The following is a 115,343-nucleotide window of genomic DNA, read 5'->3' as shown; positions in this document are numbered from 1 at the left end:
AAGTAGGATGGATACCGGTGGAATAAGGTATTAACTAATAGGAATTAAGTGCTATTTCTACCATTTCACCCAGTTTTTTTTCTCGCATCTCTGGGGAAACCTTATCCCCGTTTACAAGGGAGTCTGAAATTGTGAGAATAGATAAGGCATTTACTCCATATTTTGCAGCGAGGGTATAGAGACCTGCTGTTTCCATTTCTACGCAAAGTACTCCATAGTTTGCCCATTTTTTATAGTATTCAGGATCTTCATCATAAAAAATATCTGAAGACAAAACATTCCCAGCTTTAAAAGCTATTCCTTTCCCTTTAACATGGTTCACTGATTTCATAAAAAGATTAAAACTCGCTGTTGGCGCATAATCTCCACCATCAAACCTGGACCGGTTTAAAGATGAAGTGGTTGAAGCCGACATCGCAATAACAAGATCGAGTAATTTCATATCTGGCTGAAAAGCTCCTGCACTTCCTACTCTAATAAGGTTTTTTACAGCATATTCATTTACCAGTTCATGAGCATATATCATTGCTGAAGGGATACCCATTCCTGTACCCTGAACAGAAACGCGTTTCCCCTTGTAAAAACCTGTATAACCAAGCATCCCTCTAACATTATTATAACAGATTCCATCTTCAAGAAAGGTTTCAGCAATCCATTTTGCTCGCAATGGATCTCCCGGTAACAATACCGTTTCAGCTATTTCTTCTTTTTTAGCTTCAATATGTAAACTCATTACTTCTAAGAATTTTAATCAATTATTTTATTTTTTTAAGTACTTCAATTTCTGTTTTCCCCTAAGCTTATAGGTCCTCTAAGTCTTGATATTTTCCTTTTACGGTTTCTGTTTTAACTTAATACGCTTTCTCAGGCTTTTTAAATACTTTATAAAATCAACTAAACTGTCATAGAGAATAGTTGGGTTTCCGGCTTATTTCTTTGTAATCGCATATCAAAAGCCATACATATATTTCTCACAAATGGTTTTCCGTGTTCTGTGATTTTTAAAAAATTAGTATCGAATTCCACCAATCCATCATCATACATCTCTTTTAAAGAATGTATAACCTCTGGCAGATCCTCAAAATAATCTTCCCTCGTGAACCAAGTTGTTTTAAAGTTACACATAAGGTTAAGGATGTGTTTTCTAATTACCAGATCCTCCTTTGTAAGAATATGACCTCTATATATCGCGGAAATGTTATTTTCAATCAAATTCTGATATTCCTCCACTCCTTTTACATTTTGAGCAAATCCGTACCAGCTGTCACTTATGGCCGACACTCCAAGTCCTATCATTACTCGGGTTCTGGAGGTGGTATAGCCCATGAAATTTCGGTGCAATGTTTTGTTTTCAATAGCTTGGTAAAGACTATCTGTGCAAAGCGCAAAATGATCCATTCCGATCTCAAAATAGCCAGCTTCTAGCAACATTTTTTTACCAATTTCGTATTGTTCACGCTTTTCCTCTGCAGTTGGAAGATCTTCGTCTTTATAACCGCGCTGGCCATTCCCTTTTATCCATGGTACATGAGCATAACTATAAAACGCAATTCTGTCTGGTAATAATTCTTTTGTACGTTCTATGGTATGAACAACATGTTCTTTAGTTTGAAAAGGCAGACCAAAAATAATATCATGACCAACAGAAGTAAATCCAGCTTCCCGAGCGTCTTGTGTAACTTTCTTTACATTTTCGAAAGGTTGTACCCTATGAATAGATTTTTGCACCTTTTCATTATAATCCTGAACGCCATAACTAACCCGTTGGAATCCTAATTTAGAAAATAAAGATAAGTGCTCTTTTGTAGTATTATTGGGATGTCCTTCAAAACTTAATTCTGTATTTTCTGCTTTATTTGCAATTCTAAAAATGCCATCTAATAGTAAGTTTAAATTGTCGATAGAAAAAAAAGTTGGTGTGCCTCCACCCAAATGTAGCTCTTTTATAACCGGCCTTTCACCCAAAAGATCACAATACATTTCCCACTCTTTGATTACAGATTTGAGATAAGGTATTTCTACGGAATGATTTTTAGTAATTCTTTTATTACACCCACAAAAAGTACAGAGGCTTTCGCAAAAAGGAAGATGGATATATATGCTAATTCCTTCAGAGGTATTACTTTCTTTAAAACTTCTTATTAAAGTTTCTTTATAGGACCTTAATGAGAATTTTTTATTATCCCAGTAAGGGACAGTTGGATAACTAGTGTATCTAGGACCCGCAATATTGTATTTAGAAATTAAATTTGAACTCATAATTATTCCTATTTAGAGTTTCAAAAATAATAAGGTAGTATGTTAGATAATATGAGGATTGTCAGGTATGCTAAAGTTGAATCCCTCATTGAGGGTTTAACCCGCCTGACCGGCTGGGCAGGTTCCACGAGGCCTGCCCGAAAAGAATTTCATTCAGGCGGGCTTGCCTCGAATTTTTAAAAGTATTTTCCAAGTCATACCTCATGGGCTTGCCCCGAGGTTCTTGAATTCTAATTTAACTCAGATTTATATCATTTTATGGTGATGCCAGAATTTAGCTCTTTAACTGTAAATTTTAGCGGTTTTATATAGAGGTTTATTTTCAATATCTATTTCCATTATATTAAAAACTGAATAAAAAACAGATTGTGAATATCTATTATCAGGATTATCGTCAATGCTTATTTTAAAATTTATATTTGGCATCCAAAAAATAAAGATATGAGCGCAACTTGGTATGAGTGTAAAGTAAAATACAGAAAAACACATGATTCTGGAGAACAAAAAGTAACTACAGAAACCTATTTATTAGATGCAATTTCGTTTACAGAAGCAGAAGCCAGAATTAATGAGGAGATGGCTGCTTATACTAGTGAAGAGTTTCTAATTACAAATATAAAAGTGGCTAATTTATCTGAGGTTCATCCTTTTGAAAATTCCGATAGATGGTTCAAATCTAAAGTTTCTCTAATTGCATTAGATGAAAATAGCGGAAAGGAGAAAAAAACCAATATTTATATGCTGGTGCAGGCTAATGATGTAAAAGAGGCTTTTGAGAATACTTCTCAGGCAATGGATAATACCATGGGAGAGTATTCCATTCCTGCTATCACAGAATCTCCAATTCTAGATGTGTTTCCATACTTCTCTGGAGATGAAGAAAAGTTAGAAAAATTTAATGCTACAGAAAAATCTGAAAATAAGGAAGAAAGCCTCGTGGAAGAGACAGAACTTAAATAATTTTCTATCATAGCATTTTAATCCCTCATTGAGGGTTTAACCCGCCTGACCGGCTGGGCAGGTTCCCCGAGGCCTGCCTCGAATATTTAAAAGTATTTTCCAAGTCATCTCGTGGGCTTGCTCCGAGGTTCTTGATTTAATATAAAAAACACCTCTTGATTTTAAGAGGTGTTTTTTGTGTTTTCAGGTTCTAGCTAATTGTTGCTATAGATCCTGTTGTTGGATTAAATCCTAAATTTAGGAGATAATCCTATTTATCATAAATAATGCTTACTTTTATAGCTTCAGAATTTATGAAATGAAAGATAAATTATTTGCAATTATAGATGTGGAAACCACTGGTGGTGGGATCAATGGAAATAGACTTACCGAAGTTTGTATTGTGCTACTTAAAGGTGGAGAAATTCAAGATAAATATACCACGCTTATAAATCCTGAAAAGCACATTCCTGCCCAGATAACCGCACTAACGGGGATCGATAATGAATTGGTGGAGAATGCTCCAAAGTTTGATGAAGTTGCCAAAGAGATCGAGGAGTTTATGCGGGATGCTATTTTTGTAGCTCATAATGTGAATTTCGATTATAATGTGCTTCGCAATGAATTCAAGCAATTGGGCTTCGATTTTAATCGAAAAAAATTGTGTACAGTTCGTCTCTCCAGAAAACTGATCCCGGGATTATTATCTTATAGTTTAGGGAGATTGTGTGATTCTATAAATATTCCACTTACAAATAGGCATAGGGCAGAAGGAGATACAGATGCTACAGTTATCTTATTTCAGCGCTTATTATCTTTAGATACAGATGGACAGATTTTTAATTCTTTTTTACATGCACATTCCAAGCAAGCGACTTTACCACCACATCTTTCCGCTGAAGAAATTCATGAGTTGCCAGAAGAACCAGGGATTTATTTATTTAAGGATAAACAACATAAGGTAATATACGCGGGAAAAGCAATCAACATTAAAAAACGTGTCTTATCACATTTTTACGATAAGATGTCCAAAGAATACCTCTTGGGGCAGGAGACTTACCATGTAGATCATGAAAGCACAGGGAATGAGTTAATAGCCTTACTCTTGGAAGCAGAATATATTAGGAAACACTATCCAAAATTCAATAGTGCGCAAAAGCGTCCAGGGATAACTTATCAAATCATTAGTTATATTAATCAGCGTGGAATAATTCAGCTTGGAATCGGCAAGACAAAGAGAATACAAGATTCTGTTGGCACCTTTTATAATCGGTCTTTAGCGACTGAAAAGCTGGAGCTCATATGTAAAAATTTTAAGCTATGCCCCCGATATTGCACTTTACAGAGCAGTATGGAAAAATGCTCACATTACAAGTTGAAGAATTGTGAAGGGGTTTGTGATGGCAATGAGTCTGTATCAGATTATAATTTAAAAGTTACTGAAGCTATAAATAGTCTAGGCCAAGAAAAACCGACGTTTGTGATCCGGGAAAAAGGAAGGCGTTTTGAGGAGGATGCTTTTATTCTAGTGAAAGAGGGAAGATATCAAGGTTATGGTTACTTAGATTCTGAAGTTCAAATAGCATCCATTGAAGATTATGAGCCTTTTCTAAAACTTCAGGAATCCACTTTTCATACCCATAAAATATTAAATAGTTATTTGAGGAAGTATGGAGAGAAAAACGTGTTTTATTTTGATCAGTTGGAGTATGCTTAAAAAAGCTATTTAGTGCTGATTCTTTTTGGTTAATTTATTGGGTCTAAAATATTATAGACTGGAGTTTTGCCGTGCCGCAAATATTTTTAGATGTAGATGTGTAGGTGTTTTTAGTAACGTGCACTATAGGTGCTATCAAATTGAATATTTTTAAGAAAGTTTGCATCAAAATTATCTTCGATTTTTTTTGGGAAATGTAACTAATAACTCAAAAAATTAATACCCGTGAGTTTTTCAGACTCTTCCCACAAACGTTTTGCAACTAGGACATCATAAGCCTGAGATTCAGCTTTTGCCAATCCAGGATTACCGTTCATTTCCATAAATCCTTGTGGCCCGTAATAATCGCCTCCGTCTACGTTCTTACCTAAGCTTGCCAATAAGGTTGGTTTAGCTGCATTTCTTGGAGAATGTGTAACTAATAGTAGAAAAGGAGTTAGAAGTATGGAGGCCAGTTTTGGTAAATGTCTTGCCAATTCTGTATTAGAGGCACCAGGATGGGCTGCTATAGAAATGGTATTTGTTTTTTTATTAGCCTCCAATCTTCGTTGTAATTCTTTTGAAAAAATTAAACAAGCCAATTTACTCTGCCCATAAGCACCAAATTTGGAATACTTCTGTTCACTTTGCAAATCCTTAAAGTTGATTGAAGCATTTTTATGTGCAATGGAACTAAGAGATATAATTCTGGAATTTTCAGTTTTTGTGATTATATCAATTAATAATCCTGTTAATAGGAAATGCCCAAAATAGTTTGCAGCCATCTGTAATTCTAACCCATCTTTAGTTTTTTGATAAGGTGGCATCATCACCCCGGCATTATTTACTAATAGATCTAAACTACTATACATTGCAAGAAAGGACTTCACAAATTCTCGAACAGAATCTAATTCACTTAGGTCTATTTCTATAATCTCCAACTTGGCTTTTGGAACTTGTTTCAAAATTTCATCTTTGGCGCTTTGTCCCTTATTCAAATTACGGCATGCCATTATTACTTTAATCTCGTTTTTTGCAAGTTCCAATGTAGTTTCAAAACCTAGTCCGGCATTAGCGCCGGTAACAATGGCTATTTTCTCTTTTTGATTTGGAATGTCATCAAGTTTTAGAGTAGACATATTATTTGTAATTTAAATGTAAGTACTTATTTATCTTTTATTAGATGCACTTCTAAAAGCTTCCTTTGCGAAAGTTTATTTGCTACATCGAATATTTTCTCCTGTAAATTAGTCATATTAATAAGTAATTCATGCAAAAAAAGTTGATCTGCTTGATTTGCATATTTCTCCTTGTTTCTTCAAATTGAGAGAATAAATGATGTGCTAACAGGAGATTTTGATGCTCGTTTAAAAAGGAAAGATTGTATTAGATAAGTTTCAGGATCAGTTATTAAGAATACCTCTTATTTAAAAAGGGATATAAACGGTATTAAATATTAAGTATATCTTTTTTAATTCAAATTCAACTTGGAAATAAAATTATCATGAAAATTGGATACGATTTCTTTGATTTAGTGGCATTCAAAATAAAAACTTTTAAAATTCCAATAGAGAAATGCTATTATGACTGATATTGAGGAAACTTATTTAAATAGAAAAAAAACCTCGAAGAAATTTAAAATTCTTTGAGGTTTTACTTTTTTACAGGCTGTACAATTAATCTGTAATATTGATTTTAGCCGTCATAGAACTATGAAACTGGCAATTATAAAATAAGGTGTCTGGGGCATCTGCGGGTACTGTAAAAGTTATGGTTCCTTGCTCTGCGCCATTATTAGTAACACCATTGCTATAGGCATTTGCGTTGGTGTTCCCTTGAGCAGTTTTAATAAAGAAAGGATGTCCTGAAGCATTTACAACAAATTCATAAGTTTCTCCACGCTTTAAAGTAAGTTCAGGGTTATTTGCATCTGAGAAGCTTCCACCATTGAATATATATGCTGTTGTTCCAGTATTAGTTACATTAAAAGAAGTCGCAGAAGCATTTTCATCTTCACCTTCATTAGAACCAATATTACCTTGAGCGACCAAAGTTCCTAATTCCTCTGCACTAAGATGAATATTTACATAACCATCGTAAACTAAAATGGCCTCGTAATTAAAGCTAGATCCATCATCGAAAGCAGCGATATTAGTTTTTCCAACACCAGTATCACCATTTACAGGATTCAAAGTAACTACAATATCACCACCTTCTTCAGCCGTATTCATATGGATGTGTCCAGGATACATTGCTCCGGCTGTTGTATTCTCCAAGTTTACTGCGGCTAAGGCATCGCCATTTTTTCTCTTAGAAAAAGTAATATTTCCACTAATATCTTGAAAGTCAACGCTTCCTAAATCGTAGGTTTTAGTTTCTCCTGTTAATTCATTTTGCCCTATATCGCCTTGTGCAACCAAAGTCCCTAAATCTTCTGGACTCAAATGAACATTTACGTAACCATCAAAATTTAAAAATTCAGAATAAGAGATGGCTGTGCCATCATCTAAAGTTGTGAAATTAGTAGAACTTTTTCCAGTGTTTCCATCTATTGCCTCTAAGCTAACGGCGATATCACCACCTTCGGCAGCCGTATTAAAATGAACATGTGCAGGATGAACGCCGTTACTTGGCGTATTTTGAAGATTCAAATCTAATTGAATAGAATTATCAGAGAATTCAGTTACTGTTACAGTTCCTGAAATATTTGGATCTGCTACAGAAGATAGGTTGTAGGATTTTGTATTTGCCGTAGCAGTTGGTTCTTCTACAATTATTTCTTGCATAGCATCATCGTCGTTACTACAATTCACAAATAAAATTGTTGAAATAAATAGTAAGCTAAAGAGTTTGATTTTTTTCATGTTTTCTATTTTGTTTAATTATTGAGTTAAAAGATTAAACATTCTGAATTCCAAATAAACGAATTCTTTATTCTTAATTTGGACATTCAGTTGATTTTTAACAAAAGATTATCCTATATAAATTTTCCGATTAAAGGATAGATAAGTGCTCTCTGAAAATTTCATTGAAAAATTTTAGAATAGAAATGTAAACTGCAATCAGCTCACCATTTCTTCATGTGATCTTTATGATATTTTCTCTTCAGCCGTATATTTTATATACGAGAAAAAAACTGGTTAAGTTTGAAATACAAATAAATAGATAGTTTATTTTAATTTATAAAATTGCCTAATTTGCAGCTTAAAAGATAATTGCTTTTTAGAGTCAATTAAGGTTTGGGTAAGTACCCTCTACGAATTTCATTAATAAAATATAACATAAATGCGAATTGCAATCCCTTCCCTGTTTCTTCTAATGAGCTTTTTCTTGATTGGTTGTAGTGTACAAAAGATCGAAAATGTTCCCTATTTACAATCTACTTCAAATAGTAATTCTCAGCCTAGCTTAAATATTTTCACTCCCAAAACATCCAATTCAGAAAACAATACTGTTCTGGTTTTTGTTCATGGCGGAAATTGGAATAGTGGGAAAAAGGAATTGTATGATTTCTACGGAAAAAATTTCGCGAAGAAAGGTATTACCACTGTTGTGGTAGGATACACCTTAAGTCCTGAAGCAGATTATAAAGTGATGACCACTCAAGTAGCTGAAGCCATTAAGTGGACTCAAAGAAACATTGGTGAATATAAAGGAGATCCTAAAAAACTATTTCTAACAGGTCATTCCGCTGGAGGACATCTGGTTGCTTTAGCTACAATGAATGAGGAATATGGAATTGAACCATCTTCTATTTCTGGAATAATCTTAAATGATGCAGCTGGTCTGGATATGCATCACTATCTACAACAATATCCACCAACAACTACAGATAACTATCTCAGCACTTGGAGTGATGATCCAGAAGTATGGAAAAAAGCTTCACCAATCTTTTATGTGTCTGAAAACACTCCAGAGATCATGATGTATGTTGGTGAGAAAACCTATCCTTCTATTAGGGTGGCAAACAAAAGGTTTTTGGAAGCATTAAAACCATTTCAACCAGATCTGGAACCAATACTTTTAGATAAGAAGCATATCCCAATGATGACTCAATTTCTCTGGCCGTGGAATAATAGATATCAGGAAATGGTTAGGTTTATGAATGACAATTAACAATTAGCAATAACCAATTATCCAAAACTTATATAGGGTAATTATATATTGATGTCATTATTTTTCTGCTCTTTTGCTTTATTCACTATAGCTTTTAGGCGTTCTTTATGTGCCTCTTTTTCTTTACGAAGTTTATTCTTCTTCCTATTTAGAAGCTTGGTGTGTTTTGCTTTATTCTGAGTGTTCTTTTGAGCTCCTTTTTTGGCCATTTCTGCAATAAATTGAAAAGGATAAATATACCTATAACTTTTTTTATTTTCAAACCACAAACCACAAACCACAAACCACAAACCGCAAACCACAAACCACAAACCACAAACCACAAACCACAAACCTGAAACCTCAGACCTCAATCCTGAATACGGAAAACGGAAACATTAACCAACAACCTCCAAACTGCTATATCCTTGTCCGTTTCTGGTGAGTTTTATCTGAGTTGCTATTCTTTCTTTTAAAGAGTCTACGTGGCTTATAATGCCTATAGTTTTAGAAGATTCTGCCTGTAATCTTTCCAAAGTATCTAATGTCTGATCCAGTGTTTCAGGATCCAGCGTCCCAAAACCTTCATCTATAAACAGACTGTTTATTTCCACATTTTTGGAAGCCAGATCACTTAAAGCCAAAGCGAGGGAAAGACTTAAAATAAAGGTTTCTCCGCCAGAAAGTGTTTTTACAGAGCGGCGTTGCCCACCCATATGCTGATCTATAGCTACTAATCCGTCGTCTTCATCTGTGGTAGGCTTGTCTATAAGATATCTATCACTAAGATCTTTCAGTCTAATATTTGCTAAATGTAGCAATTGAGATAAGGTAAGGTCTTGCGCAAAATCGTTGAATTTCTTCCCTGTTGCATCACCTATCAACTCATTTAATAGAGTCCAGCGCTTGGTTTTTTTCTCTTTCTCGGCAATGTCAAGTTTTATAGATTGTAATTTTGCTAAAGACTCTTCATGGTTCTTTAAAACACGTTCCAATTCCTTGCTTTCGTCTTGAAGTGACTTTAACTGCTGCTGTTTTGTGTTTAACTCTTGCTGAAGCAGATCTGTAGTTGCTACTACATCTTTAGTCTTTAACTGCTCTAATTGTGTAGATATCACCTTTAAGGTAGTGGTAGCCGATGCTATTTCTGTACGTAAGGAATCACGTTCTGTTCTAAGGTCGTTAAATAGCGTATCACTTAATAAAGCTGCAATTGCCTCAGAAATAGTAGAAAAACCTTTTTCTAGTAGCTCCTTTAAAAGTTGTGGTTCTAATTCTGTAATCTTGCCTATAAAACCGCTTCTTTTAGCCTCGCTTACTTTAAACACTTCAGCTAGATGCTCTTTTTGTTGGTTCAATTGGATCCATTTTCCTTCTAATTCTCTACAATCTGCATGAATATTTGCTCCTGTATAAAGTTTATTTAACTGCAATTTTAATTTGCTGCCATCATTTAGAATTTCCTGCATTTCTTTCAGGATTGGAATACCTCTCTCTATCTTTTGGTAATTGGAAAGTTCCTTTTCGTAAGTCTCCAGATTATCAAGTTGCTCTTCAAAATATGAGATCTTAGTATCCCAATCTACTTTTTCTTCTACTTTATAGTTTTTAAAAGTGGCAGTAAATAACTCCTTTTTGGACTCTAATTTCTCTTCCAGTTCTTTTATCTCAACCTCTAAAACAGCTAAGCTTGAAGTAGCTAATTTTAACTCAGAATTTAATGTTGCCATTTCCTTGGTAGAGGTCATTAAACTATTTTTAGCTGCTGTAATCTGCAGCTGAAGTTGATCATCTTCTTTAGGGAGATGTTCTGTATAAGGATGATGTACTGCTCCACAAAGCGGACAGGGCTCGTTGTTTATCAGTTTATTACGGTAATCTTCCAGTTGAGTGCGCATCAACAAATTCTCTTTTTGTAATTCTAAATTATCAAGATTCTTACTTTCAATAGTGGTTCTAGAATCTAATAGCGCTATTTTGTTAGGCAAGTCTTTAGTAATAGGAAGAAGTTGCGCTTTTTCTTTTAATTTATCGGCATGGGAAAAAAGCAGTTGCTGCAATTCTATTTTGAAATTTTTGGCTTCACGGGTTTCTTCCAGATTTTTTCTAATATGAGTCCTTTCCTTTGGAATGTCTTGAAGTTGAAAATCTTTTAGTTTAGACTTGAGATCTTCAATTATCTGTGTCGAATTTTGTTTTAAACTATCAAGTTTTTGAAGGTCTTCTTCTGGAGAATCTGTAATTACCAATGGAACTTCTTTCAACTCCACTCTTAGTATTTGTTGTAAGTTTTTCCATTCCGCTCCTTTTTTATTCCGTTCCTCAAGCAGGCTGCTCACTTGAGAACTAAATTGCTCTAAGCTTGAGGCAACTTCATTAGCTATTATTGGCTTTTTAATGAATTTCTGAATGTTAGTCAGCTGGGTGGAAATATGCTCTGTATTCTTTTCTTTTTTCTGCTGAAGCAATTCACGTTCTTTATCTAAAGAAGCTATTTCTATAGACCATGTTTTCCAGTTTCTTAAATCTTCTGAAACAGATAGAAGTTTTTCATGTTGCAACAATTGCAAACCTTTTATACTATCAAAAGATTTTAATTTTTGTGAAGCTTGATTAAGCTTAACCTTGGTTTTTTCTACTTCAGAAGTTTGCAAAAGAACTTCCTTTTTTAGTTTTACTTGCTCTTCCTTAAGTTTAACTTCCTTAACTAATGGCTCACAAAAGCTTGTTTTTTCCAGAAACTCCTTTTTAAAGGTATCCAGATTTTCAGGACTTAATAATTCCTCTTCAATTCTCTTAATATTGAAAAGTTGCTCTTTGATATCCGCATTACTGGCTCTAAATTTTTCGTAAGCTTTTATTCCTAGTTTTCTATAGATCCCGGTGCCGGTTATCTTTTCTAATAATTCCCCTCGTTCATCTTTTTTCGCTCTAAGAAATTGTGCGAAATCTCCCTGAGCCAAAACCACAGATTTTATAAACTGATTGTAATTAAGCCCAATTAATTCTTCATTTTTGCCTGGAACATCAGATTTCTTTAGGTCTAAAATAGCTCCGTTTTCTACAGAAGAAATTTCCATTTCATATTCCCGTAATTTTTCATTTCTATTGGTAGAAATACTCCACTGAGAGCTAAAAATTCCATATTTACATTCGTAAGTAACTCTTGCAAAAGCTTCTTTCTGATTGCGAGTAAGAATAGCACCTTTATTCAAGATCTCAGATCTTGAGATCTTCCCTAATCTAGGAACCTGATTAAAGAGAGCTAAAGAAATAACATCTAATAAGGTTGATTTTCCACTTCCAGTGGGTCCGGTTATTGCAAAAAGAGAGCTTTCTGTAAAAGGTGAATTGGTAAAGTCTATTTGATGTTCCCCTCGAAGGGAATTTATATTCTGAAATTCTATTTTTAAGATCTTCATTGCTTAGAGTTCGTTTGGAGTTTCTTGTTGTTGTAAGTCTTCCATGAGTTCATCGAAAGCGCCTAAAATCTCCTTGCTTATATCTGTTTCATATGGTTGTTTTGCTAATAATTCCAAAAACACTTCTCTAGGTTTTAAATCTTCTAATTGGGTTGTGCCTGCATATAATTCACTAGCACCAGATAGTTTATTTTTAAAGTTCACACGGCTTTTTACAATTTCAAATCCTGGACTATTAAAATTTTGGATCAGCTTATCCAGTTCATATAATTTAGTTGCATCATACTGCTCTTCAATCATTTCTAATTCTATCAAATTATTCAGAGAAGAATTATTAATCAGCTGCGAGAGTTTAGTTTGAAGTTCATTAAGATCTCCAGTTAGCTTCAGTAATTTTCTAAAAATGGGAACTGGGATACTTTCCGGAATCCAGGATTTTCCAGAATCCAGTATCAGAACCCTTTTTTCATCTTTACGTTCACTAAAGGAAAGTGGAATTGGGGAGCCACTGTAATAAGTTGGAACTAGTCCGTTCACTTTTTGAGGTTTATGAATGTGACCTAAAGCGATATAGTTGAAAAAATCTCCAAATTGAGAAGCTTGAAAAGCAGCTTGATTTCCTATTTGGATATCGCGTTCACTTTCTGAAGTTTCCACTCCTGCAGCAAACAGATGGCCCATTGCCAAAGCTGGAATACTTGGGAATTTGTCATTGCAGACTTCCGCAGCACTTAAAAAGGTGTTTTGGATCCCCATTTTAATTGACTCTAATCTGTCATCATAAGTGTTGCCATCGGAAACAGAACGAAGATTGGCATCCCGCAAATAGGGGAGTGCTGCAACAACTATTTCTACTTCTCCCGATCTTCCTTTAATGGGTATAATACATTCTTCAATATTTTCACGTAGACTACCAACCACATGCATTTCCAATTCCCGCAGAATCTCCCCCGGAGCATCCAACATAGCAGGGGAATCATGATTTCCACCGGTTAAAATGATCTTACAATTTAGATTTCTTAATTTTAATAAGGCCTTATAATATTGCTTTCTGGCTTCGGAGGAAGGATTGGCAAGGTCAAAAACATCTCCTGAAATCAGCAGTAATTCTATTTCATTCTTTTTGATGCAGCTAAGCAACCAATCTATAAAAAGATCGAAATCTTGGGAGAGGTCGTGTTTATGTAATTTTTTACCAATATGCCAGTCGGCAGTATGAAGTATTTTCATTAGGGATCCGTTTTATATGCAGAAGATGCATTTTTTTCGAATTTTGAAAATACAATATCTGAGAGATTGGTACAACCCTAGAAGTGAATCTTTTTCCAATTTTATACAAACTATCCTGCTTTTACAAATGGTTGTACTAATCTTGAAGTAACGAACTCTTTAGATGATCAAGTAATTATTAATGGGCCTTTAAGTTTTCAGAATAGGAATCATTGTATAAAAAAAGTCCGCTTTCAAATTTTACTAGGAAAACGGACTTTTCGATAATAGATAAGTATAATTGTATGGTAAAAAAGTTTAAACTGAATTATAAGTGGAAATTCAATCTTTGACTTATATCCAACAACAGAGCGGTCTAACATAATTCAAGTTATCAGTCTCTATCCCACCACACTCCTACGCTAATTGGTTTTAGAACTTTGCTTACTTCAGTTCCATTTCTAGTTTGTTCAGAAGAAGGATATTGTGCTCTTCGAACCCATTCACCATTAAGATCTTCATTGTGATTAAAAGGTAATTCAAGCCCTATAAAAACATTGGGATCAAAATCATACCTTCTTAGATCTACAAAGGCTTCTGGGTTTAAAAAGGTAGCAATATACTTTTCTTTCATTATAAGTGCCAGCGTAAGATTTTCTGATCCTACAGCTACGGAAGCATCCCCCAAATAAGCAGCACTTTTTGATCCAGATACTCCCAGTTTATCCAAATTTGCCTGGATTCCTTCTAAATATGCTGTGTAGGCTTCAGCAGTACTTCCCTCTGAAGTTTCGGTTCCACCATTCTGTAGAAATAATGCTTCGGCTTCAATAAACTTCAGTTCAGCATAGCTTCCCATAATTATTGGAGCAGTTTGGGAAGAATAAAAATTATCTGCCCCAAAATTTGTGTTTGCACTAATATTATCATCTTCCTCAGTAGCTCCAAATTCATGAAAACCGCCAGTCCCATTTAAAGCGCCAAGATATTCTGTATCGTCTTCACCAGTTGTGGTGATAATTGGCAATCTGGGATCTATTTCTATAGATGAAAAAGGAATTGACGTACCATCCATTAAACTTACTATTTGATCTGAAAGTAAGACCGAAAAATTACCTGTGTTATTGGGCAATACAACTCCGGCATACCACGGATTAAAATTACGAGTGTTATACATTAACTGATAATCGTCGGCATTGCTGGTAAAAGATTTATTGGCATTTGCCAATGCTTGCGCAATTGCAGTAGTCTGATCCACTTCAGTTAAATGTATTGCATATCTGGCCTTTAAAAAATATGCTGCTTTTAGCCATTGGGATAGATCACCATTATAAATAAGGTCTTCTTCTCCAACTGCTGAAGTATTCCCCGAAGCACCTAAAATTTCTATAGCATCATCTAACAAAGTATTTATTTGATTATAGACCATTTCTTGAGAATCGAATGATGGAGTAAAATTTTCTTGACCCATTGTTGCCTGTGATGCAGGAACATCTCCCCAATTATCTGTAGCTAGCCCAAGGTTTGTAGCTTGTAAAATTTTGGCGATCCCAATATATGCAGGTAAATTATCTCTTTCAGCTAGGGAAATAACTGCAGCCAGGTCTGGAAGTGCCTGTAAATAAATTAAATTCCAAGCTCCACTTAACTGGGTTTCTTCTTGGGTATCTGCACTTGGCTCGAAATAGGAAGCTATTTGCTGTGAATATTGTGAAATCCCCAATGCTGTACTATAATATGCGTTGGAGGTATTTACAATGGAGGTTGACAATAGATCTTTTGCTTCTAAATTATCCAAGGATTCTTTATTGGGATCTATATTGTCTCCCAAATAGTCATCGCAAGAGTTTAAGGTTGTAATTGCGATCAATGTGAGTATAATATATTTTATGGTTTTCATATTCTAAAAGTTTAAGTTGATACCAAATAAATAAGAACGGGTATTGGGAATATTCAAGCCAGTAAATCCATAGGCGTTGGTACCGGCGCTAAATTGACTTCCTTCAGGATCATAGCCTCTAAAAGTAGTGTCTATCCAGAGATTGGTTCCTGTAAAACTTAGGCTTAGACTATTTAAAAATGTAGGATCCAAGATCTTGCTGGAAAGATCGTAGGATAAGGTTACATTTCTAAGTCTCCACCAGGAAGCGTCCTGAACCAGGATTTCTGAAGCCCTGTTATAGATGGAAGAACTGCGGTAATAATCTTCAGTAATTACAACTGGGATGTTGTTTGGAGTTCCATTTTCCAATACCCCGTCTAAAACAATTTCTTGATCCCGTAACTCGGTTATTTTAAGAACTCCATTTCTAATTCCATTTCGCTGGCCAGAATCATAAAGATCCCCTCCTTCTTTTCTCTCCAATAAAAAAGATAAAGAAAGCCCTTTGTATTTAGCAGTACTGCTTAAACTCCCCAACCAATCTGGTAATGCATTTCCAACTTTTACCCTATCTGAAGGACTATCTGCAACTACCCTCGGAAAACCATCTTCCCGGATAATCCTATTTCCGTTTTCATCGCGTTCCCAAACATAGCCAAAAAGATCTCCTGGTGCTCCACCAACTTCCAGCTTGGAAATGACCCCGGCAAAGCCGCTATCTGCAAAAATTATTTCTTCTATGCCCTCTGGTAGCGATAGAACTTCAGAATCTACTGTAGAAAAGTTTAATGTGATGTCCCAATTAAAATTATCTGTTCTAATAGGAACTATATTCACCAATGCCTCAAATCCTTTATTTTCAATTTCACCAGCATTTAAGACAAAGGTGTTAAATCCAGAACTTTGGGCTACAGGCACTGGTAATATTTGATCCTTGCTTTTTTGGGTATAATAGGTAAGATCGAAACTTAATCTATTTTCAAAAAATTTAAATTCAGCACCAAATTCCAGAGCGGATGTTCGTTCTGGTTTTAACTGATTAGAACCACCTTCACTATCCCTGGAAAATCCATCTACTGTGCCAAAAGGAAAATTTGATGGATTATCATAATACACTCCCACATATGGAGGAGCATCTTTACCTACTTCAGCATAAGAAGCCCTTAATTTGGCAAAAGTTAGAAAGTCAGGTAAAACTCCAGCATCTCTAAGGCTTTGAGAAAGCACATAACTTAAATTAAAAGAGGGATAGAAAAAGCTTCGATTAACTGTTGGTAAGGTAGAAGACCAGTCATTACGGCCAGTTATGTTTAAATAAAATGTATTTTTATATTCCAATCTAAGATCTCCAAATAAACCGCTTATATTTCTTTCGGTACCGGCTTCATCTGTAAAAAAGTTCGTGGCTTGTCCAAAAGCTCCCAAATTGATGGGGTCCAAACCCTCTGCACGAGTGGTAAGCCTTCTAGTTTCAATATGTGAAATTTGATTTCCTGCCAAAAGGCTTCCTGAAAAATCTTCATTAAATTCATGAGAAAGTGTTACAAAAAGATTGGAAGTCAGTTCATTATAATTTAGAGCTTCTTCTACAATAAAACCTTGGGTAGCAGATCCCGCATCTATGTCTGGTGGAACAAATCTTCGTCTGGAATCATGGTAATTATCTATCCCAATTTGGTATCGAACGCTCGCCCAATCTGTAAATTCATAATTAAATTGAGCATTTGCCAAAATCCGATCTACTTGACTATCTAAATAACTATTTTCAGCAAAATATCTGGGATTATCTATAATTCCTGCTGTGTAATTTTTTTCATCTCCATTTGGAAGTAAATAATTATTTACATCAAAAGTCGGAGTCCAATATGAAAGGGAACTCATTATGGATTTATCACCTCCATTGGGCAATCTTCCTTCAGAACGAATGTAAGTGATAGAAGGATCTACCGTGAACTTATTTGTGATATTTAAAGAGCCAGTAAGTTTGAGAGAGGTTCTATCAAAATCTGTATTTGGGACGATTCCTTTATCATCCAGTCTGGATATCGAGCCAAAATAAGTATAGCTTTCTCCACCACCACTTGCATTAAATGAATTATTTAAAGTGATTCCGGTCCTAAAGAAATCCCTGAAATTATCATAAATAGGTTCTCCTTCAGCATACTCTGGGCCTAAACTCCAAAAACCAAAAGTCCTGCCATCATTATAATCGTAACCACTTGGTGCATTATCATTAGGAACAGAAACAATTTCCCCACCACGGCCTTCTCGCCATTTGGTTTGTACTTCAGGAACAATGCTTACTTCGTTAACTCCTAAAGAGGTTTTAAAACTATACTTGGTTACTCCACTCTCCCCTTTTTTAGTGGTTATTATTACCACTCCATTTGCAGCTCTTAATCCATATAATGCTGTAGCTGCAGGACCTTTTAAGATAGTAACACTTTCTACGTCATTTGGGTTTATATCTGCACCTCTATTGGTAAAAGAAAACTGTTCTGCACTAGAAGGTGCATTGGAACCTGTACTTGGCAATAGACTGCCCGTAGGTGCTTCATTGCTTATTGGAATTCCATCTATTACAAATAAGGGTTGGTTATTGGCATTTGGATTCAAAGAGGTGATTCCTCTAATAATAATGCTGGATCCTGCGCCAGCCGCCCCACTACTGGCATTAATGTTTACACCGGCTACTTTCCCCTGAAGTCCACCCAACACATCTGTATTATTGTTTCTAGTTAATTCTTCGTTATTGACTTCTTGCACAGCATATCCAACAGATCGTTTTTCCTTTTTAATCCCGAAGGCGGTTACAATTGCCTCATTCAATAACTCTACATCATCTTGCAGTACAACATCCAATGTAGGACTAGGGCCAACGATCGCGTTTTGAGTACTCATTCCAATAAAAGTATATCTCAGGGTATTGCCCTCTTTTGCTGAAATAGAATACTCGCCGTTAAAATTGGTGGTGGTACCCTTATTAGTTTCAACAACTATAATGGAAACTCCTGGCAGTAAGGTTCCATTAACGTCTGTAACTGTTCCAGAGAGCGTTTGGGCCATAGAGAAATAGGAACACAAAATTAAAATTAGTCCAGTAAAGATTTTTTTCATAATTCGGATTTTGGTTAATTAAAAATATTCAGTTGAATCTAAAATGCTTTTAAGCAAAATGAATTTATTCAGCCTTGCAAAAAAAAGCGAAGTATGTAGGGAGCGCAGGTGTAAATTAAAACACCTTGGTTTTCTAAAAATAAGAAAAATTTTTGAATTGAGTTTTTTGAGGATTCTCCATAAATTTAATACTAAAGCCTTAACACTAGCCTCTTAATAGCCCATATTTAATAATTGCTAAAATGAAAACTCGCAATATTATTAAAATCTGACTTTAAACTTTCTCAGATACACAATTCGGAATGAGAATGATTTTAATCTATTAGATTCACAATAAAATGTTTAGGGTGATTTTTTAGTTTTATTTAATATACTTTTCACTCCATCCTCTCAAAATTCAGCATATTTAATAGTAGTTTTATGGATGCAAAAATAAATTTTAGAATTCGCGATGTATGGAGAACAAGAGAAATTATGTGATAGATTTTGATAGCACTTTTACTCAAGTAGAAGCCCTAGATATTCTTGGAGAGATCTCCCTTATTGGAGATAAAAACAAAAAGGAAAAACTGGAAGAATTAAAATCTCTTACAGATCGCGGAATGGAGGGTGGCTTGTCATTTAGAGAATCTCTAGTGCAGCGTTTAAAATTATTGAATGCTAAAAAAGCACATCTTGAACCATTAATAGAAACCTTAAAAACTAGAATTTCTACCTCATTTGTTAGGAACGAATCTTTTTTTGAAGAGAATAAAGAAGATATTTATATCATTTCCAATGGTTTCAAAGAGTTTATAATTCCAATTGTAAAAGAACTTGGACTTAAAGCCGATCATGTTTTTGCAAACGATTTTGTTTTTGATGACGCAGATAATATTATAAGTTTTAATAAGGATAATGTTCTTTCTTCTAATAATGGCAAAGTAGAACAGCTAAAATCGATGGATCTACAGGGAGATGTTTATGTAATTGGAGATGGCTATACAGATTATGAAATTAAAGCAGCAGGCCTAGCAAATAAATTCTATGCTTTTACAGAAAACGTAGAAAGAGATAGCGTTTTGAAAAAAGCTGACCATATTACACCAAGTTTAGATGAATTCTTATATATGCATAAAATGAATAAAGCTATTTCTTATCCTAAGAACAGAATAAAGGTGATGCTTTTGGAAAACATCCATCCAGATGCTTTGAAAATATTAAAGAACGAAGGTTATAATGTTACTATATATACCGGCGCGATGGATGAAGAGGAATTATCTGAAAAGATAAAGGATGTTTCAGTTTTAGGAATACGTTCTAAAACCCAGCTTACCAAAAAAGTTTTAGACAATGCAAATAGATTAATTGCAGTTGGAGCTTTTTGTATTGGAACTAATCAGATAGATCTTGATGCATGCTTGGAAAAAGGAGTGGCAGTTTTTAATGCGCCCTATAGCAATACTAGAAGTGTAGTAGAATTGGCAATAGGAGAAATTATTCTGTTAATGCGGAATCTTCCAGATAAGATCTCCAAAATGCATGATGGGAACTGGGACAAATCTGCCAGTAATAGTTTTGAGATTCGCGGAAAAAAACTAGGAATTGTCGGCTATGGAAATATTGGTTCTCAACTTTCTATTCTTGCTGAAGCCATTGGATTCGATGTTTATTATTATGATCTGGTTGAAAAATTAGCTTTAGGGAACGCAACAAAATGTAGTAGTCTAGAGAAATTGTTGAAGAAATCTGATATTGTTAGTTTACATGTAGATGGAAGAAAAGAGAATAAAGATCTTATTTCTGCAAAACAGTTTGAGCAGATGAAAGAAGGGGTGATCTTACTAAATTTAAGTAGAGGCCATGTGGTTGAGATTGAAGCTCTTCAGCAAAACATAAAATCAGGGAAAGTAAGGGGAGCAGGAATAGATGTTTTTCCGGAAGAACCAAAAACAAATAACGACACTTTTGAGTCAGCTTTAAGAAATTTACCAAACGTGATCTTAACTCCACATATTGGAGGTAGCACAGAAGAAGCACAGGTGAATATCGGGAATTTTGTTCCTGGGAAGATTATAGATTATATAAATACAGGAGGAACAACCAACTCTGTGAATTTCCCTAATCTACAATTACCTATTTTAGAGAATGCCCATAGATTAATCCATATTCACTTGAATAGACCAGGGATCATCGCTAAAATTAATAAGATACTTGCGGCTCATGATATTAATATTGTGGGACAATATCTTAAAACCAATGAGACAATTGGATATGTAATTACAGATATAGATAAGGCTTACGATACAGAGGTTATTAAAGAATTGAAAAAGATAGAACACACAATTAAGTTTAGAGTGCTTTATTAATGACTATATTAAATTATTCTGAATGACGCTTAATAATGCCTTAAGGAAGTATACAGAAAAGTACCAGTTTCTAAATGTCCCGGGGATTGGGGATTCTGGAGAAACTCATTGGCACACCAATTGGGAAAAATCCTTTCCAGAAATTAAAAGGGTAATTCAGAAAGATTGGGAAAATCCAGATAGAGAAGCTTGGGTTAAAAATTTAGAAACTTATATTCAGAAGTATAGCGAGAAACCTATTATACTAATCTCACATAGCCTTGGTGGTGGTGCTTTAATTCATGCCGATCATTTGAATAAACTAAATGGCGTAAAAGGGGTTTTTATGGTGGCTTTACCAGATATAGAACGGGATGATTTTCCAAAAGAATGTTCAGGTTTTGTACCGATGCCGCAAATTAAATTTTCTATCCCTGGGATCATGGTCTCTAGCGAAAACGATGAGTGGTGCGCTATAGAGGTTGCTGAAAAATGGTCTGATTGTTTGGGCATCCCCCTTATAAATATTGGAAAAAAGGATCATATCTGCGGAGCGAAAGAATTTGAAATCTGGGAAGAAGGAAAAGAATTACTTGTGAATTTTTTGGATTCTTTAAATGATTGAATCAGTGAAAACTAATTCTATTTCATCAATAATATTTTACTTTTAAAAAGTAGTTTAAATTGCTTTTTTGCATTCTTATACACAAGACTTCTTTCTACCTTATTATTCAACTAAAAACCCTAATTTTGCAGCCTAATTTAAGATTAAAGTCGATATGGGCAATATAGTAGCCATTGTGGGAAGACCAAACGTAGGTAAATCCACTTTTTTTAACCGATTAATTCAACGCCGTGAGGCTATTGTGGATTCGGTAAGTGGGGTAACCCGAGACCGTCATTATGGGAAATCCGACTGGAATGGTCAAGTATTCTCCCTTATTGATACTGGTGGATACGTTAAGGGTAGTGATGATGTTTTTGAATCTGAGATAGATAAGCAGGTAATACTAGCTATAGAAGAAGCAGATGCTATTATCTTTATGGTAGATGTAGAATCTGGAGTTACTGGGATGGATGAGGATGTGGCAAATTTGCTTAGAAAGCAAGATAAGCCAGTATTGTTAGCTGTTAATAAGGTAGATAATTCTAAAAGACTGGAAAATGCAGTAGAATTCTATTCTTTAGGATTAGGAGAATTATATCCAATTGCTAGTACAAGTGGGAGTGGAACTGGAGAATTATTAGATGCATTAATAGAGATATTGCCAGAATTAGAAGATGAAGAAGAATCTGAATTACCACGTTTTGCTGTAGTAGGAAGACCAAATGCAGGAAAATCTTCTTTTATAAACGCATTGATCGGGGAAGAGAGATATATTGTAACCGATGTTGCCGGAACTACTAGGGATGCAATTGATACAAAATATAATAGATACGGATTCGAATTTAATTTGGTAGATACTGCCGGAATTAGAAGAAAATCTAAAGTAAAAGAAGATCTGGAATTTTATTCTGTAATGAGATCTGTTCGGGCTATAGAAAATTGTGATGTGTGTCTTATTATTTTAGATGCAACTAGAGGTTTTGACGGTCAAGTCCAAAACATTTTCTGGCTTGCACAACGTAATAGAAAAGGGATCGTGATCTTGGTTAATAAATGGGATTTGGTTGAAGATAAGGAAACCAATACCATGAAAGAATACGAGCGCAGAATTAGAAGTGAAATTGAACCTTTTACAGATGTGCCAATTGTATTTATTTCGGTATTAACTAAGCAAAGAATCTTCAAGGCGATAGAAACTGCAGTTGAAGTATTTAAAAATAGAAGCAAGAAAATTAAAACTAGCGAGCTTAACGAGCGCATGTTGCCAATTATAGAAAGTTATCCTCCTCCGGCTTGGAAAGGGAAATATGTAAAGATCAAGTTCTGTATGCAATTGCCTACTCCACAGCCTCAGTTTGCATTTTTCTGTAATCTTCCGCAGTATGTAAGAGATCCCTATAAGCGTTATTTAGAAAATAAACTAAGAGAAGAGTACGACTTTAAAGGTGTACCGGTATCTGTATATTTTAGAAAAAAGTAACTTTTTCTAAAATCTAAATTCAATAGAAAAAATCCCAAGAGTTTCTCTTGGGATTTTTTCTATTTAAAATGTTATCGCTTTAGGTTTTTGTTTTAAAAATTAAATAGAACAATGCTATTTTTTAAGATTCCGAATATTTAAATTCTGCTAACTGCTAACTGCTAACTGCTAACTGCTAACTGCTAACTGCTAACTGCTAACTGCTAACTGCTAACTGCTAACTGCTAACTGCTAACTGCTAACTGCTAACTGCTAACTGCTAACTGAGTAATTACCAGCTTCCACCGGCACCACCACCACCAAAGCCACCGCCGCCGAAGCCACCGCCAAAACCGCCTCCTCCGCCACCAAAGCCACCGCCACCACCTGAGCTACCGCCACCAAAAGCACCTCTTCCAAGACTACTTAAAATAATAGCATCTAATATTGTGCTTCCCATTCCGCCTCTGCTTCCCGGTCCGCCTTTATTGTTTCGATTCTTTTTTGCCAAGGAAATAAGAAAAATCACGAAGAAAATTCCCATCACAATTAAATTGATAGGGATCCCTGAAGGTTTATTCTCCCTTACCGGAGAACCTTCAAAACTTCCGTCTAAAACTTGAAATATTGCAGTAGTTCCTTGATCCAATCCACCATAAAAGGATCCATTTTTAAATTCAGGCAGTATGATGTTTTCTATAATGTCTTTTGTGTTGAAATCGGTTAAATACTCTTCTAACCCATACCCGGTGGTGATCCATATTTTTCTATCTACTTTAGAAAGCAAGATCAGTAATCCATTATCTTCTTTAGCTTGCCCTATTCCCCATTCTTGCGCCCATTTTGGAGCATATAAACCAATATATTCTCCATTTAGGGATTCTATTGTGGCAATTACAATTTGTGTGGAAGTTGTATCTGCGTAATTAATTAGTTTCTGCTCCAGTAACTGCTCTTCAGAAGGAGTTAGCATATCTGCAGAGTCATATACACTTGTTTCCTCTTTAGGTTTGGGTGGAACATCCAATTGTGCGACCGCATCAATTGAAAATGAAAGTAAAAATAAAAAAGTTATTAGAAATGAAAATTTGGAATTCAGCATTTATCCTTTAGATATAGTGTTGGAGAGTTCATTTGTGCCATCTTCGTTCCAGGGAAAATGTGTTTGTAATTCTTTTCCGGCTTTTAAGATTCCATCTATAAGACCTTGTTTGAAATTACCGGATTTAAATTGGGCAACAATAGCGTCTTTAGTGCTCTCCCAAAAATCTGTTGGAACAACTTTGTTAATACCGCTATCCCCATAAATCACAAAATCCCGATCTTCAACCGCAACGTAGATAAGGACTCCATTCTCTTCTTTTGTATTATCCATTTTTAAGAGATGAAAAACTTCCATGGAGCGTTCGAAAATATCTGTAGCTCCATGGGTTTTTTCTATATGTACGCGGATCTCTCCGGAAGTAGCTTTTTCTGCCTTCCTTATCGCTTCAACAATTTCCTCTTCATCTTGTTTGGTCAAAAAATCTTCTACTTTACTCATATTAAGATCTATTTAAAATCGAATTCTACATCTGGAGCATCCTCAGATCCTTCATCGGCTTCGTATCTCACCATCTGGTCAAATCCAAACCAACCTGCAAAAATAGTATTCGGGAATTGTCTAATGTACTTATTGAATTCAGTAACAGCTGCGTTGTAGCGATCTCTTGCTACATTAATTCTGTTTTCTGTTCCTTCTAATTGAGATTGTAACTGAAGAAAGTTTTGATTGGCTTTTAACTCAGGATAACGTTCTACTGTAACTAAAAGCCTTGATAAAGCTGAAGAAACGCCACCTTGTGCTTGTTGGAATTGAGCCATTTGTTCTGGAGTAATATTGGTTGGATCTATTGTTACTCCCGTAGCCTTAGATCTAGCCTCAATAACATCTGTAAGTGTTCCTCTTTCGAAATCTGCTGCCCCTTTTACAGTGTTTACCAAGTTGCCAATAAGGTCGTTTCTACGTTGATAAGAACTTTCCACATTGGACCAAGTCTCTCTAGCATCTTCCTGTTTTACAATTGCTGTGTTGTTAAATCCTACAGTGGTACTGTAAATTATAATACCTAAGACAATAATTGCAATTGTCGGGATAAGCCATTTTTTCATGTTATAGTTGATTTTTGATTTTTGTTAATTCAGATTTTACGGTCTGTAGTTTACGTATAATTTCAAAGTTACTAAGAGTTTTTTTCTTTTCTTCTTTTAAATGAATTTTTGCTCCTTCTAATGTAAAACCCCGCTCTTTTACAAGATGATAGATAAGTTCAAGATTTTTAATATCCTGAGGCGTAAATAGCCTATTGCCTTTCGCGTTCTTTTTTGGTTTTAGAGCATCGAACTCTTTTTCCCAAAATCTAATAAGCGAGGTGTTAACTCCAAAAGCTTCGGCAACTTCGCCGATAGCATAGTATCTTTTTTCCGGTAGGTTTATATGCATTAATCCAGAGATTGGTTTTCTTGTTGCGCCTTGATTAGGACCTGATCAAATTCCTCGGGAGAAAGATTTCCGTAGTAAAAGTTTATAGGATTTATTCGATCTTCATTCATAAAGATCTCATAGTGTAGATGAGGGGCTTCTGATCGTCCTGTGCTTCCCACAAATCCAATGACATCCCCGCGCTTCACTTTTTGACCCTTACGAACATTATATTTATACAAATGTCCATAGAGACTGGTATAGCCATACCCATGATCTATTCTAATATGATTTCCATAACCTGTAGATCTATTATCTGCACGTTCTATACGACCATCTCCGGTAGCATACACCGGCGTGCCTCTTGGTGCAGAAAAGTCCATTCCATAATGAAATTTTTTAACTTTAGTAAATGGATCATTTCTCCATCCATAACCAGAAGCAATACGTTTTAAATTTTCATTTTTCACAGGTTGGATAGCAGGAATTGCTGCTAGTAATTTTTCTTTTTCTTCAGCAAGAACTGCAATTTCATCTAAAGATTTAGACTGTACTACAATTTGCTTGGAAAGAATGTCCATTCTACGATTTGTTTCTGTAATTAATTTAGAATTTTCGTATCCTTCTAAATTTTTATAACGGTTAATCCCTCCAAATCCAGCTTTACGTTGTTCTTCTGGAATGGGATTAGATTCAAAATACAATCTATAGATGTTATTGTCTCTGTCTTCTACATTAGCCAAGACATTCTCGATCTGATCCATTTTTTTGTTGACTATATTATATTGTAATTGCATGTTTTGCAATTCTCGTTTGAGAGCCATTTCATTGGGCGTCTCTATTTGAGGAATATTAATATAGATAACCAATAAAATAAAACCAGCTAGAAAAGCTCCGGCAACTCCAATAAGAGCAAAACCGAATTTTCTTCCACTTTTATGTGCTATTTTTTTATATGAAAGTGTTTCACTATCGTAATAATATTTAACCTTCGACATATATTAAAATTATGCTATTTTTGCGAGTATATAATCTTGCAAAAATCATGCAATGGGTAATGAGTAACGAACAAATATAAAAATTGTTTTCTCATCCTCCAATTAATTAATTATTTGACTTTTTTCAGCATATGAAATCTCAAGAGATACGTTCAAAATACCTCGAATTTTTTCAATCTAAATCCCATGAAATTGTAGCATCTGCTCCAATGGTCATTAAGGACGATCCAACCTTGATGTTTACCAACGCAGGAATGAACCAATTTAAGGAATATTTCCTAGGAAATACCGTGCCAAAACATAATAGAGTTACAGATACTCAAAAATGTCTTCGTGTTAGCGGGAAACACAATGATTTGGAGGAAGTTGGGATGGATACTTACCATCATACAATGTTCGAGATGCTAGGGAATTGGAGTTTCGGAGATTATTTTAAGACAGAAGCAATTCATTTTGCTTGGGAGCTCTTAACAGAGGTTTTTAAAGTTAAAAAGGATCTATTATATGTTTCTGTTTTCGAAGGATCTTCAGACAATGATAATCTGGGATTGGACCAAGAAGCATATGATCTTTGGAAAGAAATTGTTCCTGAAGAGCGAATTATCTACGGTGATAAAAAAGATAATTTTTGGGAAATGGGAGATCAGGGACCATGTGGACCATGTTCTGAAATTCATGTGGATCTTAGAACTGAAGAAGAAAAAGCAGCGGTTCCCGGAAGAGATCTTGTAAATGCAGATCATCCTCAGGTGGTAGAGATCTGGAATCTTGTTTTTATGGAATTCAACCGAAAAGCTGATGGTTCACTTGAAAAGCTTCCAGCGCAACACGTAGATACAGGAATGGGCTTTGAACGCTTATGTATGGTGCTTCAGGATAAGAAATCTAATTACGATACCGATGTCTTTACTCCGCTAATTTCCAGCATAGAAAAGGTAACAAGCTCAACTTATGGGGAATCTGAGAAAACAGATATTGCGATAAGAGTAGTTGCAGATCATATTCGTGCAGTTGCATTTTCTATTGCAGATGGTCAATTACCAAGCAATACTGGCGCAGGATATGTAATAAGACGTATTTTGAGAAGGGCAATTAGATATGGATTTACCTTCCTTAATATTAAGGAACCTTTTATCTATAAATTGGTTGCCACTTTAAGCAATCAAATGGGAGAAGCTTTCCCAGAGCTTAAATCTCAAAAATCTTTAATTGAAAATGTAATCAGAGAAGAAGAGCAGTCTTTTTTAAGAACTTTGGATCAAGGGCTTATTTTGCTAGAAAAGATCATTGATGAAACTGAAGGTGAAGTTGTTTCAGGAAAAAAAGCATTCGAGCTTTTTGACACCTTTGGCTTCCCAATTGATCTTACAGCCCTTATATTAAGAGAACGGGGTTATAGCCTAGATGAAAGTAAATTTAATGCCGAATTAAAACAACAAAAAGATAGATCCAGGGCAGCATCTATAGTTACTGCTGGAGATTGGAATGTTCGCGGAAAAGAAGATATTAACCCATTTGTAGGTTATGATCTTGTAGAGTCGCCGGTAGAAATTACCAGATATAGAAAGGTTGATAGCAAGAAAGACGGTCAATTATTTCAAATAGTATTAAATAAGACACCATTCTACCCAGAAGGTGGAGGACAAGTAGGGGATAAGGGATTTCTGTTAAGTCTAGATGCTGAAAAGATTGAGGTTCTTGATACTAAAAAAGAAAATAATTTAATCATTCATTTCACTAAAACCTTACCTAAAGACTTAGCTGGTTTATTAATGGCTAAGGTAGATACTACTAAAAGAAGAAGAACAGAAGCAAATCATACTGCCACTCATTTACTACATCAGGCATTAAGACATGTTCTTGGAACTCATGTAGAGCAAAAAGGATCTATGGTGAATCATGATCATTTAAGATTCGATTTTTCTCATTTCAGCAAACTTACTTCCGAAGAATTAACCAAAGTAGAACATTTTGTTAATTCAAGAATTCAGGAGCAAATTAAATTAAATGAGCAACGTGATTTAACTTACGATGAAGCTGTAGATCAAGGTGCGATTGCTTTATTTGGAGAAAAATATGGGGATTCTGTAAGAGCTATAAAATTTGGAAATTCTATGGAACTTTGTGGTGGGACTCATGTGAAAAATACTGCAGAGATCTGGTATTTTAAGATCACTTCTGAAGCTGCTGTTGCAGCAGGAATAAGAAGAATTGAAGCCATAACTGGAGATGCTGTTAAGAGGTACTTTACAGAGCAAACTTCAGTTTTAAGTGAAATCTCAGCTGAGCTGAAGAATACTAACAATCCTATAAAAGCGATTCAAAATATTCAGGAAGAAAATGCAAACCTTAAGAAACAGTTAGATGTTTTATTGAGAGAGAAAGCAAAAGATCTAAAAGGGGAACTACAAAAGGAAATAACTGAAATCAATGGAATTTCTTTTCTAGCTAAAAAAGTAGATCTAGATGCTGGTGGAATAAAAGATCTTGCATTTCAGCTTGGTGAAAATAATGATAATTTATTTTTATTACTGGGAGCAGAAAATGATGGAAAGGCTCTACTTTCCTGCTTTATTTCGAAAGAATTGGTAAAGCAGAAGAATTTAGATGCAGGAAAAGTAGTTAGAGAATTAGGGAAATATATCCAAGGAGGCGGTGGTGGCCAAGCATTTTTTGCAACTGCAGGAGGTAAGAATCCACAAGGAATTGCTGAAGCTTTGGAAAATGCCAAAAGTTTTTTAGAGTAAATAGCTTTTTACAAATAGGAACAGAGATACAAGAAAATGAAATTCAGGACATCTGTACCCGTAATAGAACAAGAACCTAAAATAGATCATACTTCTAAGATCTTACTTTTAGGTTCTTGTTTTGTTGAAAATATTGGAAAGAAGCTGGATTACTATCAATTTCAGAACCTTCGAAATCCATTTGGGATTTTTTACCATCCCGGAGCAATTGGTAATTTCATTGAAAAAGTTGCTACTGCTTATAATTATGAAGAAAAAGATGTATTCTATCACAACGAACAGTGGCATTGTTTTGATGCTCATTCTTGTTTAAATTCTTCAAATAAAGAAGAATTATTATTTCAATTAAATGAAGGGATTAATAAAACACGCTCTTTTATAAAAAATGCTACCCATATTGTGTTCACTCTTGGCACTTCTTGGTATTATAAAGAGAAGGAAACAGACCTTTCTGTAGCCAATTGCCATAAATTAGACCAGAAATATTTTAAAAAAGAACTGCTTTCAGTTAAAGAAATTGAAGATGTTTTCAACAATGCATTTCAATGTTTATTAACAATAAATCCAGACATTAAAATAATATTTACTGTTTCTCCAGTGCGTCACCTTAAAGATGGGTTTGTTGAAAACCAACAAAGTAAAGCACATTTACTTACAGGAATTCATCAATTTATAGCAGCACAAAAAATAACTAATGCAGATTCTTGTTTCTATTTTCCTGCTTATGAAATTATGCTGGATGACCTAAGGGATTATAGATTTTATGCCGAAGACATGGTACATCCCAATTCTCTTGCGATAGACTATATCTGGTCACATTTTACTGAAGGATGGATAGCGAAAAAAGCATTAGAATTATTTAAATCTATTGAAATAATTCATAGAGGTTTAGGGCATAAAGCTTTCAACGAAAACTCAGTAAAGCATCAGCTTTTTTTGAGAGATTTGGAAGAAAAAATCCTTAGCCTGAAAAATAAAATTCCTACTTCTGAGTTTAAAAATATTCTTTTATAATTTAGTTTCTCAAAGACATTTCTGAAAAACATAATTTTATGTTATCGAAATATTAATTTGTTAATAACTCAATGATAAGTTAAAGCGTAAAATCCTTTATTAGTATAAATTTAACATGATTATATTTTGAGAATATATTGTTTCACAAATTTATTTTGTAAATTTATTTAAGTTTTAAAGGTAATATCACTTTCACATTGTGACTTTTGATTTGATTTTAAAACTAAGTTTCTAAAATTTGTTGGGGTAGATTTTAGATTTATTAGCTAATGGACGGGTGGGGCCGTCCATTAGTTTTTTTTATGTCTTTCCGACTCTTATAAATTGAAATAGCATCTAAACATATTTGTATCTTGCGTCAAAGTTTTTGACATGAGAAAAGTTTTACTTTTAGTAGTTTTAGTAATTATTGGCTTTATTGCTTATCAGTATTTTGACGAGAAGCAGAAAGATAGAGAACAGCTAATTGAAAGTACAGGTTTGATTGAGAAACAGATCAAAAATGTAGGAAAATTAGTGGTTATAGAAGGTAACTTTGCTCAGGTATTCTCATATAAGGATTCTAAAAAGTTCTATTTAGATGTGCTTTCTGCAAGGAAAAAAGCATTGATCATTGTAAATGCAGAAGTAACTATTGCATATGATTTAAGTAAGCTTAAAACGGAAATTGATCCTAAAACGAAAACGGTTACCATAACTTTTATTCCTGAAGAAGAGATCTCTATAAATCCCAATATTCAATATTACGATGTAACTCAGGATTATCTAAATCAGTTTGAAGCAGAAGATTATAACAATATTAAGAAGAGAATAGAGAAATCCTTAAAGACGAAAATAGAAAAGTCGACTCTTAAGTCCAATGCTAAAAACAGGTTGATCAGTGAGCTCCAAAAGATATATATTCTCACAAATACAATGGGGTGGACCTTGGAATATAATGGCAATGAGATTGAAAGTTCTGATTCTATGGAATCCTTGAAATTTTAGTTTTATCTTCTCCAAGCAATAACTTCAGCTGCAATTTTAAAAAATTCGAATTTCTATTCTCAATATTTTCCAACTAGTTCTTTGAGCACTCTTCTATTCTTTTGGCCAAGATGCTGATTGATTATTTTTTGAAAACCCCTTAAATCTTTTTTGCTGACCGATTCTTTACTTGGCTTTTGTCGGTTCCAAATTAGTAGAATACAAAACCCCTATCAATTATTTTAAGAGATAATTGATAGGGGTTTTTAATCCAATAAGTTATTTTTTATTCTTAATCCAGAACTAGATCGTTTTCAATTAACTCCAATCCGCCATCTATAAGATGAGCCACATCTGGTCTGCGCACTTTTAATTTATTGAGATGCTCTTTAATTTCTTTAGCGAGTTTTGGATCTTGATGAAATATTAATTCATAAATTTCTACGGAAAGCAACCAATCGTTATGATGATGCTTTTGCACCAGATCGAAAGCGGCCTGAAGAGAAAATTTTGTATTGTTACCTTCTCTGCTATCCCTTACTGCTTCATATAATGATTCCAGTTCCAATTTCTCTGGATTCTTTTTACTCTTAATTGTCGTACTTGATGGGGTATGGGTTATCAGGTCGAAGGATAAAGGGTCTGCAGGGCCTGCAAATGCTGAAATCACATTTTTCCCTATCGCCATATCATAATGTCCCCATTCTGGTTTAAATAAGGTTTCCTCACCGTGAGTAACCGTACAACCTTTAAGTCTTATAAGTATAATTTTTCCTTGTAAATTTCGAGTTCCTGTAACAATCCTTCCGCTTACTTTTATATTTCCTTCAAATTCAAAGGAAATTTTCTTTTCTTCATAAATATCATAAGCTTTAAGATCGCGGGGGCTCATATCTTCTATGGCTAAGTTGATTCCTTTTAATAACCCAATTGGGGATCCAAAACCTTCTCGATGATTGTTTACACCATGTCCCACAAGTTCTTTGTCTCTATAGGATAAGGCTGTTTTTCCTGTAGTTTGAAAGTATACCGGTTTGTTGTCTGATTCTATCACATTGGTGAAATCTCCCGAGATCTGTAGCCCGGTACTTAATTCTATTGAACCTAGAATTTTAGAATTAATTAATTTATTTATTCCTTCCAAGCCTCCACGTCTTAACGCCATTGAATTTGCGAACTCTTCTAAAACACTGCTTAGGTGAGCAAAGTCTGGGATCACGTATAATTGTGGCTGTGGCTTTGTAATATCAAATTCCTGTTTTGCTGCTTCAATGGAATAGGGTCTTTTATTAACCTTATCGGTCATACACCAAGCGCTTTCGCCAATAGAAGAGAGTAATCCTGCTCCATAGATCTTAGGTTCTTCTACCGTACCGATAAGACCATATTCTACTGTCCACCAATGAAGATTTCTTATTTGGGCCATTTCACTTGGCTCCCCCATATTATTCTGTAAATAATCTACATTATCTTCCGCTGCTTTAATTTCTTTTTCGGGAGTATCTTCTGCCTCTTTGATGATAGATAAATGTCTAATGGCTTCATACATTTCATAATCCTTGGCATTAGAGATCGCTTTGCAGCCAATTTCACCAAATCGCCTTAAGTATTCCGCGTATTCCGGATTTGCAATAATAGGGGCATGCCCGGCTCCTTCATGTATGATATCTGGTGCGGGAGTATATTCTATATGATCTATTTGTCTAATATCGCTAGCAATTACTAATACATTGTAAGCTTGAAATTCCATAAATGCAGCTGGTGGGATAAATCCATCTACAGCAACTGCTGCCCAGCCTATTTCTTGCAAGATCCTATTCATCCCATACATGTTGGGAATATGATCTATAGAGATCCCGGTTTGTTTTAAACCATCTAAATAAGATTTATGAGCTACTTTACTTAAGTATTCAACATTTTTACGCATCACATACCTCCAAAGTGCTTGATTTATAGCACTGTATTCGTCATAATCCTGAGGTTTAATAAATTGCTTTAGATGTGCAGGAAGCCTATCTAAAATCTCATTAGATTCAATTTTTTCTAACATAGTTGATAACTCATTAAATGTGAGTATAAATATACAAAATAGGAACCCAAATATACTGTGTTTGCTTATTTCTGAATAATAGTAAGCAATAAAAAAGCCTCCAATTTGGAGGCTTTAGTTATATTAATTTGTTTGTCCCGGAGGATATTTCTCAAAAATTTTCTTTACGATCTCGCTAATTCGCTCTTGCTTTTTATTCACTTCTTTAGCAAGTGCCGCGGTACCCATTCCTTGCCATACCAATTCTTTTCCTTCAGAATCTATAAGGTCTATATAAAGAGTTCCTTCGCTAGTTGTGCTAACAGTATTCTGTCCTGCTCCCCAGTACCAAGGATACCATCCCCAACCATAACCATATCCAAATCTATTATTTTGATAAATATTGATGTTCTCTTTAGTTTTAGTGAAAATACTAACCAAAAGATCTGGTTCTTCAGACTTGGTAAAGCCTTTCGACATCATTTCTTCTTCTATAGCTCGCAAAATTCGTTTTTTGTCTAAATCTGAAATATCAGCTTTATCGATTCCAGGTTTAAAAAACGCGAAACTTTTGTACTGGTTAAAATTTACATTCTGATCGTAATCTGATGCTACCTTAACTGTATTGCATGAGGTCATGCCCACAGCTAACAACAATAGCACGGCTGTAATTTTAAAGAATTTCATAAATCAAGTTTTAAATGGTTTGTGGTCTTTATTCTGAAAACAACGCATCATCTACAAGATTTGGGATCGTGATCTTAAGTTTTGGCTCTTGATCCATCGCACGTTTTACAGAAAAAATTGCTTCCTTATTTCGTGCCCAAGACCGTCTTGCTAAACCATTATTTACATCCCAAAACAGCATAGATTTTAAGCGGTTTTCTGCTTCTATTGTACCATCAAGAACCATACCGAAACCACCATTTATAACCTCTCCCCAGCCAACGCCACCACCATTATGAATGCTCACCCAGGTAGCTCCTCTAAAGCTATCACCTATTACATTTTGGATTGCCATATCTGCCGTAAACCTTGAACCATCATAAATGTTGGAGGTCTCTCTAAAGGGAGAATCTGTTCCTGAAACATCATGATGATCTCTACCTAGAACAACAGTGCCTATTTTATTTTCTGCAATAGCATTATTAAAGGCTTTAGCAATTTCAGTTCTACCAATAGCATCGGCATAAAGAATCCTGGCTTTAGACCCAACTACCAAATTATTGGCTTTGGCATTCTTTATCCATTTTATATTATCAGATAATTGAGATTGGATCTCTTCTGGAGCATCCTTTTTTAATCTTTCTAATACTTCCGTAGCAATTTTGTCTGTTTTGTCTAGATCTTCCTGAAATCCAGATGCACAAACCCATCTAAATGGTCCAAATCCATAATCGAAGCACATCGGACCCATAATATCTTGCACATAAGAAGGATATGCAAAAGGAGCGCTTTCCAGGTCTGATGCTTTAAAAGCACTGGAATCTACAAACTCTCCACTTTTATTTTTATAAATAGTAGCACCTGCCCGAGAAGCCTCTAAAAGGAATGCATTTCCATAATCAAAGAAATAAGTTCCTTTCTTGGTGTTTTTATTTATTGCAGTAGTTTGTCTGCATAAGCTTTTCTGGACTTTAATTTTAAATTCCTTCGGATCATTAGCCATCATATCATTAGATTCCTCCAAACTCATCCCTACCGGATAATAACCACCAGCCCATGGATTATGTAATGAAGTTTGATCACTTCCTAAGTCTACAAAAAGATTCACTTTATCAAAATGTTCCCATACATCTACAATATTCCCTTCATAAGCGATGGAAACCACTTCTTTGTTATGCTTAGCTATATTTACTCTTTTAGTTAATTCATTAAGATCTGTAAAAACTTCATCTACCCATCCCTGGGAATGACGCGTATGAACCGCTTTCGGATTTATTTCAGCGCAAACAGTAATACATCCAGCGATATTTCCCGCTTTTGGCTGCGCTCCACTCATTCCGCCTAAACCAGAAGTGATAAAAAGTTTCCCTGCTAGATCTTCGTTGTTCTTGGCTATTTTTCTACCCGCATTTAATACGGTGATAGTAGTTCCATGAACAATACCTTGTGGTCCAATATACATATAGCTGCCTGCAGTCATTTGGCCATATTGAGTTACGCCCAGTGCATTGAATTTTTCCCAGTGATCTGGTTGGGAATAATTTGGGATCATCATTCCGTTGGTTACTACCACGCGTGGAGCATTTTTGTTAGAAGGAAATAATCCCATTGGATGTCCGGAATAAATAACCAAGGTCTGGTCGTCTTCCATTTGTGCCAAATACTTCATCACCAATAAATATTGTGCCCAGTTTTGGAATACGGCACCATTTCCACCATAAGTGATTAATTCTTCAGGGTGTTGAGCAACTTTTGGATCCAAGTTGTTCTGGATCATTAGCATAATAGCTCTCGCTTGCAAACAAGGTCCCGGATATTCCTCAATCGGCCTTGCATAAATAACGTAAGTCGGTTTAAATCTAAACATATAGATCCTTCCGTAGGTTTCCAATTCTTCTTTGAATTCTTCTATTAAAGTGGAGTGATGTTCTGGTTCGAAATATCGTAATGCATTTCTTAAAGCAAGATTTTTTTCTTCAGCATTTAAAATTTCTTTTCTCTTAGGGGCATGATTTACAGATAGATCATAAGTTCTTAGCTCTGGCAGTGTTGAAGGAATTCCCTGTAGGATAAGATCTTTAAAATTCATTAATGCGCTATTTTAAATTGATTTTTTATGTAAGCTTCTTTTGAAGGAAATATTATGAAATTATACAGAGTTTGTTTTCTTATTATACCCATAAGGGCAATGCCTACAACCACTTTCACAGCAATATCCTCTTTTTAAATGGTATTGCTCTGTAAAACACCTGTAGCCTTCTGGTGTTATATAGAAATCACCTTCCTCTAAAGGGATCTTTTTTGAAAAATTATTCATATCACAAAAATACAAATTCTTAACTTTCGCCAATGATTGTTCTGGTAAACAAATTTCTACTCGCTAAAGGTTTCAATGGGATTAGCCTATGGCCATTTGTTATATTAAAAGATAAAAGTTTCAAGAATGATCCTGTTTTACTAAATCATGAAAAGATCCATTTAAAGCAGCAAGCAGAAATGCTCCTCGTGTTTTTCTATGTGTGGTACGGGATAGAATTTGGTGTCAGATATCTTCAGTATAAAAATAAATTTTTAGCATACCGAAATATATCTTTTGAAAGAGAGGCTTACGAAAATGAGTTCAACATGAAATATATAAAAGACAGAAGATTTTGGGGTTTCCTGAAATATCTTTAAGCTCTTCAAAAATTCACTCTCATTTTTTATTTATTCTGAATGCATTTTTTGAATCTTTGCAGAATGATGCAGGAAGCCGATTTTAATTTTACTTTTTCAACCAATCAACTGGTTGCTCATTTTAAACCTTCCAACATTTCGTTACATATAAAAAGAGAAGACCTTATAGATACTTTTGTTTCAGGAAATAAATTTAGAAAATTAAAATATAATATCTCTGAAGCTTTAAAAAGCAACTCGCCAACGCTTTTGACCTTTGGCGGCGCTTATTCTAACCATATTGCAGCAACCGCTGCAGCAGGTAAGAAATATGATTTAAAGACGATAGGAATTATTAGGGGAGAAGAGCTAGGGAAGGATATAAAGAAAACCTTGGATACTAATGAGACCTTGAAATATGCAGTAGCTCACGGAATGCAGCTCCATTTTATTTCCAGAGAAACTTATAGAAGAAAAGAGGAGCCAGATTTTATCGAGAATTTAAAGGCAGAATTTGGAGATTTCTACCTTCTTCCGGAGGGAGGAACAAACTCTTTGGCGATAAAAGGTTGCGAAGAAATTTTAAAAGAGGAAGATAAGGAGTTTGATTATATCTGTTGTTCTATCGGTACAGGTGGTACGATTGCGGGGATTATAAATGCCTCAAAACCCAATCAAAAAATTTTAGGATTTCCAGCACTTAAAGGAGATTGGATCTCATCAGAAATAAAAAAATATACTACACAAAATAATTGGAGTTTAGTAACCGATTATCATTTTGGAGGCTACGCAAAAGTGGATTCTAAGTTGATACATTTTATAAACCTGTTCAATAAAAAATACGAGATTACGCTCGATCCCGTTTATACAGGTAAGATGTTATATGGGATTATCAATATGATAGAAAATTCTAAATTCCCTCAAAATTCTCGTATTTTAGCCATTCATACTGGAGGGCTTCAAGGTATCGCCGGAATGAATGAATTATTGATCAAAAAAAATCTTCCGTTACTAGATGTATAAAATAAAACTTCATAAGCTTTTCGTAGGGCTCTTTCTTTTACTCTTTCTAACTTCTTGTGGAAGTAAAAAGAAGGTGGCTTCACATAAAAATAAAGAGATAAAAGAAGTTTCTTCAAAAAGAGATGACAAGAATTCTTCTAAACGAGAAAGTGCTCCCAGAGGCTCGTACGCAAATGTGGTAGAAGAGTATGTGGCTGAATTTTATGAGATAGCTCAAGAAGAAATGAGACTTTATAAGATCCCGGCAAGTATTACTCTGGCTCAAGGAATTTTGGAATCTGGAGCGGGAAGAGGCGAGCTCACCAGGAGGGCTAATAATCATTTTGGAATAAAATGCCATGACTGGGAAGGTGATAAGGTTTATCATGATGATGATAGATCTCAGGAATGCTTCAGGAAATATAACGATCCTAAATATTCTTATCGCGATCATTCTTTATTCTTAAGCCAGCGCAGGCGCTATGCAGATCTTTTTGAATTGGATCCCGATGATTATGAAGCCTGGGCAAAAGGCCTTCGTGCTGCTGGGTATGCCACAGATAGATTGTATCCCAAAAAGCTAATAGAAATAATAGAACGGTATAATCTTGATAGATTTGATAGTGAAGTTTTAGGTAATACCTATAAAAGAGACAGAAGAGAAGTGGCTGTTCAAGCAAATGGGTCTAATAATTATATAGTACAAAAAGGAGACACCTTATATTCTATTTCAAAACGAAATAATATTAGCGTCGAGGACTTACAAAAGATCAATAATTTATCTAATAACAATATTTCTATTGGGCAGGAATTGATTTTGAAATAAGTATAAAATTGAAAATATATTATGAATTATAAAAGAAGTAGTGCATTGTTTTTAGCTGCACAGAAAGTAATACCTGGAGGAGTAAATTCTCCAGTTCGAGCATTTAGTGCAGTTGGAGGAACCCCAATTTTTATTGAAAAAGCTGAAGGTGCTTATTTATATGATGAAGACGGAAACAAGTATATAGATTATATAAATTCTTGGGGGCCAATGATCCTTGGTCATGCTTTTAAACCGGTGGTAGATGCGGTTATTGAAAAGGCGAAAAAAGGAACTTCTTTTGGAACTCCCACAGAGATTGAAACCAAGATTGCTGAATTGGCAGTAAAAATGGTACCCAATATTGACAAAATAAGGTTCGTGAATTCTGGAACAGAAGCTTGTATGAGTGCTGTGAGACTGGCGCGTGGCTTTTCAGGAAAAGAAAAAATTATAAAATTTGCTGGATGTTACCATGGTCATAGTGATTCATTTTTAATACAAGCGGGGAGTGGTGCCGTAACTTTTGGAACTCCAAATAGTCCTGGGGTGACTACAGGTACAGCCAAAGACACCTTGCTTGCAACTTATAACGACCTTGATGATGTTAGAAATCTTGTAGAACTGAATCAGGGAGAAATTGCATGTATTATTTTGGAGCCTGTGGCGGGAAATATGGGCTGTATTGCCCCAAGAGATGGTTTCTTGGAAGGATTACGCCGACTATGTGATGAGAATGATATCTTACTGGTTTTTGATGAGGTAATGACTGGGTTTAGATTGGCTCCAGGTGGAGTTCAGGAAAGACTGGATGTACGCGCAGATATAGTAACTTTTGGTAAAGTTATTGGTGGCGGATTGCCAGTTGGTGCTTTTGCTGCCAGAGCAGAGATCATGGATTATTTGGCACCTACTGGGCCTGTGTATCAAGCTGGGACCTTAAGTGGAAATCCTTTGGCAATGGCTGCTGGCTTGGCGATGCTAGAAGAATTGGATAGTAAGAGAGAGATCTTTAAAAGTATAGATGAGAAAACTGCTTACTTGCACGAAGGCTTCGGTGCAGTTTTAAAATCTAACAATGTTCCGCATACTATAAACAGAATAGGATCAATGATCTCAATTCATTTTTCTGAAACTCCGGTAACAGATTTTGCCTCGGCAGCAAATGCTAATAACCATATCTTTAAAGAATTTTTTCACGGAATGTTGGCTGAAGGGATCTATATTGCACCGAGTGCATTTGAAACTTGGTTTATAACTGAGGCTTTATCTTATGAAGATCTGGATAAAACTATAGCAGCGGTAGATAAGGTTGCTAAAATTTTATAGAAAAACCTTCTCTAGAGATTACATATAAAAAACCCGTAACATCTCTTGTGAGATCTTTACTGGTTTTTTGGTGTTGTAATCCATCAAGCACCAAGTGGACTTGGCTTTTACAAGTACCTTATTGGTTTCCTTGTCCAAGATGTTTACCAATCTTTGTGAGGTTACATGAGTATGTTCGCCTACAAAAGTTTGAATTATTAATTCATCATCCAAGAAAGCTTGTTGTTTATAATCTATCTCGTGACGAATCACGACCCAGAAACAGGTGTTCAATATTTCTTCTGAAGCTCGTTTTTCCCAATGTTCTTTTGCAATATCTTGGATCCATTGGACATACTGAACGTTATTTACATGCTTCAGTTCATCTAGATCTGAAGCTTTTACAGTGATAGTTTTTTCAAAGATTTCGGGAGTACCACTCATTTTTTAATTATTTCAATTTCAAATAATTTATCCCAGTTCTTCCCAGTGACATACAATTTCTTAGTATTTGGGTTATAAGCGATCCCATTCAAAACATCTAACTTAGGATGCTGACTTACCTTATCTCTTAAGCCTTTAAAGTTAATAATTCCCTCTATAGCCCCATTCGTGGGATTAATGATGGCAACTCCATCTTTTTGATAGGTGTTTGCGTAAATTTTCCCTTCTACCCATTCCAATTCATTCAATTGCGTAGAGATAGAATTATTTGTGGTGGGTTGTATAAAAGTTTCTTCAGCTAAAGTTTCTGAATTTAAGATCCAGATCTTTTCGGTTCCGTCGCTCTTGTAGAATTGTTTACCATCATTGCACAAGCCCCAGCCTTCTTTACTATTATTATATTTGAAAGAACCTGTTTTTTTGAGGTTCTCAAGGTTATAAATAAGTCCTTCTCCTTCTTTCCAGGTAAGTTGATAAATATTACCATTAAGAATAGATAAACCTTCTCCGAAATATTGATCGGATAATTCTGTTTTTTCAAAAACTTCCCCAGTTCTAAAATCTACTTTTCTCAATGTTGAAGTACCATATTGTCCCGTACTTTCATATAAAGTATCATTAAAAAACTCTAAGCCTTGAGTATAGGCTCCCACATCATGAGGGTAGGTGTTTATAATGTTATATGTGTATATCTCAGGGGCAGTATTATTAAAAATTTTAAAGTCAATTTGAAGACTGTCCGTTGCTCCTTCAGAAAAAACAATTGCGTTGATCTTCTGATTTCCTAGTTTTTCAAAATTTAAAGGAATTTCTAATTCGGGAGCAGCTGTTACAGTTCCCAATAATTGGTATTCAAAATAAAAGGAAGTAGAATCTATTTTTTTGTTTTTAGGATTCTGAATACACACTTTTACTGTTTCACCTACCTCAAATTCGGCTTTAGATCTCACAAAACTGAGAGAAAAATCACTTTTATTTTTATCGGAATTGCTTCCGCAGGAAATAAATAAAACATTTAAAATAAACAGTAACAGGAACTTAGCTTTCTTCATGAAAATATTGGTATTTGCTTTGGGCTAATTTAATTAATTCAATTTAAAAAATCCTTGCAAAATGTAGTAAACATTGTATATTTGCAGCGGCAAGTCCCACACAACCAGCTCCTGCTGAATCCCCCAGGGCGGGAACGCAGCAAGGGTAAGTGGTCGTAGCGGTGTGATGTGGGTCGCTTGCCATTTTTTGTATCTGATATTTAAATTTTATCGCATCTTTGTGATCATGAAAACAGATACTTCCCCACAAATTGTTCTTATTACAGGAGGCTCTTCCGGAATTGGAAAATCCATAGGAGAATTCTTGATGTCCAATAATTTTAGGGTCTACGGAACAAGTAGAAATCCAAATCCGACTCAATCAACTTCCTTTCCTCTTTTGGCATTAGATGTTACTAAGAATGAAACTATCATTTCAGCTATTTCTGAATTGATAGATAAAGAAGGAAAAATAGATATTCTAATTAATAATGCAGGGATCGGAATCACAGGTCCTATTGAAGAAACTCCTGAAGAAGAGATCAAAAAAGCATTCGATACCAATTATTTTGGTCCTTTGAATGTTACAAAAGCCGTACTGCCTAAAATGCGAGAACAAGGTGGAGGACTTATAATTAATATTACTTCTATTGCGGGATATATGGGATTGCCTTACCGCGGAATATATTCTGCAACCAAAGGAGCTCTAGAGTTAACTACAGAGGCTTTTAGAATGGAGCTAAAGAATTTTAATATCCATATGACCAATGTGGCTCCAGGCGATTTTGCAACCAATATTGCTGCTGGGAGATACCACGCTCCGGTTTTGGAGTCCTCTCCTTATAAAAAAGCGTATCAGAACACGTTGGATATTATGAATAAGCATGTAGATGAAGGTAAAGACCCAGAGCTTATGGCTAAAATGATCTTTAAAATTATAAATACTCCAAAGCCTAGAGGACATTATAAAGTTGGGGAACCTTTACAAAAATTCTCAATAGCTTTAAAGCGAATTCTTCCAGACAAATTATATGAGAAGATCTTGCTAAAGCATTATAAATTGTAATTTTGCAATGCGTAAATACAAGTATTAAACTTATTTAAACATAACACTATGAAATTTTTTATTGATACTGCAAACCTTGACCAGATAAGAGAAGCTCAAGAACTAGGGGTTTTAGATGGGGTTACCACAAATCCATCTCTCATGGCTAAGGAAGGAATTACAGGGAAGGATAATATATTTAAGCACTATAGAAAGATATGTGATATTGTAGATGGCGATGTTAGTGCGGAAGTTATTGCTACAGATTATGAAGGAATTATTAGAGAAGGTGAGGAATTAGCTGAATTGCACGAACAGATTATAGTAAAAGTTCCTATGATTAAAGATGGTATAAAAGCCATTAAATATTTTAGCGACAAAGGAATTAAAACAAATTGCACATTGGTGTTTTCTGCAGGGCAAGCTTTATTAGCTGCTAAAGCGGGAGCAACTTATGTTTCTCCATTTATTGGGAGATTAGATGATATTTCTACAGATGGTTTAAATCTTATTTCAGAAATCAGATTGATCTACGATAATTACGAATTTGAGACTCAAATCTTGGCAGCTTCAGTAAGACATACTATGCATGTTATAGATTGTGCAAAACTAGGAGCAGATGTAATGACAGGGCCATTGTCGTCTATAGAAGGATTGCTAAATCATCCACTTACAGATATTGGACTGGCTAAATTCCTTGAAGATTATAATAAAGGGAATTAATTATAAACATATTTTAACATAAAAAAGCCTGATCATTAATTTGATCAGGCTTTTTTATTTTTCTTACAAGATGAAATTTGTTATTGCTGACTTATAAATTCTAAGATCTTATTTTCCAGGTCTGGAGTGTTTATTTGAAGATCTCCTCTTATAATAATACCCTTAGCATCCATGAAAATTAACTTATTCAAATAATTTTTAAGAAGGTTCTCATCTACCCGAATATTAGTGGCTTGAAATTGTAATTCAGGATCGAATGAATTGTTTTCAATAACTTTAATCCATTTATCAGTATCACCCATGTCTAGATTTATACCTATAAAATTCACTTCTGGATATTTAAATTGTAAATTCTCAATAATTTCCTGTTGCCATATGTAATGCGAAGGAGAAGAGCTCATCCACCTATAAGTGATTGTTGGTTTACGCGAAAAACTTTTAAGCTTAACAGTATCCTTCTTCGTATTTATATAAACCTTATCACCAAGGGAATTACCTGGTAAAAAATCTGATTGGATTTTAGCCATCTGAGCTATTCCTTTTTTCATGTTTCCGGAATAATCCATTTTTTTTAATAAATTTAAGATCAAATCTACATTTTCTTCTTTTTGGGAATAAATGATTCCTTGTGAGGCTAATCTGTCTAAAAATGTATTCTTTATATTTTTATTCTGAATTAAGGAGTCTACTAATTCTATACGGGACCTTATATTTTCGAAACTATTTAAATTAGTGCAATTTTTATCGTTTGGTTTGTTTTTAGCGCAATCTTCTAAAGTTTTTGTTCTTAAAAAATCATCTATAAAATTTAAATAAACATATGAATCTTCCAAAATAGGATCATTAAATGAAACATTTTTTCTATAATCATGAAAATCTGATGGGATCTTATCTACTAAGCTCGGGTTGTATTTTCTAATTAGAAATGCGTAGCGTTCTCTAAGATCGTAATACTCATAGTTAATACTTGAATTTGCAATTTTATAAAAATCTTGCGAAACCTCATATTTTTCTTCAAGATCAATCAGTTTTTGCTTTCTATGGGCTCTAATAGAATCTGTTTTCTTAGCAAATTCCGAAGGATCAGATTTATAGTAAGATAAAATAAGATCGTTATCTTGTTGATTAAGGAGATATAAATTGGTAAGAAAATTGCTTTTCTCAGAACCTTTTCCGCTGAAATTCAAAGATTCATCGAACTCTAGAGTATTAAGCCATACTAAAGTACTATCTCCTGGCTCTAAATATATTATCTGATTTTCTGGCGGATGTCTAAAAACATATAAGCCTGCTTCTATGTCTTTTAGATTTCCTTCAAATCTATTATTCTTATCTAATCGCAGTGTATCAATATTTATGTTATTCCTAGAAATAACAACGTACTCACTACTGGGATTGGCTATTTGGCCTTTTATATAAACCTCCTTAGAAGTTTTGTTTTCCTTGTCGCAGGAGAGAAAAAACAAAGAAATAATTAGTAAAAGAGGTAATTTTAATTTCATTTGGGGTAATTCTTGCTTGTTTTTTTAAGCAGATAGAGTATGAATTGCTACAAATATAGATTTTGAGATATTTGCTTCATGTTAACCACTCGTTAAAAGGATTAATTAAAACGTTAATGTTTTATCACGTGGACAATAATGGTTATTTTTGCAAAAATTTCAGAAAGAAAACGTAAGAATATGCTATCAGTTTCTAATTTATCGGTTCAATTTGGCAAGCGTATATTATTCGATGAAGTAAACACAGCCTTTACTCAGGGTAATATTTACGGAATCATTGGAGCTAATGGTGCCGGAAAATCTACTTTTTTAAACATCCTTTCAGGAAAAATTGATCCTACAAGCGGTCACGTCCATTTGGAGCCAGGAAAGAGAATGTCTGTTTTAGAGCAGAACCACAATTTATATGATGAAACCTCGGTGCTGGAAACGGTAATTATAGGGAATAAGCCATTGCATAAAATTAAAAATGAAATGGATGCCATTTATGCCAAAGAAGATTTTAATGATGCAGATGGAGAAAGAGTAGGGATATTGCAAGTAGAATTCGAAGAGATGAATGGCTGGAATGCAGATAGTGACGCAGCCGCCTTACTTTCTAATTTAGGGATTAAAGCAAATCATCATTATACATTAATGAAGGATCTGGATGGAAAACAAAAAGTGAGGATCTTATTAGCTCAGGCTTTATTTGGTAATCCAGATGTGCTTATTATGGATGAGCCTACCAACGACCTGGATTACGAAACTATTTTATGGTTAGAGAATTTTTTAGCAAATTACGAAAACACTGTAATCGTAGTTTCTCACGATAGGCACTTTTTAGATGCAGTGTGTACCCATATTTCTGATATAGATTTTAGTAAAATAAATCATTTTAGTGGAAACTATACTTTCTGGTACGAATCTTCTCAGTTAGCAGCAAGACAACGCTCACAACAAAATAAGAAAGCCGAAGAAAAGAAAAAAGAGCTAGAAGAGTTTATTCGAAGATTTAGCGCAAACGTAGCAAAATCTAAGCAAGCGACTTCTCGTAAAAAAATGATAGATAAGCTAAATATAGAAGGTATTAAACCTTCAAGTAGAAGATATCCTGCTATTATTTTTGAAAGAGAACGTGAGGCGGGAGATCAAATATTAAATATTGAAGGTTTAGAAGCATCTATTGATGGAGAGGTGATTTTCAAAAATGTAGATATCAACCTGAAAAAGGGAGATAAGGTCGTTATTTATTCTAAAGATTCTAGAGCAACTACTGCGTTTTATGAGATCCTAAATGGGAAACAAAAAGCAGACGCAGGTACTTTCAATTGGGGAGTAACTACTTCTCATTCTTATTTGCCTTTAGATAACGCAGAGTTTTTTGATAACAATTACACCTTAGTAGATTGGTTGAGACAATGGGCTAAGACCGAAGAAGAGAGAGAGGAAGTTTATATTAGAGGATTCCTTGGTAAGATGATCTTTAGTGGAGAAGAAGCCTTAAAAACTTCGAGAGTGTTATCTGGAGGAGAGAAAGTAAGATGCATGTTGAGTAGAATGATGATGATGCGTGCGAACGTTCTAATGCTAGATGAGCCTACAAACCACTTGGATCTTGAATCTATTACCACTTTTAATAATTCCTTAAAAAACTTTAAGGGTACAGTATTGTTTACTACTCATGATCATGAATTTGCGGAAACAGTTGCAAATAGAGTGATAGAATTAACCCCTTCTGGAGTAATAGACAGACATATGACCTTTGATGAGTATATGGAAGATAAAAAGATCAAAGAGCAACGCGATAAAATGTATGCTGTAGTAGCATAATTACAGATCTCAAAATATTATAAAAGCCCTAAAAAACATTGTTTTTTGGGCTTTTATTTATTTAGATCCTTTGTAATATTTATAGAGATCATAGATTCCAAAGGCTATAAAGCCTATAGCAATAACATATCCAAAAGTGTTTTCTTCTTGATTAGTAGTAGCAGTAAGAGTGTATAATTTATAACACCCATATATAAAAAATAGAATTCCTAATACTAGGTGCCAAATATTTCGATTTTCAGGGATGCTATTCTCCATCCTTAAAATCTTTTGGAAATGTGGATTTTGCAATCTCCAAAGCTTCTTTTAGATGTGAGCTTAGCACAAATAATTGAACTTGTCCTGGTAATCCTCCGCCAAATCCGGCTCTAAGGCCAGAATCAAAATCATTTCTTACTCTATTAGATAAACCTGCTTTATTAAAAATTTCCTGTAAATATTGGACATTTGTTTCTGGTCCAGTATATACATGTTCGTAACCTTGATCTTCACTCATTATTTAAAATTTAGAAAAACTAAGTTAGTTATAGAAATCTAAATAAGTAGAGATTTAATTTTTTTTATACCACTAGGTGTAAAGTTTCACTACAATGTTGATGGCATTTCATCCCTTTCGGGGTTTTCTTTGAAGGCGTAGCCGAAAAAGAAAACCCCGAAAGGGTCAGATAAAAAAGTTGATTATTTTTGTTTTACCACAAATAAAAATAATTATGCAACAAATCTATCATTTCAATGCCACTACGAATATAAATATTCGTACCCAAATTCAAACCAATTCTGCTACAAATTCCGAATTGGCATCAAGGTTCAACGTTTCCAAACAAACTATTTCAAAATGGAAAAACAGGGATTTCGTCCAAGATGTTTCCTGTGCGCCCCATAACATTATATATGCTTTGACCGATTTGGAAAAAGCGCTTGCCATAAGTTTGAGGAGTTCCACGTGGCTACCCATTGATGAGGTCTGGGAATCTTTGTTGGAGGGTAACCCGGCAATTTCAAGAAGTTCTGTCTACCGTTGTTTTGTGAAGGAAAACATCAATAAAGTACCTCAGGAAAAGAGGGATATTGCCAAAAAATTCAAAGCCTACAAACCAGGGTACCTACATATAGATGTAACCTATTTGCCCAAATTCGAGGGGCAATCATATTATTTATTTGTGGCAATAGATAGGGCCACCAGGACTATGTTTTATGAGGTCTATGAAAACAAAAAGGCTGAGAGCACAGAAGATTTCATGGACAAATGCCTGGATTTCTTTCCGGTCTATATCAGTCATATCTTAACCGACAATGGACTTGAATTCACCAACAGGCTTATTATGTCCAAAAAAGGAAAACTTTGTGACAAGCCTTCTAAAATGGATGTGAAATGCATGAAGAACAACATTGAACATAGGCTTACAAAACCAGCAACACCAAAAACGAACGGTATGGTGGAAAGAGCCAACGGAACGATTAAAAACAATACCATCCTAAAAATAAAATATCAAAACAAACAGCAGATGGGGAAGGATATGATGGAGTTCCTGTGCTACTATAATTTGTACAGGAGGCATGGTTCTTTGAGAAAAGAACTTAATGTGAAAACTCCTTTTCAAGCAGTTGAAAAATGGTACAAAATAGAACCTGAATTATTTAAAACAACACCCAATGAATTTAAAAATAAAATCCTAAGTTTACAATCTGATCTTAATCAACTTCCATCAACAACCTTGTGAAACTCGACAACTAGGCATTATAAAATTTACTTCTCCATATGGCTTCACTAAAATTCTTGCCTTTTTTAAAACCAAAATATATAGCCAATCCAGCAATCCATTTGAACATAAACAAAAAGATCACTAAAAATTCTGTAGTTGTCTGTTTCTGGCTAAACATACCCTCAGGGACAAGAGTGGTAAGAAAAAAACTAACTACCAATAAAAGTAAAATAAAGTTTTCTAGATTTTTAAAAGGCCACATCATTAGTTTCCTAAAAGGATGTAGGTCTTTTCCCCAAGAATGGATCAAATAGTAATATTGGTTTCCTATAGGTGCAAATAGCAAGGGGTCATCTGCGTTCTTCAGTTTGAATAGCTTTGCAGGCGCCATTATTTTAAAACCTTCCAACTTGGTTTCATGAATTTTTTCTAAGTGCTTTATTTTAGAGATCGCTTCATAAGGTAGTTCAGATTTAAATAAGGAACTGTTCAAAAATCGCAATCTGTAATCTATGCATATCTTTTCGATATCGGAAAGGTGATAAATTTTTGAAGTTTCTAAGAAATCGAATTTTAAAGAATTAGATTCGGTTTCAATTCCTTCAGTAATATTTTTTAGAATTAGATCATCTTTAATTTGTTCTCGATCAAATATCTCTTGTACTTCTTCCAATAAATGTTGTTCAGAAATTCTTTTATTTCTGTTTTGTAGAATTTTATCAGGAATATGAGTGCCTTGCAGTTCCATTTTTAAAATAATTAGTTTACTCTAATTTAGTTCTTTAGAGGATAAATAACAACGTATCTGTAAAATTTAGGAGTTGTGGAATGTAAATATAGGTTTGGTTCTATAATTACGATTGATATTTATAATTTTCGCTTGTTTTCTCTGGATTTTATGTTTCATGAAAACTATCTGTCGCTCATAAGAATCTAGACAGGCTCTAGTTTTCTCCATTAATAATCCCTAAATTTATGTGATAAATTTTTTTGTGTGCTTTAATTTGAAAGCAAAAAAAGAGTTTTATAAATATGTAAGAAAGTTCAACAAGTTTCGGTAATCAAAATCCTATGGTTTTAATATAATTACCTCTAAAAAAGAAATATTTGTAAAGAAAAAAATTTTAGGAATACCACTAGTAATAATTTAGAAAAAATAGTTGCCTTTATTATTCGTTACAGTCTTGTTATTATTTTAATGTGGATAGGAGGACTAAAATTCACAATGTATGAGGCAGAAGGAATTAAACCCTTAATAGAAAATAGTGGGCTTCTGTCTTGGGGTTATAGTTTGATGAGTGTACAAGGGTTTTCTATATTAATAGGTATTACAGAAATTGTTTTCGGCTTGATCAAAGTCTTATATTCTCTAGCACCAAAACTTTCTGTTTTGGGTAGCTATGGAGTTATAATAATGGCTATTGTTACACTTAGTTATATATTAAATACCGCTGCTGGTGCCATATGGCAAGACGGAAGTGGCTTTCCATTTCTATCTCCTATGCTAGGTCAATTTTTATTGAAAGATATGTTATTGTTGGGAGCAGCTATATTTACTGCGGGAGAAACTAGAAATATAACAAAGAGACTAAATCTATAGTTTTTCTATTATTCCTTGGTGATAAGTCCAAAAATAATTGAAAACATTGATGTACTCTAAGTTTTAAATATTAAAGGATTCTGGATAATATAAAACGAAGATATTTTATTATGTACATGAGAGAATTATTTTATAAAGATTAAGTGATTTAGAGAAGAACATTTTTCTTATGTTCTTGTTAATAAGAGTAGTATAGATATAAATTAAAATTTAACGCAAGACAGATTTAGAAATCAACTTCAAAATAAAAACTATGAAACAATTAGCCTTATTTAGTTTACTATGTTTACTTATTTCCTGCCAGGAAACATCAAAAAAGCAAGAGTTCAAGGAGGAGAAGTCTACAACTTCTTCGAATCAAGAAATGACTGATAACCGATATCCGGAGGATTTTGCTAAAGTGCTTGAGGCACATGGCGGAATTGAACAATGGAATAATGGAAAAACATTAAAATTCACTATTGGTGATGGAAGTGAATCTCAACAGCATATCGTTGATTTGAAGAATAGAATGGACAAAACAGTGACTACGGATTATGAAATAGGCTATGATGGTAATAATGCTTGGGTACTCAACAAAAATGGAAATTACAAAGGGAATGCCATTTTTATGCATAATCTAATGTTCTATTTTTATGCTATGCCATTTGTACTGGCAGATCAAGATGCGAATTATTCTAAAGCAGAGGATAAAGAAATTAATGGAAATAATTATCATGGTTTAAAAATTACTTTTGATTCTGGTGTGGGTGCTTCCTCTAGTGATGAATATTATTTGTATTATAATCCAGAAACATACAAAATGGCTTGGCTTTCCTACAAAGCAACTTTTGGATCGGACAAAAAACCAGAATGGCCTAACTATATTAGTTATGACAAATGGTCCGAGGTAGACGGGATATTTTTACCTACATCCATAGCCTGGTATAATGTTGATAAAGGTGAGGTGAAAGAGGAAAAGAATAGGGTCGATTTTAATACTATAAGTGTCTCCAATGAGGCGCAACCAGAAAATTTTTATTCCGTACCTGCAAATGCCACAGTGGTTGAAAGTAAACAGTAATATTTCGATCAATTTTAGAGGCTAAGCTAATAGATAAATAGCCTCTCAAATCTTTAGGAATTAATTTATAGAAAAGGTTATTGAAGATGTTTCAATAATTTTTTCTGTATTTATTTATTGAAATGATTCAGGCACCTTCAATATGACCTAGCAATAGTTGTGAAGAATTGAATTTAGGTGTACAAGTGCGAAAATGATTTTACTATTTATTAAATGAAAAGTTTTTTCTAGAATTATAAAATCATAAAAAAAAGCCTTATTTCTATTATAGAAATAAGGCTTTTTACTTTGCTTCTTTTATTTATCTTAGTTCTGCTTGCAGTTCTTTCTCAAAGCGTTGTTGAAGTTTACTCATAATCTTATCTACTTGTTTATCTGTAAGTGTATTGTTTTCATCTTGAAATTTAAAACTTACGGCATAACTTTTTTTACCTTCTGGTAAATTATCTCCCATATATACATCAAACAAATTCACCGATTGCAATAAGCGTTTTTCTGTTTGCTTTGCTATATCTTCTATTTGTTTATAGTTTATAGAATTATCAATTAACAATGCGAAATCTCTACGAACGGCAGGAAATTTTGGAATTGCAGCGAATTTTGTTTTCTGATTTTTTGCGGTTTCTTGTACTAGATCCCAATTAAAATCGGCAAATAATACTTCTTGTTGGATTCCAAAATGTTTTAGAATAGATTTCTTGATCACTCCAAATTCTACCAATTTCGCTTTCCCGGAGCTTATGGAAATTCCTTCAGAAAAAACATCAGATTTCACCTCTCCTGTTTTAATTGAATTGATCCCTAATCTTTCCAAAACACGCTCTATAGTTCCTTTTGTGTAAAAGAAATTTCCGCTATTATTTTCAGTATTCCAACCTTCAGAAAACTTGTCGCCAGTAACAAAAAGGCTAAGGTGTTTATTTTCTATTCTTCCACTTTCATAATTATGGTAGGTTTTACCAAATTCAAATAACTTTAGATCTGCCTGCTTTCTATTAATATTGTAGTTCACTGCCTCTAATCCAGAAAACAGCAAGGATTGTCTCATAACTGAAAGATCCTGACTCAAAGGATTCAGCATTACCACATTCTGTTCTTCCTTTAACTGCTCAGATAATTTTATATATGCTGGAGTAGTTAAAGAATTTGCCATAGTTTCAAAGAAACCTTGTCCTACCAACTGATTGGCAATTAGATTTTGAAGCTTATAATCTTCAAATTTTCCTGAATTAGCTATAGAAGCATTAAGCTTAGTTCCAGATTCAATATTGTTATATCCGTAAATTCTTAATATTTCTTCAATAACATCAGATTCTCTTTGAACATCTACCCTGTAAGAAGGAATGGTAAGACCCATTCCTGTTTCGGTAATATTGTTCACTCGAATTTCCAAAGAAGCTAAAATAGACTTGATAGTTTCTTCAGCTAAGTTTTGCCCAATAAGTTTGTTAACTTTTTCGAAGGTCAAGAACACTTGAAAATCTTCTGTTTTTTTGAAATAAAGATCATCTATATCACTGGTGATTTCACCTCCGGCAACCTCTTTAATTAGAATGGCAACTCTTTTTAAAGCATATTCCGTCATGTTAGGGTCTATCCCGCGTTCAAACCTAAAGGAGGCATCTGTATTCAAACCGTGTCTTTTAGCAGTTTTACGGACACTTACAGGATTAAAATAGGCGCTTTCTATAAATAATTTGGTTGTGCTTTGTGAAACACCGCTGCTTATGCCGCCAAATACACCTGCAATACATAAAGGTTTTTCTGCATCACAAATCATTAGATCTTCGGCATGCAGTTCTCTTTCAACTTCGTCTAATGTGGTAAATTTTGTTCCAGCTTTTAATGTCTTTACATGAATCTCGTTTCCGGCGATCATTTCAGCATCAAAAGCGTGTAAAGGTTGCCCCAACTCATGCATTACGTAGTTGGTTGCATCTACAATATTGTTTTTAGGATTTATCCCGATCGCTTTTAATCTATTTTGAAGCCATTGCGGCGAATCTGAAACTTTGATCCCAGAAATTGTTACTCCACAATATCTTGGTGCCAAATTAGAATCTTCTACCTGAATAGGTATCCTTAAACTTCTACTATCCACATGAAAACCACTTACAGATGGAGTTATAAGCTCTAAGCTTAAGGCTTGTTGTTGGTAACCTGCTTTTAGATCTCTAGCAACACCCCAATGACTCATGGCATCCGCACGATTTGGAGTTAGCCCAATTTCAAATACTTGATCATTTTCAATTTCGAAGATCTTTGCTACTGGCATTCCGGGGATAAGGTCTTTCTTCAAAACCATGATCCCGTCATGACTGCTTCCTAAGCCTAGTTCGCTCTCAGAACAAACCATCCCGTGACTGGCTTCTCCTCTAATCTTTCCTTTCTTGATCTCCCAAGCTTCTCCTTTATCATCATAAAGCGTAGTACCAATAGTTGCAACGGGTACATTTTGACCAGCTGCAATATTAGGTGCGCCACATACTATCTGCAAGGCTTCTCCATTTCCAACGTCTATCTTACATAGTTGTAATCTATCTGCGTTTGGATGTGGAATGCAACTTAAAACATGTCCTGTAACAATACCTTCTAATGCTCCTTTGATACTTTGGAAGTTAGTGATACCTTCTACTTCAAGACCTAGGTCTGTTAGTAAATGTCCGGTTTCTTCAGGGTTATCGGGAAGTTTAATAAATTGTTTAAGCCAGTTATATGAAATTTTCATCGAATAGGTTTTTCAAGCTGCAAAGATAGTATTACCAAAGGTATTGACATAATAACAAAATTATTTTTTAATGGTATTTGTGGCAAAAAAGAAAGGAGGTGTTGCCACCTCCTTTTATGAACTTTTATAAAATTCTGTTCAATCACTTAGATTTGCTGAAATTTTGAACCATTACTTTTTCCCAGTTATTGGAATCTTCTGCTTGCTCAAAAACAACCCATTCTACAGCGCCATCGTTTTTCATTATCTCATGCTTCATCTTATGTTCTTTTCCTTTTCTATCTACATAAGATTCTATTAATTCCGTCTTATTATTTCCCAGATCCTTTACTTTTATGTGTGACATGCTAATTCCCAAGGGGTCTGAGGTGTTTAAAAATGCCATATCGTATTGATCTTCTATGGCATCATAAACAACTATACGCTTCCATACTACTTCATCATTCTGATTTGTAAAGTTGAGGGTTAATATATTACCGCTTTCATCATAACTAGCAGTGCTGTACAATTTGTTTTTATTTGCTATTTTATCATTATCATATCTGGTTATATCTACATCGCTTTTGCCATCTAAAAATTCAAACACTCTATGCTTGTTATCCAATTTTGCGAGTTTTGCTTTGGATGCACCAAATATCTGCTGATCAAGATCAGTTTCACCTTTTTCTGCTAAATCAACAGATTTTTTGAGATTTTTCTTAGCCTCTTCCTTATTTCCCATTTCTAATAAAAGATCTGCGTAGGAATCATATGGATTAGCTTGGTCGTTGTATTCTGCAATTTGAGCTTCAAACACCATTTTAGCGGCATCTAAATCTTGGTCTTCTAACATCAAAGTATAACCTAGGACATTTAAAGGTTCTTCAAATCCGGTATAACTTTTGTCGGAATTTAGTTCTTCATACATTTTAAGGCTTTGCTCAATACCATTCGCTTTATATTCTGTGTGTAATTTATCTGATAAATTTGGTTCAGATTTTTCTTGTCCTAGAACTAAAGGACTCAGGCTTATAAGCAATACGCCTATAAACCACTTAAGGTTTAAATGTGCTTTCATAATTTTAATTTAATATTAGTATTACAATATTATTGGGAGGAGAAATTGAACTCAATACTATGAATTGGGGATTTTAAAATTAATTAGGGCAGGAATTGCGATTACTATTTATGTAAACCGCAGGGGCTTAAAGTTACGAAATTAGTTTCAATAATCTAATAATCAGCATTTAAGAAATATATCATGCCGGTTTTAGCTAATATAATTCCAAATATTCTTGTGCTTAGCCACTTGTTGGTAGGTGTATTTCACCATTTTATGCTCGGGTAGTTCTAGGTTTGGATCTTCAGTGAGTAATCTTTTAGCATAATCTCTAGCAGATTTAAGGATCTGATTATCCTTTACAATATCTGCAATCTTTAAATTAAGAACTCCACTTTGTTGGGTTCCCATAAGATCACCAGGACCTCTTAATTTGAGATCTACTTCTGCGAGTTCAAAGCCGTCATTAGTGCTCACCATTGTTTGAAGGCGAGTTTTGCTGTCTTCAGAAAGCTTGTGTCCGGACATCAAGATGCAATAACTCTGTTCTGCTCCCCGTCCAACACGACCACGAAGCTGATGCAATTGTGAAAGGCCAAACCTTTCGGAACTTTCAATAATCATTACACTGGCATTTGGAACATTAACACCAACCTCTATTACGGTAGTCGCCACCATAATTTGAGTATCGCCATTTATAAAACGATCCATTTCGTAATTCTTGTCTGCAGATTTCATCTGTCCATGCACAATGGAAATCTGATATTTGGGCATTGGAAATTCCCTTGAGACACTTTCATAACCATCCATCAAATCTTTGTAATCCATTTTTTCGGATTCTTGAATTAATGGATATACTATATAAATTTGCCTCCCTTTTTCAATTTCATCTCTTATAAATCGAAAAACTTTTAGGCGATTACTATCAAATCTATGAACTGTTTTTATGGGTCTTCTTCCAGGTGGAAGTTCGTCTATAACAGAGATATCCAAGTCGCCATATAAACTCATAGCAAGTGTTCTTGGAATTGGTGTTGCGGTCATGACTAAAATGTGTGAAGGGAGCTCATTTTTTTTCCATAATTTGGAGCGTTGTTCTACTCCAAATCTGTGTTGCTCATCTATGATCGCAAGGCCTAAATTCTTGAATTTTACCTTGTCTTCTAACAGAGCGTGAGTGCCAATTAGGATGTCTAATTCTCCATTTTCCAGTTTTTCATGAATTTCTCTTCTTTTTGAAGCTTTAGTTGAACCAGTTAATAGTTCTATACTGGTGTTCAGTTCTTTACATAATTCAATTAAATCTGTATAGTGCTGTACTGACAAAATTTCAGTAGGAGCCATTAAGCATGCTTGAAATCCGTTGTCAAGTGCTATTAACATTGACATTAAGGCTACTATAGTCTTCCCGGAACCTACATCTCCTTGTAAAAGTCGATTCATCTGTGCGCCGCTCCCAAGATCACTCCTAATTTCTTTGATCACCTTCTTTTGGGCACCAGTTAATTCGAAGGGTAAATGTTCTTTATAAAAGGTTTCAAAATTATTTCCAATGGTATCAAAAACATAACCCTTAATTCTCTTTTTATGGAGCATGTTTTTAACTAAAAGTTGGAGCTGAATATAAAATAATTCTTCAAATTTTAACCGGAATTGTGCTTTGGATAATAGCTCTTGGCTCTTTGGAAAATGAACATTAAAAAGTGCTTCTGCACGCGAAATTAATTTTAGATCTTCATGAATATTTTGTGGTAAAGTGTCGTAAAATTTTCCTTTGGTTTCAATAAATAATTGTTGCATTAATTTATTGATTACTCTATTTGTAATTCCTTTATTGGTCAATTTTTCTGAAGACGGATACACGGGTTGCATTGCAGTTCGTAAACTTTTTTCATGTTCTTCCAGTAATTCCATTTCTGGATGTGGCATACTAAACAGTCCATTAAACCAATTGGTCTTTCCGAAGATGACATAAGGAACATTAAGCTTTAAATTCTCCCGAATCCATTTTTGACCTCTAAACCATACCAATTCCATTTTTCCGGTTTCATCTACAAAATCGGCAACAAGACGTTTGCCTCTTTTTTGTTCAATAGTTCTAAAAGCAACTATTTTCCCAAGCACCTGTACTTCTGCAGAATTTTGCTGAAGTTGATTTATTTTATAATACTTGGTTTTATCCAGATACCTATTGGGAAAGAAATTTATAAGATCCTGGTAGGTATGAATGCCTAGTTCCTTTCTAAATAACTCAGCCCGGCTGGGGCCAACTCCTTTTAAATAATCTATGGGGGTTTGTAGAAAATTGGCATTCATAAAACGAAGATATTAAATTCCTTTTTTAATCCCTCATTGAGGGTTGATTTCCTTGAGCTTTGCCTCAAATTCAAGATTATTTCCCAAACCAGTATCTCGTGGGTTTGCCCCGAGGCTTTTAATTTGAAACAGATTCTAACATAAGTGATCATCAAAAACAATCGCTTTCTAAGATTCCTAAATTAATAGACAGATTTTGTAATTTGCAAACTTATTGAAGCCCCATAGAATGAGATACCATTTTTTATTTCTTTTTTGCATATTCAGTATTGCGGGTTATGCACAATATGATAGCTCCTTAGATCAAACCAAAAAAGTAGATTTTATACAGGTGGATGCTGAAATAAGTATTCTTCCGAAGAAAAAAAGTGTGGAAGGAGAAGTGAATTATCAATTTAAAATCCTTAGCCCACAAGATTCTATTTTTATTGATGCCAAAAACATGGAGTTTTCATCAGTTCTTCTGAATGGTAACAAGGTTTCGTATTCTAACGATAGCTCCAGAATATGGATAAAAACAGCTTTTTCTCCCAAGAAAGAATATCAGCTTACTTTAAAATATTATGCCGAGCCAAAACAAGCTATGTATTTTATTAATTGGGATGCTCCAAAGGAAAAAAATGTGAGTAAACAAGTTTGGACTCAAGGACAGGGTAGAGATAATTCCAATTGGTTGCCAAGTTTTGATGACATGACCGAAAAGTTAATTTTCAATTTAACTTTCAATTTTAATAAGGATTACCAAGTTATTTCCAACGGAGAATTAGTAAATAAAAGAGATCTTAATGACTCTATAGCCCAATGGGAATTTGAGATGGAAAAACCTATGAGTAGTTATTTGGTGGCAGTTGCAGCCGGTAATTATTCTAAACTCACTTTACAATCTAAAACGGCAGTTCCCATTGAGCTATATTTTGAGCCAAAAGATTCACTTAAAGTAGAACCAACCTATAGATATACTAAAGAAATTTTCAATTTTCTCGAAGATGAAATTGGTGTAGCCTATCCCTGGAAGAACTACAAACAAGTTCCCGTTCAGGATTTTATTTATTCAGGAATGGAAAATACCAGCATCACAATTTTTTCAGATTCTTTCCTAATAGACTCTACGGCTTTCATAGATCAGAATTATGTTTTTGTAAATGCACATGAACTAGCTCACCAGTGGTTTGGAGATATGGTTACAGAAACTAATGGGAAACACCACTGGTTGCATGAAGGATTCGCCACGTATTATGCTTGGCTCGCAGAAAAAGAGATTTTTGGGGAAGATTATTTTTACTGGAAATTATATGAATCTGCAGAACAATTAAAAGAACTAAGCGACTCGGGGAAAGGTGAGTCTTTACTGAATCCTGATGCAAGTTCCCTTACATTCTATCAGAAAGGAGCTTGGGCATTGCATATTTTAAAAGAGCAGATTGGAGAAGATAATTTTAAGGAGGCAGTTAAAAACTATCTTTTGAAGAATGCATATTCCAATGTAACCACAGATGATTTTGTGCGAGCAGTAGAAGATGCCTCTAAAATGGATATTTCTGCTTGGAAACAGGATTGGTTAAAACAAAGTGCTTTTCAAGGAACCGAAGCATTGGCTTCTTTAAAGAGATCTGAATTTATCTCAAAGTACATGAAACTGGCTTCTTTAAGAGAAACTTCCATTTCAATTAAAAAAGAATATTTAGATAAAGCTTTAGATTTTCCGGTAAACGAATATATTGGGCAAGAAGTTGTTTTTCAGTTATCTGGTGAGAATACTAATGAGACAATGTCCCTTTATAAAAAGGCTCTTGGAACTAATAATCTGAGAGTTAGGCAAGCCGTAGCAGTAAGTATAGATTCAATTCCTTCAGCAATAAAATCGAAATTTATTGGACTTTTAAATGATGAATCGTATATAACAAAGGAAAATACGCTTTTAAAAGTATGGATGCAATTTCCAGAGGAAACAGAAAAAATTTTAAATAAAACACAAGATATTCAAGGTTTTCAAAATAAGAACGTAAGACTGTTGTGGCTGGTCATCAATCTAGTAAGCCCAGAAATAGATTCAGAAAAGAAACCAGCCTATTACAAAGAATTATCAGAATACACGAGTGAAACTCTCCCTTTTGGATTAAGACAAAATGCCTTTGGCTATCTATATCAGATAAATGCTTTTTCTGAACAGAATTTATTAGATCTTTTAGAAGGTGGTCAACATTCTAACCATAGGTTTAGAAATTATTGTAAAAGCTTATTGGATAAATTATTGAAAGATAAAGAATATCGTACAAAATATGTAGCTTTAAGTGATACTATGGAAAATCCAGACTTAGAATTTTTAACCAAAAGATTACAAGATTAATGCGGGCATTAGTAATTTCTGGAGGAGGTAGTAAAGGAGCTTTTGCGGGTGGAGTTGCGCAGTATTTAATTGAAGAGATGGGCAATGACTATGATCTTTTTTTAGGAACTTCTACTGGCAGTTTATTGATCTCTCATTTAGCGCTAAATAAGACTCAGAAGATCAAAGAAGTTTATACCTCAGTCAATCAAAAAAGCATCTTTAGTAATAGACCATTTTTAATTAAACGTAAGCATGGGCAAGACCAAATATCTATAGATCATTTTAATGTGCTCCGTAATTTTATGAGGGGTAAAAAAACATTTGGAGAGAGCGAAAATCTTAAAAAACTTATCCTGAATACAGTTACCAAAGAGGAGTTTGAGGAGTTAAAAGCGGGTGAGAAAGATATATTGGTTACAGTTTCTAATATTTCTTTGAATGAAGTGGAATATAAATCTATACGCGATTACTCCTATGAAGATTTTTGCGAATGGATCTGGATTTCCTGTAATTATGTGCCTTTTATGAGCTTGGTTCAAAAGAATGGCTGTGAATATGCCGATGGTGGCTTTGGATCTATGGTGCCAATAGAAGAAGCCATAAAACGTGGCGCTACAGAGATTGATGCGATTATCCTTCAAACAGAAGTGACCTATTTTAATAGATTGCCATCAAAAAATGTGTTTTCATTGATTACTAATTTGTTCAGATATATGTTGGATAGAATTGAACGACAGAATATAAGAATCGGGAAATTTGAAGCCGCTAATAAGGATGTAATCATTAATTTCTATTACACTCCTACCGTGTTAACAACTAATTCTCTTATTTTTGATAAGGTGAAGATGGAACGTTGGTGGGAGAGTGGTTTTAGTTTTGCCAAGTATAAAAATGAAGAATTGAACCAAATTGAACCTTAATGCGAGCATTGGTAATTTCAGGAGGAGGAAGCAAAGGAGCTTTTGCTGGGGGAGTTGCCCAGTATTTAATGGAAGAAGAAGGTAGAAAATATGACTTATTTCTAGGAACTTCTACGGGAAGTTTGCTCATTCCTCACTTAGCAGATGGTAACATTAAAAAGGTGTACGATATTTACACAAATGTTACCCAACGAAAAATCTTTAACATTAACCCATTTGTGGTTAAAAAGAAAGATGGTAGGGAATATGTTACCATCAACTATTTTAATATGTTCCTTCAGTTTGCTAAGAAAAAAAGAACTTTTGGAGAAAGTAAAAATTTACGTAAAAACATAAAAAAAGATTTTTCAAAAGCAGATTTTGAATCTGTGAAAAATAAAGCCAAAGATGTTGTTGTTACAGTATCTAATTTATCTAAAAACAGAGTAGAATATAAATCTATTCACGAATTCTCTTACGATGATTTTTGCGATTGGATTTGGATTAGCTGTAATTATATTCCTTTTATGAGCCTTGCTACTAAAAACGGATATGAGTATGCCGATGGGGGTCTGGGATGTGTTGTGCCTATTCGAGAAGCTATTAAACGAGGTGCTACTGAAGTGGATGCAATTATTCTTGAAGCCGAGAATATGGAGTATAATAAAGTGCTGGGGAAAAACCCTTTTTCTTTAATGATAAATCTCTTCGGATTCCTATTGGATCAAGTTGAATATCACGATGTGGTTGAAGGAAAACTCGCCGCTATGAATAAACAAGTGAAATTAAACACCTATTACACACCGGTTCAATTAACCGAAAACTCCTTGGTTTTTAATAAAAAGGCTATGACCTCTTGGTGGCAACAAGGTTTTGATTATGCAATGGAACGTGGTATCCAAAAGAAGAATAATCAAGCAATATCTATCAAGAAGATTCTTTAGGTACCAATTTTTTCTTAACAAATAAATGGAATAGTGTTTAAATCTAACTTTTGCTATAGAGCATTAATTAAAAGCTAAAAGAAGTGCTAAATTATATTTCGTAATTCTTTTTTAATGTAGTCTAAAGCAGCTTCTGTAGGGGGTGTTTGATTCATTAATGCGTTCAAAATATCCTGCCTTAATTCATCGGCATTACTAACATCTTCCTTTTTAGCTGTTTTCCGAATAATACCAATTGTAGCATTTTTAGAAGTTTTTATAACATTCCAACATTCTGGAGAAAGATAGATTTGCTGCGCTAAATTATGATCGAATTCTTGATCTATAGTTTGCACAAGCATATCTTCATACGCCTTTAAGTCATTGGATTTTGGTTTTATCCTAAGCAATAATTTTCCCATAGAAATCCTTTCTAAGAACAAGGCCATACGTTCAAATGCTTGTAATTTGATAGGGAGTGCGATTTTTTGGTTTTCCAGTCTCAATTGATAGACCCTTCTTTTTTCTTCATTCGAGATATGCATTTTGAAGAAATAAAAAGATATCAAGCCAACAATTACTGCTGGTAGTAGATAAAATATTAGATCAATAATGTTGATGTCGTTCATAGTTAATTAGTGTCGTAAACAGAGGTATCTTCGGTTTCTGCTTCTTTAGTTTTTACTTCTTTTCCCTTGGAATATGTTCCGCCCAAATATGGACAATCCATATGTTCTTGCACCGAGGTAAACAGAACCGGGGATTTATGGTACCCAAACGTAGAGGCAAGGGTCATTGTTATATTTTTATCGCTTAAATTAATGTCCACATCGTCCATGGTAAACTGAGAGGGATGTTCATAACCACACGCATGTGTCATTTCCAGCAATTCCTTTTTAAATTTAGCAAAGTAAAAATTCACTCTTTCAGCTTTATCTTTAACGTTGATTCCGGCCTGTAGCCATTTATTATGAGTGGTTATCCCAGTTGGACAAGTATTGTTATGGCAGGATTGCGCCTGAATGCAGCCAATACTCATCATGGCCTCACGTGCAACATTAATAGAATCTGCACCCATTGCGAATGCCATCGCTGCTTTTGCTGGAAAACCAAGTTTTCCACTGGCTATAAAAACAATTCTTTCGGTGATTTCTTCCTTCTGAAAAACTTTATAAACATCTGTAAAAGCATTTATAAATGGTAGGGAAACATGATCTGCAAAACTTGGAGGAGCGGCTCCAGTCCCACCTTCACCGCCATCTACAGTAATGAAATCCGGTCCGCGATTGGTTTTCTTCATTATACTCGCCAATTCTTCCCATTGCTTCAATTGGCCTACTGCAGATTTTATACCAACTGGTAAACCGGTGGCCTCTGCTATTTCCTCAATAAAATTCACCATTTCTGGAATATTATTAAAGGCTGAATGTGTTGGAGGAGATAAAACATCTTTTCCCAATGGCACGTTTCTAATCGCAGCAATTTCTTTTGTAATCTTAGATGCCGGTAATACTCCACCTTTCCCGGGTTTGGCACCTTGAGACAATTTGACTTCTATCATCCTAATTTGGGGATTCTCCTGCACTAGCTTTATGAGTTTTTCTAAGGAGAAATTACCATCATCCCCACGAACTCCAAAATAACCGGTCCCAAAATGAAATGCAACATCTGCACCCTTCCGGTGGTAAGGTGAAAGCCCGCCTTCTCCTGTATTATGATAGGCATTTGCTAATAAACATCCCTCATTTAGGGATTCTACCGCTTTCGCCGAAAGCGAGCCGAAACTCATGGCTGAAACATTGATTATAGAGGCAGGTCTATAAGGTCTTTGTCTTTTGTTGAAGGAACCCATCACCTTTGCACAGGCAATAAAATAAGGGTGTTCTGAATTTGGATGGTCTTTTTCGAGCTTGTATGCAAGCATGGAGTTATTTATGAAGATATAGTTGGTTCTATAAATGTCTTCATTGGTTCCAAAACCTTCATAGTTATTCTCATTTTTAGCCGATGCATAGATCCATCCTCGTTCATTTCTATTAAAGGGTAGTTCTTCTCTATCGCTTGCAACAATATATTGCCTTAGCTCGGGCCCTATGCGTTCCATAAAGTAACGCAAATGTCCAACTACAGGAAAATTGTGTTTAATTATGTGTTCTTTACTAAAAAATATATCCTTTATTGCAACGAGGATTAGGAAAATTATAATCCATCCCCACCAGGGAATACTTCCTAAAATATTTAACACCTCGTTCATTCTAATTGTTTAAATAGTCTAAAGCTAACTGGGACATCACTTTTACACCCAACAACATTCCGCTTTCATCTATATAAAAATCTGGAGTATGATGTGGAGCAGCCTCAGTCGTTCCTAAAGCTTGTCCACCTAGAAAAAAGTAAAACCCAGGAACTACTTCCTGAAAGAAAGAGAAATCTTCTCCACCAGTTGTGGCTTTCACTAATTCAACTTTATCCTTACCTGCAATATTTTGTAGTGTAGGAAGCATTTTATTGGTTAGCTCCGGATCGTTGTAGGTAATAGCAGTATTATTCTGAATTTCTACAGTTGCAGTTCCTCCATATGCCTTAGCAATTGCAGGTACCATTTCGTTCATTCTTCTTAAAATAGTAGCTTTCATATCAGCATCCAAAGTTCTTATGGTACCTATCATTTCAGCAGTTTCGGGAATAATATTAAAACGAACTCCACTGGTGATTTTTCCAACTGTGATCACAGCTGCACCATCTACCAATTTAGAATCACGACTTATTATAGTTTGTAATCCATCAATGATCTTTGCTGAAATTAAAATAGGGTCTGTACCACTCCATGGGGCAGAACCGTGAGTTTGCTTTCCTTTTACATTTATTACAAAACGCTCTACAGCAGCCATGGTGCCTTCTGGTTTGTACCGAACTGTACCAACTGGTGTTCCAGAATTTATATGTAACCCGAAAATGGCATCCACATCTGGATTTTTTAATACACCTTCTTCAATCATTAAAGAGGCTCCTCCTTTTTCTCCAGGGGGTGGACCTTCCTCAGCAGGTTGAAAAATGAATTTTACAGTACCATTTATCTTGTCTTTATTTTTCGAAAGTATTTCGGCAACTCCCATTAAAATGGCAGTGTGTGTATCGTGTCCGCATGCATGCATTACACCGGTATTGGTTCCTAAAAAATCTGTAGTAACTTCAGATTTAAAGGGTAGCTCATTTCTTTCAGTTACTGGCAAAGCATCTATATCTGCTCTAAGGGCAACTACTTTTCCTGAATTATTTCCTTTTAGAATTCCAACTACTCCAGTCTTAGCAACGCCTGTTTGAACTTCTAAACCAAGACTCCTGAGATGTTTCGCTATTTTTTCAGCAGTTTTGAATTCGCGATTAGAAAGTTCTGGGTGTTCATGGAAATCACGGCGCCATTCGATTACTTGCTGTTCGAGCTTATTAGCTTCTTTTTCAATTTCGGGATCTATGCTTTGCGAATAATTGTTAATTGAAAAGAGGCAAAAAAGAAATATGCAGATTTTTTTCATAATAGGGAATTTTAACTAAAGAAGAATTATTTAAGCGATGCTGTCCAGCGATAATCTGTTATCAACCAGATAACAAAAACTATTGCAGCAAGAATAAAATATAGGTTACGAGAAAATTCACCCTCAATATTTCCTAAATAAAAGGCAACTGCTACTAAAGCAACGGATACAATAAATTCAATCCAGCCATGGATTTTAAAAGGAATTACTTTTATTAGTCCCACTTCAAAATTGGTGAACAAAGTTAAAAGGAGATGAATACCTCCTAAAGCATAGGTAACAATAGCAGTGATTTCAGGTAAATTAAGAAGACTTGGCAATATTAACAAAACCAATACCACCAGATAATCTATAAAACCATGGATTTTAGAATTTATTTTCATAATGTCGATTATTAATACCCTTTTATTAAATAAAAGTATTGAGTGGTTATCAAGGTTATAAATATATTTAAAATAATAGGCATGTCATAATTTGTAGACCCTTTGTTTAAAAGTAAGACCAAAAGGAGTTTTAAAGTACATCTTAATTGGCTAAATTCACAGCTTAAAATAAAGGATAAATTTGGAATCTTATTTAGCAGAATTAAACGATGCACAACGGGCTCCCGTTCTTCAAAAAGACGGGGCAATGATAGTGATAGCAGGAGCAGGGTCTGGGAAAACGCGGGTACTTACCTATAGAATTGCTTATTTAATGAGTAAAGGGGTAGACCCTTTTAATATTCTTTCTTTAACCTTTACCAACAAGGCCGCAAAGGAAATGAAAAAGAGGATCTCACAAATTGTTGGAAGTAGTGAAGCGAAGAATTTGTGGATGGGTACATTTCACTCCATATTTGCTAAAATGTTGCGTGTCGAGGCCAATAAACTGGGCTACCCTTCAAATTTCACCATTTATGATACTCAAGATTCTCAACGCCTTATTTCAGCAATTATCAAAGAGATGGGATTGGATAAGGATATCTATAAATATAAGCAGGTTTACTCAAGAATATCTTCCTATAAGAATAGTTTAATCACCGTTAAGGCCTATTTTCAAAATCCTGAATTGCGGGAAGCCGATGCGATGGCTAAAAAGCCAAGACTTGGGGATATCTATAAGAATTATGTAGAGCGCTGTTTCAAAGCTGGAGCAATGGATTTTGATGACTTATTGCTGAAAACTAATGAGCTCTTGAATAGGTTTCCAGAGGTGCTTCAGAAATATCAGAACAGATTCCGATATATTTTAGTAGATGAGTATCAGGATACAAACCATTCGCAATATTTGATTGTAAAAGCACTTTCAGATAAATTTCAGAATATATGCGTGGTAGGGGATGATGCGCAGAGTATTTACGCTTTCCGTGGAGCGAATATCAATAATATTTTGAATTTTCAGAAAGATTATGATAATGTGCAGATGTACCGTTTGGAGCAAAATTACCGTTCCACTAAGAACATCGTAAATGCAGCTAACTCCATTATAGAAAAAAATAAGACCAAACTTGATAAAGTGGTTTGGACGGCAAATGACGACGGACCAAAAATCGTTGTAAATAGATTGCTTACAGATGGCGATGAAGGGCGATTTGTAGCGAGTTCTATTTTCGAGAACAAGATGCAAAAGCAAATGAATAACGGAGATTTTGCAATCTTATACAGAACAAATGCCCAGAGTAGGGCTATGGAGGATGCTTTGCGTAAAAGAGAAATCCCTTATAGAATTTACGGAGGGCTTTCATTTTATCAGCGAAAAGAGATCAAGGATGTCCTATCTTATTTGAGATTGTTGATAAATCCTAATGATGAAGAAGCTTTAAAAAGGATCATCAATTTTCCTGCAAGGGGAATAGGATCTACGACTATAGATAAATTGACCATTGCCGCAAATCAATATAACAAATCTATTTTTGAGATTATTGAAAATCTGGATCATATAGATCTTAAGATAAATTCTGGAACCAGAAACAAGTTGGCGAATTTTGCGAACATGATCAAAAGTTTCAAAATTCTTACTGAAAACGCTGATGCTTTTGTGGTTGCAGATACGGTAGCCAAGAAAACTGGACTTGTTCAAGAACTTAAAAAAGATGGGACGCCAGAAGGAGTAGCGAAAATTGAAAATATTGAAGAACTTCTTAACGGAATTAGAGATTTTGTGGAAGGACAGCAAGAACTGGCAGATGCTTCGGGCTCTTTAGCTGAATTTCTGGAAGATGTTGCTTTGGCAACAGATATGGATAAGGAGACCAATGAGGATCATGTGGCGCTTATGACCATACATTTAGCAAAGGGTCTGGAATTTCCATTCGTTTATATTGTGGGGATGGAAGAAGATTTGTTTCCTTCAGCAATGAGTATGAGTACGCGGTCTGAATTAGAAGAAGAACGTAGATTGTTTTACGTAGCACTTACAAGAGCAGAGAAACAAGCATATTTAACTTACACACAATCCCGTTATAGATGGGGGAAATTGGTAGACGCAGAGCCTAGCAGGTTTATTGAGGAGATAGATGAAATTTACTTGGATTATATGATTCCTCAGGATGACTATAAGTATAAACCTCTTATGGATCTTGATATTTTTGGGGATGTAGATAAAAGTAAATTCAGGCAATCTAAACCAAAATCTGGGACACCGCCACCTGCACATAAACCTAACGAAGAGCAACTTAGGAAGCTTAGAAAACTTAAACCAACTGCTACAGATTATCCTACAGCCTCGATAAAAGACACTGTGAAATTGGAAGCAGGAAATGAAGTGGAACATATTCGTTTTGGAAAAGGAAAAGTGCTGAATATCGATGGGATTGGACAAGATAAAAAAGCAGAGATCGATTTTGAAAATGGTGGAGTAAAAAAACTTCTATTGAGATTTGCTAAACTGAAGGTGCTTTCATAATTTAATTCTTTATAAACTGTTTTCCTCTAATTCTATAATATATGATTCGAAAAGGTAGTAATGTAAAATGGAAATGGGGTTCTGGTGAAGCCGAAGGAAAAGTAATTGATACCTTTTTAGAAAAGATTACCAAAACCATTAAAGGATCTGAAATTACCCGAATTGGCGAAAAAGGAAATAGGGCATTATTGATAGAACAGTTAGATGGCGACAAAGTTTTAAAACTTGAAAGCGAAGTAACTCATATAGAATAAATTTAGATACAGCATTTCCCAACAAAGTTTTTAACGGACTTGATATTATAAGTTTTATAGGGGTGCTCATAATATTGCATCATAGGATATATTTTAAACAGCAGATATCTTTTTATTAATTTGTGATTTTTCCAACTTAGAAAGAATAGTACTATGGCTAATTTAATTAGAATTTACGAAGAGAATCCGAATCCAAAAGACATCAAAAAAGTAGTTGATGTACTTAGAAAAGGAGGTTTGATTATTTATCCAACAGATACTGTTTACGGCCTTGGTTGCGATATTACAAATACAAATGCTTTAGAGCGAATTGCACAGATAAAACAAGTGAAATTAGACAAAGCTAATTTTTCCTTTATTTGTGAAGACCTTAGTAATCTTTCAGATTATGTGAAGCAAATAGATTCCCCAACTTTTAAATTGCTAAAGCGGAACTTGCCTGGGCCATTTACTTTTATTCTTCCAGGAAATAACAATCTTCCTAATGTCTTTAAGAAAAAGAAAACAGTAGGGATCAGGGTGCCAGATAATAATATTTGCCGGGCGATTGTAAGAGAATTAGGAAATCCTATAGTTTCAACCTCTATTAAAGATGAGGATGAGGTTATTGAATACACAACAGATCCTGAATTAATTCTTGAAAAGTGGGATAATCTGGTAGATCTTGTTATAGATGGTGGTTATGGGGACAACATCGCTTCTACGGTAGTAGATTTAACTGGGATTGAACCTGAAGTAATAAGAGAAGGTAAAGGGAATATAGATTTTATGTAAATATTTCGATAACTAGTTAATTGCATATTAAACCTGCTCGATTCTTTTTAATGCCCCTTTTAAAAAATTAGCTTTAGCTATAAAGTTTAATTAAAAAAGAAAATGAATGAATTATTTTAAATCTAAGACAACAGCAGAAGAAGTAAATATATTTTACGAAGACTTTGGTAAAGGACAACCAGTTATTTTGATACACGGTTGGCCATTAAGTCATAGAATGTGGGAATATCAAGTAGAAGAAATTGTAAATGCAGGATTTAGATGCATTACATATGATAGAAGAGGCTTTGGAGAAAGTGATAAGCCTTGGGGAAAATATGATTATGACACTTTAGCCTCAGATCTCAATAATTTAATTGATCACCTAAGTCTTTCCGATTCTATAATAGTTGGATTTTCTATGGGTGGAGGAGAAGTAGCCCGATTTATTGGGAACTATGGAACCAATAAGATCTCAAAAGCAGCACTAATATCTGCAGTTCCTCCTTTTATGCTTAAAACAAGTGATAATCCGGAAGGCTTAGATAAAGAAGTATTTGAAGGATTCAAGAAAAATATAAGGGAAGATAGAGCTGGATTTTTAGCTGGTTTTGGTGACAAGTTTGTAAACTATTCTGATAATAAAGAGAGAATAAGCAAAGATCAGGTTCATTTAAATTGGAGTATTGCTTGCAAAGCCTCTCCAAAAGCGACTGTAGATTGTGTAGATTCATTTGGTCTTACCGATTTTAGAGAAGATCTAAAGAAATTTGATGTTCCAACTTTAGTGGTTCACGGAGAAGCAGATCAAATAGTACCAATTGAGATTGGAGGTAAAAAAAGTAAGGACCAAATCACCAATGCAAAATATGAGGTTATCAAAGATGCACCCCATGGTTTGATACTTACCCATAAAAAAGAATTCAATAAAATTCTAATTGACTTTTTGAAGAGTTAATCCCTCATTACGGGTTTAATTCCCCGAGGCATGGCTAGAAATCTTTAATAGAATTCTCCGATTCATATCCATTGGTTACCCGAAGGGACCTTGATATTGAAATCAGGAGACATAAAAAAAGCCTCGCAATTGCGAGGCTTTAGTATTATTAAAAATGAGTCAGCTTATTTAGCTTCTTTCATTCCTTCTTCTATCAAGTTGTAGAATTGATCTAATTTAGGTAAGATCACGATTCTTGTACGTCTGTTCTTAGAACGTCCTTCAGCAGTATCGTTAGATGCTACAGGAATATAGTAACTTCTTCCTGCTGCAGTCATTCTTTCTGGTGGCACACCAAATTCATTTTGAAGAATTCTTACAACAGAGGTAGCGCGTTTAACACTTAGATCCCAGTTGTCTTCAATTACTCCACCTTTCATTGCTTGATCATCTGTGTGACCTTCAACCATAAATTCGATCTCTGGTTTGTTCTTCACTACCATTGCAACTTTTCCTAATACTTCTTTTGCACGAGAAGTTACATTGTACTTTCCACTTTCAAACAATAATTTATCTGAGATAGATACATATACAACACCTTTTTCAACATTAATACTAATGTCTTCATCGTTCATGTTTCCAAGAACTCCTTTTAAGCTAGTAACTAATGCAAGTGTAACAGAATCCTTTTTAGTGATTGCATCCTGCATACGATTTATTTTCATGTCTTTTTCCTTGATGCTCTCTAAAGATTTTTCAAGGGTTGAAGCCTGTTGGGTAGAAAGTGTAGCAATATTTCCAACATTGTTCATTAAGCCAGAATTCTGGTCGTTAAGGGTTTTTATTTGCTCTCCTAATCTGTCTTTTTCGTCTAAACAAGAATTCAATTTAACGGTCGCAGTGTTTAATTGATCCTTTGTTTCTTGTTGTAAAGTTTCAAGCTCAGCGTATTTCTTCTGTGACACACAAGAAGAAAGTAATAAAGCGGCAGTAGCCGTAAGTAACATGATTTTCTTCATAATTTGATGTAAATTTTTTATTGTTAGATTTTCTCAAAGCTATCAAAATTAGTGCCCATATACTATTTTTTGCCTTGAAAAATTAAAAATCGGAGAATTTTTTTTGCCCCAATCCGTAATTCCTGCAAACAACGGAAATTTTTGAGTAATAATTATCTTTCTTAGGGAGTTTTTTACGCTTTTTCAAAAATTTATTTAATTGTGAATAAAAACTTATATGTGCTTGAAAAACAGCGGTAAAGTGATTTAATTTTAATTCGAATAAAAATTTAAATGCAGCTATCCCATCCAAAACCATTCGTAAAAAAAGTACCGATAAAATTTTATTGGAAGGCACATTTTTTATCAGATTAAATAAGCTATTTCTGAAATTAAAAAATGTCTTTTTTGGGTTCATCCTGTTTAAAGTTGCCCCACCCACATGATAGACTACAGAGTTTGGTGTATAAATAACCTTATACCCATAATTATGAAGCCTCCAGCAGATATCTATTTCTTCTTGATGCGCGAAATAATCTTCATCTAGTTTGCCAACTTCGTAATATTTATCTCGCTTTATAGCTAAACAAGCTCCGCTTGCCCAAAAGATCTCTATTTCGTCATCATATTGTCCGTTGTCTTTTTCAAGACTATCAAAGATTCTTCCCCTACAAAAAGGGTAGCCAAATTTATCTATAAAACCACCAGCAGCACCAGCATATTCAAAGTGAGTTGGTTTTTTGTAATCTAAGATCTTTGGTTGTACTGCGGCAACGCTTTTATCTTTTTCAAAAACACCTTCTATGGGGAGTATCCAGTTGGGAGTGACTTTAACATCACTATTTAACAAAATAAAGATATCTTCAGATAGTCCTGCTAAGGCATCATTATAGCCTTTTGCATAACCACCGTTTACTTTGTTTTGAACAATTTTTACTTCAGGGAAATGAGCTTCCACAAAAGAAATTGAAGTATCTGTAGAAGCATTGTCTGCAACATAGACGGTGGCTTCTTTAGAATATTTTACTACCTCTGGGAGAAACTCTTTTAAAAGATCCAGCCCATTCCAATTTAATATTACTACAGCAACAGTCTGACTCATTCTGAATTCTTATTTTTCATTCTGTGGCTTCAAAAGTAAACAGAATAATTTTTAGATTAAAGCGAGTGCCCTATAATTGATATTCTGGAAGGCTTTGTAGAAAATGGTATTTTTCCAGTTCGTAATCTAATTGACAAAAATGATGGTCTAAACCATTGGTTACCATAAGATAATTGGCGTCTAAGCTCATATTATATCTTGCAATTTGATCAAAAGTATCCTGGGTGATCTTTATGGAGGGAGCTTTGCATTCTACTATTATATGTATATCTCCTTTTGAGTTATACACAACTACATCGTACCTTTTTATTCTCTTTCCTATTTTCAGTTGTTTTTCAACATTTATAAGGCTTTTGGGATATTTTTTTTCTGAAATCAGGTATTGAACGGTATGCAGTCTTACCCATTCTTCTGGAGTAAGAATTATAAACTTTTTCCTAATCTCATCGAAAGCGGCTATTTTATTTTCGCTATTTTTGAAGCGAAATGTATATTGCGGGAAATTCAATTTTTGCATCAGTTCAAATAAACAAAATTATAAAGTTATAGCTAAGAAATTTTTCTATTTAATACTGAGTTGTAACTTAAAAGATCTTGTAGAATTAACCCCTTTTGAGCTGAAAAAGCCTCAAATCAAGTATGCCTAACTGCCTTACACCCTTATGGAAGACGCAATTCAAATAGTTAACTCAATTAAAAACGGACAGGTAAAACCCATTTATTTTTTAATGGGTGAAGAGCCTTACTATATAGATAAGATCGCTAATTATATAGAAGATCATCTAATGCCGGAGCAAGAAAAAGGTTTTAACCAGATGGTGATGTATGGGCGAGACACTACAGTTGATGAAATAATTAGCAATTCCAAACGATATCCTATGATGGCCGAAAGACAGGTGATCATTGTAAAAGAGGCACAGGATCTTTCCAGAACCATTGAAAAGTTAGAAGCATATTCAGATAAGCCTCAGCCTACCACAACTTTGGTAGTATGTTATAAATATAAAAAAATTGATAAACGTAAAAAGCTTTATAAGTCGGTAGCTAAAACCGGAGTGATCTTTGAAAGCAAGCGGCTTTATGAAAATCAGGTGGCAGATTGGATTCAGAAAACCTTAAAGTCTAGCGGGTATGCAATTTCGCCAAAAGCATCGCAAATGCTGGTGGAATTTTTGGGAACGGATCTTAGTAAGATCGATAATGAATTACAAAAACTACAATTAATAGCCCCAAAAGGGACTAGTATTTCTCCAGAACTAATTGAAGAGAATATAGGGATAAGTAAAGATTTTAATAATTTTGAACTTAGAAAGGCAATTGGAATGCGTGATACACTAAAAGCGCATAGAATTATTAATTACTTCGCACAAAACACCAAAGACAATCCTATGGTTGTAACAGTATCTTTATTGTTTGGTTATTTTTCTCAAATTTTACAATATCATGGTATAGCCGATAAGTCCAAGGCCAATGTAGCAAAGGTGTTAAAGGTGAATCCTTATTTTGTAGCAGATTATGTGCTAGCAGCTAGAAATTATCCCATGAAAAAGGTGAGCCAGATCATTTCTTATTTGCGCGAAACAGATGTTAAAAGTAAAGGGGTGGGAGCTACAAATGTCCCTTCTGGCGACTTGCTGAAGGAATTGGTTGTAAAAATTATGAATTAAAATGACAGGATTTAAAACATGGGTAAGTGCAGCAAGGTTGAGAACCTTACCATTATCCATTAGCGGAATTATTGTAGGAACTACTATCGCGGTTCATGAAGGATATTTTAGCATTGTGATTTTTAGCCTTGCTTTAGGCACCACATTAGGACTGCAGATATTATCTAATTTTGCAAATGATTATGGAGATGGAATAAAAGGAATTGATAATGAGGATAGAGTTGGCCCACCAAGAGCTTTGCAAAGCGGATTGATCTCAGAAAAAGAAATGAAACAAGGGATGGTGCTTACGGCAATTTTAACTTTGTTGATGGCGGTACTTTTAATTTATTCAGCATTTGGAAAGGATCATTTTTGGTATGCCACCATCTTTTTTCTCTTGGGAGTAAGTGCTATTACGGCGGCAATAAAATATACGGTTGGTACAAATGCTTATGGCTACAGAGGTTTGGGAGATGTTTTTGTATTTATATTCTTTGGGCTGGTAGCAGTTTTAGGAACCTATTTTCTTTATGCAAGAGAAATATATTGGATAGCCTTACTACCTGCATCGGCCATAGGAATGCTGAGCGTAGGAGTATTAAACCTTAATAATATGAGAGATAGGATTTCCGATGAAATTTCGGGAAAAGTTACACTTGTAGTTAAGATGGGAGAGAGAAGGGCTAAGAATTATCATTATACTTTAATTCTTGGAGCTATATTTTTATTTCTCATATTTAGTGTTTTAACTTCTAAAGAGTTAAATAATTTTATCTATATATTGGCTTTTATTCCTTTGGTGCTTCACTTGAAAAGAGTGGTCCAAAATAAAGATCCTCGCAAATTGGATCCGGAACTTAAAATATTAGCATTATCCACTTTTGCAGTCGCAGCCTTATTTGGAATTGGTTTGCTGATTTAATCCCACTAATAAATTTAACATTTGCTTAGGGTGTAATCTTCTTTCATTGTTTATTTTTATTGAAATTCCAATCTTTTTGCAATGATTATAACTTTCTACGGACAAAATTCCTTCAGTATTAAAATAGGAGATATCAATATTATTATAGATCCATTTATAACAGGAAATAAACTTTCTAAAGACAAAGTGGATATCAATAAGTTAAACGCCGATTATATTTTGCTTACTCACGCGCATCAGGATCATATTTTAGATGCTGAAGCTATTGCAAATAATACAGGAGCTGTCATTGTGAGCAACTTTGAGATCGCAACACATTATGAAAATAAGGGTTTTGAAGTGCATCCTATGAACCATGGTGGTTCCTGGGATTTTGAGTTTGGAAAAGTCAAGTATGTAAATGCAATACATACCAGTTCTTTCCCAGACGGATCGTATGGCGGTCAGCCTGGAGGATTTGTTATAGAAGGCGAACATAAAAATATTTATATCGCAGGAGATACGGCGCTTACCATGGATATGAAGCTCATTCCACTAAGCACTAAATTGGATCTGGCAATTTTACCAATTGGAGATAACTTTACAATGGGTGTGGAGGATGCCATAATTGCGAGCGATTTTATAGAATGTGACAAAATAATAGGTTGCCACTACGATACTTTTGGGTACATAGAAATAGACCACGAAGATGCTAAACGTAAGTTTTATGAAAAAGGCAAAGACCTTATGTTACTTGAAATTGGTGAAAGCATTGAATTATAATTTCAGAAAAAATAACTAATTCTTAATGCAGGCAACTTACCGCAGACATCTTTTAGAATTTGAACGCCCAAGCGGGACCTCGCGGGGTGTTCTTACCACTAAAGAAACTTGGTTTATAATTATAACTTCTGAAGAAAAAGTTGGAGTAGGAGAATGTGGACTCTTAAGATCTCTGAGTATAGATGATAGACCAGATTACGAAAATAAACTATCTTGGGTTTGTGAAAATATCTCTCTTGGTGTTGATGCACTTTGGGAACAACTTTTAGATTTTCCCTCACTACAATTTGGTGTAGAGATGGCCTTTAGATCTTTGGAAGCCTCAACTCCTTTTTTATTACATCCTTCAGAATTCACCAATGGAAATTCTTCAATCCCAATAAATGGATTGGTATGGATGGGTGAAAAATCCTTTATGAAGGAGCAAATTCTCGAAAAGATAAAAAATGGTTTCGAATGCATTAAGCTGAAAATTGGTGCAATTGATTTTGGTGCTGAATTAGATCTTCTAAAATTTATAAGATCTGAATTTTCTTCCGAAGAAATAGAAATAAGAGTAGATGCCAATGGAGCTTTTTCCCCAGAGGATGCTTTAGCAAAACTGCAGCGACTTTACCAGTTTAATATTCATAGTATAGAACAGCCTATTAAACAAGGACAATTTAGTGATATGGCGAAACTATGCGAGATCACACCCATTCCTATTGCATTAGATGAAGAGCTAATTGGAGTTACCGGTGTAACAAACAAGAAGAAATTACTACAAACAATCAAGCCTCAGTATGTCATTTTTAAGCCAAGTCTAATTGGAGGATACAAAGGGACAGAAGAGTGGCTGCAGTTGGCACATGAAATGGAGATTGGCTGGTGGGTAACGAGTGCTTTGGAAAGCAATGTAGGTTTAAATGCCATAAGTCAATGGACTTACACTAAAAAGTCCCAGTTACCTCAAGGTCTTGGTACCGGTGGCCTTTATACAAACAATTTTGAGTCTCCGTTGGAGGTGAAAAGAGGAACTATCACGTACAACCCTGAAACGTCTTGGGGCTTTAATCTATAATTTATACATGTTCATTAAGCAAGCATTTAATTATCAGCATAGTTTTTGGAGATATTTACTAGGGGTCTCCATAATAATTTTCGCAGTAATACTCGGGCAAATTCCATTGGCGGTAGCCATGTTTATGGAAGGAGGTATGGATATGGTTGGAATGGAAGAAGCAGAGATGCTGAAAATCCTAGATTCTAATTTAAATTTGTTTTTACTGTTACTCACCTTTGCTGTGGGACTTTTTGCGTTATTCTTTGTGGTGAAATTTATCCATTATCAGCCTATTAGAACAGTTACTACTTCTCGTAAAAAAGTAGATTGGGGTAGATTTTTCTTCGGATTTGGATTGGTAGCAATTTTTTCTATTTCAGTTACAGCTTTCGATTATTATTCAAACCCCCAGGATTACTTAGTTAATTTCCAACCTGAGCCATTTTTTATAATGCTGATCATCGCTTTGATTATGATCCCATTGCAAACCAGTTTTGAAGAATATCTTTTCCGAGGCTATTTGATGCAGGGAATAGGAGTGTTGGTTAAGAATAAATGGGTCCCATTAATATTGACTTCGGTTGTATTTGGTGGGTTACATTTCTTTAATCCGGAAGTGACAAAAATGGGAAATATTATAATGATCTATTATATAGGAACAGGTTTTCTATTAGGTATTATGACGCTTATGGACGAAGGTTTGGAATTGGCTTTAGGTTTTCATGCCGGGAATAATTTACTAACAGCTGTATTGGTTACGGCAGATTGGACCGCGTTTCAAACAAATTCTTTATTAATAGATATATCAAACCCAACAGCGGGTGTAGATGTGCTTATTCCAATATTCGTAGTATATCCGTTATTTTTGTTCATAATGGCTAAGAAATATGGATGGAGTGATTGGAAAGAAAAACTATTCGGAAAAGTAGAGGCTCCGATTGTTGATAAGAATATTCAGAACATAGGAAATTCATAAATATTTTTGTTAAATTTAGGTTTAAGTAACAATATTTTCGTTAAAAACCAACTGTAATGATTGATAAATTTTGTCTTCCAGATACTCATAAAGGTTTTAAAATTAATAAGTTGCATTTTTCTAATGAAGATTTGGCTAAAGTGGCTTATAACTTCATTAAGGAAGGAGAACCGCATGAAGGAGAGGTTGGTGATTTTATTTTAGATTGGTTAAAACCATCAGAGTTTATTGAGGTAAACACCTCTGGATCTACTGGAAAACCAAAAAAGATTAAGGTCAGGAAAGAGCATATGATAAATTCTGCATTAGCGACAGGTAAATTTTTTGAATTACCCTCAGGCTGTACTGCCTTAATGTGTTTACCCGCAAAATATATCGCAGGTAAAATGATGTTAGTGCGCGCAATGGTTTTAGGTTGGGAATTAGATCTTGTGCCACCTTCTTCTAATCCCTTGGATAATTTGTATAAAACATACGATTTTTGTGCAATGACCCCATTTCAGTTAGATAATTCTATTAGTAGGCTACATCTAATCAAGAAATTAATAGTTGGTGGTGGGGCGGTTTCCCCCAATTTGCAACAAATGGTTCAGGGTTTAAATACTAAAGTTTATGAAACTTTTGGAATGACAGAGACAGTTTCTCACATGGCTGCTAAAAAATTGAACACTAAAAAGAATAAGAAAAAGCCAGCTCCTTTTAAACTTATGCCTAACATACATATTTCTAAAGATAAAAGGGATTGCTTAATTATTAATGCGCCTAATATCGCAGATGAGGTCCTAGTGACCAATGATGTCGTGGAGATTCTTACTTATAAGAAGTTTCTCTGGAAAGGTAGATATGATAATGTGGTAAATTCTGGAGGGATCAAATTGTATCCTGAAGATATTGAAAGAAAGCTATGCGGAGTAATAGATGGCCGCTTTTTTCTTATTGGAATGCCAGATAATGCACTTGGAGAAAAATTAGTCTTATTTATTGAAGCGCATTTCTCTGAAGAATTATTATCGGAGCTTCAAGTGAAAATTCAGACAGTAAAAAAGTTGGATAAGTATGAGATTCCGAAGAAAATCTATCTAATTGACAAATTCGAGGAAACTCCTAACGGAAAGATCCATAGAAAAAATACTCTTCGAAGCAAAATTAAGTAACTTCCTATATTGATTTAAAAATGCTTTTTCATGTATAAAATTTTATTCCTATTTCTGTGCTTCAGTTTTTCATTGAATGCGCAAGTCCTTTCAGAAAAAAATAGAGCCAAAGTAATTGACGAATTGTTAGAGGATAAGTTTGAAAATACCTTGCCCCAACTAATGGAACGTGCAGGGATTGATATGTGGGTAATCATCTCCAGAGAATATAATGAAGATCCCGTTTTAAAAACTATGCTTCCCGCTACCTGGCTAAACGCAAGGAGAAGAACAATTCTTGTGTTTTACAAACCGAAAAATTCTAAAAAGGTAGAACGACTTGCTGTTGCGAGATATAATATTGGAGAAAGTATTAACTCTGCCTGGGACAAGGAAAAGCAGCCTAACCAGTGGAAAGCCTTGATTGATATTATTACTGAAAGAAATCCAGATAAAATAGGTTTGAATTATTCTAAAAATTTCGGAATTGCAGATGGACTGGTTAAAACCGATCACGAAGAATTTATTACTCATTTACCAGAGGAATATAGAAATAAGCTTGTTTCTGCGGAAGATCTTGCTGTTGGTTGGATAGAGACTAGGACAGCGAAAGAAATGGAATTTTATAAGATCTTGGTTAAAATGACTCATGATATTATTGCTGAAGCTTTTAGCGAGAAAGTGATTGTTCCGGGGCAAACAACTTCTGAAGAAGTTGTTTGGTGGTTGAGACAAAAAGTAACAGCTCTTGGATTGGAAACATGGTTTCATCCAACGGTTGACATCCAGAGAAAAGAAGAAAAATTAAAAGACCATATAGATGCTTTTTCAAATGGATATGGAGAAACAACAATCTTACCGGGAGATCTTTTACATTGTGATTTTGGGATAAGTTATTTAAGACTGAATACAGATTGCCAACAGCATGCTTATGTGTTAAAGGATGGAGAAACTGAGGCTCCTGAATTTCTAAGAGATGCACTTAACAAGGGAAATCAGCTTCAGGATATACTAACTTCTAATTTCGAATCTGGGAGATCTGGTAACGAAATTCTTAAAAAATCTCTTTCGGAAGCTAAGGCTGTGGGTTTGCAACCTTCAATATATACACATCCTTTAGGACTTTATGGCCATTCTGCCGGTCCAACTATTGGAATGTGGGATTCTCAGGATGGAGTTCCCGGAACTGGAGATTACAAGTTGTTTCCAAACACTACCTATGCTATAGAATTAAACACCACGGTTGCAATCCCGGAGTGGGATAAAGATATACGAATCATGCTTGAAGAAGCAGGGTCTTGGGGAGAAAACTCTTTTAAATATGTAAATGAAAGGCAAACTGAATTACTGCTTATTCCTTAAAATTAATATCACATTTTTAAATAATAGTCTGCAGAATGCTTTCCGGAGCCATAGATTATAAAGAAACACGTAAGCAGTAAAATAGTAATGGCGATTATTAAGTTACCGGGATTCATTACTCCAATAAAGTTGATTAAGATCACGCCAAGAAGTATAGGAAGTTTTGCGATTAATGCCTAACGTGTAAGCAAGCCAAAGGCTATCATTAGGCCTCCAGCCAAATGTGCTGGCGCTACCTAATGAATTACTATCATTATACATCCAAAATCGCGAAGTGGCTTAAAAAGCTCCATAAAGATCTGGCTTTGAGAAATAAATTGAAGTCCTTTTGTAAAAAGAACTCCCAATGCAATCCTTAGAATGTCCAGTGAATAATAAGTATGTGCATTAGCCCACTTATTAAGAGATTTTATAGTTATCATAACTCAAAAAAATAATAATTAAATTACTGATAACTAGCTACTTTATGAAATATTAGGAATCAGAATGTTGCATAAAAAAAGCTTCCAAGTTTATATTTTACCTTGGAAGCTTTCAATAAATATTGATTCAATTTATTTTATAAATTTAGTTTCTATGTAAAACTCTTTTTCATTGACTTTAATGTCATCCCGATCTTTGACTTTTTTTGAAAGTTCTTTCCAAGTATTTGAAGGAGTAAGTCGAATTTCTTTTTTATCTATAAAAACATCTACTGGCATATTGAAATCTGCTACGTCTGTTTTCCAGCGATAACTGATTCTTTTTCCTGTCTCCTTAAATTCTAATACTGGAATTGCAGAATATCTAAGATATTGATCGAAAATAGGCTGAAGATCTATTTTTACCGGAGTATTAAAGAAATTCTCAACTGTTCTTGTGTCTATTGTTTTATGCTTAAAAGTAAGTGTGTAATCTTTCAAAGTTTTCCACCAAAGCTCATCGTTATTATAGATGCTTCTTAAGGTGTTTAATAAATTAGCGCCTTTGGGATACATGTCACCAGAGCCTTCACTATTTACCCCGTAATCCCCAATTATTGGAGATTTATTACCGATGTTTTTTCTAAGTCCTTCCAAATATTTTAAAGCGTCTTCTTTTCCCCATCTACATTCTACATAAACAGCCTCAGAGTAGGTGGTGAAACCCTCATGTATCCACATATCTGCAATATCATTGGCAGTAATGCTATTTCCAAACCACTCGTGTCCAGATTCGTGGATAATTATAAAATCCCATTTTAATCCGATCCCAGTTCCAGAAAGATCGCGGCCTAAATAGCCCATTTTATAATAGTTTCCATAAGCTACAGCACTTTGGTGCTCCATTCCCAAATATGGAGTCTCTACTAATTTATAACCATCTTCCTTGAAAGGATATTCCCCAAATTTTTCATAGAAGCATTCCATCATCGGTTTTACCTCTGAGAATTGTTTTTTAGCTTTTTCAAGATTGTAAGGCAAGACATAATAATCTAGATCTAAATCCTCATACTTATCCTGGAAATGAACATAATTTGCGATATTAAAAACGATGTCATAATTGTTTATTGGATTACTCACTTTGTAACTCCATCGAGTGTAGCCATTTTCCAAATCTGTTGTTCCTAGCAATCTCCCATTAGAAACATTGGTAAGCCCATTTGGGACCGCAATTTCTATCAGTGCCTCTTCCGGCTCATCACTTTGATGATCTTTATTGGGATACCAAAGACTAGCACCGGTTCCTTGAACCGCAACTGCGATCCACGGATTTCCTTCTTCATCTTTCTTAAATACGAAGCCACCATCCCAAGGAGCATTCTTCGCTACTATAGGATTTCCAGAATAAAATACTTGAATAGAGTCTGTTGTTTCAGCACTTAAGGCTTCTTCAAATTCCACAAAAACAGCATTGAATTTCCTCTTATATCCCAATTTTTCGGCTCCATGTAAAATAGAATCTATCCTCATGTTTTCAAAAAGATCGATCTGCATAACAGGCAAATCTTCTTCAGCTTTAAAAGTGATGGTATTAAAGCCAGAGATAAATCGTTCTTCTGGATCAATTTGTACTTGCAGATGGTATTTTAAAACATCGTATGAGCGTTCCGGTCTTAAGGAGCCTCTTAAGGAATCTGCTTCGGTGTATTGCTTGTTTTTATTACTTAATACTTGGGAGAAGCTTGAATTTACACCAAGAAATATAATTATTATTAGGAGCGATATATTTTTCATATATAATTTTATGGAGTATGCATTATAAATAATTCTGCGTCGGGCCGATTTTTTAAAGTCTTTTTCATTTTACTATGAAGATCTTCAAAATCTTCTCTAGTTGTACCTTTGCAAATACCGTACGAATAATGATATTTTAAGATTTCCATGTCGCTACTGGTGAAGTTTCTGATCATGGGACAATTTGAAAAATAACTGTTACAATTTATAGAGGGGTCAACTCCAAAATAGCCCAAGGTTTTTATGAAGTTAGATTTCAAATTTGCAATTTGATAATTTTGGGCTTTTATATTTGTAGTATTTACCTTTAGAGATGCTTGGATTAATTGCTGTCTGCCATTCCAAGTAACATAATAGCCAGAGGTTTTTTGAGTGATTCTAGGTTCAAAATCCTGATCATTTTCATCGTTTATATAATAAACCAAATAATTGGATTCTGCTTTAACATTAACCTTCTCAATATTTAGAGAATCTATATCCGCAGAAAGACCTTCAGCAAAATCCATTAGAGCCGTGCGATGTAATTTTGGTACAGAAGTATCAAAATAGATCTTTATGTCTTCTTTCCATATTTTTAAAGTCGCTTTCGAATTTTCTTTGTTACCAAAAACAATTTTTTTATAGGTTTCAAGAAAGAGAGAGTCTTTTGGTTCATATCTAACACGAACTCCATTTCGATGGCGAAGGTCATTTATAAACTCATTTGGGACAAGCACCAAAGTGTCCTCTCCTCTAATCATAAAATCTATGGTGTCCTGTTTAGTTAAAGGATCCCCTTTTTCCTTATAAGTTTTGAGATCAATATATGATCTAACAACTTTCCTCACAGCAGAGGAGTCTTGAGAAAATCCTTCAGAACAGAAAAGCGTAAAAAAAATATATAAAAGGTATCGCATAGATTATGTTTGGATTACTCCTAAGTTAAAATCTTTAGTGATAGGCGAGTGGTTCGCTGCCTCAATACCTGTAGAGATCCACTTCCTAGTGTCTAAAGGATTTATAATTGCATCTGTCCATAATCTGGCAGCTGCATAATATGGCGAAGTTTGTTTATCGTATCGGGCTTTTATTTTATCGAATACTTCTTTTTCTTTATTCTCGTCTACTTTTTCACCCTTTTTAGCCATAGATGCAGTTTCTATTTGAGCCAATACTTTAGCAGCTTGAGTTCCACCCATCACAGCAAGTTCGGCACTTGGCCAGGCTACAATTAATCTTGGGTCATAAGCTTTCCCACACATCGCATAATTTCCTGCACCATAAGAGTTACCTATAATAATAGTGAATTTTGGAACTACAGAGTTACTCACGGCGCTAACCATTTTTGCACCGTCTTTAATAATACCGCCGTGTTCACTTTTACTACCTACCATAAATCCGGTAACATCCTGAAGAAATACCAAAGGAATTTTTTTCTGATTACAGTTTGCGATAAAACGAGTTGCTTTATCGGCAGAATCGGAATAGATCACCCCGCCAAATTGCATTTCCCCGGTTTTGGTCTTTACAATTTTACGCTGATTGGCAACTATACCAACTGCCCAACCATCAATTCTCGCATATCCAGTGATAATTGTTTGCCCATATTCTTTCTTATATTCTTCAAAATCAGAATCATCTATTAATCTAGAGATGATCTCCCGCATGTCATACTGATCGTTACGTTTTCTTGGTAAAATCCCAAAAATTTCATTAGGATCTAATTTAGGTTTAATAGGATCTTTTCTACTAAATCCAGCTTTGTCATAATCCCCGATCTTATCCATTATAGACTTGATCTTATTTAGGGCATCTTTGTCGTCTTTTGCTTTATAATCTGTAACACCACTAATTTCAGAATGCGTAGTAGCACCACCTAAGGTCTCATTATCTATAGATTCTCCAATAGCAGCTTTTACCAAATAGCTTCCGGCCAAGAAAATACTTCCAGTTTTCTCTACAATAATAGCCTCATCACTCATAATTGGTAAATAAGCTCCACCCGCAACACAACTTCCCATCACAGCCGAGATCTGAGTAATTCCCATGCTGCTCATTACTGCATTATTTCTGAAGATCCTTCCGAAGTGTTCTTTATCAGGAAAAATTTCATCTTGCATTGGTAGATATACCCCTGCGCTGTCTACCAAATAAATAATAGGTAGTCTGTTTTCTATAGCTATTTCCTGAGCTCTCAAGTTCTTTTTGGCAGTAATAGGAAACCAGGCTCCAGCCTTTACTGTCGCATCATTTGCAACTACTATACATTGCTTTCCTGCAACATGTCCTATTTTGATCACAACACCACCACTAGGACAGCCGCCATGTTCTTCATACATTTCTTCTCCTACAAAAGCCCCAAGTTCAATTGCTGCATCAGAATCATCTAAAAGATAATTGATCCGCTCTCTGGCAGTCATTTTACCTTTCGCATGGTGTTTTTCAATACGTTTTTCTCCACCTCCAAGTTTAACTGTGGCGAGCTTCTGTCTTAATGTAGAAAGTAATAGTTTATTATGATCTTCATTTTTATTGAAGTTAAGATCCATAGTAATTGTAGTATTATATTGTCCGAATATTAGTGCTTAAATAGGTACTGATAGAACAAGAGTAAATTCTGGTTTTCATTCCTGCCTCAGTATCTTGGCTAAAATACAAAATCGAGATAATTTTTAAGGCTGAAAAGTTTTTAAAATATCCTGATGAAAAGCTATATCTTCAATGATATCGATAATTTAAAAGGTTTAATTTCAAAAATTAGCAAATGCAAGATTATAAAAATCAATTAATTACACATTTAAAAGGAGGTTCAGCTTTTATGCCAGTGGAAGAATTGTTAAAATTTATTTCTTCTGAAGAACTTTGCAGGAGACCTAAGGCTTTGCCGTATTCTTTCTATGAGATCTTCTATCATATGCGTTTTGCACAAAAGGACATCTTAGAGTTTATTAAAGATGAAGATTATACAACTCATGAGTGGCCACAGGATTATTGGCCAAAGAAAAACATGATTGATTCTTTGGAAGAATGGGAATTATTGAAGTCACACTTTTTTGAAGAACAGCAGGAGCTAATAGGTTTTTTACAAGATACAGAGAGCGATCTTTTGAAGCCTGTTAGTAAGGGAACTGAGCATACTTTACTACGAGAGGTTTTGTTGGTAATAGAACACAATGCGTATCACTCAGGGCAATTATTGATCGTTTTAAGAAGTTTAGGTTTGTATCCCGCATAATTTAGGTTTGCTATGCGGGGAAGAGATTTAAATTTAGGATATTTGTACTTTCAAAAATTTAGAGGTTTTCAAAAGATATTATTCTGAATTTATTTTGGATATGAAAGTAATCCTTATGAGATTGAGACAGTTTTTTAAAACTAAATTTTTTCGATTGTAACTATAAAAACATATAAAATGGCAGATGATAATAAGGTGATTTTTTCCATGTCTGGGTTAACAAAAACCTTTCCGGGAGCGAATACACCAGTACTTAAAAATATTTATTTAAGTTTTTTTTACGGAGCAAAGATTGGGATCTTAGGACTGAATGGTTCCGGGAAATCTACATTACTGAAGATCATTGCAGGAGTGGAGAAGAATTATCAGGGAGATGTGGTTTTCTCCCCGGGGTATACTGTGGGAATGCTTGAACAGGAACCGCAATTGGATGATGAAAAAACTGTATTGGAAGTTGTAAAAGAAGGGGTTGCTGAAACTGTTGCAATTTTAGATGAGTATAACAAGATCAACGATATGTTTGGCCTTCCTGAGGTTTATGAGGATGCAGATAAGATGCAAAAACTCATGGATAAGCAAGCCTTATTACAAGATCAGATAGATGCGTCAAATGCTTGGGAATTAGATACCAAATTGGAAATCGCAATGGATGCTTTGCGTACTCCAGACTCAGATAAGAAAATTGGAGTATTATCTGGTGGAGAACGAAGAAGAGTTGCTTTATGTAGATTATTATTACAAGAACCGGATGTCTTGTTACTGGATGAGCCAACTAACCACTTGGATGCCGAATCTGTACATTGGTTAGAACATCATTTAGGGCAATATAAAGGAACGGTGATCGCTGTAACTCACGATAGATATTTCCTTGACAATGTTGCAGGATGGATATTAGAACTAGACCGTGGGGAAGGAATTCCTTGGAAAGGGAACTACTCTTCTTGGTTAGACCAAAAATCTAAACGTTTAGCACAAGAGCAAAAAACAGCAAGCAAGCGTCAAAAAACACTAGAGCGAGAATTAGAATGGTCTCGTATGTCTCCGAAAGGAAGACAGTCCAAGCAAAAGGCGAGATTGAATAATTACGATAAATTGCTGAGTCAGGATCAGAAGAAAATGGACGAGCAATTGGAGATCTATATTCCTAATGGTCCTCGTTTGGGAACCAATGTTATTGATGCAAAAGGAGTAAGTAAAGCCTTTGGTGATAAGTTGCTTTATGAAGATCTCAATTTCACCTTACCTCAGGCAGGAATTGTTGGAGTTATTGGGCCTAACGGGGCTGGTAAAACCACTATTTTTAAAATGATCATGGGGGAGATAACTCCAGATCAAGGAAGTTTTGAAGTTGGAGATACGGCAAAGATCGCGTATGTAGATCAGAGCCATTCTAATATGGATCCGGAGAAAACTATCTGGCAAAATTTCAGTGATGGACAAGAGCTTATTAATATGGGAGGAAAACAAGTGAATTCCAGAGCCTATTTAAGCCGATTCAATTTTGGGGGAGGAGAACAGAATAAAAAGGTAAGCATGCTTTCTGGTGGAGAGCGCAACCGTTTGCACCTTGCAATGACGCTTAAGGAAGAAGGTAACGTCTTGTTATTGGATGAGCCAACGAATGATCTGGATGTGAATACCCTGCGTGCGCTGGAAGAAGGTTTAGATAACTTTGCAGGCTGTGCGGTAGTGATCTCTCACGACAGATGGTTCCTGGATAGAATTTGTACTCATATCCTTGCTTTTGAAGGAGATTCACAAGTTTATTTCTTTGAAGGTGGATTCTCAGATTATGAGGAGAATAAGAAGAAGCGATTAGGTGGAGATCTAATGCCGAAGCGTATTAAATACAAAAAGTTGACTCGTTAGATATTCGATATTTAATTTATAAAAAACTCCGAAGAAAGCTCTTCGGAGTTTTTTGTTTTTTAATCTAATCTCACTATATCTTCTTATAAGTAAGATCCAATTCGTCATCTGCAATTTGCGGGTCGTCTATTCTTGTTAGAGTAAGAATATCTCCGTCTACAGTATATTTAAAATCATCTGAACCATTTATTTTTAGTGTACCATCCGTGACAGTATAATTGTAATTTCCCGAGTTGGCTATATAAAAATAATCTTCTCTTGGATTCTGTACTAGAACACTGTTTTCTGAGTTTTTAAAATTGAGGCTGAAATCATTGAAGTTGGTTTCAGGATCAAATCCGCAAAAGCAACTGATATTGGTAAGCATCCAGGTTCCGCTTAACTCGCTGTCAATTTTTGGATTATCATCGCTATTTGAACATGCAGATAGAAAAACAGAACTCAATACAAGGATTAAAATTCTTTTCATAGCTAAAGCTTTAGGAGATTTAAAATACGACTTAATTAGAAAATGGTCAAACCTATTTTTTTGTTGTCATTTCGAAGGAGTTTTTTAACGACTGAGAAATCTCTTTATAATATGTCTGTATGTCCGCTTTTGCTCCAGTAAATAGTTTTTTATTAATTAATTACAGGTTGTTACCGTCATGCTGAACTTGTTTCAGCATCTCAAATATGTGGTATAAGACCCTGAAACAAGTTCAGGGTGACGCGACCACTTCAGATAGGATAATTTGGTCACTGGACTCTAAACGGATATACAATAATATGTTTTTGAATCCTAATAACACAATAACACAATAACTCAAACAACAGCATAATGACATACTGAGATTTCTCCCTGCGGTCGAAATGACAATAGATTCCCCTCTATTTATACCACCTTTTCTTATTGGCTTTAGAACCACTTCCTTTGCGTCCTTTTTTATGCTTGCTGCCTTTCTTTTTATGAACCACAGGTTCTGCATTTTTTTCTAATGGATAAGGATGTTCTGTTTCAATAGGGATTTTATTTCCTATCAAGGTTTCAATAAATTGGATATATTTCTTTTCATCTGCGCTACAGAAGGAAATAGAAGCTCCCACACTGCCTGCTCTACCTGTACGCCCAATTCTATGTACATAAGTTTCCGGCATACATGGGATATCAAAATTCAGCACAAAATCTAAAGAATCGATATCCAATCCGCGAGCAGCAAGATCTGTCGCAACTAAAATATTTACTTCTTTACTTTTAAATCTCTCCAAGGCAGAAGTACGGTCTGTCTGACTTTTATCTCCATGGAGTTCATCGGCCTTGAATCCGTTTTTCACCAAGGATTGTAAGGCTTTTTCTACCCCAAACTTGGTTCTTCTGAAGATGAGAACAGATTTATTTTTAACCACATTTCGCATTACATAAAGCAATAATTCTACTTTATCTTGCTTAGGCACCATATACAATTTTTGTTCAATAGAAGGCGCTGCGGAAGAATTGGTGGTCAATTCAATTTTTTCGGGGTTCTGTAGCAAAGATTTCGCTAAATCCTGAACTTTTGGTGGAATAGTAGCCGAAAACATTAGCCTTTGCACCAAATTGGGAGCAAGTCTAATTATTTTCTGAACTTCATCTATAAAGCCCATATCTAACATAAGGTCGGCTTCATCTAAAACCAAAACCTCCACTTCTTCAAGATTGATATAGCCTTGTTTTCTAAGATCTAAAAGTCTTCCAGGTGTTGCAACTAAAATATGCAATCCATCCTTTAGTAAGTTGATCTGTGGCTGCATGGAAGCACCACCAAACACAACTCCAGATTTTATATTCGTGAATTTTGAATAATCTTTAATATTCTCTGCAATTTGAACCGCTAATTCCCGGGTAGGACTAACAATTAATACAGAGAGTGTGCCTTTTGTTTTATCATCTTCTACACGCTTGTTTAAGAGTTGTAATAATGGAATTGCAAACGCACCTGTCTTTCCTGTTCCTGTTTGGGCACAAGCAATTACATCATTCCTTCTTAAGATTTCCGGAATAACTTTTTCCTGGATTGGAGTAGGAGTAATGTGTCCAATTTCAGATATTCCCTGCTGAATGGTTTGGGATAAGGGTAGGTCTTCAAAAAGCATAAATTCAATTTAGGCTACAAAGATACTATAATTGTATTATGAGTACTCAGCTACTTAAAGATCCTGTTGAGTTAAAGTGATATTAATTAATATAAAGTAATTGTGTGGAAATTGTTTTGTTTGGAGAAACAGTCACTATGAACAGCGCAGCATTTTCATCATCGGGAAGATCTTCATATTTTTTATTCTTCATTATTGCATTTACAAAAGCCGGGGTAGTATTGCTATGTCCAACAATTAGCACTGTTTTTCCTTTAGTCTTTTTCTGAAACTCTTGATTAAATGGATCGTTAGTCTCATAAATTTCTATTTCCAATGAATTTGCCTTTGCAATAGGCTGTGCAGTTTCCTTGGTTCTATTATAATTAGTGCTATAAACCATATCAAAAGATACATCTTTTAATACCTCTGCCCATTTTTCAGCTCTTTTAAGACCTGTCTCTTCAAGCTTTGGATCCTTTTCTGAAGGATCATTTCGATCTTTCTCTGCATGTCTTATAAGATAATAAGTGGTATTATTCAAATGTACTTTAGATTCTTCTACTTGTTTTAAGAGGTGTTTGTCTGAGGATTCTGACTTCTGAAAATTGCAACTGGTTAAAAGTGTAAACAGAATAAGAAAAAGATTTTTCATGAGATATTATTTAAATATGACTTCCATTAAAATTACTTGATTTAGTTGTTTTCCCAATGAATTAAAATTATTATCTGAAATTAGAATTAAGCTTTTGTTCCCATTTGGAAGGTCTGGTCCAAAAGTCATTCCTTCGATATTATCTATGATTCCTTCAGTTAATCTCTTTTTTACAGATTTGAAATCGAACACCAGTTCCTTAGTGGCTTTTGTGAACTTTTGTTTTCTTAGATTTTGGAACTCTAAGGTGTTAGTGGCATTTTTAGTATTTATATTGAAAATTCGAACTGTATTTCCGTAGCTACCGTGCCCGGCAGAAAATGCTCTTTCCAATACTAAAAATTGATGTGGTGCATATTGGATTAATTCGGTAAGCCCATTAACGGCAAAGTACAGCCATGGGATCTTAGAAATATTCTCTAAAGAAATTACAAATTGATCATCGGCTTTTCCAGATTTCTTATTAAAATGTGTGATTCTTATTGGAGATCTAGTGGGGAATAGCTTTGGTTTTGAGCCATCTTTGGTAAGTGGAAGCTCCATGCCTACCCAAATACCTTCATTTTTATAGTCTTTAGTTAAACCTTCAAAAACACCATTATTTCTTGGTTGCTGAATTCCTGTTGAAGTGAAATAATCTGGGAGCTCAAAGTTTTTTATAAATTCTCCATCTGAATTCACATAGAAAATCGATGGCTTCTGATTTTTAGAAATAGCACCTTCGCTGCTAAGAACAATATTTTCAGAACTATCGTCTATTCTAATGCCTTCCAGATCTAAAGTGTTTTCTTTTAAAAAGCCTGAGTTTCTATCTAGTTTAACAACTTCAGAAATTATAATAGTATCAATTTTATTACGGGAGAATTCAATTTTAGATTTATAAAATCTTGGATTACCTGGATGGTCACAAACTAAATAATAAGTACCATCATTATAATCTATGCCAGACAACCCACCAACAGTAGTTCCGTCAATTTCCAGATTGCTTGGTAAAACATAATCGTCTAAAAAACGAAGCTCAATATTTTCTTTAAAAATCTTTTTTGAAGTTCCACAGGCCGTAAGGGTAAAGATTATAAGGCAAAGAAGTAATAGTTTTCTCATTTATTTGGCTAAAAAGTAAAAATAACAAATCCTTAAGATTATTATAAGAGTTTGTTGAGACATTTCGTAGAATGTAAGTCTTAAGTTTAATTATTATTAACTAAAAACCAAAATTATGAATAATGACCAAATTGAAGGAAAATGGAAACAAGTTAAGGGTGAATTCAAGCAAAAATACGGTAAACTTACAGATGATGATGTAACTTACAGTGAAGGTAAGTTTGATGAAATGATGGGACGTTTACAAGAAAAGACCGGTAAAACCAAAGAGGAATTACGTGACGAAATAGATAAGTGGTAAAAGAGAATTGAAAAAAGACGATAGTTAATCATCGTCTTTTTTTTATTTTACTTATTTATGAATGAAACGAAATTTTCAAAAATCAATCATTTAAAAATTTAAACTAATCATTATGGCAGAAATTGAAATTGAAAAGAAAAGTCCAATATGGCCATGGATTCTATTAGCTATTCTAATCATCGCCGCTTTATTATACTTTTTTGTATTGGCAGACGACGATGTGGATGATGGGGACGATATGAATACAGAACAGGTCATGGATGATGACGAGATGGATAATGAAACCATGGAATACGAGGATGCTGAAAATATGCAATATGTCACAGCAATTAATGAATATGACACTTATATAAATAATCCTGAAATGGGCGTGGACCATGAATATACCAATGGAGCATTAATGAAACTTATCTCCGCCGTTGATGCAACAGCGAATAATTTAGATGTTGATATAGATGCAGATCTTGAAAATGCGAGAAATGAAGCGCAGGAGATTACTGAAGATCCAATGAAAGTAACTCATGCTAATAGCATTAAAGATTCTGGAAAGCATATTCTTAAAGCTTTAAAAACTATTCAAACGGAAAAATTTCCGGATATGAGCAATGCTTATGCAGAAATTGATTCCGCATTTTCTAAAATCGAGGCAGGTAAGGAAACCTTAAATCAAAAGAATGAAGTAAAATCTTTTTTCAATAAGATTTCATCTTTATTAAATTCAATGAAATAAAAGAAACCATGAAAGACGAAAAAAACAGAAGTTTATTCTATTTAGACGAATTATCAGACTATAAAGTAAAAAGTGGCGATCCGGATGTTAGAGGTTGGCACGTTAAAGATAAAGACCAACGAGTTATTGGAAAAGTTGAAAATTTGCTTGTAAATAAGAATACCGAAAAAGTAGTATATCTGGATGTAGAAGTTGATCCTTCTATTATTGAAGCAAATCATAAACCTTATTCCGGAACAGCGCAAGGTGGGGTTCACGAAGTGATGAATAAGGATGGTGAGAATCATCTTATAATTCCAATTGGTCTTGTGAACTTAAACCACAATGATGAAGTGGTTAATACTAATGAAATCACCCATCAAACTTTTGCTGAAACTAGACGTAAAAGAAAAGGCAGTACCATAGATCGAGAATATGAGATTGTAGTGCTTGATTCTTATAATCGCAACGAAACCAAATATCCTGAGGATGATTCCTTATATGAGCGTGATGAATATGATACTAAAAATTACAGAAAAGAAAAGTGATTTAGATCATTTAAGTATGATACTTATGATTAAAAAAGCTGCTTAAGTGCAGCTTTTTTAATTTCATATTTATTTCTATTCGAACTCCGATTTCAGTGCTGTAGATCTTAGAATGAAATCCCAAAAAATAATCTTATTTAGTCCCAGCAAGTTCTTCCTGATTTCTGAACACGAGTGTATCATCAAATTCATCTAGAAGAATAATACTATCTGTTTTTACTTTTCCGGAAAGTATCTCTTTAGATAGTTTATTTGAAACTTCTCTTTGCAATACTCTTTTTACAGGTCGAGCTCCAAATTGAGGATCATAACCTTTTCTGGAAAGATATGCTAATGCTTCTTTTGTGGCATCTAGCACAATACCTTGTTTTAAAAGCATCTTTTTAAGTGCATTTAACTGCAGTCCTACAATTTTTAAAATATCTTTTTTGTTAAGTGGTGTGAATAGAATAATATCGTCTATTCTATTAATAAATTCTGGTCTTACCGTTTGTTTTAATAATCCAAGTACTTCTACTTTTGCACTTTCCATAGCAGTATCTAGATCCTTGACAGTTTCAAATTTCTCCTGAATAATACTTGAACCCATATTAGAGGTCATTATGATGATCGTATTTTTAAAATCGGCCAACCTTCCTTTATTATCTGTAAGTCGACCTTCATCTAGTACCTGAAGCAAAATATTAAAAGTATCTGGATGCGCTTTTTCAATTTCATCTAAAAGAATTACAGAATATGGTTTTCTTCTAACTGCTTCTGTAAGTTGTCCACCTTCTTCATAACCAATATATCCCGGAGGCGCTCCTACCAATCTGCTTACAGCATGACGCTCTTGATATTCACTCATATCTATTCTGGTCATCGCAGATTCATCGTCAAAAAGATATTCGGCCAATGCTTTTGCTAACTCTGTTTTTCCAACTCCTGTCGTTCCTAAGAATAAGAAAGTTCCAATAGGTTTTTTCTCATCCTGTAATCCGGCTCTGCTTCTTCTTACCGCATCACTTACGGCTTGTATTGCCTCTTCCTGCCCCACAACACGTTTGTGCAATTCGTCTTCCAGTTTTAGCAATTTTTCACGATCACTTTGCAGCATCTTGGTAACTGGCACTCCAGTCCATTTCGCTACAACTTCAGCAATATCCTCGTAAGTAACTTCTTCTTTAATAAGAGTTTTACTGTCCTGATTATCTTCAACTTGTTGTTGAAGCTGTTCGAGTTTTTCCTGAGCTTCCTTTATTTTTCCATACCTAATTTCCGCAACCTTACCATAATCTCCATCACGTTCGGCTCTTTCAGCTTCCAACTTAAATTGCTCAATATCAGATTTAGCAGATTGAATATTATCTACAACCTCTTTTTCATTTTTCCAGCGGGCATTAAGTTCGTTACGTTCTTCCTTGAGGTTAGCAAGATCTGCAGTAAGTATTTTTAATTTGGATTCATCATTTTCGCGTTTTATAGCTTCAATTTCAATTTCCAATTGCGTCACTTTTCTATCTAGAACATCCAATTCTTCAGGTTTGGAATTGATTTCCATTCTAATCTTCGAAGCTGCTTCATCCATAAGATCTATCGCCTTATCGGGAAGAAATCTATTGGTGATATAGCGTTCAGATAGTTCTACCGCAGCGATGATGGCTTCATCCTTAATTCTCACCTTATGGTGAGTTTCATATTTTTCTTTGATTCCACGAAGAATAGAGATGGCACTCTCTGTATCTGGTTCATCTACGATCACTTTCTGGAAACGTCTTTCCAAAGCTTTATCCTTTTCGAAATATTTTTGATATTCATCTAGGGTTGTAGCGCCAATTGCTCTTAACTCCCCACGCGCCAAAGCTGGTTTTAAAATATTTGCTGCATCCATAGCGCCTTGTCCGCCACCAGCACCAACAAGCGTATGGATTTCGTCTATAAATAGCACGATATCTCCTTCACTTTCGGTAACTTCTTTGATCACTGCTTTTAAACGCTCTTCGAATTCCCCTTTATATTTGGCTCCTGCAATTAAAGCTCCCATATCTAAAGAGAAGATCTGCTTGTTCTTTAAGTTTTCCGGAATATCTCCGTCTATAATTCTATGCGCTAATCCTTCAGCAATTGCAGTTTTCCCAACTCCCGGTTCTCCAACCAACATCGGATTGTTTTTGGTTCGTCTAGATAAAATTTGAAGCACTCTTCTAATCTCCTCGTCCCTACCAATGACAGGGTCCAACTTCCCTTCTTCAGCTAGCTTATTTAGATTTTTCGCATATTTATTTAGAGAATTATAGGTTTCTTCTGCGCTTTGTGAAGTTACTCTGTCTCCTTTACGCAATTCCTCTATAGCTGCTCTAAGATTTTTTTCTGAAGCGCCTTGATCTTTCAGGATTTGTGCAACTTTACTTGAAGATTTATAGATAGCCAAAATGAGATGCTCTATGGAAACATATTCATCTTTCATTTTGTTGGCAATGCTACTCGCATCATTTAAAGTGCTGGAAGCAGTTCTAGAGAGCATTATTTCTCCACCGGTAACTTTTGGAAAATTCTCTAATGTTTTATCCAAGATTTGAGTGAAAAGCCCAACATTGATGTTTAATTTTTTGAGAAGAAAGGGAGTTACATTTTCATCGACCAAGGTAATGGCTTTAAAAATATGTTCGTTTTCTATTTGTTGATGACCTAACTCCTGTGCAAGTTGTTGCGCTTGCTGAATGGCCTCTTGCGATTTTATAGTGAAGTTATTTAAATTCATAAGTTGTAGTTTTAAACATAAAACTGAATATCAAAGCATATACCAGTAAAATCACACTGTCAAAATGGCTGATAACACTGGTTTTGCGCAGACATTTTGTCCGCTTCAATTATCATTAAGTTACGATTTAGATTTCATTATGTAAACTTTAATACCGGGATGGAGAATTTTATTACTTGAAATCCTATTTTTGCACACTAAAATTATAATATATGGGATTTTTTGATAAAATGTTTAAGTCTGATAATGATGATAATAAGCCAGAAAAGGTTTCTGTTCCTTGGATCCAGTTAACTCAAGTTGAAACACTAGAGGAAATAGCTGAAGACTCATCTAACCAACCAATTGCAATTTTAAAGCATTCTACATCTTGTGGAATAAGTAGAATGGTACTAAGACAATTCGAGCAAAATTATAATCTAGATCCAGATTCAGTTAAGTTATATTTCTTAGATCTATTAAGTTATAGAGATATTTCCAATAAGATCGCATCAAGATTTAATGTTCCCCATGAAAGTCCGCAATTGATAGTGATCAAGGATGGAAAAGCTGTTTATGATGCTTCACATAGTGAGATTGATGTTAATAAATTGAAGACTATATAATTTAACACGTATACTTCTTAAAATTTTCTTTTGTAATCCTTTAATAAGAAAGGTTAAAGTTATTTTAAATGCCTATTAACTAGTAATTTACACGTATATTCATACTATTATTTATTAACCATTTAAATATATAGTACCATGGAAAATCAAAAAGATCCTCAAAAGAAAGATCACAAAGAAGGTCAAGAATCTGGCGCCAAAAGTCAGCCTAAAAAGCAAGATGATCATAAAAAAGATCACTCCACTAAGAGGTAGTGTTAATTATTTGAATTGAAAAATGGCTATCTAATACTAATTAGATAGCCATTTTTTTTATAAAGTAAGAAATTATTTTTTCTTGGTTTGAGGTTCGTAAACTGGTAAAAGTTTAGTGCTTACTTCTCCAAAACCTATTCTTCTATCTTTTCCTTCACAATATCCTCGCATGATAACTGTATCGTTATCTTGAATAAATTTACGTTCGCTACCATCATTTAATTTCACAGGTTTTTCTCCTTTCCATGAGAGTTCTAACATAGATCCATAGGAATCTGGAGTTGGTCCAGAGATAGTTCCAGAACCCATCATATCCCCAGAATTAATAGGACAACCATTTACGGTGTGATGAGCCAATTGCTGACTCATATTCCAATACATATATTTGAAATTGGACTTGGAAATGGTTGTTTCCTCTTTGTTTTCTGGCTGAATAGCAACCTCTAAATTGATATTGAAACTTTTCTTTCCTTTAGTTTGTAGATAAGGAAGTAATTCTTTTTCCGGTTCCGGGCTTTTAGTTCTAAAAGGTTCCAATGCATCTAATGTTACGATCCATGGTGAAATAGATGAAGCAAAATTCTTAGCTAAGAATGGCCCTAGTGGTACGTACTCCCATTTCTGAATGTCTCTGGCACTCCAGTCATTAAACAACACCATTCCAAAGATATAATCTTCAGCTTCGTCTATAGGAATTGGTTCCCCTAAAGGATTCCCAACGGTAGTAATAAAAGCCATTTCCAATTCAAAATCTACTAATTTGGAAGGTCCAAAAACAGGTTCTGAAGCTCCTGCAGGTAAAGTTTGACCTTGAGGTCTGTGTACAGGAATTCCGCTTGGAATTATAGAAGAACTTCTTCCGTGGTATCCAACAGGAATGTGCAACCAGTTTGGTAAAAGCGCATTGTCTGGATCACGGAACATGGTTCCAACATTGGTAGCATGTTCTTTACTTGAATAGAAATCGGTGTAATCTCCCACCTGTACAGGCAGTTGCATTTCGATTTCATCTAGTGTGAAAAGTACCGTATTTCGGTGATCTTGATTATCTTTTAATTGTGAATTTTTCTCGTCAAAAATATCAGCGATTCGGTTTCTCACCAAACGCCAGGTTTTTTTTCCATCCGCAATAAAATCATTTAAAGTATCTTGAAGAAAAATATCGTCTGTAAGTGGAATTTCGTCAAAATATCCTAGTTGATGTAGGGCGCCTAGATCAATGGCGTAATCACCAATTCTGGTTCCAATGGTAACTATGTCATCCCTTGTTAAAAATACTCCGAACGGGATATTTTGAATTGGAAAATCAGTGTTACTTGGAATGTCCAGCCAGGTTTTTCTTTTAGGATCATTTGCTGTAATAGGCATATGTTATTTTGTTTTATTCTTAAATGTATTGATTTCAAAGTTATTATTTTCCAGCAATTAACCGATTGGAATTATTACTTTTGAGGAATATTTAACGTAAAAAATTACCATGCAACAAGATACACAAATTTTTGATCTGATAGAAGCTGAAAGAAACCGTCAATTGAATGGTTTAGAACTAATTGCTAGTGAGAATTTTGTGAGTGATCAGGTGCTTCAAGCGGCAGGATCTGTACTAACAAATAAATATGCTGAAGGATATCCTGGAAAAAGATATTATGGTGGGTGTGAGATCGTAGATGAGGTAGAAATCCTAGCTATAGAACGCTTAAAAGAGCTTTTTAATGCCGAGTATGCCAATGTGCAGCCACATTCAGGCTCTCAAGCAAATACTGCTGTTTTTCATGCCTGTATGCAACCGGGAGATAAATTTCTTGGTTTTGATCTTTCCCATGGAGGTCATTTAACACATGGATCTCCTGTGAACTTTTCTGGAAGATTATACAATCCTGTATTTTACGGTGTAGTTAAGGAAACTGGATTAATAGATTATGATGCGGTTGCAGAAATCGCTGAAAGAGAAAAACCTAAAATGATCATTGCAGGAGCTTCTGCATATTCAAGAGAAATAGATTACAAAAGATTTAGAGAAATAGCAGATAGTGTTGGTGCCATTTTACTTGCAGATATCGCACATCCTGCAGGTCTTATAGCTAAAGGGCTTTTGGGAGATCCTTTACCTCACTGTCATGTGGTAACTTCTACAACTCATAAAACCTTACGGGGACCTAGAGGTGGAATTATCATGATGGGTAAAGATTTCGATAATCCTTTTGGCTTGAAATTGAAGAATGGAAATCTTAAAAAAATGTCAGCTTTATTGGATAGTGGAGTGTTTCCAGGAAATCAAGGAGGGCCTTTAATGCATATTATCGCAGCCAAGGCAGTAGCCTTTGGAGAGGCTCTTACAGATGATTTTCTTCATTATATGGTACAGGTTCAGAAAAATGCAAAAGCATTGGCGGCAGCATTTGTAGCTAAAGATTATAATGTGATCTCTGGGGGAACAGATAACCACATGATGTTAATAGACCTTAGGAATAAAAATATCACAGGGAAGCAAGCTGAAGAAGCATTGGGAATGGCAGAGATCACTGTGAATAAGAATATGGTACCTTTTGATGATAAATCTCCTTTTGTTACTTCTGGTATCCGTATTGGAACAGCAGCAGTTACAACCCGCAGTTTAAAAGAAGATGATATGGCTAAGATCGTAGATCTTATAGATCGTGTGATCACAAATTTTGAAGATGATGCAGAATTGATAAAAGTGGAAGCAGAAGTGCTAGACATGATGCAGGATCTTCCACTTTTTAATGGATAATCTTTCAATTAATATATAATTCAAAAAAGGGCAATTCATTTAGATTTGCCCTTTTTATATTCCAGAAACATGAAGGAGCCAGTAATAAAAAAAATAGTTTTTAGGGGCGGGAATTAGAAGTTGAAAAATAACCTGCTATATTAGCTACACTTCAGTAATGACAAAAGCTAAGGCTTTTATTTATAATGTTGTAATCAATACAATAACTATGAAAATGCAGAGATCTTTTTCCCATATTTTATTCAACTATTTAATTCTTATTATACTTTCCGGCTGTACCTCCAGCAAAATTATTGAGGAGCAAAACAATAAAATATTACCTCCAGAAGAACTTTACGGGCCACTATTCTATGATGTCCAGTCCGACAAAAATATTTTTGAGGATAGTAAAACTTTTGTAGATGCCGTCCCATTATACGATGTGGATGTAATTAAAAATAAATATGCCGATTTAAAAGACAAATCATCTACATCCCTTAGGGAGTTTGTGGCAAATAATTTTGAGCTTCCTTCCGTTTCATCCATGTATGTAACAGATTCTTCCTCTATCAACACTCATATAGCAAAACTATGGAGTGTTTTAAAACGCCCGGCAGATAAAAAAATATCGGGAACCCTTATCCCATTACCAAAACCTTATATAGTTCCTGGAGGAAGGTTTAGAGAGGTTTATTACTGGGATAGTTATTTTACCATGCTTGGTTTAGCTGAGGATAATGAGCTAGAGACCATTGAAAACATGATAGATAATTTTTCATACCTTATTAATGAAAAAGGTTTCATTCCAAATGGCAATCGCACCTATTATTTAGGCAGGTCCCAGCCCCCTTTTTACTCCCTCATGGTAGAAATTCTTGCAGATAACAAATCCGATTCTGTTTATTTAGAATATTTAAAACCCCTGGAAAAAGAATACAATTTTTGGATGAAAGGAAATGAAGAAATTAATTCCAGTAAAGAAGATTATTTACGCGTGGTAATGATGCCCGATGGTTCGATACTTAATAGATATTGGGATAATAAAAACACACCCCGTCCGGAAAGTTACCGTGAAGATGTTGCCACTGCAGATAAAGCACTTTCAGATTTCCCTAAGCTTAAGCAGGACGATATTTATAGGAATTTAAGGGCAGGAGCAGAGTCGGGTTGGGATTTCTCGAGCAGATGGCTGGATAAAGTAGATGGAGATTACGAACTTTCAACTATCCATACAACAGATATTATTCCAGTAGATTTAAATTCGCTGTTGTATAATTTAGAGATGACTTTATCCAAAGCTTATCTATTAGAAGGTGATCCAGTGAAATCTGAAATTTTCAGTGATAAAGCCCAAAGCCGTAAAGAAGCGATATTAAAATATTGCTGGAATGCTGAAAAGGGATTTTTCATGGATTATAATTTTAAAAACAATTCCCAGACTGAAGTTTTTTCCCTTGCAGGGGTTTATCCCTTATTCTTCAATTTTGCTGAAGAAAATCAGGCGGAGCTGGTGCAGGAAAAAATCCAGGAAATTTTCTTAAAACCCGGTGGGCTAGTTACAACGCCCAACCATACCGGACAGCAATGGGATGCGCCCAATGGCTGGGCACCATTGCAATGGATGGCCATTAAAGGTTTAAGAAATTACGGCTATACTGTACTGGCAAATGAGATAAAGGATAGATGGATTGAAATAAATAAAGGAGTATATCAAAAAACGTTTAAGATGCTTGAAAAATATAATGTGGAGGATTTGTCCAAGGAAAGCGGGGGAGGAGAGTATCCAACACAGGACGGATTTGGCTGGACCAATGGTGTTTTTCAGAAATTATCCAAAGAATAAAAATTGGATTTTTTTAATAAACTTAAATCAAAGGTTAAGAAGCTTAAGAACGAGATCCAGGTTTTATCTATCGCTTATAGCGATCCTCGAACTCCATGGACTGCAAAATTACTAATAGGTATAACAGTGGGATATTTATTAAGTCCTATTGATTTAATACCCGACTTTATTCCCGTTTTAGGTATTCTAGATGACCTAATTCTAGTGCCACTATTAATAACGGTATCCATAAAACTGATACCGGAAATTGTAATTACTGAGGCTAGGGCAACGGCGATTAAAAACCCAAAAAGGATGAAAAAGAACAATTATATTGTTGCTTTTATCATCCTTTTATTATGGTTATTTGTGATCTATAACCTGTTCACCTATTTTCAAGCAAAGACCGGTTATTTTTAGCTTGTCATTTTACTTCATTTCTGGATACCAGTTCAATTGAACCACTTCAATCTCCTTGCTCCCTTTGTTTACCAAATCCTTGAATTTAGAAACGTCTGCAAGTCCATCTTTTCCTCTGTAATGGTATGGATATACTTTTTTCGGTGCAAATGCTAAAACTCCATCTGCTGCATCTTCTACAGTCATAGTGTATGGCAAGTTCATGCAAATTAATGCTACATCTATATTCTCCAAGTCTCTCATCTCTGGGATGTCTTCAGTATCTCCTGAAATATATAAACGTTGACCTTCCTTTTCAACTACATAGCCGTTACCTCTTCCTTTAGTATGCATTGCATCTTTGGCTTCAGGTAAATTATACATTGGGATTGCTTTAATTGAAAACCCCATAATTTCTTTAGTATCGCCATTGTTCATTACAATTAAATTAGCTTCCATCTCTTTTGGCAATTGATCTTTAACCGCTTTTGGAACAATGATCTTTGTATCTCCCAAATTGAGTGCTTCCAAAGTTTTAGCATCCATATGATCTCCGTGAATATCTGTGATCAAAACAAAACTAGGTGCAGCTTTACCTTCAAAAACATCAGCTCCGCCAACAGGGTCTGTATAGATCACTGCATCTCCCCATTTTAACAAAGCTGTAGCGTGAGAGATAGGTTCAATTTCCAAAGTAGCATTTGAAGTTTCCATTTCCTGATCTACTTCAGCTGTAAGCTCAGTTTCAGAAATCGCTTCATTTTTCTCTTCATTTTTACAAGAGCTAAACAATACACCCATGCAAAATATGGCAATTATTGATCTTTTCATTTTGAATGTTTTAGTTAATTAGTATAAATTTTGTCAATCAAAAAAACCCCGTAAGGGGCCTTGTTTGTGTTGATTACATAAATTTATGAAAGCTAGGAGGGAATCCCTCGCAATTAATAAATATTTATGAAAGGTGCAACTCCATCTTAATATCTCCTCTGGAATACGGATTGTTTTCTTCGATAGGGATTTCAACAAATCCATATTTTTTATAAATATAAATAGCGTTTTCAAGTTTCCTATTGGAATAGATTATTAGTTTTTTCCAATTTTTATCCTTGGTGAAATTAATGGTATGTTCCATTAGTTTTTGCCCGATATTCTTTCCCTGGGCAGCAGGAATTACGGCCATTTTTGTAAGTTCGAAAATATCGTCTTCCATTTTCATTAAGGCTACACACCCTATTATTTCTTCATTATCTTTCACAAAGAAAATATTTCCACCCGGTGTTATGATGTATTTCTCTGGATTCCCAAGAACATCTTCATCATGCGGTTCTACCCAAAAGTATTTTTCTAGCCACGCGATATTAAGATTTTTAAAGTCTTCGGCATATTTTGGGGAGTATGATAGTATTTCCATTATATAATAAAATCTGTTATAAAATAACTTAAAGCTTTTCCTATTTTGTTCCCTGTCTCCACTGTAGGTGCAGCTTCACAAATATGCAAATATTTTACATGTTCCTCTTCTGAAGCAATTCTGATAAAATTTCTTATCATATTAATCGCAAATCCACTTGGAGTTTGAGCGCTGCTGGGAAAGCCCTTTATTGCGTCGCAATCTAGTTCTAATCCAAAATTATCGTGAGATACAAATTCCATCTCTTCTCTAAACGATTTAACGATCTTTTCTGAAGGCATTAAAATTAAATGTTCAAATAGACGATAGCCATCGTTCGCAGATTGATTCATTTCATTGAAAATATATTCTGGAGTATAATTTTGATGCAGTCCGAAAATTCGATATTTCCCTAGAAAGTTTTCTTTTCTTGCATAGCTAAAGCTATTACCACTGTGCCTGTAATCGGTTCTTCTAAGATCGGTATGGGCATCTATATTTAAAACATTCAGCGGTTTTTTTAGAGCTTCAGAAGCCCCTTTAATATTTCCGAAGGCATTGTTGTGCCCGCCGCCAATTATTATTGGAATCTTCCCTGCGGAAATGATCTTAGCGACAATTCCACTTACTACTTCATCTATTTTGCTAATAAGATCTCCCAGTTTTAAATAATAATTAGGATCTGCAGGATCTATGTTCGAAGCCTTTTTCATTGCCTCTCCACAATCCACTTCACCTAGTAAAATCAATTTTTCTGGTTTGGTGTACTGATTTGCCTGAATATTCAAGAGCGAATTTAAACAGCATTTCCACGCGCCTGAAGTTCCAGCTTTACCTAGATTTCCACGCACTCCAATATCCTCTGGAATCCCGAAAAGTACATATTTGGCATCAATAGTAGCCAAGTTCTCGAGATCCTCTATAAAATGTACCCGCTCCCCAAACTTGGTTTCTCCATCTCGAGTTTTTATAATCTTCTCGACGTCCTTTAAATTATATATTTTAATCCCTTCCATTACTTGATCAATTTTCCTTTAATATAAATTGCTTCAATAGGATTACTCCCAAAAGCATACGGAATGTATGTGTAAGATGGAATAGCCTTTGTTATTATTAAATTGGCAAGCTTACCTCTGGTAATACTCCCTACTTTTTCACTTAAATCCATAGCGTAGGCGCCATTTATAGTTGCTGCATTAATGGCTTCTTCCGGAGTCATTTTCATTTTAATGCAGGCTAAAGATACCACTAGGTTCATATTTCCGCTGGGGGCACTTCCTGGATTAAAATCTGTAGCTAGGGCAAGTGGCAAATCTGCATCAATTATCATTCTTGCCGGGGTATAAGGAATGCTTAAAAAGAGTGAACATCCAGGTAATGCTACTGGCATGGTTTCAGAATTCTTCAATGCCTGGATGTCTTCTGGTTTCATTTCTTCTAAATGATCCACACTTAGAGCATTGTTTTCTACTCCTGCCTGCACACCACCAATTGCGTTGAACTGATTCACATGAATTTTAGGACGTAAATTGAATTTGGCTGCAGCTTTTAATAATTTATTGGTGTCTTCTACCGTAAAATATCCTTGTTCGCAAAAAATATCGATATAATCCGCAAGATTTTCCTCTGCAACTGTAGGAAGAATTTCATTGATCACATGATCTATGTATTCCTCTTTCTTATTTTTATATTCTAAGGGTAGGGCATGAGCTCCTAAAAAGGTAGCTTTTATAGGTAGGCTGTAATTCTGCTGTAATTTTTTTATCACTCTAAGCATTTTGAGCTCAGCATCTTTTGTTAATCCGTACCCAGATTTTATCTCTACTGCGCCGGTACCTTGCTGAATAACCTCCTCTAGTCTTTTTGCAGATTGATCGTAAAGATCCTCTTCAGAAGTGTTTTGTAAAGTTGTAGCAGAATTTAAAATTCCTCCGCCATTATTGGCGATCTCTTCATAAGATAGACCACTAATTCGCTGTCCAAATTCTTGTTCTCTGTTCCCCGCGTATACAATATGGGTATGAGAATCGCACCAGCTGGGAAGAATCATTTTTCCGGTGAGATCTATAGTTTTATCTGCTGAAATCTCAGAAAGGTCATCCATTTTTCCATAGTCGGAGATCTTATCATCCTCCACTAATAACCAAGCATTCTTGATTGTTGGAAGTATATTCATCTCTTTTCCTGAAAGTTTTAAAACAGAAGCTTCTCTAACTTGAAGCAGTTCTTCAATATTCGTAAAAAGTAATTTCATAGTGTAAAGATAAAAAAGCCTGTAGGTTTTTCGCTCTACATTTAAGAAATTGAAAGCTTACTTTATAAGATATGTTCCGCCAAGATCTTCTGGACTTCATAAATATCCACACTCTTATTGAATCTTTTTGAAATGGAAGGGTTTTGTTCTCCAGAGATCCAGATCTTTAATTCGGCATCCAGATCGAAACTTCCAGCGGTTTCAACACTAAATCTAGAAATGCTTCGATAGCTTACCGAGAAATACTCCATTTTTCTACCTGTCAAGCCTTGTACATCTATTAAGATCAATCTTTTATCTGTAAATATAAAAGTGTCTCTTATCAATTTGAATCCAGCTTCAATAGTTTCCGAAGGAATTAATAATTTCCCATAATCCTTTTCCAGAACAGCTGTTTCTATGCTGCCTGCATTTCCTAATAAAGATGAAAATATTCCCATGTTGTATTTGGTTAATTGTTAAATTAAAAAGAGGCTGCTTTTAAAACTCAATTCAGCACAATCTGAAAGTTAATCAGATGACCTAAAGTATGAACTTTAAAAGCAACCTCAATAAATTATTTTGGAAAAGGGTTTAGCTCTCCTTAAGCGACTTCATATCTATCACAAATCGATATTTCACATCAGATTTCTGAACTCTTTCATAAGCTTCATTGATGTTTTGGATATCTATCATCTCCACATCCGAAACTATATTGTGTTTCCCACAAAAATCTAACATTTCCTGTGTTTCCTTGATTCCACCAATAAGAGAACCAGCAATACTTTTTCTACTGGCAATTAAACCACCTCCATGAATTGGATCTAAAGGTTCTACTGCTCCAACCAGTACCATTGTCGCATCTCTTTTAAGTAATGCGATATAAGGATTGGTATCATGCCCAACAGGTACAGTATTCAGTAAGAAATCGAAAGAATTAGCATGTTTCTTCATTTCGCCCTCATCTTTGGAGATCAAAACTTCATCTGCTCCTAATTTGGTAGCATCCTTACTTTTTTCTGGGGAAGTAGTGATCATTACAACATGAGCACCCATTGCATGAGCAAATTTAATTCCCATATGTCCTAATCCGCCAAGACCAATTACACCAACTTTGTCTCCTTTTTTCACATTCCAATGATTAAGAGGAGAAAAGGTTGTAATACCTGCGCATAGTAGGGGAGCTACCGCTTCGAGATCTAGATTTTCAGGAACGTTAAGTACGAATTTTTTATCTACTACTACTTTCTCTGAATATCCTCCAAAAGTATGTCCTCCTAAATGTTTGTCTTTACTGTTATAAGTGAAAGTCGCACCATTTTCACAATACTGTTCCAGATCTTCCTTACAAGAATCGCAAGTTTGGCAAGAATCTACCATACATCCAACTCCAACTAGATCTCCTTCTTTAAAATTCGGAACGTTATCACCAACTTTGGTTACACGGCCAACAATTTCGTGTCCTGGTACTACGGGATATTGAGAGTTTTTCCAATCGTTTTTCACAGTATGAATATCACTGTGACAAACTCCACAGTAAAGAATATCTATTTCTACATCTTCCTTAGTGATATCTCTTCTTTCTAACTTGAATGGTTCCAGTTCTGCAGTTTTAGATGATGCAGCATATGCTTTAACTTCGCTCATAATTTTCTTTTTCATATTATTTTGACGATACCAAGATACGGATTATCGATTGTGGAAGTGTGGAATGCATGGACTTTAAACTAAGTTTAACTCTATATATTAACACAGGTTATTATTTCTGAAAAATAGTTTCAGAATTTATGATATTAGCTTTTGTTGAAAAGAGTTTAGATAAATTCTTTTTACATTAGAGCAAAATTTTGAATACTTAAATAGCAAAGCTTATGATTGATAAAAAACTTGGAATTAACACTCGTTGCACTCATGCAGGAGAATTAAATGATACTCAGTTTAAAGGGGCTATTTCCCCATTATATATGTCTACTTCCTATGCTTTTGAAGATGTAGAGGTGAAACGATATCCAAGATATTTTAATACACCTAATCAGGTTGCATTAGCTGAGAAAATGGCTGCTTTAGAAAACGGAGAAGCTGCCTTGATCTTTGGGAGCGGAATGGCTGCAGTAAGTACGGCTATGTTGGCATTTTTACGAAGTGGAGATCATGTGGTGCTGCAAAACACCCTTTATGGCGGAACTAGAAACCTGATAGTTGAGGAGTTTGAAAAATTCGGAATATCCTATTCATTCACAAAAGACTTAAAGCCTAAAAGTTTTGAAGCTGAGATCAAAAAGAATACTAAGATTATCTATATAGAGACGCCTTCCAATCCGTTACTTACAATTACAGATCTTAAAGCAATATCAAAAATTGCTAAGGAGCACGGCCTTGTAAGTATGATAGATAATACGTTTGCTTCTCCGGTGAATCAGAATCCTATAGATTTCGGGATAGATGTTGTTATCCATTCTGCTACTAAATACATGGGTGGTCATAGTGATATACTGGCTGGTACTGTTATTTCTACGGAAGAACATATTGATACCATTTTTCAGTTAGCTAAGAATTTTGGAGGTAATTTAAGCGATTATACCGTTTGGCTTTTGGAAAGAAGTATTAAAACAATGGGCTTACGAGTTAAAGCTCAGAATAAGAATGCTAAAAAACTGGCTAAGTACCTGGAAAAGCATGAAGATGTGGAACGAGTATACTATCCAGGATTAAAATCGCATCCAGATCATGAGCTAGCGAAATCTCAAATGCGAGGTTTTGGAGGAATGCTTTCTTTCGAATTGAAAGAGGGTATAAATGCTTCTTTATTTCAGAAGCAATTAAAGATGATAAAGCCTTCAATGAGTCTTGCAGGAGTTGAGTCTACCATTCTTTTACCAACATTAACTTCTCACGCATTGTTAAGCGCCGAAGAAAGAGAGGCAGAGGGAATCAAAGATAACCTGATGCGTTTTTCTGTTGGGATTGAAGAAAAAGAAGATCTTATTGCAGATTTAGAGCAGGCTTTGGAGGCTGTTAAAGAATTAAAGTCTTAAAAAATAATAGAGAGAATATTACTTATATGAAATTAGATATTTTGGCCATTGGCTCACATCCCGATGATATTGAGTTGAGTTGTGCAGGAACAATCGCTAAGGAGGTAGATAAAGGTAAAAAAGTCGGAGTTCTAGATCTTACTCGTGGAGAACTGGGTACTCGCGGAACTGCTGAAACCCGAGACCAAGAAGCTGCAGATGCGGCCAAGATACTTGGCTTAAAAATAAGAGAAAATTTAGGATTCAAAGATGGCTTCTTTATCAATAATGAAGAACATCAGTTAGAGGTTATAAGAATTATTAGGAAATATAAGCCAGAGATTGTGTTTTGCAACGCGATAGATGACAGGCATATAGATCATGGGAAAGGCTCTAAATTAGTGAGCGATGCCTGCTTTTTGAGCGGACTTTTAAAAATTGAAACAAAAGATAATGGGGTAGTGCAGGAGCCTTGGAGGCCAAAGCATGTATATCATTATATTCAATGGAAAAATATCACTCCGGATATTGCAGTTGATATTACCGGATATATGGATATAAAGTTGAATTCTGTGAAGGCTTATAAGACACAGTTTTTTGATAAAGATAGTAGTGAACCCGCAACACCTATCTCTAGCGATAACTTTTTTGATAGTATTACCTATCGCGCAAGAGACTTGGGAAGACTTATTGGAACTGAACATGCAGAAGGTTTTACCGTAGAACGTTATCCTGCAGTGGATTCTATTTTTGACCTAATTTAATTTCATTTTTTTCTTTGCAGAATTACAGAAAAAATATACATTTGCATCCGCGAATAAATGGTGGTTGTAGCTCAGCTGGTTAGAGCATCGGTTTGTGGTACCGAGGGTCGCCGGTTCGAACCCGGTCTTCCACCCTTTTTTAAACTCCTTAGGAAACTAAGGAGTTTTTTTTGTTTTAGGTTTTTGGCTGGGTTAAAATTTTTATAAAATTGTCATTCCGAATAAAGTGAGGAATCTCTGGAAAAGGGGTCAAACCATATTATTGGGGAGCTCAAAAATTATGCATATAATTTAGTTAGTCTATAGAGGAAGAATTTCACATCCCTGACACCTCTAAATGAAGCTCTGAATTCTTTTATTTTTGCGTTAAAGGATTCCGCTAAAGCGTTGGTGCTTCTGTTGTTAAAATAGTTTAGGATGGTCTCGTAGTGCAGTTGTACGGATCTTGCAATGGTATTGAAAGACTTAAATTCGGAATTTTCGACTTTATTGTACCAGTGCGCCAATTTCAGCCTAGCTATATCTTTGTTCGTGTTGTTTCTAAAAACATGGCTTAGCCCTTGAGAGAAGTTGTATGCTTTTTCAATAGTTGGGTATAGATCAAATAATATTTCGGCCCTTTCTATTTGTCTTGCTGTCCATTTGGTTTTTGATTTGAACAATAGGTATCGGCCTCTAGCGAGCAGCTGCCTGTGCGTGTCCCCATTACCGAGAAGCTCTGGTTTATATGTTTTTTGATTTTTCCTGGCTTCTTCAATAGCTTTGTTTTCTTCTTCTATAATTTCCCACCTTAATCGGATACGTTCTTCTTGCACTGCTTCTGAGGCTAATTTTTGAACATGAAACCTATCTGTAACTATTTCGGTTTTAGGGAAACATTTTTTAGCGATCAAATTCATGCTCCCGGCCATATCCACAGTGACTTCCTTTACCATATTGCGCCTTTCTACTGGGATTCCCTTTAGTACCTCAATGACATCATCTGCTTTGGTTCCTTTAACAATGGCCACTATGCTGCCTTTCTTTCCCTTGGCTACTTTGTTTGTTAGAATAGTGTAAAGCTCACCGTTGGATAAAGAGGTTTCATCTAAACTCAAATATTTGCCCAAGTTCTTTCCATAGAGCAGCCAATCCTGTGAATGCTCTTTTTGCGTCCAATCTTTGAAGTCGCTAAGATGATTTTTGTAGTGGTACTGCAGTGTTTTACCATTGGTCTTATAATAGTCACCAAAGCGTTTAGCACTTACAGCGTGGGTATCAAGCGATACCTTTTAAAAAAGAGGCAAACTCGTTAGTTATCCGAGTGCCTTTAGCTATTAAGTTCCAATCTCTTTTTACTATCTCTCCTGTATTGACCAGGGTCCAGCGCCTCCGTTTTATATGGAGCAATACGGATTTACCCCTTAGCGGAAAATCTTCAACCGTTATTTCTGGTAAGAAGCCTTTGGATTGTGCTATTTCAGATTGATGTTCTTTGGGTAGAATGTTCTTCTCTTCTAAATAGAAATGAACCTTGTCTGTTGATGATTTATGACTGATGATCTCGAAGTATTCCAATATGCCTTCTGGCAATAAATAGCGGGCTAATTCTTTATCCAAGTTCTAAGTGTTTTGCTTGCAAAGATACATTTCTCCCCAAGTTTTTTCCTTGATCCTGGAAAAGACTGATTTGGTTTCATTGAGATTCCTCCTTCGTCGGAATGACAGCAAAAAGTGTCATTCTAATCGAATAATAGCGCAGTGAAGACTCCCTTTTATTTCATTTTTATTCGTCATCCTGAGCCTGTCAAAGGATCTTCTTATTGAAAGAAATAAACCAAATCCCTACTGTCGTTGGAATTACAGCAAAAAGTGCCATTCTAATCGAATAACAGCGAAGTGAAGAGTCTTTTACTATTGCAACGAGTCGCGGAATTTTTAGACTAGAGAAATCTAATCAAGATAAATTAAGGAACCAAAAAGGTCTGTTTCCAAATCCCTTCCTCTATCTTGTATCTAGCCCGGAGATGATTGGAATCTTCTTTGAGCTTTAAAAACTCCATTTTCACAGGTTTAAATTCCAAGAGTCCAAAATTCAAATTTTTGGTGCGTTCCACAGAGAATGGATTCTTAATTGGTTTCCCGGGAGCTAATAAGGTATTGTAGTTGTTCACCGCCTTCCCATCTATTTTATCTTTATGTTCTTCCCAGGCCTCATCGTCGGTATGTACTAAAATATTTCCCTTAAATACTAATTGAAGTTGAATTTTGGGATCATAAAACAGTCCATTGGCCTTTGAATTATGTTCGATCTGTTTGATCTTTTTAGATCTTAGATCGGTATAAAACAGCAAACTTTTATTTTCGGTAACACCTCTTAAAATAACAGTGCGTTGTCGCACGGATGCATTTTTTCCAATGGTTGCCAGAGTACAAAAATTAAAGGGGTGCTCTTTCCCAGATGCAGCATCATTTAGAGACTTCCATGCCTCTTGAAACAAGTCGTTTAACATAAGCTTAATTCAATTTTAGAAATGAAAAATTATCTTTGCCTTTTAAACAAAAAGGATGATTAAAGATACGATATATTACGTTTACGATCCACTTTGTAGTTGGTGTTATGGTTTCTCTCCGGTAATAAAAAAGTTAAAATCCACTTATAAAGACCAATTCGATTTCCAAGTGATTTCAGGCGGGATGCAATCGGGTGAGCGCAAACAACCTGTAAGTGCCATAAGAGATTATTTGAAGGGTGCTTATAAGAATGTAACAGAGCGAACAGGGGTAGAGTTTGGCGATAAATTCATGAAGGTTTTAGAAGATGGAGAGAGAATCCTAGATTCCATTCCACCTTCGATAGCTTTATCCATAGTTAAAGATCTAAGGCCAAAAGAAGCACTTAATTTTGCTGCCACCATACAAGAAGCTATTTATTTTGATGGGTTCAATTGGAACATAGTTGAGGCATATTTCCCGTATTTAGAAAGATATGGCATTGACCAAGAAGAGTTCAGAAGAAAATTTGAAGACCCTATTTATAAAGAAAAAGCTTTAGAAGATTTTAAACTAGCTACCAATTTCGGAGTTACAGGATTTCCTTCAGTAATTCTTAAAAAGGAAGATAAATATTATTTAATTGCGCAAGGCTTTGTTCCTTTTGAACAACTGGATGCTACTATTAAGCAAGTGCAAACATCCCAAGATTAACTCAATCAATTTCATATTCCAAACGCATAGTAATAGAGGCGGTTTTCTTTTTATCCTGCGTGTTATAGGCGCCACTCCAGCTATAATCTTCGCCACTATTCTGGCCTGTGATCTGAAAAACACCCATGCTAGCATTATTTAGCTCTCCCAGATTTCCGCCGCTGTTTTCTGCAATTTTCTCTGCTCTCACTCTGGCGTCTTCTGTAGCTTTGGATATCATTTCAATTTTAAGGTCGGCTATTTTTGTATAGTAATATCTTGGAGGAGTGGAATTGAATTGTACTCCTTTATTCAGTAGTTCAGTAATCTCTCTGGAAACAGATTCTATCAATTCTACATTTGTAGATTCAATTTTAACCGATTGGATCAATTCATAAGCTTTAAAAGTGCTGCCAACATAATTCCCGTTTTGATATTGATTATCTCGCTGCTCATTGGTTTGTACAGAATTAAAAACAATATTTTCTGAAGGAATTCCTTTTTCAACCAAATAGTTTCTTACGGTTTCTTTATCTGAGTTCAAATTCTCGTAGGCTTGTTTTAATACTGGAAAGACACTAACAAATTGGCCCTCCCAGACGATAAGATCTGAGGTGAAATTCTCGCTTCCAGATCCGGTTACAGAGATCACCCCAACCGGCTGTGCTCTTTTTATATAAGCATTTCCAAGAAGGAATGAAGCCAAAACAATAGCAATAGAGAAAATAATAGCAACTAGGTATTTCATAAAAGGAGATTTTATATGCAATTAAAGATATAAAATAATAGATCTGCTAGGACATTATTAGTTCAAATTCTTACTTTTGCGCATGCAGCAAAACGTACTTATTTTAGACTTTGGTTCCCAGTATACGCAACTAATTGCAAGACGAGTTAGAGAGCTCAATATCTACTGCGAAATCCACCCATACAACAACCCTCCAAAAGACATTTCTGGCTTTAAAGCAACTATCCTTTCTGGAAGCCCTTTCTCTGTGAGAGCAGAAGATGCGCCGCATCCGGATCTTTCTGAAATCAGAGGAAAAATGCCTTTATTGGCTGTTTGTTATGGAGCTCAATATCTCGCTCATTTTCACGGGGGAAAAGTAGAGCCCTCAGAAACTAGGGAATATGGTAGAGCAAATCTTTCTATTATAAAAGATGCGGAAGCATTGTTTGAGGATATCACAGAAAATTCTCAGGTGTGGATGAGTCATAGTGATACCATTAAGGAATTGCCAACCAATGCTGTGCGTTTAGCAAGTACTGCAGATGTTCTTAATGCTGCTTATAGGATTGATGGCGAAGAAACATTTGCTATTCAATTCCACCCTGAAGTATATCACACTTCAGATGGGAAACAACTTCTGGAAAACTTCCTTGTTAAGATCGCTGGGGTAGAACAAACTTGGACTTCTGAAGCATTTGTTGATATGACGGTTTCAGAATTGAAAGAAAAGATTGGGGACGATAAAGTGGTTCTTGGTTTAAGTGGAGGAGTAGATTCTTCTGTAGCTGCTGTACTTTTACATCAGGCCATCGGTAAGAACCTATATTGCATATTTGTAAATAATGGTTTACTAAGAAAAAACGAATTCGATAGTGTTCTGGACCAGTATAAAGATATGGGCTTGAATGTGAAAGGCGTAGATGCTTCGGCACGTTTCTTGGATGCCTTGGCTGGAATAAGTGATCCTGAAGAAAAAAGGAAAAAGATTGGAAATGCCTTTATTGAAGTATTTGATGATGAAGCACACCAGATCCAGGATGTGAAATTTTTGGCACAGGGAACTATCTATCCAGATGTAATAGAATCTATTTCTGCTACAGGAGGACCTTCGGCAACTATCAAATCACATCATAATGTAGGTGGTTTACCAGACTTCATGAAACTTAAAATAGTGGAGCCTTTACGAGCCTTATTTAAAGACGAAGTAAGAAGGGTAGGAGCAGAACTAGGAATTGCAAAGGAATTATTAGGAAGACATCCTTTTCCAGGACCTGGATTGGCAATACGTATCTTAGGAGACGTTACCGCAGAAAAAGTAAGGATCCTTCAGGAAGTTGATGCCATTTTTATCAATGGTCTTAAAGAATGGATGTTGTACGATAAGGTTTGGCAAGCGGGAGCGATTTTATTACCCGTAAATTCCGTTGGAGTAATGGGTGATGAGAGAACTTATGAAAAAGTAGTAGCTTTAAGAGCGGTAGAATCTACCGATGGGATGACGGCAGATTGGGTAAATCTACCATACGAATTCTTACAAAAAATATCCAATACCATAATAAATAAAGTAAAAGGCGTTAATAGAGTAGTGTACGATATTAGTTCTAAACCGCCTGCAACTATAGAGTGGGAATAATTATTGGATACCAATTTAATATCAGTAAAAAATATAACAGATGAGGTTTGTAATTATTATATGCTTGTTCTTTCAAGTTCTTACTACTAGCGCCTTTGGTCAGGCATATCAATACCATACGGTTGCCGCTGGGGAAACAGTATATAGTATTTCTAACAAATATGATATAAGCCAAGAAACACTACTTAAACTAAATCCCGAAGCCAAGGAAGGTTTGCAGGTTAATGCAAAGTTGGTAATTCCAATGTCTTCGGAGCAAAGTGAGGCTTCTGTTAAAAAAGTAGTGAGTTTTAATTCACATAAAGTTCAGAAAAAGGAAACCTTATATAGTCTGTCTAAGCAATATGGGGTTAGTGTAGATGATATTAAAAAGTATAATAAACAGCTATATTCAAAAGAACTTCAGAATGGAGAAATTATTCAGATCCCTGTTTTTGTTATAGATGAAAGTGCTCCTGATAAAGTTATAATTGCAGAAAAAAAAGAAAGACCTGCTCCAGGTAAAGTGATAATAGAAGAAAGAAATCCTGAAGTATTTAATTCCAAACCTTCCTCTCAGATTGGAAAAACGAGAGAGCATATTATTATTCCTAAAGAGACAAAATATGGAATCGCCCGTAAATATGGGATGACGGTAAAGGAATTGGAAGCTCTTAACCCAAGGGTTGGAGTATTACAACCAGGAATAATGCTAAAAGTTGGAACTAATGTTCTGGACCAACCGGTGATAATTACCGATGATGCTTTTGAATTTTACGAAGTGCAGCCACAGGAAACCCTGTATAGTTTAACCAGAAGATTTCAGGTTGCTGAAGATTCTTTGGTAGCATTGAATCCTGCTTTAAAAGATGGATTAAAATGGGGTATGATATTGAAAGTGCCAACCAAAGACTCTAAAGGAAATAAACTGGAAGAAGTAGATGGTTTAGGAGAAGAACTAATGCCGACTTCAGAATTATCGAAAATGGATCTTTCAAAGAACCTAAAGAACTTCGAGACCAAAAATCTGGTTTTGATGCTTCCTTATAATCTCAGCAAAATTAATAAGGATTCTATTTCTAATGCCAAAGAGTTAATTCAGAAGGATCGTGTTTTGCGTATCTCTTTAGACTTTTATAGCGGTGCTTTAATGGCAATTGAACGAGCTAAAGAATTGGGGATCTCTACAAACCTTCGTGTTTATGACACTCAGAATAATTCTGGAAAAGTTTCACAAACAATAGCAGCTAATGATTTCAGAAATGTAGATGCTGTTATAGGTCCGCTATTGCAAGCGACTTCTGAGGAAGCGGCGTCTAGCTTAATGAATCTAAAAGTACCTGTGATCTCACCGATGACCAATAGAGAGTTAAAAGCGCTCCCAAATTTGTACCAATCCCGTCCAAGTGATGATATGTTGAGAGAAGGGATGATTGCGTATCTTCAAAGCAATTCTCAAGGAAAAAATGTAATTATAATAGCAGATGCAGCTTCTTCAGCAATAAAAAGTAAGTTGGTAAGTGCCTTGCCTTTAGCAAGAATCGTAAATCCACAAGCTAATAATATTACCGAATCTACTATAGCTTCTGTACTTGATAAATCTCGTGAGAATTGGGTGATCTTGGAATCTGAAAGTATTGGTTTGCTTGGAAGTGCAACTTCAGCATTAAATAGAATGGCTAGAAATAACAGGATCACCTTATTTACAACCTACAAAAACAGCACTTTTGAAAGTGATGCAGTCGTCAATGAACATTTAGGGGAATTGCGTTTCCATTTTCCTTCAGAATATAAGGAGTTTGACGAATCTGTGACAGATAGTTTTATTGAAGCCTACGAGACCAAATATGGCTATATTCCTAATAAATACACAGTACGTGGTTACGATCTTACCTTAGATGTTTTGTTAAGACTAGCTGCAATGGGAACCATAGAAGAGTCAGTAAAAGCAAATATTATCACAGAATACGTAGAAAATAAATTCCTTTATAAGCCTAAAACCAATGGTGGTTTTTATAATGATGCTATTTATATTATGCAGCTTAATAAAGATCTTACCCTT

Annotated in this window: 99 protein-coding genes, 1 tRNA gene, 1 other RNA gene and 2 pseudogenes (1 of these 103 cut by a window edge); 49 read left to right on the top strand and 54 right to left on the bottom strand. The window is 35.0% G+C overall.

Annotation, left to right across the window (positions count from 1 at the left end; translation table 11 throughout):
• Positions 1–34 precede the first annotated feature (34 nt).
• Positions 35–733, bottom strand: a complete 699-nt coding sequence (gene deoD, locus H033_RS0115885) for a purine-nucleoside phosphorylase (protein ID WP_026839195.1) — start codon at positions 731–733, stop codon at positions 35–37.
• A 161-nt stretch (positions 734–894) separates the two neighbouring features.
• Positions 895–2,259, bottom strand: coding sequence for an oxygen-independent coproporphyrinogen III oxidase (gene hemN, locus H033_RS0115880; protein ID WP_026839194.1), 1,365 nt, complete (start codon positions 2,257–2,259; stop codon positions 895–897).
• A 441-nt stretch (positions 2,260–2,700) separates the two neighbouring features.
• Between hemN and H033_RS0115870 the strand changes: the two genes are divergently transcribed.
• Together H033_RS0115870 and H033_RS0115865 are read left to right on the top strand one after the other, a co-directional pair.
• Positions 2,701–3,219 carry a DUF4494 domain-containing protein gene (locus tag H033_RS0115870; RefSeq protein WP_026839193.1) on the top strand — a complete coding sequence of 173 codons (519 nt, stop codon included), beginning with the start codon at positions 2,701–2,703 and terminating at the stop codon, positions 3,217–3,219.
• A gap of 298 nt (positions 3,220–3,517) precedes the next feature.
• Entirely contained in the window at positions 3,518–4,915 is a 1,398-nt protein-coding gene (locus H033_RS0115865; protein ID WP_026839192.1) for an exonuclease domain-containing protein, read from the top strand.
• Positions 4,916–5,115: 200 nt separating this feature from the next.
• On the opposite strand, the gene H033_RS0115860 is transcribed toward H033_RS0115865, so the two are convergent.
• Together H033_RS0115860 and H033_RS20445 are read right to left on the bottom strand one after the other, a co-directional pair.
• On the bottom strand, positions 5,116–6,033 hold the full coding sequence (locus tag H033_RS0115860; protein ID WP_026839191.1) for an oxidoreductase: 918 nt from the start codon (positions 6,031–6,033) through the stop codon (positions 5,116–5,118).
• A gap of 537 nt (positions 6,034–6,570) precedes the next feature.
• Positions 6,571–7,758 carry a hypothetical protein gene (locus H033_RS20445; protein WP_051227998.1) on the bottom strand — a complete coding sequence of 396 codons (1,188 nt, stop codon included), beginning with the start codon at positions 7,756–7,758 and terminating at the stop codon, positions 6,571–6,573.
• Between the two features lie 421 nt (positions 7,759–8,179).
• Between H033_RS20445 and H033_RS0115845 the strand changes: the two genes are divergently transcribed.
• Entirely contained in the window at positions 8,180–9,010 is an 831-nt protein-coding gene (locus H033_RS0115845) for an alpha/beta hydrolase (protein WP_026839190.1), read from the top strand.
• Positions 9,011–9,051: 41 nt separating this feature from the next.
• Here H033_RS0115845 and H033_RS20440 read toward each other — a convergent pair whose 3' ends face one another.
• The 5 genes from H033_RS20440 to H033_RS0115820 form a co-directional block, all read right to left on the bottom strand.
• Positions 9,052–9,363 carry a hypothetical protein gene (locus H033_RS20440; protein ID WP_034886428.1) on the bottom strand — a complete coding sequence of 104 codons (312 nt, stop codon included), beginning with the start codon at positions 9,361–9,363 and terminating at the stop codon, positions 9,052–9,054.
• Between the two features lie 24 nt (positions 9,364–9,387).
• Entirely contained in the window at positions 9,388–12,411 is a 3,024-nt protein-coding gene (locus tag H033_RS0115835) for an AAA family ATPase (RefSeq protein ID WP_026839189.1), read from the bottom strand.
• 3 nt (positions 12,412–12,414) lie between these two features.
• On the bottom strand, positions 12,415–13,641 hold the full coding sequence (gene sbcD / locus H033_RS0115830) for an exonuclease subunit SbcD (protein WP_026839188.1): 1,227 nt from the start codon (positions 13,639–13,641) through the stop codon (positions 12,415–12,417).
• A 373-nt stretch (positions 13,642–14,014) separates the two neighbouring features.
• Entirely contained in the window at positions 14,015–15,520 is a 1,506-nt protein-coding gene (locus H033_RS0115825) for a SusD/RagB family nutrient-binding outer membrane lipoprotein (RefSeq protein ID WP_026839187.1), read from the bottom strand.
• 3 nt (positions 15,521–15,523) lie between these two features.
• Entirely contained in the window at positions 15,524–18,619 is a 3,096-nt protein-coding gene (locus tag H033_RS0115820) for a SusC/RagA family TonB-linked outer membrane protein (RefSeq protein ID WP_026839186.1), read from the bottom strand.
• A 455-nt stretch (positions 18,620–19,074) separates the two neighbouring features.
• Between H033_RS0115820 and serA the strand changes: the two genes are divergently transcribed.
• The 3 genes from serA to der all read left to right on the top strand — a co-directional run bounded on the left by serA (position 19,075) and on the right by der (position 23,033).
• On the top strand, positions 19,075–20,967 hold the full coding sequence (gene serA, locus H033_RS0115815) for a phosphoglycerate dehydrogenase (RefSeq protein ID WP_026839185.1): 1,893 nt from the start codon (positions 19,075–19,077) through the stop codon (positions 20,965–20,967).
• A gap of 22 nt (positions 20,968–20,989) precedes the next feature.
• The gene (locus H033_RS20435) at positions 20,990–21,571 is read left to right on the top strand and encodes an RBBP9/YdeN family alpha/beta hydrolase (protein WP_051227995.1); all 582 of its coding nucleotides are present in this window, start codon (positions 20,990–20,992) and stop codon (positions 21,569–21,571) included.
• Between the two features lie 154 nt (positions 21,572–21,725).
• Entirely contained in the window at positions 21,726–23,033 is a 1,308-nt protein-coding gene (gene der, locus H033_RS0115805; RefSeq protein ID WP_026839184.1) for a ribosome biogenesis GTPase Der, read from the top strand.
• A 271-nt stretch (positions 23,034–23,304) separates the two neighbouring features.
• Here the strand turns inward: der and H033_RS0115800 are convergent, their stop codons facing one another.
• Genes H033_RS0115800 through H033_RS0115780 form a run of 5 tightly spaced genes read right to left on the bottom strand, consistent with a single transcriptional unit; the run spans position 23,305 to position 26,471 of the window.
• Positions 23,305–24,114, bottom strand: a complete 810-nt coding sequence (locus H033_RS0115800; protein ID WP_026839183.1) for a TPM domain-containing protein — start codon at positions 24,112–24,114, stop codon at positions 23,305–23,307.
• On the bottom strand, positions 24,115–24,555 hold the full coding sequence (locus tag H033_RS0115795; RefSeq protein WP_026839182.1) for a TPM domain-containing protein: 441 nt from the start codon (positions 24,553–24,555) through the stop codon (positions 24,115–24,117).
• A gap of 8 nt (positions 24,556–24,563) precedes the next feature.
• A complete protein-coding gene (locus H033_RS0115790; RefSeq protein WP_026839181.1) occupies positions 24,564–25,163 on the bottom strand; it encodes a LemA family protein in 600 nt (199 codons plus the stop codon).
• A 1-nt stretch (position 25,164) separates the two neighbouring features.
• The gene (locus H033_RS0115785; RefSeq protein WP_026839180.1) at positions 25,165–25,494 is read right to left on the bottom strand and encodes a MerR family transcriptional regulator; all 330 of its coding nucleotides are present in this window, start codon (positions 25,492–25,494) and stop codon (positions 25,165–25,167) included.
• On the bottom strand, positions 25,494–26,471 hold the full coding sequence (locus H033_RS0115780) for a M23 family metallopeptidase (RefSeq protein WP_026839179.1): 978 nt from the start codon (positions 26,469–26,471) through the stop codon (positions 25,494–25,496). Before H033_RS0115780 ends, H033_RS0115785 begins: the two co-directional genes overlap by 1 nt.
• Positions 26,472–26,602: 131 nt before the next feature.
• Between H033_RS0115780 and alaS the strand changes: the two genes are divergently transcribed.
• The 3 genes from alaS (at position 26,603) to H033_RS0115765 (ending at position 31,219) form a co-directional block, all read left to right on the top strand.
• Positions 26,603–29,218, top strand: coding sequence for an alanine--tRNA ligase (alaS, locus tag H033_RS0115775; protein WP_026839178.1), 2,616 nt, complete (start codon positions 26,603–26,605; stop codon positions 29,216–29,218).
• Between the two features lie 36 nt (positions 29,219–29,254).
• Positions 29,255–30,232 carry a GSCFA domain-containing protein gene (locus H033_RS0115770; protein WP_026839177.1) on the top strand — a complete coding sequence of 326 codons (978 nt, stop codon included), beginning with the start codon at positions 29,255–29,257 and terminating at the stop codon, positions 30,230–30,232.
• Positions 30,233–30,604: 372 nt separating this feature from the next.
• Entirely contained in the window at positions 30,605–31,219 is a 615-nt protein-coding gene (locus tag H033_RS0115765; protein ID WP_026839176.1) for a DUF4230 domain-containing protein, read from the top strand.
• Between the two features lie 271 nt (positions 31,220–31,490).
• Here the strand turns inward: H033_RS0115765 and H033_RS0115760 are convergent, their stop codons facing one another.
• The 4 genes from H033_RS0115760 to H033_RS21850 all read right to left on the bottom strand — a co-directional run bounded on the left by H033_RS0115760 (position 31,491) and on the right by H033_RS21850 (position 36,210).
• Positions 31,491–33,248 (bottom strand): aromatic amino acid hydroxylase, encoded by a 1,758-nt coding sequence (locus tag H033_RS0115760; protein ID WP_026839175.1) that lies wholly within the window; start codon positions 33,246–33,248, stop codon positions 31,491–31,493.
• A gap of 123 nt (positions 33,249–33,371) precedes the next feature.
• On the bottom strand, positions 33,372–33,914 hold the full coding sequence (locus H033_RS0115755; RefSeq protein WP_026839174.1) for a DUF4136 domain-containing protein: 543 nt from the start codon (positions 33,912–33,914) through the stop codon (positions 33,372–33,374).
• 28 nt (positions 33,915–33,942) lie between these two features.
• Positions 33,943–35,982 carry a urocanate hydratase gene (locus tag H033_RS0115750; RefSeq protein ID WP_026839173.1) on the bottom strand — a complete coding sequence of 680 codons (2,040 nt, stop codon included), beginning with the start codon at positions 35,980–35,982 and terminating at the stop codon, positions 33,943–33,945.
• A 60-nt stretch (positions 35,983–36,042) separates the two neighbouring features.
• On the bottom strand, positions 36,043–36,210 hold the full coding sequence (locus H033_RS21850) for a DUF5522 domain-containing protein (RefSeq protein ID WP_196809458.1): 168 nt from the start codon (positions 36,208–36,210) through the stop codon (positions 36,043–36,045).
• A gap of 32 nt (positions 36,211–36,242) precedes the next feature.
• Between H033_RS21850 and H033_RS0115745 the strand changes: the two genes are divergently transcribed.
• The 4 genes from H033_RS0115745 to hemL all read left to right on the top strand — a co-directional run bounded on the left by H033_RS0115745 (position 36,243) and on the right by hemL (position 39,684).
• The gene (locus H033_RS0115745; protein ID WP_026839172.1) at positions 36,243–36,569 is read left to right on the top strand and encodes a hypothetical protein; all 327 of its coding nucleotides are present in this window, start codon (positions 36,243–36,245) and stop codon (positions 36,567–36,569) included.
• 66 nt (positions 36,570–36,635) lie between these two features.
• Positions 36,636–37,571: a 1-aminocyclopropane-1-carboxylate deaminase/D-cysteine desulfhydrase gene (locus H033_RS0115740; RefSeq protein WP_026839171.1), complete on the top strand. Its 936-nt coding sequence runs from the start codon at positions 36,636–36,638 to the stop codon at positions 37,569–37,571.
• A complete protein-coding gene (locus H033_RS0115735) occupies positions 37,564–38,376 on the top strand; it encodes a glucosaminidase domain-containing protein (protein WP_034886427.1) in 813 nt (270 codons plus the stop codon). Before H033_RS0115740 ends, H033_RS0115735 begins: the two co-directional genes overlap by 8 nt.
• Before the next feature lie 21 nt (positions 38,377–38,397).
• Positions 38,398–39,684, top strand: a complete 1,287-nt coding sequence (hemL, locus tag H033_RS0115730; RefSeq protein WP_026839169.1) for a glutamate-1-semialdehyde 2,1-aminomutase — start codon at positions 38,398–38,400, stop codon at positions 39,682–39,684.
• 18 nt (positions 39,685–39,702) lie between these two features.
• On the opposite strand, the gene H033_RS0115725 is transcribed toward hemL, so the two are convergent.
• Both H033_RS0115725 and H033_RS0115720 read right to left on the bottom strand, forming a co-directional pair.
• On the bottom strand, positions 39,703–40,107 hold the full coding sequence (locus tag H033_RS0115725; protein ID WP_026839168.1) for an acyl-CoA thioesterase: 405 nt from the start codon (positions 40,105–40,107) through the stop codon (positions 39,703–39,705).
• Positions 40,104–41,159: a glutaminyl-peptide cyclotransferase gene (locus H033_RS0115720; RefSeq protein ID WP_026839167.1), complete on the bottom strand. Its 1,056-nt coding sequence runs from the start codon at positions 41,157–41,159 to the stop codon at positions 40,104–40,106. The genes H033_RS0115725 and H033_RS0115720 overlap by 4 nt, the downstream gene beginning before the upstream one ends.
• 87 nt (positions 41,160–41,246) lie before the next feature.
• On the opposite strand from H033_RS0115720, the gene ffs reads away from it, so the two are divergent.
• The 3 genes from ffs to fsa all read left to right on the top strand — a co-directional run bounded on the left by ffs (position 41,247) and on the right by fsa (position 42,906).
• Positions 41,247–41,345, top strand: an RNA gene (gene ffs / locus H033_RS21405) — signal recognition particle sRNA small type.
• Positions 41,346–41,385: 40 nt separating this feature from the next.
• Complete coding sequence (locus H033_RS0115715) at positions 41,386–42,204, top strand: SDR family oxidoreductase (protein WP_026839166.1); 819 nt, start codon at positions 41,386–41,388, stop codon at positions 42,202–42,204.
• 48 nt (positions 42,205–42,252) lie between these two features.
• Positions 42,253–42,906 (top strand): fructose-6-phosphate aldolase, encoded by a 654-nt coding sequence (gene fsa / locus H033_RS0115710; RefSeq protein ID WP_026839165.1) that lies wholly within the window; start codon positions 42,253–42,255, stop codon positions 42,904–42,906.
• An 80-nt stretch (positions 42,907–42,986) separates the two neighbouring features.
• Here the strand turns inward: fsa and H033_RS0115705 are convergent, their stop codons facing one another.
• A complete protein-coding gene (locus tag H033_RS0115705; RefSeq protein WP_026839164.1) occupies positions 42,987–44,408 on the bottom strand; it encodes a hypothetical protein in 1,422 nt (473 codons plus the stop codon).
• 180 nt (positions 44,409–44,588) lie between these two features.
• Here H033_RS0115705 and H033_RS0115700 point away from each other — a divergent pair, with 180 nt between their 5' ends.
• Entirely contained in the window at positions 44,589–46,220 is a 1,632-nt protein-coding gene (locus tag H033_RS0115700) for an ABC-F family ATP-binding cassette domain-containing protein (protein WP_026839163.1), read from the top strand.
• A gap of 57 nt (positions 46,221–46,277) precedes the next feature.
• Here the strand turns inward: H033_RS0115700 and H033_RS0115695 are convergent, their stop codons facing one another.
• Positions 46,278–46,478: a hypothetical protein gene (locus H033_RS0115695; protein WP_026839162.1), complete on the bottom strand. Its 201-nt coding sequence runs from the start codon at positions 46,476–46,478 to the stop codon at positions 46,278–46,280.
• On the bottom strand, positions 46,468–46,716 hold the full coding sequence (locus H033_RS0115690) for a DUF2007 domain-containing protein (protein WP_026839161.1): 249 nt from the start codon (positions 46,714–46,716) through the stop codon (positions 46,468–46,470). Before H033_RS0115690 ends, H033_RS0115695 begins: the two co-directional genes overlap by 11 nt.
• 214 nt (positions 46,717–46,930) lie before the next feature.
• On the opposite strand from H033_RS0115690, the gene H033_RS0115685 reads away from it, so the two are divergent.
• Complete coding sequence (locus H033_RS0115685; RefSeq protein ID WP_026839160.1) at positions 46,931–47,941, top strand: DDE-type integrase/transposase/recombinase; 1,011 nt, start codon at positions 46,931–46,933, stop codon at positions 47,939–47,941.
• A gap of 10 nt (positions 47,942–47,951) precedes the next feature.
• Here the strand turns inward: H033_RS0115685 and H033_RS0115680 are convergent, their stop codons facing one another.
• Complete coding sequence (locus H033_RS0115680) at positions 47,952–48,671, bottom strand: hypothetical protein (protein ID WP_026839159.1); 720 nt, start codon at positions 48,669–48,671, stop codon at positions 47,952–47,954.
• 357 nt (positions 48,672–49,028) lie between these two features.
• On the opposite strand from H033_RS0115680, the gene H033_RS20430 reads away from it, so the two are divergent.
• The gene (locus H033_RS20430; RefSeq protein WP_034886426.1) at positions 49,029–49,523 is read left to right on the top strand and encodes a YkgB family protein; all 495 of its coding nucleotides are present in this window, start codon (positions 49,029–49,031) and stop codon (positions 49,521–49,523) included.
• A 253-nt stretch (positions 49,524–49,776) separates the two neighbouring features.
• On the top strand, positions 49,777–50,586 hold the full coding sequence (locus H033_RS0115670; RefSeq protein ID WP_026839158.1) for a DUF6503 family protein: 810 nt from the start codon (positions 49,777–49,779) through the stop codon (positions 50,584–50,586).
• Positions 50,587–50,887: 301 nt separating this feature from the next.
• Here H033_RS0115670 and pheT read toward each other — a convergent pair whose 3' ends face one another.
• The 3 genes from pheT to recG all read right to left on the bottom strand — a co-directional run bounded on the left by pheT (position 50,888) and on the right by recG (position 56,669).
• Positions 50,888–53,314 (bottom strand): phenylalanine--tRNA ligase subunit beta, encoded by a 2,427-nt coding sequence (pheT, locus tag H033_RS0115665; protein ID WP_026839157.1) that lies wholly within the window; start codon positions 53,312–53,314, stop codon positions 50,888–50,890.
• Positions 53,315–53,456: 142 nt separating this feature from the next.
• On the bottom strand, positions 53,457–54,371 hold the full coding sequence (locus H033_RS0115660) for a tetratricopeptide repeat protein (protein WP_026839156.1): 915 nt from the start codon (positions 54,369–54,371) through the stop codon (positions 53,457–53,459).
• A gap of 192 nt (positions 54,372–54,563) precedes the next feature.
• Positions 54,564–56,669, bottom strand: coding sequence for an ATP-dependent DNA helicase RecG (recG, locus tag H033_RS0115655; protein WP_026839155.1), 2,106 nt, complete (start codon positions 56,667–56,669; stop codon positions 54,564–54,566).
• A gap of 229 nt (positions 56,670–56,898) precedes the next feature.
• Here recG and H033_RS0115650 point away from each other — a divergent pair, with 229 nt between their 5' ends.
• Genes H033_RS0115650 through H033_RS0115640 form a run of 3 tightly spaced genes read left to right on the top strand, consistent with a single transcriptional unit; the run spans position 56,899 to position 60,841 of the window.
• Positions 56,899–59,016, top strand: a complete 2,118-nt coding sequence (locus H033_RS0115650) for a M1 family metallopeptidase (protein ID WP_034886425.1) — start codon at positions 56,899–56,901, stop codon at positions 59,014–59,016.
• Positions 59,016–59,918, top strand: a complete 903-nt coding sequence (locus H033_RS0115645) for a patatin family protein (protein ID WP_026839153.1) — start codon at positions 59,016–59,018, stop codon at positions 59,916–59,918. Before H033_RS0115650 ends, H033_RS0115645 begins: the two co-directional genes overlap by 1 nt.
• Complete coding sequence (locus H033_RS0115640; protein WP_026839152.1) at positions 59,918–60,841, top strand: patatin family protein; 924 nt, start codon at positions 59,918–59,920, stop codon at positions 60,839–60,841. The genes H033_RS0115645 and H033_RS0115640 overlap by 1 nt, the downstream gene beginning before the upstream one ends.
• Before the next feature lie 86 nt (positions 60,842–60,927).
• On the opposite strand, the gene H033_RS0115635 is transcribed toward H033_RS0115640, so the two are convergent.
• The 4 genes from H033_RS0115635 to H033_RS0115620 are packed head-to-tail and all read right to left on the bottom strand — an operon-like array spanning position 60,928 to position 64,739.
• Positions 60,928–61,449: a hypothetical protein gene (locus H033_RS0115635; RefSeq protein ID WP_026839151.1), complete on the bottom strand. Its 522-nt coding sequence runs from the start codon at positions 61,447–61,449 to the stop codon at positions 60,928–60,930.
• Positions 61,450–61,451: 2 nt separating this feature from the next.
• Positions 61,452–63,074, bottom strand: coding sequence for an FMN-binding glutamate synthase family protein (locus H033_RS0115630; protein ID WP_026839150.1), 1,623 nt, complete (start codon positions 63,072–63,074; stop codon positions 61,452–61,454).
• 1 nt (position 63,075) lies between these two features.
• Positions 63,076–64,356 (bottom strand): amidohydrolase, encoded by a 1,281-nt coding sequence (locus H033_RS0115625; RefSeq protein ID WP_026839149.1) that lies wholly within the window; start codon positions 64,354–64,356, stop codon positions 63,076–63,078.
• Positions 64,357–64,382: 26 nt separating this feature from the next.
• On the bottom strand, positions 64,383–64,739 hold the full coding sequence (locus tag H033_RS0115620; protein WP_026839148.1) for a hypothetical protein: 357 nt from the start codon (positions 64,737–64,739) through the stop codon (positions 64,383–64,385).
• A 181-nt stretch (positions 64,740–64,920) separates the two neighbouring features.
• Here H033_RS0115620 and H033_RS0115615 point away from each other — a divergent pair, with 181 nt between their 5' ends.
• The 4 genes from H033_RS0115615 (at position 64,921) to H033_RS0115600 (ending at position 69,207) form a co-directional block, all read left to right on the top strand.
• Positions 64,921–67,242, top strand: coding sequence for an ATP-dependent helicase (locus H033_RS0115615; protein WP_026839147.1), 2,322 nt, complete (start codon positions 64,921–64,923; stop codon positions 67,240–67,242).
• A 41-nt stretch (positions 67,243–67,283) separates the two neighbouring features.
• The gene (locus tag H033_RS0115610) at positions 67,284–67,496 is read left to right on the top strand and encodes a DUF2945 domain-containing protein (protein WP_026839146.1); all 213 of its coding nucleotides are present in this window, start codon (positions 67,284–67,286) and stop codon (positions 67,494–67,496) included.
• A 153-nt stretch (positions 67,497–67,649) separates the two neighbouring features.
• Entirely contained in the window at positions 67,650–68,270 is a 621-nt protein-coding gene (locus H033_RS0115605; RefSeq protein WP_026839145.1) for an L-threonylcarbamoyladenylate synthase, read from the top strand.
• 106 nt (positions 68,271–68,376) lie between these two features.
• A complete protein-coding gene (locus tag H033_RS0115600) occupies positions 68,377–69,207 on the top strand; it encodes an alpha/beta fold hydrolase (RefSeq protein WP_026839144.1) in 831 nt (276 codons plus the stop codon).
• Between the two features lie 164 nt (positions 69,208–69,371).
• Here the strand turns inward: H033_RS0115600 and H033_RS0115595 are convergent, their stop codons facing one another.
• From H033_RS0115595 to H033_RS0115585, 3 genes are all read right to left on the bottom strand, one after another.
• Complete coding sequence (locus H033_RS0115595; RefSeq protein WP_026839143.1) at positions 69,372–70,205, bottom strand: flagellar motor protein MotB; 834 nt, start codon at positions 70,203–70,205, stop codon at positions 69,372–69,374.
• 82 nt (positions 70,206–70,287) lie between these two features.
• Positions 70,288–71,286, bottom strand: a complete 999-nt coding sequence (locus H033_RS0115590; protein ID WP_026839142.1) for a glycosyltransferase family 2 protein — start codon at positions 71,284–71,286, stop codon at positions 70,288–70,290.
• 70 nt (positions 71,287–71,356) lie between these two features.
• Positions 71,357–71,803 carry a type I restriction enzyme HsdR N-terminal domain-containing protein gene (locus H033_RS0115585; protein WP_026839141.1) on the bottom strand — a complete coding sequence of 149 codons (447 nt, stop codon included), beginning with the start codon at positions 71,801–71,803 and terminating at the stop codon, positions 71,357–71,359.
• A gap of 145 nt (positions 71,804–71,948) precedes the next feature.
• Here H033_RS0115585 and holA point away from each other — a divergent pair, with 145 nt between their 5' ends.
• The 7 genes from holA to H033_RS0115550 all read left to right on the top strand — a co-directional run bounded on the left by holA (position 71,949) and on the right by H033_RS0115550 (position 79,132).
• Positions 71,949–72,953, top strand: coding sequence for a DNA polymerase III subunit delta (gene holA, locus H033_RS0115580; protein WP_026839140.1), 1,005 nt, complete (start codon positions 71,949–71,951; stop codon positions 72,951–72,953).
• Position 72,954: 1 nt separating this feature from the next.
• Positions 72,955–73,857: a 1,4-dihydroxy-2-naphthoate octaprenyltransferase gene (gene menA, locus H033_RS0115575; protein WP_026839139.1), complete on the top strand. Its 903-nt coding sequence runs from the start codon at positions 72,955–72,957 to the stop codon at positions 73,855–73,857.
• An 81-nt stretch (positions 73,858–73,938) separates the two neighbouring features.
• Positions 73,939–74,619 (top strand): metal-dependent hydrolase, encoded by a 681-nt coding sequence (locus tag H033_RS0115570; RefSeq protein WP_026839138.1) that lies wholly within the window; start codon positions 73,939–73,941, stop codon positions 74,617–74,619.
• Between the two features lie 25 nt (positions 74,620–74,644).
• Positions 74,645–75,679 carry an o-succinylbenzoate synthase gene (locus H033_RS0115565; RefSeq protein ID WP_026839137.1) on the top strand — a complete coding sequence of 345 codons (1,035 nt, stop codon included), beginning with the start codon at positions 74,645–74,647 and terminating at the stop codon, positions 75,677–75,679.
• A gap of 7 nt (positions 75,680–75,686) precedes the next feature.
• Positions 75,687–76,637: a CPBP family intramembrane glutamic endopeptidase gene (locus H033_RS0115560; RefSeq protein ID WP_026839136.1), complete on the top strand. Its 951-nt coding sequence runs from the start codon at positions 75,687–75,689 to the stop codon at positions 76,635–76,637.
• A 56-nt stretch (positions 76,638–76,693) separates the two neighbouring features.
• Positions 76,694–77,791 carry an AMP-binding protein gene (locus H033_RS0115555; RefSeq protein WP_026839135.1) on the top strand — a complete coding sequence of 366 codons (1,098 nt, stop codon included), beginning with the start codon at positions 76,694–76,696 and terminating at the stop codon, positions 77,789–77,791.
• 30 nt (positions 77,792–77,821) lie between these two features.
• Positions 77,822–79,132 carry a M24 family metallopeptidase gene (locus tag H033_RS0115550; protein WP_026839134.1) on the top strand — a complete coding sequence of 437 codons (1,311 nt, stop codon included), beginning with the start codon at positions 77,822–77,824 and terminating at the stop codon, positions 79,130–79,132.
• Between the two features lie 8 nt (positions 79,133–79,140).
• On the opposite strand, the pseudogene H033_RS22540 reads toward H033_RS0115550, so the two are convergent.
• From H033_RS22540 to H033_RS0115530, 4 genes and pseudogenes are all read right to left on the bottom strand, one after another.
• Positions 79,141–79,554, bottom strand: a pseudogene (locus tag H033_RS22540) (DoxX family membrane protein).
• Positions 79,555–79,686: 132 nt separating this feature from the next.
• Positions 79,687–81,327 carry a M1 family metallopeptidase gene (locus H033_RS0115540; protein WP_026839133.1) on the bottom strand — a complete coding sequence of 547 codons (1,641 nt, stop codon included), beginning with the start codon at positions 81,325–81,327 and terminating at the stop codon, positions 79,687–79,689.
• A gap of 8 nt (positions 81,328–81,335) precedes the next feature.
• Positions 81,336–82,223, bottom strand: coding sequence for a hypothetical protein (locus H033_RS0115535; RefSeq protein WP_026839132.1), 888 nt, complete (start codon positions 82,221–82,223; stop codon positions 81,336–81,338).
• A 3-nt stretch (positions 82,224–82,226) separates the two neighbouring features.
• A complete protein-coding gene (locus tag H033_RS0115530) occupies positions 82,227–83,855 on the bottom strand; it encodes an acyl-CoA carboxylase subunit beta (RefSeq protein ID WP_026839131.1) in 1,629 nt (542 codons plus the stop codon).
• A 215-nt stretch (positions 83,856–84,070) separates the two neighbouring features.
• On the opposite strand from H033_RS0115530, the gene H033_RS0115525 reads away from it, so the two are divergent.
• Both H033_RS0115525 and ettA read left to right on the top strand, forming a co-directional pair.
• The gene (locus H033_RS0115525) at positions 84,071–84,541 is read left to right on the top strand and encodes a DinB family protein (protein ID WP_026839130.1); all 471 of its coding nucleotides are present in this window, start codon (positions 84,071–84,073) and stop codon (positions 84,539–84,541) included.
• Between the two features lie 177 nt (positions 84,542–84,718).
• Positions 84,719–86,410 (top strand): energy-dependent translational throttle protein EttA, encoded by a 1,692-nt coding sequence (gene ettA, locus H033_RS0115520; protein ID WP_026839129.1) that lies wholly within the window; start codon positions 84,719–84,721, stop codon positions 86,408–86,410.
• Between the two features lie 73 nt (positions 86,411–86,483).
• Here ettA and H033_RS0115515 read toward each other — a convergent pair whose 3' ends face one another.
• The 4 genes from H033_RS0115515 to H033_RS0115500 all read right to left on the bottom strand — a co-directional run bounded on the left by H033_RS0115515 (position 86,484) and on the right by H033_RS0115500 (position 90,260).
• Positions 86,484–86,879 carry a hypothetical protein gene (locus H033_RS0115515; protein WP_026839128.1) on the bottom strand — a complete coding sequence of 132 codons (396 nt, stop codon included), beginning with the start codon at positions 86,877–86,879 and terminating at the stop codon, positions 86,484–86,486.
• 401 nt (positions 86,880–87,280) lie between these two features.
• Positions 87,281–88,522, bottom strand: coding sequence for a DEAD/DEAH box helicase (locus H033_RS0115510; protein WP_026839127.1), 1,242 nt, complete (start codon positions 88,520–88,522; stop codon positions 87,281–87,283).
• Between the two features lie 82 nt (positions 88,523–88,604).
• Entirely contained in the window at positions 88,605–89,156 is a 552-nt protein-coding gene (locus H033_RS0115505) for a SixA phosphatase family protein (protein WP_026839126.1), read from the bottom strand.
• Between the two features lie 6 nt (positions 89,157–89,162).
• Positions 89,163–90,260 carry an esterase-like activity of phytase family protein gene (locus H033_RS0115500; protein WP_034886424.1) on the bottom strand — a complete coding sequence of 366 codons (1,098 nt, stop codon included), beginning with the start codon at positions 90,258–90,260 and terminating at the stop codon, positions 89,163–89,165.
• A 115-nt stretch (positions 90,261–90,375) separates the two neighbouring features.
• Between H033_RS0115500 and H033_RS0115495 the strand changes: the two genes are divergently transcribed.
• The 3 genes from H033_RS0115495 (at position 90,376) to H033_RS0115485 (ending at position 91,818) form a co-directional block, all read left to right on the top strand.
• Positions 90,376–90,561, top strand: coding sequence for a CsbD family protein (locus tag H033_RS0115495; RefSeq protein WP_026839124.1), 186 nt, complete (start codon positions 90,376–90,378; stop codon positions 90,559–90,561).
• A gap of 112 nt (positions 90,562–90,673) precedes the next feature.
• Positions 90,674–91,291 (top strand): hypothetical protein, encoded by a 618-nt coding sequence (locus H033_RS0115490; RefSeq protein ID WP_026839123.1) that lies wholly within the window; start codon positions 90,674–90,676, stop codon positions 91,289–91,291.
• 8 nt (positions 91,292–91,299) lie between these two features.
• Positions 91,300–91,818 (top strand): photosystem reaction center subunit H, encoded by a 519-nt coding sequence (locus H033_RS0115485; protein WP_026839122.1) that lies wholly within the window; start codon positions 91,300–91,302, stop codon positions 91,816–91,818.
• Positions 91,819–91,951: 133 nt separating this feature from the next.
• Here the strand turns inward: H033_RS0115485 and clpB are convergent, their stop codons facing one another.
• Complete coding sequence (gene clpB / locus H033_RS0115480) at positions 91,952–94,558, bottom strand: ATP-dependent chaperone ClpB (RefSeq protein ID WP_026839121.1); 2,607 nt, start codon at positions 94,556–94,558, stop codon at positions 91,952–91,954.
• A gap of 212 nt (positions 94,559–94,770) precedes the next feature.
• Between clpB and ytxJ the strand changes: the two genes are divergently transcribed.
• Entirely contained in the window at positions 94,771–95,163 is a 393-nt protein-coding gene (gene ytxJ, locus H033_RS0115475; protein ID WP_026839120.1) for a bacillithiol system redox-active protein YtxJ, read from the top strand.
• Positions 95,164–95,490: 327 nt separating this feature from the next.
• On the opposite strand, the gene fahA is transcribed toward ytxJ, so the two are convergent.
• Positions 95,491–96,786 (bottom strand): fumarylacetoacetase, encoded by a 1,296-nt coding sequence (fahA, locus tag H033_RS0115465; protein WP_026839119.1) that lies wholly within the window; start codon positions 96,784–96,786, stop codon positions 95,491–95,493.
• Positions 96,787–96,895: 109 nt separating this feature from the next.
• Here fahA and glyA point away from each other — a divergent pair, with 109 nt between their 5' ends.
• The 3 genes and pseudogenes from glyA to H033_RS22535 form a co-directional block, all read left to right on the top strand.
• Positions 96,896–98,170, top strand: a complete 1,275-nt coding sequence (gene glyA, locus H033_RS0115460) for a serine hydroxymethyltransferase (protein WP_026839118.1) — start codon at positions 96,896–96,898, stop codon at positions 98,168–98,170.
• Between the two features lie 157 nt (positions 98,171–98,327).
• Positions 98,328–99,992, top strand: coding sequence for an alpha,alpha-trehalase TreA (treA, locus tag H033_RS0115455; protein ID WP_231367642.1), 1,665 nt, complete (start codon positions 98,328–98,330; stop codon positions 99,990–99,992).
• 72 nt (positions 99,993–100,064) lie between these two features.
• A pseudogene (locus tag H033_RS22535) lies at positions 100,065–100,269 on the top strand (YkvA family protein); the annotation flags it as partial.
• A 131-nt stretch (positions 100,270–100,400) separates the two neighbouring features.
• Here the strand turns inward: H033_RS22535 and H033_RS0115445 are convergent.
• From H033_RS0115445 to H033_RS0115420, 6 genes are all read right to left on the bottom strand, one after another.
• Complete coding sequence (locus H033_RS0115445) at positions 100,401–101,201, bottom strand: MBL fold metallo-hydrolase (RefSeq protein WP_026839115.1); 801 nt, start codon at positions 101,199–101,201, stop codon at positions 100,401–100,403.
• 124 nt (positions 101,202–101,325) lie between these two features.
• Complete coding sequence (locus H033_RS0115440) at positions 101,326–101,784, bottom strand: GNAT family N-acetyltransferase (RefSeq protein ID WP_026839114.1); 459 nt, start codon at positions 101,782–101,784, stop codon at positions 101,326–101,328.
• Positions 101,784–102,779: a formimidoylglutamase gene (locus tag H033_RS0115435; RefSeq protein WP_026839113.1), complete on the bottom strand. Its 996-nt coding sequence runs from the start codon at positions 102,777–102,779 to the stop codon at positions 101,784–101,786. Before H033_RS0115435 ends, H033_RS0115440 begins: the two co-directional genes overlap by 1 nt.
• Complete coding sequence (gene hutI / locus H033_RS0115430; protein ID WP_026839112.1) at positions 102,779–104,017, bottom strand: imidazolonepropionase; 1,239 nt, start codon at positions 104,015–104,017, stop codon at positions 102,779–102,781. Before hutI ends, H033_RS0115435 begins: the two co-directional genes overlap by 1 nt.
• A 62-nt stretch (positions 104,018–104,079) precedes the next feature.
• Positions 104,080–104,457, bottom strand: a complete 378-nt coding sequence (locus H033_RS0115425; RefSeq protein WP_026839111.1) for a PH domain-containing protein — start codon at positions 104,455–104,457, stop codon at positions 104,080–104,082.
• 133 nt (positions 104,458–104,590) lie between these two features.
• The gene (locus H033_RS0115420) at positions 104,591–105,643 is read right to left on the bottom strand and encodes an NAD(P)-dependent alcohol dehydrogenase (protein ID WP_026839110.1); all 1,053 of its coding nucleotides are present in this window, start codon (positions 105,641–105,643) and stop codon (positions 104,591–104,593) included.
• A gap of 224 nt (positions 105,644–105,867) precedes the next feature.
• Between H033_RS0115420 and H033_RS0115415 the strand changes: the two genes are divergently transcribed.
• The 3 genes from H033_RS0115415 (at position 105,868) to H033_RS0115405 (ending at position 107,909) form a co-directional block, all read left to right on the top strand.
• Positions 105,868–107,031: a trans-sulfuration enzyme family protein gene (locus H033_RS0115415; RefSeq protein ID WP_026839109.1), complete on the top strand. Its 1,164-nt coding sequence runs from the start codon at positions 105,868–105,870 to the stop codon at positions 107,029–107,031.
• A 26-nt stretch (positions 107,032–107,057) separates the two neighbouring features.
• On the top strand, positions 107,058–107,774 hold the full coding sequence (gene bshB1, locus H033_RS0115410) for a bacillithiol biosynthesis deacetylase BshB1 (protein WP_026839108.1): 717 nt from the start codon (positions 107,058–107,060) through the stop codon (positions 107,772–107,774).
• 59 nt (positions 107,775–107,833) lie between these two features.
• Positions 107,834–107,909, top strand: a tRNA-His gene (locus H033_RS0115405).
• A gap of 143 nt (positions 107,910–108,052) precedes the next feature.
• On the opposite strand, the gene H033_RS0115400 is transcribed toward H033_RS0115405, so the two are convergent.
• From H033_RS0115400 to H033_RS0115385, 3 genes are all read right to left on the bottom strand, one after another.
• Complete coding sequence (locus H033_RS0115400; RefSeq protein WP_026839107.1) at positions 108,053–108,973, bottom strand: transposase; 921 nt, start codon at positions 108,971–108,973, stop codon at positions 108,053–108,055.
• A gap of 58 nt (positions 108,974–109,031) precedes the next feature.
• Positions 109,032–109,373 carry a hypothetical protein gene (locus tag H033_RS0115395; protein WP_026837010.1) on the bottom strand — a complete coding sequence of 114 codons (342 nt, stop codon included), beginning with the start codon at positions 109,371–109,373 and terminating at the stop codon, positions 109,032–109,034.
• A 347-nt stretch (positions 109,374–109,720) separates the two neighbouring features.
• Positions 109,721–110,266: a pyridoxamine 5'-phosphate oxidase family protein gene (locus H033_RS0115385; protein WP_026839106.1), complete on the bottom strand. Its 546-nt coding sequence runs from the start codon at positions 110,264–110,266 to the stop codon at positions 109,721–109,723.
• A 55-nt stretch (positions 110,267–110,321) separates the two neighbouring features.
• Here H033_RS0115385 and H033_RS0115380 point away from each other — a divergent pair, with 55 nt between their 5' ends.
• Positions 110,322–110,960 carry a DsbA family protein gene (locus H033_RS0115380; RefSeq protein ID WP_026839105.1) on the top strand — a complete coding sequence of 213 codons (639 nt, stop codon included), beginning with the start codon at positions 110,322–110,324 and terminating at the stop codon, positions 110,958–110,960.
• A 1-nt stretch (position 110,961) separates the two neighbouring features.
• Here the strand turns inward: H033_RS0115380 and H033_RS0115375 are convergent, their stop codons facing one another.
• Positions 110,962–111,687, bottom strand: a complete 726-nt coding sequence (locus tag H033_RS0115375; RefSeq protein ID WP_026839104.1) for an SIMPL domain-containing protein — start codon at positions 111,685–111,687, stop codon at positions 110,962–110,964.
• Between the two features lie 82 nt (positions 111,688–111,769).
• On the opposite strand from H033_RS0115375, the gene guaA reads away from it, so the two are divergent.
• Positions 111,770–113,302, top strand: coding sequence for a glutamine-hydrolyzing GMP synthase (gene guaA, locus H033_RS0115370; RefSeq protein ID WP_026839103.1), 1,533 nt, complete (start codon positions 111,770–111,772; stop codon positions 113,300–113,302).
• A 40-nt stretch (positions 113,303–113,342) separates the two neighbouring features.
• Positions 113,343–115,343, top strand: the 5' portion of a protein-coding gene (locus H033_RS0115365) for a LysM peptidoglycan-binding domain-containing protein (RefSeq protein WP_026839102.1). 15 nt of this gene lie beyond the right edge of the window; the window shows 2,001 of its 2,016 coding nt (coding positions 1–2,001); it begins with the start codon at positions 113,343–113,345; the stop codon falls past the right edge of the window.

The organism is Gillisia sp. JM1 (genome assembly GCF_000424645.1).
Classification (GTDB): Bacteria; Bacteroidota; Bacteroidia; order Flavobacteriales; family Flavobacteriaceae; genus Gillisia.
Note: the sequence above shows the minus strand (reverse complement) of the source record. Positions and strands in the feature narration are given on the sequence as shown.

What these genes read in the sequence shown, in the direction of transcription:
- deoD (WP_026839195.1), bottom strand. Translation starts at nt 733, where the DNA reads ATGAGTTTACATATTGAAGCTAAAAAAGAAGAAATAGCTGAAACGGTA.
- hemN (WP_026839194.1), bottom strand. Translation starts at nt 2,259, where the DNA reads ATGAGTTCAAATTTAATTTCTAAATACAATATTGCGGGTCCTAGATAC.
- H033_RS0115870 (WP_026839193.1), top strand. Translation starts at nt 2,701, where the DNA reads ATGAGCGCAACTTGGTATGAGTGTAAAGTAAAATACAGAAAAACACAT.
- H033_RS0115865 (WP_026839192.1), top strand. Translation starts at nt 3,518, where the DNA reads ATGAAAGATAAATTATTTGCAATTATAGATGTGGAAACCACTGGTGGT.
- H033_RS0115860 (WP_026839191.1), bottom strand. Translation starts at nt 6,033, where the DNA reads ATGTCTACTCTAAAACTTGATGACATTCCAAATCAAAAAGAGAAAATA.
- H033_RS20445 (WP_051227998.1), bottom strand. Translation starts at nt 7,758, where the DNA reads ATGAAAAAAATCAAACTCTTTAGCTTACTATTTATTTCAACAATTTTA.
- H033_RS0115845 (WP_026839190.1), top strand. Translation starts at nt 8,180, where the DNA reads ATGCGAATTGCAATCCCTTCCCTGTTTCTTCTAATGAGCTTTTTCTTG.
- H033_RS0115835 (WP_026839189.1), bottom strand. Translation starts at nt 12,411, where the DNA reads ATGAAGATCTTAAAAATAGAATTTCAGAATATAAATTCCCTTCGAGGG.
- sbcD (WP_026839188.1), bottom strand. Translation starts at nt 13,641, where the DNA reads ATGAAAATACTTCATACTGCCGACTGGCATATTGGTAAAAAATTACAT.
- H033_RS0115825 (WP_026839187.1), bottom strand. Translation starts at nt 15,520, where the DNA reads ATGAAAACCATAAAATATATTATACTCACATTGATCGCAATTACAACC.
- H033_RS0115820 (WP_026839186.1), bottom strand. Translation starts at nt 18,619, where the DNA reads ATGAAAAAAATCTTTACTGGACTAATTTTAATTTTGTGTTCCTATTTC.
- serA (WP_026839185.1), top strand. Translation starts at nt 19,075, where the DNA reads ATGGAGAACAAGAGAAATTATGTGATAGATTTTGATAGCACTTTTACT.
- H033_RS20435 (WP_051227995.1), top strand. Translation starts at nt 20,990, where the DNA reads ATGACGCTTAATAATGCCTTAAGGAAGTATACAGAAAAGTACCAGTTT.
- der (WP_026839184.1), top strand. Translation starts at nt 21,726, where the DNA reads ATGGGCAATATAGTAGCCATTGTGGGAAGACCAAACGTAGGTAAATCC.
- H033_RS0115800 (WP_026839183.1), bottom strand. Translation starts at nt 24,114, where the DNA reads ATGCTGAATTCCAAATTTTCATTTCTAATAACTTTTTTATTTTTACTT.
- H033_RS0115795 (WP_026839182.1), bottom strand. Translation starts at nt 24,555, where the DNA reads ATGAGTAAAGTAGAAGATTTTTTGACCAAACAAGATGAAGAGGAAATT.
- H033_RS0115790 (WP_026839181.1), bottom strand. Translation starts at nt 25,163, where the DNA reads ATGAAAAAATGGCTTATCCCGACAATTGCAATTATTGTCTTAGGTATT.
- H033_RS0115785 (WP_026839180.1), bottom strand. Translation starts at nt 25,494, where the DNA reads ATGCATATAAACCTACCGGAAAAAAGATACTATGCTATCGGCGAAGTT.
- H033_RS0115780 (WP_026839179.1), bottom strand. Translation starts at nt 26,471, where the DNA reads ATGTCGAAGGTTAAATATTATTACGATAGTGAAACACTTTCATATAAA.
- alaS (WP_026839178.1), top strand. Translation starts at nt 26,603, where the DNA reads ATGAAATCTCAAGAGATACGTTCAAAATACCTCGAATTTTTTCAATCT.
- H033_RS0115770 (WP_026839177.1), top strand. Translation starts at nt 29,255, where the DNA reads ATGAAATTCAGGACATCTGTACCCGTAATAGAACAAGAACCTAAAATA.
- H033_RS0115765 (WP_026839176.1), top strand. Translation starts at nt 30,605, where the DNA reads ATGAGAAAAGTTTTACTTTTAGTAGTTTTAGTAATTATTGGCTTTATT.
- H033_RS0115760 (WP_026839175.1), bottom strand. Translation starts at nt 33,248, where the DNA reads ATGTTAGAAAAAATTGAATCTAATGAGATTTTAGATAGGCTTCCTGCA.
- H033_RS0115755 (WP_026839174.1), bottom strand. Translation starts at nt 33,914, where the DNA reads ATGAAATTCTTTAAAATTACAGCCGTGCTATTGTTGTTAGCTGTGGGC.
- H033_RS0115750 (WP_026839173.1), bottom strand. Translation starts at nt 35,982, where the DNA reads ATGAATTTTAAAGATCTTATCCTACAGGGAATTCCTTCAACACTGCCA.
- H033_RS21850 (WP_196809458.1), bottom strand. Translation starts at nt 36,210, where the DNA reads ATGAATAATTTTTCAAAAAAGATCCCTTTAGAGGAAGGTGATTTCTAT.
- H033_RS0115745 (WP_026839172.1), top strand. Translation starts at nt 36,243, where the DNA reads ATGATTGTTCTGGTAAACAAATTTCTACTCGCTAAAGGTTTCAATGGG.
- H033_RS0115740 (WP_026839171.1), top strand. Translation starts at nt 36,636, where the DNA reads ATGCAGGAAGCCGATTTTAATTTTACTTTTTCAACCAATCAACTGGTT.
- H033_RS0115735 (WP_034886427.1), top strand. Translation starts at nt 37,564, where the DNA reads ATGTATAAAATAAAACTTCATAAGCTTTTCGTAGGGCTCTTTCTTTTA.
- hemL (WP_026839169.1), top strand. Translation starts at nt 38,398, where the DNA reads ATGAATTATAAAAGAAGTAGTGCATTGTTTTTAGCTGCACAGAAAGTA.
- H033_RS0115725 (WP_026839168.1), bottom strand. Translation starts at nt 40,107, where the DNA reads ATGAGTGGTACTCCCGAAATCTTTGAAAAAACTATCACTGTAAAAGCT.
- H033_RS0115720 (WP_026839167.1), bottom strand. Translation starts at nt 41,159, where the DNA reads ATGAAGAAAGCTAAGTTCCTGTTACTGTTTATTTTAAATGTTTTATTT.
- H033_RS0115715 (WP_026839166.1), top strand. Translation starts at nt 41,386, where the DNA reads ATGAAAACAGATACTTCCCCACAAATTGTTCTTATTACAGGAGGCTCT.
- fsa (WP_026839165.1), top strand. Translation starts at nt 42,253, where the DNA reads ATGAAATTTTTTATTGATACTGCAAACCTTGACCAGATAAGAGAAGCT.
- H033_RS0115705 (WP_026839164.1), bottom strand. Translation starts at nt 44,408, where the DNA reads ATGAAATTAAAATTACCTCTTTTACTAATTATTTCTTTGTTTTTTCTC.
- H033_RS0115700 (WP_026839163.1), top strand. Translation starts at nt 44,589, where the DNA reads ATGCTATCAGTTTCTAATTTATCGGTTCAATTTGGCAAGCGTATATTA.
- H033_RS0115695 (WP_026839162.1), bottom strand. Translation starts at nt 46,478, where the DNA reads ATGGAGAATAGCATCCCTGAAAATCGAAATATTTGGCACCTAGTATTA.
- H033_RS0115690 (WP_026839161.1), bottom strand. Translation starts at nt 46,716, where the DNA reads ATGAGTGAAGATCAAGGTTACGAACATGTATATACTGGACCAGAAACA.
- H033_RS0115685 (WP_026839160.1), top strand. Translation starts at nt 46,931, where the DNA reads ATGCAACAAATCTATCATTTCAATGCCACTACGAATATAAATATTCGT.
- H033_RS0115680 (WP_026839159.1), bottom strand. Translation starts at nt 48,671, where the DNA reads ATGGAACTGCAAGGCACTCATATTCCTGATAAAATTCTACAAAACAGA.
- H033_RS0115670 (WP_026839158.1), top strand. Translation starts at nt 49,777, where the DNA reads ATGAAACAATTAGCCTTATTTAGTTTACTATGTTTACTTATTTCCTGC.
- pheT (WP_026839157.1), bottom strand. Translation starts at nt 53,314, where the DNA reads ATGAAAATTTCATATAACTGGCTTAAACAATTTATTAAACTTCCCGAT.
- H033_RS0115660 (WP_026839156.1), bottom strand. Translation starts at nt 54,371, where the DNA reads ATGAAAGCACATTTAAACCTTAAGTGGTTTATAGGCGTATTGCTTATA.
- recG (WP_026839155.1), bottom strand. Translation starts at nt 56,669, where the DNA reads ATGAATGCCAATTTTCTACAAACCCCCATAGATTATTTAAAAGGAGTT.
- H033_RS0115650 (WP_034886425.1), top strand. Translation starts at nt 56,899, where the DNA reads ATGAGATACCATTTTTTATTTCTTTTTTGCATATTCAGTATTGCGGGT.
- H033_RS0115645 (WP_026839153.1), top strand. Translation starts at nt 59,016, where the DNA reads ATGCGGGCATTAGTAATTTCTGGAGGAGGTAGTAAAGGAGCTTTTGCG.
- H033_RS0115640 (WP_026839152.1), top strand. Translation starts at nt 59,918, where the DNA reads ATGCGAGCATTGGTAATTTCAGGAGGAGGAAGCAAAGGAGCTTTTGCT.
- H033_RS0115635 (WP_026839151.1), bottom strand. Translation starts at nt 61,449, where the DNA reads ATGAACGACATCAACATTATTGATCTAATATTTTATCTACTACCAGCA.
- H033_RS0115630 (WP_026839150.1), bottom strand. Translation starts at nt 63,074, where the DNA reads ATGAACGAGGTGTTAAATATTTTAGGAAGTATTCCCTGGTGGGGATGG.
- H033_RS0115625 (WP_026839149.1), bottom strand. Translation starts at nt 64,356, where the DNA reads ATGAAAAAAATCTGCATATTTCTTTTTTGCCTCTTTTCAATTAACAAT.
- H033_RS0115620 (WP_026839148.1), bottom strand. Translation starts at nt 64,739, where the DNA reads ATGAAAATAAATTCTAAAATCCATGGTTTTATAGATTATCTGGTGGTA.
- H033_RS0115610 (WP_026839146.1), top strand. Translation starts at nt 67,284, where the DNA reads ATGATTCGAAAAGGTAGTAATGTAAAATGGAAATGGGGTTCTGGTGAA.
- H033_RS0115605 (WP_026839145.1), top strand. Translation starts at nt 67,650, where the DNA reads ATGGCTAATTTAATTAGAATTTACGAAGAGAATCCGAATCCAAAAGAC.
- H033_RS0115600 (WP_026839144.1), top strand. Translation starts at nt 68,377, where the DNA reads ATGAATTATTTTAAATCTAAGACAACAGCAGAAGAAGTAAATATATTT.
- H033_RS0115595 (WP_026839143.1), bottom strand. Translation starts at nt 70,205, where the DNA reads ATGAAGAAAATCATGTTACTTACGGCTACTGCCGCTTTATTACTTTCT.
- H033_RS0115590 (WP_026839142.1), bottom strand. Translation starts at nt 71,286, where the DNA reads ATGAGTCAGACTGTTGCTGTAGTAATATTAAATTGGAATGGGCTGGAT.
- H033_RS0115585 (WP_026839141.1), bottom strand. Translation starts at nt 71,803, where the DNA reads ATGCAAAAATTGAATTTCCCGCAATATACATTTCGCTTCAAAAATAGC.
- holA (WP_026839140.1), top strand. Translation starts at nt 71,949, where the DNA reads ATGGAAGACGCAATTCAAATAGTTAACTCAATTAAAAACGGACAGGTA.
- menA (WP_026839139.1), top strand. Translation starts at nt 72,955, where the DNA reads ATGACAGGATTTAAAACATGGGTAAGTGCAGCAAGGTTGAGAACCTTA.
- H033_RS0115570 (WP_026839138.1), top strand. Translation starts at nt 73,939, where the DNA reads ATGATTATAACTTTCTACGGACAAAATTCCTTCAGTATTAAAATAGGA.
- H033_RS0115565 (WP_026839137.1), top strand. Translation starts at nt 74,645, where the DNA reads ATGCAGGCAACTTACCGCAGACATCTTTTAGAATTTGAACGCCCAAGC.
- H033_RS0115560 (WP_026839136.1), top strand. Translation starts at nt 75,687, where the DNA reads ATGTTCATTAAGCAAGCATTTAATTATCAGCATAGTTTTTGGAGATAT.
- H033_RS0115555 (WP_026839135.1), top strand. Translation starts at nt 76,694, where the DNA reads ATGATTGATAAATTTTGTCTTCCAGATACTCATAAAGGTTTTAAAATT.
- H033_RS0115550 (WP_026839134.1), top strand. Translation starts at nt 77,822, where the DNA reads ATGTATAAAATTTTATTCCTATTTCTGTGCTTCAGTTTTTCATTGAAT.
- H033_RS0115540 (WP_026839133.1), bottom strand. Translation starts at nt 81,327, where the DNA reads ATGAAAAATATATCGCTCCTAATAATAATTATATTTCTTGGTGTAAAT.
- H033_RS0115535 (WP_026839132.1), bottom strand. Translation starts at nt 82,223, where the DNA reads ATGCGATACCTTTTATATATTTTTTTTACGCTTTTCTGTTCTGAAGGA.
- H033_RS0115530 (WP_026839131.1), bottom strand. Translation starts at nt 83,855, where the DNA reads ATGGATCTTAACTTCAATAAAAATGAAGATCATAATAAACTATTACTT.
- H033_RS0115525 (WP_026839130.1), top strand. Translation starts at nt 84,071, where the DNA reads ATGCAAGATTATAAAAATCAATTAATTACACATTTAAAAGGAGGTTCA.
- ettA (WP_026839129.1), top strand. Translation starts at nt 84,719, where the DNA reads ATGGCAGATGATAATAAGGTGATTTTTTCCATGTCTGGGTTAACAAAA.
- H033_RS0115515 (WP_026839128.1), bottom strand. Translation starts at nt 86,879, where the DNA reads ATGAAAAGAATTTTAATCCTTGTATTGAGTTCTGTTTTTCTATCTGCA.
- H033_RS0115510 (WP_026839127.1), bottom strand. Translation starts at nt 88,522, where the DNA reads ATGCTTTTTGAAGACCTACCCTTATCCCAAACCATTCAGCAGGGAATA.
- H033_RS0115505 (WP_026839126.1), bottom strand. Translation starts at nt 89,156, where the DNA reads ATGAAAAATCTTTTTCTTATTCTGTTTACACTTTTAACCAGTTGCAAT.
- H033_RS0115500 (WP_034886424.1), bottom strand. Translation starts at nt 90,260, where the DNA reads ATGAGAAAACTATTACTTCTTTGCCTTATAATCTTTACCCTTACGGCC.
- H033_RS0115495 (WP_026839124.1), top strand. Translation starts at nt 90,376, where the DNA reads ATGAATAATGACCAAATTGAAGGAAAATGGAAACAAGTTAAGGGTGAA.
- H033_RS0115490 (WP_026839123.1), top strand. Translation starts at nt 90,674, where the DNA reads ATGGCAGAAATTGAAATTGAAAAGAAAAGTCCAATATGGCCATGGATT.
- H033_RS0115485 (WP_026839122.1), top strand. Translation starts at nt 91,300, where the DNA reads ATGAAAGACGAAAAAAACAGAAGTTTATTCTATTTAGACGAATTATCA.
- clpB (WP_026839121.1), bottom strand. Translation starts at nt 94,558, where the DNA reads ATGAATTTAAATAACTTCACTATAAAATCGCAAGAGGCCATTCAGCAA.
- ytxJ (WP_026839120.1), top strand. Translation starts at nt 94,771, where the DNA reads ATGGGATTTTTTGATAAAATGTTTAAGTCTGATAATGATGATAATAAG.
- fahA (WP_026839119.1), bottom strand. Translation starts at nt 96,786, where the DNA reads ATGCCTATTACAGCAAATGATCCTAAAAGAAAAACCTGGCTGGACATT.
- glyA (WP_026839118.1), top strand. Translation starts at nt 96,896, where the DNA reads ATGCAACAAGATACACAAATTTTTGATCTGATAGAAGCTGAAAGAAAC.
- treA (WP_231367642.1), top strand. Translation starts at nt 98,328, where the DNA reads ATGACAAAAGCTAAGGCTTTTATTTATAATGTTGTAATCAATACAATA.
- H033_RS0115445 (WP_026839115.1), bottom strand. Translation starts at nt 101,201, where the DNA reads ATGAAAAGATCAATAATTGCCATATTTTGCATGGGTGTATTGTTTAGC.
- H033_RS0115440 (WP_026839114.1), bottom strand. Translation starts at nt 101,784, where the DNA reads ATGGAAATACTATCATACTCCCCAAAATATGCCGAAGACTTTAAAAAT.
- H033_RS0115435 (WP_026839113.1), bottom strand. Translation starts at nt 102,779, where the DNA reads ATGGAAGGGATTAAAATATATAATTTAAAGGACGTCGAGAAGATTATA.
- hutI (WP_026839112.1), bottom strand. Translation starts at nt 104,017, where the DNA reads ATGAAATTACTTTTTACGAATATTGAAGAACTGCTTCAAGTTAGAGAA.
- H033_RS0115425 (WP_026839111.1), bottom strand. Translation starts at nt 104,457, where the DNA reads ATGGGAATATTTTCATCTTTATTAGGAAATGCAGGCAGCATAGAAACA.
- H033_RS0115420 (WP_026839110.1), bottom strand. Translation starts at nt 105,643, where the DNA reads ATGAGCGAAGTTAAAGCATATGCTGCATCATCTAAAACTGCAGAACTG.
- H033_RS0115415 (WP_026839109.1), top strand. Translation starts at nt 105,868, where the DNA reads ATGATTGATAAAAAACTTGGAATTAACACTCGTTGCACTCATGCAGGA.
- bshB1 (WP_026839108.1), top strand. Translation starts at nt 107,058, where the DNA reads ATGAAATTAGATATTTTGGCCATTGGCTCACATCCCGATGATATTGAG.
- H033_RS0115385 (WP_026839106.1), bottom strand. Translation starts at nt 110,266, where the DNA reads ATGTTAAACGACTTGTTTCAAGAGGCATGGAAGTCTCTAAATGATGCT.
- H033_RS0115380 (WP_026839105.1), top strand. Translation starts at nt 110,322, where the DNA reads ATGATTAAAGATACGATATATTACGTTTACGATCCACTTTGTAGTTGG.
- H033_RS0115375 (WP_026839104.1), bottom strand. Translation starts at nt 111,687, where the DNA reads ATGAAATACCTAGTTGCTATTATTTTCTCTATTGCTATTGTTTTGGCT.
- guaA (WP_026839103.1), top strand. Translation starts at nt 111,770, where the DNA reads ATGCAGCAAAACGTACTTATTTTAGACTTTGGTTCCCAGTATACGCAA.